The sequence below is a fragment of the Thermococcus sp. MAR1 genome (assembly GCF_012027305.1).
Classification (GTDB): Archaea; Methanobacteriota_B; Thermococci; order Thermococcales; family Thermococcaceae; genus Thermococcus.
In genome coordinates this window covers 219,049-334,391 of sequence record NZ_SNUF01000002.1, presented here as the reverse complement: position 1 = coordinate 334,391, position 115,343 = coordinate 219,049, and the positions used below count along the sequence as shown (strand labels likewise).

The 115,343-nt window shown below is 53.7% G+C and carries 103 protein-coding genes, 2 tRNA genes, 1 other RNA gene and 1 pseudogene (2 of these 107 only partly in view); 41 read left to right on the top strand and 66 right to left on the bottom strand.

The features are described 5' to 3' along the window. Positions 1-589 carry the 5' portion of a phosphoribosylaminoimidazolesuccinocarboxamide synthase gene (purC, locus tag E3E25_RS09710; protein ID WP_304940870.1) on the bottom strand. Its footprint begins 113 nt before the window's first position, so the window shows 589 of its 702 coding nt (coding positions 1-589); it begins with the start codon at positions 587-589; the stop codon falls past the left edge of the window. 162 nt (positions 590-751) lie between these two features. On the opposite strand from purC, the gene purF reads away from it, so the two are divergent. Continuing rightward, positions 752-2,086 carry an amidophosphoribosyltransferase gene (purF, locus tag E3E25_RS09705; protein WP_167893053.1) on the top strand — a complete coding sequence of 445 codons (1,335 nt, stop codon included), beginning with the start codon at positions 752-754 and terminating at the stop codon, positions 2,084-2,086. 117 nt (positions 2,087-2,203) lie between these two features. Here purF and E3E25_RS09700 read toward each other — a convergent pair whose 3' ends face one another. The 9 genes from E3E25_RS09700 to guaB all read right to left on the bottom strand — a co-directional run bounded on the left by E3E25_RS09700 (position 2,204) and on the right by guaB (position 12,268). After that, positions 2,204-2,392 carry an antitoxin family protein gene (locus E3E25_RS09700; RefSeq protein ID WP_167893052.1) on the bottom strand — a complete coding sequence of 63 codons (189 nt, stop codon included), beginning with the start codon at positions 2,390-2,392 and terminating at the stop codon, positions 2,204-2,206. A 31-nt stretch (positions 2,393-2,423) separates the two neighbouring features. Then, positions 2,424-4,439, bottom strand: a complete 2,016-nt coding sequence (fdhF, locus tag E3E25_RS09695; protein WP_167893188.1) for a formate dehydrogenase subunit alpha — start codon at positions 4,437-4,439, stop codon at positions 2,424-2,426. Positions 4,440-4,494: 55 nt separating this feature from the next. Next, positions 4,495-5,088, bottom strand: a complete 594-nt coding sequence (gene pdxT / locus E3E25_RS09690) for a pyridoxal 5'-phosphate synthase glutaminase subunit PdxT (RefSeq protein ID WP_167893187.1) — start codon at positions 5,086-5,088, stop codon at positions 4,495-4,497. A gap of 35 nt (positions 5,089-5,123) precedes the next feature. Beyond that, entirely contained in the window at positions 5,124-6,131 is a 1,008-nt protein-coding gene (gene pdxS, locus E3E25_RS09685) for a pyridoxal 5'-phosphate synthase lyase subunit PdxS (RefSeq protein WP_167893186.1), read from the bottom strand. Positions 6,132-6,264: 133 nt separating this feature from the next. Continuing rightward, entirely contained in the window at positions 6,265-7,098 is an 834-nt protein-coding gene (gene nadC, locus E3E25_RS09680; RefSeq protein ID WP_167893051.1) for a carboxylating nicotinate-nucleotide diphosphorylase, read from the bottom strand. A 58-nt stretch (positions 7,099-7,156) separates the two neighbouring features. Beyond that, the gene (nadA, locus tag E3E25_RS09675; RefSeq protein ID WP_167893050.1) at positions 7,157-8,065 is read right to left on the bottom strand and encodes a quinolinate synthase NadA; all 909 of its coding nucleotides are present in this window, start codon (positions 8,063-8,065) and stop codon (positions 7,157-7,159) included. A 42-nt stretch (positions 8,066-8,107) separates the two neighbouring features. Next, positions 8,108-9,295 (bottom strand): TIGR00529 family membrane protein, encoded by a 1,188-nt coding sequence (locus E3E25_RS09670; RefSeq protein ID WP_167893185.1) that lies wholly within the window; start codon positions 9,293-9,295, stop codon positions 8,108-8,110. Between the two features lie 48 nt (positions 9,296-9,343). Then, a complete protein-coding gene (locus E3E25_RS09665; protein ID WP_167893049.1) occupies positions 9,344-10,744 on the bottom strand; it encodes an L-aspartate oxidase in 1,401 nt (466 codons plus the stop codon). Between the two features lie 63 nt (positions 10,745-10,807). After that, entirely contained in the window at positions 10,808-12,268 is a 1,461-nt protein-coding gene (gene guaB / locus E3E25_RS09660) for an IMP dehydrogenase (protein WP_167893048.1), read from the bottom strand. 485 nt (positions 12,269-12,753) lie between these two features. Here guaB and E3E25_RS09655 point away from each other — a divergent pair, with 485 nt between their 5' ends. The 3 genes from E3E25_RS09655 to E3E25_RS09645 all read left to right on the top strand — a co-directional run bounded on the left by E3E25_RS09655 (position 12,754) and on the right by E3E25_RS09645 (position 15,945). Further along, the gene (locus E3E25_RS09655) at positions 12,754-13,017 is read left to right on the top strand and encodes a hypothetical protein (protein WP_240910814.1); all 264 of its coding nucleotides are present in this window, start codon (positions 12,754-12,756) and stop codon (positions 13,015-13,017) included. A 132-nt stretch (positions 13,018-13,149) separates the two neighbouring features. Then, the gene (locus E3E25_RS09650; RefSeq protein ID WP_206204712.1) at positions 13,150-15,282 is read left to right on the top strand and encodes an IGHMBP2 family helicase; all 2,133 of its coding nucleotides are present in this window, start codon (positions 13,150-13,152) and stop codon (positions 15,280-15,282) included. Positions 15,283-15,345: 63 nt separating this feature from the next. Next, a complete protein-coding gene (locus E3E25_RS09645) occupies positions 15,346-15,945 on the top strand; it encodes a hypothetical protein (protein ID WP_167893047.1) in 600 nt (199 codons plus the stop codon). A 272-nt stretch (positions 15,946-16,217) separates the two neighbouring features. On the opposite strand, the gene E3E25_RS09640 is transcribed toward E3E25_RS09645, so the two are convergent. From E3E25_RS09640 to thsB, 5 genes are all read right to left on the bottom strand, one after another. Continuing rightward, on the bottom strand, positions 16,218-16,988 hold the full coding sequence (locus E3E25_RS09640) for a hypothetical protein (RefSeq protein WP_167893046.1): 771 nt from the start codon (positions 16,986-16,988) through the stop codon (positions 16,218-16,220). Between the two features lie 474 nt (positions 16,989-17,462). Continuing rightward, a complete protein-coding gene (locus E3E25_RS11615) occupies positions 17,463-17,813 on the bottom strand; it encodes a hypothetical protein (protein WP_240910813.1) in 351 nt (116 codons plus the stop codon). 118 nt (positions 17,814-17,931) lie between these two features. Further along, positions 17,932-18,615, bottom strand: a complete 684-nt coding sequence (locus E3E25_RS09630) for a multidrug transporter (protein WP_167893045.1) — start codon at positions 18,613-18,615, stop codon at positions 17,932-17,934. Continuing rightward, on the bottom strand, positions 18,612-19,481 hold the full coding sequence (locus E3E25_RS09625) for an ABC transporter ATP-binding protein (protein ID WP_167893044.1): 870 nt from the start codon (positions 19,479-19,481) through the stop codon (positions 18,612-18,614). Before E3E25_RS09625 ends, E3E25_RS09630 begins: the two co-directional genes overlap by 4 nt. Before the next feature lie 71 nt (positions 19,482-19,552). Continuing rightward, the gene (thsB, locus tag E3E25_RS09620) at positions 19,553-21,190 is read right to left on the bottom strand and encodes a thermosome subunit beta (protein ID WP_167893043.1); all 1,638 of its coding nucleotides are present in this window, start codon (positions 21,188-21,190) and stop codon (positions 19,553-19,555) included. Positions 21,191-21,351: 161 nt separating this feature from the next. Between thsB and E3E25_RS09615 the strand changes: the two genes are divergently transcribed. Further along, positions 21,352-22,377 (top strand): lipopolysaccharide assembly protein LapB, encoded by a 1,026-nt coding sequence (locus tag E3E25_RS09615; RefSeq protein ID WP_167893042.1) that lies wholly within the window; start codon positions 21,352-21,354, stop codon positions 22,375-22,377. On the opposite strand, the gene E3E25_RS09610 is transcribed toward E3E25_RS09615, so the two are convergent. From E3E25_RS09610 to E3E25_RS09570, 9 genes are all read right to left on the bottom strand, one after another. Continuing rightward, positions 22,374-22,598 (bottom strand): DUF2283 domain-containing protein, encoded by a 225-nt coding sequence (locus tag E3E25_RS09610; protein WP_167893041.1) that lies wholly within the window; start codon positions 22,596-22,598, stop codon positions 22,374-22,376. The genes E3E25_RS09615 and E3E25_RS09610 overlap by 4 nt on opposite strands. 174 nt (positions 22,599-22,772) lie before the next feature. Further along, positions 22,773-22,871 carry a DUF4258 domain-containing protein gene (locus E3E25_RS11610; RefSeq protein ID WP_240910812.1) on the bottom strand — a complete coding sequence of 33 codons (99 nt, stop codon included), beginning with the start codon at positions 22,869-22,871 and terminating at the stop codon, positions 22,773-22,775. 113 nt (positions 22,872-22,984) lie between these two features. After that, positions 22,985-23,260 carry an elongation factor 1-beta gene (locus tag E3E25_RS09600; RefSeq protein WP_055429247.1) on the bottom strand — a complete coding sequence of 92 codons (276 nt, stop codon included), beginning with the start codon at positions 23,258-23,260 and terminating at the stop codon, positions 22,985-22,987. Positions 23,261-23,279: 19 nt separating this feature from the next. Further along, positions 23,280-23,459, bottom strand: a complete 180-nt coding sequence (locus E3E25_RS09595) for a zinc finger domain-containing protein (protein ID WP_012572828.1) — start codon at positions 23,457-23,459, stop codon at positions 23,280-23,282. 89 nt (positions 23,460-23,548) lie between these two features. Then, positions 23,549-24,340 (bottom strand): nucleotidyl transferase AbiEii/AbiGii toxin family protein, encoded by a 792-nt coding sequence (locus E3E25_RS09590; RefSeq protein ID WP_167893040.1) that lies wholly within the window; start codon positions 24,338-24,340, stop codon positions 23,549-23,551. Further along, a complete protein-coding gene (locus tag E3E25_RS09585) occupies positions 24,333-25,124 on the bottom strand; it encodes a hypothetical protein (RefSeq protein WP_167893039.1) in 792 nt (263 codons plus the stop codon). Before E3E25_RS09585 ends, E3E25_RS09590 begins: the two co-directional genes overlap by 8 nt. Positions 25,125-25,835: 711 nt before the next feature. Continuing rightward, a tRNA-Ile gene (locus E3E25_RS09580) sits at positions 25,836-25,913 on the bottom strand. A 13-nt stretch (positions 25,914-25,926) separates the two neighbouring features. Then, a tRNA-Glu gene (locus E3E25_RS09575) sits at positions 25,927-26,004 on the bottom strand. Positions 26,005-26,397: 393 nt separating this feature from the next. Then, positions 26,398-27,351: an NAD-dependent epimerase/dehydratase family protein gene (locus tag E3E25_RS09570; RefSeq protein WP_167893182.1), complete on the bottom strand. Its 954-nt coding sequence runs from the start codon at positions 27,349-27,351 to the stop codon at positions 26,398-26,400. An 82-nt stretch (positions 27,352-27,433) separates the two neighbouring features. Here E3E25_RS09570 and E3E25_RS09565 point away from each other — a divergent pair, with 82 nt between their 5' ends. The 4 genes from E3E25_RS09565 to E3E25_RS09555 are packed head-to-tail and all read left to right on the top strand — an operon-like array spanning position 27,434 to position 31,348. Then, on the top strand, positions 27,434-27,838 hold the full coding sequence (locus tag E3E25_RS09565; protein ID WP_167893038.1) for a nucleotidyltransferase domain-containing protein: 405 nt from the start codon (positions 27,434-27,436) through the stop codon (positions 27,836-27,838). Then, positions 27,828-27,953: a hypothetical protein gene (locus tag E3E25_RS11690; RefSeq protein WP_255496508.1), complete on the top strand. Its 126-nt coding sequence runs from the start codon at positions 27,828-27,830 to the stop codon at positions 27,951-27,953. The genes E3E25_RS09565 and E3E25_RS11690 overlap by 11 nt, the downstream gene beginning before the upstream one ends. A gap of 18 nt (positions 27,954-27,971) precedes the next feature. After that, positions 27,972-28,967 (top strand): sugar phosphate nucleotidyltransferase, encoded by a 996-nt coding sequence (locus tag E3E25_RS09560; RefSeq protein WP_167893037.1) that lies wholly within the window; start codon positions 27,972-27,974, stop codon positions 28,965-28,967. Between the two features lie 11 nt (positions 28,968-28,978). Further along, positions 28,979-31,348: an STT3 domain-containing protein gene (locus tag E3E25_RS09555; RefSeq protein WP_167893036.1), complete on the top strand. Its 2,370-nt coding sequence runs from the start codon at positions 28,979-28,981 to the stop codon at positions 31,346-31,348. Here E3E25_RS09555 and E3E25_RS09550 read toward each other — a convergent pair. Further along, entirely contained in the window at positions 31,302-32,045 is a 744-nt protein-coding gene (locus tag E3E25_RS09550; RefSeq protein WP_167893035.1) for a hypothetical protein, read from the bottom strand. The genes E3E25_RS09555 and E3E25_RS09550 overlap by 47 nt on opposite strands. Before the next feature lie 264 nt (positions 32,046-32,309). Here E3E25_RS09550 and E3E25_RS09545 point away from each other — a divergent pair, with 264 nt between their 5' ends. Next, entirely contained in the window at positions 32,310-33,515 is a 1,206-nt protein-coding gene (locus E3E25_RS09545) for a lipopolysaccharide biosynthesis protein (RefSeq protein ID WP_240910811.1), read from the top strand. 57 nt (positions 33,516-33,572) lie between these two features. Here E3E25_RS09545 and E3E25_RS09540 read toward each other — a convergent pair whose 3' ends face one another. The 12 genes from E3E25_RS09540 to E3E25_RS09485 all read right to left on the bottom strand — a co-directional run bounded on the left by E3E25_RS09540 (position 33,573) and on the right by E3E25_RS09485 (position 47,728). Next, a complete protein-coding gene (locus tag E3E25_RS09540; protein ID WP_167893034.1) occupies positions 33,573-34,841 on the bottom strand; it encodes a glycosyltransferase in 1,269 nt (422 codons plus the stop codon). Continuing rightward, a complete protein-coding gene (locus tag E3E25_RS09535; RefSeq protein ID WP_167893033.1) occupies positions 34,834-36,579 on the bottom strand; it encodes a hypothetical protein in 1,746 nt (581 codons plus the stop codon). Before E3E25_RS09535 ends, E3E25_RS09540 begins: the two co-directional genes overlap by 8 nt. Further along, the gene (locus tag E3E25_RS09530; RefSeq protein ID WP_167893180.1) at positions 36,560-37,645 is read right to left on the bottom strand and encodes a glycosyltransferase; all 1,086 of its coding nucleotides are present in this window, start codon (positions 37,643-37,645) and stop codon (positions 36,560-36,562) included. Before E3E25_RS09530 ends, E3E25_RS09535 begins: the two co-directional genes overlap by 20 nt. Next, the gene (locus tag E3E25_RS09525; RefSeq protein ID WP_167893032.1) at positions 37,617-38,843 is read right to left on the bottom strand and encodes a hypothetical protein; all 1,227 of its coding nucleotides are present in this window, start codon (positions 38,841-38,843) and stop codon (positions 37,617-37,619) included. The genes E3E25_RS09530 and E3E25_RS09525 overlap by 29 nt, the downstream gene beginning before the upstream one ends. Position 38,844: 1 nt before the next feature. Further along, positions 38,845-39,882, bottom strand: coding sequence for a DUF354 domain-containing protein (locus tag E3E25_RS09520; RefSeq protein ID WP_167893031.1), 1,038 nt, complete (start codon positions 39,880-39,882; stop codon positions 38,845-38,847). Further along, entirely contained in the window at positions 39,863-41,119 is a 1,257-nt protein-coding gene (locus tag E3E25_RS09515) for a nucleotide sugar dehydrogenase (RefSeq protein WP_167893030.1), read from the bottom strand. The genes E3E25_RS09520 and E3E25_RS09515 overlap by 20 nt, the downstream gene beginning before the upstream one ends. A 90-nt stretch (positions 41,120-41,209) precedes the next feature. After that, entirely contained in the window at positions 41,210-42,082 is an 873-nt protein-coding gene (locus tag E3E25_RS09510; protein ID WP_167893029.1) for a glycosyltransferase family 2 protein, read from the bottom strand. 73 nt (positions 42,083-42,155) lie between these two features. Beyond that, entirely contained in the window at positions 42,156-42,698 is a 543-nt protein-coding gene (locus E3E25_RS09505; protein WP_167893028.1) for a hypothetical protein, read from the bottom strand. After that, complete coding sequence (locus tag E3E25_RS09500) at positions 42,695-44,002, bottom strand: DUF58 domain-containing protein (RefSeq protein WP_167893027.1); 1,308 nt, start codon at positions 44,000-44,002, stop codon at positions 42,695-42,697. Before E3E25_RS09500 ends, E3E25_RS09505 begins: the two co-directional genes overlap by 4 nt. Before the next feature lie 3 nt (positions 44,003-44,005). After that, entirely contained in the window at positions 44,006-44,935 is a 930-nt protein-coding gene (locus E3E25_RS09495) for a MoxR family ATPase (protein WP_167893026.1), read from the bottom strand. Beyond that, positions 44,925-45,953 (bottom strand): DUF4350 domain-containing protein, encoded by a 1,029-nt coding sequence (locus tag E3E25_RS09490; RefSeq protein WP_167893025.1) that lies wholly within the window; start codon positions 45,951-45,953, stop codon positions 44,925-44,927. The genes E3E25_RS09495 and E3E25_RS09490 overlap by 11 nt, the downstream gene beginning before the upstream one ends. After that, the gene (locus tag E3E25_RS09485; RefSeq protein WP_167893024.1) at positions 45,950-47,728 is read right to left on the bottom strand and encodes an Ig-like domain-containing protein; all 1,779 of its coding nucleotides are present in this window, start codon (positions 47,726-47,728) and stop codon (positions 45,950-45,952) included. Before E3E25_RS09485 ends, E3E25_RS09490 begins: the two co-directional genes overlap by 4 nt. Positions 47,729-47,769: 41 nt before the next feature. On the opposite strand from E3E25_RS09485, the gene E3E25_RS09480 reads away from it, so the two are divergent. The 10 genes from E3E25_RS09480 (at position 47,770) to cca (ending at position 58,580) form a co-directional block, all read left to right on the top strand. Then, positions 47,770-48,543: a hypothetical protein gene (locus E3E25_RS09480; protein WP_240910810.1), complete on the top strand. Its 774-nt coding sequence runs from the start codon at positions 47,770-47,772 to the stop codon at positions 48,541-48,543. After that, complete coding sequence (locus E3E25_RS09475) at positions 48,534-48,779, top strand: hypothetical protein (protein ID WP_167893023.1); 246 nt, start codon at positions 48,534-48,536, stop codon at positions 48,777-48,779. The genes E3E25_RS09480 and E3E25_RS09475 overlap by 10 nt, the downstream gene beginning before the upstream one ends. Before the next feature lie 34 nt (positions 48,780-48,813). Next, a complete protein-coding gene (locus tag E3E25_RS09470) occupies positions 48,814-49,773 on the top strand; it encodes a DUF1616 domain-containing protein (protein ID WP_167893178.1) in 960 nt (319 codons plus the stop codon). 82 nt (positions 49,774-49,855) lie between these two features. Next, positions 49,856-50,452, top strand: a complete 597-nt coding sequence (locus E3E25_RS09465; protein ID WP_167893022.1) for a TasA family protein — start codon at positions 49,856-49,858, stop codon at positions 50,450-50,452. A 31-nt stretch (positions 50,453-50,483) separates the two neighbouring features. Beyond that, positions 50,484-51,302 (top strand): HAD-IIA family hydrolase, encoded by an 819-nt coding sequence (locus tag E3E25_RS09460; protein WP_167893021.1) that lies wholly within the window; start codon positions 50,484-50,486, stop codon positions 51,300-51,302. Next, positions 51,299-51,733, top strand: a complete 435-nt coding sequence (locus E3E25_RS09455; protein WP_167893020.1) for a ferritin family protein — start codon at positions 51,299-51,301, stop codon at positions 51,731-51,733. Before E3E25_RS09460 ends, E3E25_RS09455 begins: the two co-directional genes overlap by 4 nt. A gap of 190 nt (positions 51,734-51,923) precedes the next feature. After that, positions 51,924-56,015, top strand: coding sequence for an adenosylcobalamin-dependent ribonucleoside-diphosphate reductase (locus tag E3E25_RS09450; protein WP_167893019.1), 4,092 nt, complete (start codon positions 51,924-51,926; stop codon positions 56,013-56,015). Between the two features lie 132 nt (positions 56,016-56,147). After that, positions 56,148-56,609, top strand: a complete 462-nt coding sequence (locus E3E25_RS09445; protein WP_167893018.1) for a phosphoribosyltransferase — start codon at positions 56,148-56,150, stop codon at positions 56,607-56,609. 39 nt (positions 56,610-56,648) lie between these two features. Next, complete coding sequence (gene thpR, locus E3E25_RS09440) at positions 56,649-57,203, top strand: RNA 2',3'-cyclic phosphodiesterase (protein WP_167893017.1); 555 nt, start codon at positions 56,649-56,651, stop codon at positions 57,201-57,203. 9 nt (positions 57,204-57,212) lie between these two features. Continuing rightward, positions 57,213-58,580, top strand: a complete 1,368-nt coding sequence (cca, locus tag E3E25_RS09435; protein WP_167893016.1) for a CCA tRNA nucleotidyltransferase — start codon at positions 57,213-57,215, stop codon at positions 58,578-58,580. On the opposite strand, the gene E3E25_RS11520 is transcribed toward cca, so the two are convergent. Both E3E25_RS11520 and E3E25_RS09430 read right to left on the bottom strand, forming a co-directional pair. Next, the gene (locus E3E25_RS11520) at positions 58,503-58,691 is read right to left on the bottom strand and encodes a hypothetical protein (protein WP_206204694.1); all 189 of its coding nucleotides are present in this window, start codon (positions 58,689-58,691) and stop codon (positions 58,503-58,505) included. The genes cca and E3E25_RS11520 overlap by 78 nt on opposite strands. A gap of 151 nt (positions 58,692-58,842) precedes the next feature. Further along, the gene (locus tag E3E25_RS09430) at positions 58,843-60,579 is read right to left on the bottom strand and encodes a glycoside hydrolase (protein WP_167893015.1); all 1,737 of its coding nucleotides are present in this window, start codon (positions 60,577-60,579) and stop codon (positions 58,843-58,845) included. Positions 60,580-60,703: 124 nt separating this feature from the next. Between E3E25_RS09430 and E3E25_RS09425 the strand changes: the two genes are divergently transcribed. Further along, on the top strand, positions 60,704-61,012 hold the full coding sequence (locus E3E25_RS09425) for a hypothetical protein (protein ID WP_167893014.1): 309 nt from the start codon (positions 60,704-60,706) through the stop codon (positions 61,010-61,012). On the opposite strand, the gene E3E25_RS09420 is transcribed toward E3E25_RS09425, so the two are convergent. The 3 genes from E3E25_RS09420 to E3E25_RS09410 are packed head-to-tail and all read right to left on the bottom strand — an operon-like array spanning position 61,013 to position 63,655. Then, complete coding sequence (locus E3E25_RS09420) at positions 61,013-61,234, bottom strand: MoaD/ThiS family protein (RefSeq protein WP_055429907.1); 222 nt, start codon at positions 61,232-61,234, stop codon at positions 61,013-61,015. It abuts the gene before it with no gap. A 20-nt stretch (positions 61,235-61,254) separates the two neighbouring features. Beyond that, positions 61,255-63,123 (bottom strand): aldehyde ferredoxin oxidoreductase family protein, encoded by a 1,869-nt coding sequence (locus E3E25_RS09415; RefSeq protein ID WP_167893013.1) that lies wholly within the window; start codon positions 63,121-63,123, stop codon positions 61,255-61,257. A 4-nt stretch (positions 63,124-63,127) separates the two neighbouring features. Further along, complete coding sequence (locus E3E25_RS09410) at positions 63,128-63,655, bottom strand: 4Fe-4S dicluster domain-containing protein (RefSeq protein ID WP_167893012.1); 528 nt, start codon at positions 63,653-63,655, stop codon at positions 63,128-63,130. Between the two features lie 126 nt (positions 63,656-63,781). Here E3E25_RS09410 and E3E25_RS09405 point away from each other — a divergent pair, with 126 nt between their 5' ends. From E3E25_RS09405 to ileS, 3 genes are all read left to right on the top strand, one after another. Next, positions 63,782-64,612, top strand: coding sequence for a DMT family transporter (locus E3E25_RS09405; RefSeq protein ID WP_167893011.1), 831 nt, complete (start codon positions 63,782-63,784; stop codon positions 64,610-64,612). 110 nt (positions 64,613-64,722) lie between these two features. Continuing rightward, positions 64,723-65,088, top strand: coding sequence for a hypothetical protein (locus E3E25_RS09400; protein WP_167893177.1), 366 nt, complete (start codon positions 64,723-64,725; stop codon positions 65,086-65,088). Between the two features lie 252 nt (positions 65,089-65,340). Beyond that, positions 65,341-68,538: an isoleucine--tRNA ligase gene (gene ileS, locus E3E25_RS09395; protein WP_167893010.1), complete on the top strand. Its 3,198-nt coding sequence runs from the start codon at positions 65,341-65,343 to the stop codon at positions 68,536-68,538. 72 nt (positions 68,539-68,610) lie between these two features. Here ileS and E3E25_RS09390 read toward each other — a convergent pair whose 3' ends face one another. From E3E25_RS09390 to E3E25_RS09380, 3 genes are all read right to left on the bottom strand, one after another. Then, entirely contained in the window at positions 68,611-68,751 is a 141-nt protein-coding gene (locus E3E25_RS09390; RefSeq protein ID WP_167892798.1) for a hypothetical protein, read from the bottom strand. Positions 68,752-68,787: 36 nt separating this feature from the next. Further along, the gene (locus tag E3E25_RS09385; protein WP_167893009.1) at positions 68,788-69,567 is read right to left on the bottom strand and encodes a hypothetical protein; all 780 of its coding nucleotides are present in this window, start codon (positions 69,565-69,567) and stop codon (positions 68,788-68,790) included. A 124-nt stretch (positions 69,568-69,691) separates the two neighbouring features. After that, positions 69,692-70,777 carry a radical SAM protein gene (locus tag E3E25_RS09380; protein WP_167893008.1) on the bottom strand — a complete coding sequence of 362 codons (1,086 nt, stop codon included), beginning with the start codon at positions 70,775-70,777 and terminating at the stop codon, positions 69,692-69,694. A 72-nt stretch (positions 70,778-70,849) separates the two neighbouring features. Here E3E25_RS09380 and E3E25_RS09375 point away from each other — a divergent pair, with 72 nt between their 5' ends. Continuing rightward, the gene (locus E3E25_RS09375; RefSeq protein ID WP_167893176.1) at positions 70,850-71,212 is read left to right on the top strand and encodes a ribonuclease P protein component 2; all 363 of its coding nucleotides are present in this window, start codon (positions 70,850-70,852) and stop codon (positions 71,210-71,212) included. Positions 71,213-71,222: 10 nt separating this feature from the next. Here the strand turns inward: E3E25_RS09375 and E3E25_RS09370 are convergent, their stop codons facing one another. The 3 genes from E3E25_RS09370 to trmBL1 all read right to left on the bottom strand — a co-directional run bounded on the left by E3E25_RS09370 (position 71,223) and on the right by trmBL1 (position 76,619). Further along, positions 71,223-74,090, bottom strand: a complete 2,868-nt coding sequence (locus E3E25_RS09370) for an ABC transporter substrate-binding protein (protein WP_240910809.1) — start codon at positions 74,088-74,090, stop codon at positions 71,223-71,225. Positions 74,091-74,200: 110 nt separating this feature from the next. Further along, positions 74,201-75,550: a glycogen synthase gene (locus E3E25_RS09365; protein WP_167893174.1), complete on the bottom strand. Its 1,350-nt coding sequence runs from the start codon at positions 75,548-75,550 to the stop codon at positions 74,201-74,203. A gap of 46 nt (positions 75,551-75,596) precedes the next feature. Beyond that, positions 75,597-76,619: an HTH-type sugar sensing transcriptional regulator TrmBL1 gene (trmBL1, locus tag E3E25_RS09360; protein WP_167893007.1), complete on the bottom strand. Its 1,023-nt coding sequence runs from the start codon at positions 76,617-76,619 to the stop codon at positions 75,597-75,599. 72 nt (positions 76,620-76,691) lie between these two features. Here trmBL1 and E3E25_RS09355 point away from each other — a divergent pair, with 72 nt between their 5' ends. The 8 genes and pseudogenes from E3E25_RS09355 to glmM all read left to right on the top strand — a co-directional run bounded on the left by E3E25_RS09355 (position 76,692) and on the right by glmM (position 89,366). Beyond that, on the top strand, positions 76,692-78,638 hold the full coding sequence (locus E3E25_RS09355) for an alpha amylase N-terminal ig-like domain-containing protein (RefSeq protein ID WP_167893006.1): 1,947 nt from the start codon (positions 76,692-76,694) through the stop codon (positions 78,636-78,638). A gap of 123 nt (positions 78,639-78,761) precedes the next feature. Then, positions 78,762-80,116: pseudogene (locus tag E3E25_RS09350) on the top strand (extracellular solute-binding protein). Positions 80,117-80,154: 38 nt separating this feature from the next. Further along, the gene (locus tag E3E25_RS09345; protein WP_167893005.1) at positions 80,155-81,054 is read left to right on the top strand and encodes a carbohydrate ABC transporter permease; all 900 of its coding nucleotides are present in this window, start codon (positions 80,155-80,157) and stop codon (positions 81,052-81,054) included. Then, the gene (locus tag E3E25_RS09340; protein WP_167893004.1) at positions 81,051-82,319 is read left to right on the top strand and encodes an ABC transporter permease subunit; all 1,269 of its coding nucleotides are present in this window, start codon (positions 81,051-81,053) and stop codon (positions 82,317-82,319) included. The genes E3E25_RS09345 and E3E25_RS09340 overlap by 4 nt, the downstream gene beginning before the upstream one ends. Before the next feature lie 9 nt (positions 82,320-82,328). After that, positions 82,329-86,381, top strand: coding sequence for a glucodextranase DOMON-like domain-containing protein (locus E3E25_RS09335; RefSeq protein ID WP_167893003.1), 4,053 nt, complete (start codon positions 82,329-82,331; stop codon positions 86,379-86,381). Positions 86,382-86,412: 31 nt separating this feature from the next. Then, positions 86,413-87,531 (top strand): ABC transporter ATP-binding protein, encoded by a 1,119-nt coding sequence (locus tag E3E25_RS09330; protein ID WP_167893002.1) that lies wholly within the window; start codon positions 86,413-86,415, stop codon positions 87,529-87,531. A gap of 33 nt (positions 87,532-87,564) precedes the next feature. Beyond that, positions 87,565-87,969 carry a UPF0146 family protein gene (locus tag E3E25_RS09325; RefSeq protein ID WP_167893001.1) on the top strand — a complete coding sequence of 135 codons (405 nt, stop codon included), beginning with the start codon at positions 87,565-87,567 and terminating at the stop codon, positions 87,967-87,969. A gap of 29 nt (positions 87,970-87,998) precedes the next feature. Then, positions 87,999-89,366, top strand: coding sequence for a phosphoglucosamine mutase (gene glmM, locus E3E25_RS09320; RefSeq protein ID WP_167893000.1), 1,368 nt, complete (start codon positions 87,999-88,001; stop codon positions 89,364-89,366). Here glmM and E3E25_RS09315 read toward each other — a convergent pair. Further along, complete coding sequence (locus E3E25_RS09315; protein ID WP_167892999.1) at positions 89,363-90,178, bottom strand: MBL fold metallo-hydrolase; 816 nt, start codon at positions 90,176-90,178, stop codon at positions 89,363-89,365. The two genes, glmM and E3E25_RS09315, sit on opposite strands and share 4 nt — an antisense overlap. A 116-nt stretch (positions 90,179-90,294) precedes the next feature. Between E3E25_RS09315 and E3E25_RS09310 the strand changes: the two genes are divergently transcribed. The 3 genes from E3E25_RS09310 (at position 90,295) to E3E25_RS09300 (ending at position 93,686) form a co-directional block, all read left to right on the top strand. Then, the gene (locus E3E25_RS09310; protein ID WP_167892998.1) at positions 90,295-91,560 is read left to right on the top strand and encodes a M20 family metallo-hydrolase; all 1,266 of its coding nucleotides are present in this window, start codon (positions 90,295-90,297) and stop codon (positions 91,558-91,560) included. 84 nt (positions 91,561-91,644) lie between these two features. Further along, positions 91,645-92,910: a serpin family protein gene (locus E3E25_RS09305; RefSeq protein WP_167892997.1), complete on the top strand. Its 1,266-nt coding sequence runs from the start codon at positions 91,645-91,647 to the stop codon at positions 92,908-92,910. 29 nt (positions 92,911-92,939) lie between these two features. After that, positions 92,940-93,686, top strand: a complete 747-nt coding sequence (locus E3E25_RS09300) for a methyltransferase domain-containing protein (protein WP_167892996.1) — start codon at positions 92,940-92,942, stop codon at positions 93,684-93,686. On the opposite strand, the gene E3E25_RS09295 is transcribed toward E3E25_RS09300, so the two are convergent. Both E3E25_RS09295 and E3E25_RS09290 read right to left on the bottom strand, forming a co-directional pair. Beyond that, entirely contained in the window at positions 93,672-94,964 is a 1,293-nt protein-coding gene (locus tag E3E25_RS09295; protein ID WP_167892995.1) for an ATP-binding protein, read from the bottom strand. The two genes, E3E25_RS09300 and E3E25_RS09295, sit on opposite strands and share 15 nt — an antisense overlap. 144 nt (positions 94,965-95,108) lie before the next feature. Continuing rightward, positions 95,109-96,299: a class I SAM-dependent rRNA methyltransferase gene (locus tag E3E25_RS09290; RefSeq protein ID WP_167892994.1), complete on the bottom strand. Its 1,191-nt coding sequence runs from the start codon at positions 96,297-96,299 to the stop codon at positions 95,109-95,111. Between the two features lie 70 nt (positions 96,300-96,369). Here E3E25_RS09290 and E3E25_RS09285 point away from each other — a divergent pair, with 70 nt between their 5' ends. Then, positions 96,370-96,678 carry a DUF5748 family protein gene (locus E3E25_RS09285; protein WP_088181461.1) on the top strand — a complete coding sequence of 103 codons (309 nt, stop codon included), beginning with the start codon at positions 96,370-96,372 and terminating at the stop codon, positions 96,676-96,678. A gap of 9 nt (positions 96,679-96,687) precedes the next feature. Here E3E25_RS09285 and E3E25_RS09280 read toward each other — a convergent pair whose 3' ends face one another. The 3 genes from E3E25_RS09280 to E3E25_RS09270 form a co-directional block, all read right to left on the bottom strand. Then, the gene (locus E3E25_RS09280; protein ID WP_167892993.1) at positions 96,688-97,815 is read right to left on the bottom strand and encodes a tripartite tricarboxylate transporter permease; all 1,128 of its coding nucleotides are present in this window, start codon (positions 97,813-97,815) and stop codon (positions 96,688-96,690) included. Further along, a complete protein-coding gene (locus tag E3E25_RS09275) occupies positions 97,797-98,960 on the bottom strand; it encodes a hypothetical protein (RefSeq protein ID WP_167892992.1) in 1,164 nt (387 codons plus the stop codon). Before E3E25_RS09275 ends, E3E25_RS09280 begins: the two co-directional genes overlap by 19 nt. A 68-nt stretch (positions 98,961-99,028) precedes the next feature. Next, the gene (locus E3E25_RS09270; RefSeq protein WP_167892991.1) at positions 99,029-99,778 is read right to left on the bottom strand and encodes an ATPase domain-containing protein; all 750 of its coding nucleotides are present in this window, start codon (positions 99,776-99,778) and stop codon (positions 99,029-99,031) included. A gap of 278 nt (positions 99,779-100,056) precedes the next feature. Here E3E25_RS09270 and priL point away from each other — a divergent pair, with 278 nt between their 5' ends. From priL to E3E25_RS09255, 3 genes are read left to right on the top strand one after another with little or no spacing between them, the layout of a single operon-like run. Further along, positions 100,057-101,274, top strand: a complete 1,218-nt coding sequence (priL, locus tag E3E25_RS09265; RefSeq protein WP_167892990.1) for a DNA primase large subunit PriL — start codon at positions 100,057-100,059, stop codon at positions 101,272-101,274. After that, positions 101,267-102,307 (top strand): DNA primase catalytic subunit PriS, encoded by a 1,041-nt coding sequence (gene priS, locus E3E25_RS09260; protein ID WP_167892989.1) that lies wholly within the window; start codon positions 101,267-101,269, stop codon positions 102,305-102,307. The genes priL and priS overlap by 8 nt, the downstream gene beginning before the upstream one ends. Further along, entirely contained in the window at positions 102,304-103,152 is an 849-nt protein-coding gene (locus E3E25_RS09255; RefSeq protein WP_167892988.1) for a DMT family transporter, read from the top strand. Before priS ends, E3E25_RS09255 begins: the two co-directional genes overlap by 4 nt. Here the strand turns inward: E3E25_RS09255 and rnpB are convergent. From rnpB to E3E25_RS09235, 4 genes are all read right to left on the bottom strand, one after another. After that, positions 103,138-103,459: RNase P RNA component (rnpB, locus tag E3E25_RS09250), an RNA gene on the bottom strand. The two genes, E3E25_RS09255 and rnpB, sit on opposite strands and share 15 nt — an antisense overlap. A gap of 41 nt (positions 103,460-103,500) precedes the next feature. Then, entirely contained in the window at positions 103,501-105,114 is a 1,614-nt protein-coding gene (locus E3E25_RS09245; protein ID WP_167892987.1) for a hypothetical protein, read from the bottom strand. 42 nt (positions 105,115-105,156) lie between these two features. Next, positions 105,157-105,438, bottom strand: a complete 282-nt coding sequence (locus E3E25_RS09240; RefSeq protein ID WP_240910808.1) for a hypothetical protein — start codon at positions 105,436-105,438, stop codon at positions 105,157-105,159. After that, complete coding sequence (locus E3E25_RS09235; protein ID WP_167892986.1) at positions 105,438-105,845, bottom strand: DUF61 family protein; 408 nt, start codon at positions 105,843-105,845, stop codon at positions 105,438-105,440. Before E3E25_RS09235 ends, E3E25_RS09240 begins: the two co-directional genes overlap by 1 nt. Positions 105,846-106,065: 220 nt before the next feature. Between E3E25_RS09235 and glnA the strand changes: the two genes are divergently transcribed. Continuing rightward, positions 106,066-107,397, top strand: coding sequence for a type I glutamate--ammonia ligase (gene glnA / locus E3E25_RS09230; protein WP_167892985.1), 1,332 nt, complete (start codon positions 106,066-106,068; stop codon positions 107,395-107,397). Here the strand turns inward: glnA and E3E25_RS09225 are convergent. The 8 genes from E3E25_RS09225 to E3E25_RS09190 form a co-directional block, all read right to left on the bottom strand. Then, positions 107,394-108,263: an EamA family transporter gene (locus tag E3E25_RS09225; protein WP_167892984.1), complete on the bottom strand. Its 870-nt coding sequence runs from the start codon at positions 108,261-108,263 to the stop codon at positions 107,394-107,396. The two genes, glnA and E3E25_RS09225, sit on opposite strands and share 4 nt — an antisense overlap. A 9-nt stretch (positions 108,264-108,272) precedes the next feature. After that, positions 108,273-109,034, bottom strand: coding sequence for an NAD+ synthase (locus tag E3E25_RS09220; RefSeq protein ID WP_167892983.1), 762 nt, complete (start codon positions 109,032-109,034; stop codon positions 108,273-108,275). Next, complete coding sequence (locus E3E25_RS09215) at positions 109,031-109,513, bottom strand: hypothetical protein (protein ID WP_240910807.1); 483 nt, start codon at positions 109,511-109,513, stop codon at positions 109,031-109,033. The genes E3E25_RS09220 and E3E25_RS09215 overlap by 4 nt, the downstream gene beginning before the upstream one ends. Positions 109,514-109,538: 25 nt before the next feature. Beyond that, entirely contained in the window at positions 109,539-110,546 is a 1,008-nt protein-coding gene (locus E3E25_RS09210; protein ID WP_167892982.1) for an ABC transporter ATP-binding protein, read from the bottom strand. Between the two features lie 10 nt (positions 110,547-110,556). After that, positions 110,557-111,516, bottom strand: a complete 960-nt coding sequence (locus E3E25_RS09205) for an ABC transporter ATP-binding protein (protein ID WP_167892981.1) — start codon at positions 111,514-111,516, stop codon at positions 110,557-110,559. A gap of 10 nt (positions 111,517-111,526) precedes the next feature. Beyond that, positions 111,527-112,987, bottom strand: coding sequence for an ABC transporter permease (locus tag E3E25_RS09200; RefSeq protein ID WP_167892980.1), 1,461 nt, complete (start codon positions 112,985-112,987; stop codon positions 111,527-111,529). Between the two features lie 11 nt (positions 112,988-112,998). Further along, positions 112,999-114,054: an ABC transporter permease gene (locus tag E3E25_RS09195; RefSeq protein WP_167892979.1), complete on the bottom strand. Its 1,056-nt coding sequence runs from the start codon at positions 114,052-114,054 to the stop codon at positions 112,999-113,001. A 180-nt stretch (positions 114,055-114,234) separates the two neighbouring features. After that, on the bottom strand, positions 114,235-115,343 hold the end of the coding sequence (locus tag E3E25_RS09190; RefSeq protein ID WP_370456678.1) for an ABC transporter substrate-binding protein. The gene runs 1,291 nt beyond the window's last position; only the last 1,109 of its 2,400 coding nucleotides appear in the window; its start codon lies beyond the right edge, outside the window — the gene reads right to left on this strand; its stop codon occupies positions 114,235-114,237.

Here is a 115,343-nt window from a genome sequence, read left to right as displayed (position 1 = left end):
CCCAGAAGCGGCAGGTGTCGGGGCTTATCTCGTCGCCGAGTATAATCTCACCCCTCTCGTTCTTTCCGAACTCCAGCTTGAAGTCCACCAAGATTACCCCGCGCTCGGCGAAGTACTCTCTGAGGATCTCGTTCACCTTGAGGGCTATGCGCTCCATCTCCCTTATCTCATCCTCGCTTATCCCGAGAACCTTTGCGTGGTAGTGGTTTATCATAGGATCGCCGAGGCTGTCGTCCTTGTAGTAGAGCTCGACTATCGGCTCTTTTAATTCGGTTCCCTCCTCAAGGGGAAGGCGCTTCTTCAGGCTCCCCGCTACAACGTTTCTAACCACTACCTCAAGGGGATACATCTTGAGCCTCTCAACGATGAGCCTGTTGTCGCCGGCAACACCTATGAAGTGCGTCTTAACGCCCCTCTCCTCAAGGACTTTGAAGAGAACCGCGCTGATCTGGGCATTGAGCCACCCCTTGCCCTTAAATTGGCCCTTCTTTTTACCATCGAAGGCCGTGGCATCGTCCTTGAACTCCATAATGGCCTTCCCCTCGTCGAGAGGGATAACCTTCTTGGCCTTACCTTCGTAAACCTGCATGGGCTTCACCATTTTTGTGTAAAATTTCTCCATATTTAAGGCTTATTTAAGCATAAAAATGTTAACCAGTGGGCAAAGCTTTTAAACACAAAAAGGCTAAAATATTGCGCCATAATCCATATTTATTAACATGTTTACGTCAAAAACTGGCGGGGTTCCCCCATGAGGGAGAAGTGCGGTGTCTTTGCAACGGTTACCGAGAATGCTCCGAAAAAAGCCTACTACGCACTCATAGCCCTGCAGCACAGGGGACAGGAGAGCGCGGGGATAAGCGTCTGGAAGCATAAGATAAGAACGATAGCTGGTAGGGGGCTCGTTTCGGAGGTCTTCAGGAACGGCAAGATGGCGAAGCTGAAATCCAAGATGGTAATAGCCCACGTCCGCTACTCCACATCGGGCTCCCTCACGGAGACCCAGCCGCTGGAGGCAAGCTGCTGCGGAAAGAGCATCGCGATAGCCCACAACGGAACCCTCACGAATTTCCTCCCCCTCAGGCGGCACTACGAACGGCTGGGAGTTAAGTTCAGGCACTCGGTGGATTCTGAGCTTCTGGGGATTTCATTCCTCTGGCACCTCCACGAGGCCGGCGACGAGTTCGAGGCCATGAAGGCCGTCTTTGATGAAGTTAAGGGAGCCTACTCGGTTGCCTTCCTGTTCGACGGGAAAATTTTAGTTGCGAGGGATCCGGTCGGCTTCAGGCCATTAAGCTACGGAAGTGGAGACGGCCACTACTTCGCCTCCGAGGATTCCGCGTTGAGACTATTCACCGAGGATATAAGGGACGTTCAGCCCGGCGAGGTCTTCCTCCTCTCAGAGGAGAGCGCTGAAAGCAAAGTTTTAGCCAAAGAGAGCCACCATCACTGCGTTTTCGAGTACATATACTTCGCCCGACCGGACAGCACGATAGACGGTGTAAACGTCTATACCGCGAGGGTCAGGATGGGGGAGGAACTGGCAAGGGAAAGCCCCGCCAACGGAGACGTCGTCATAGCAGTTCCTGACTCCGGAAGGGCTTCCGCTTTGGGCTTCTCCAGGGTCAGCGGGATTCCCTACTCAGAAGGTTTGATAAAAAACCGCTACATCGGGAGGACGTTCATAACCCCCGGCCAGTTCTACCGCGAGCTGAAGGTTAAGCTCAAGCTCTCGCCGGTGAGGGAGGTAATAAAAGGTAAAAGCGTCGTTCTTGTCGATGATTCAATCGTTAGAGGAACGACGATGAGAAGAATAGTCACCCTTCTGAGAAACGCTGGGGCTAAAGAGGTGCACGTGAGAATAGCCTCCCCTCCGATAAGGTACCCGTGCTACATGGGGGTGGACATTCCTACCAGGCACGAGCTCATAGCAGCATTTGGAAGCATTGAGAAGGTGAGGGAATCCATAGGGGCCGACAGCCTGGCTTACCTCAGCGTAGATGGGCTGAAAAGGGCCGTCGGGAGAAGCGACCTCTGTATGGCGTGCCTCACGGGGGAGTATCCGGAGTGGGCTTTCAGGTTTTAATCAATGCCAAACTGCTCAATTGAGCTCAGTTCATCAGAACTAACGACTAAAACCGGCCGGAGTTTGCTTCCAAGATAGTCGGTGAAAGGAAGCTCCAAAAGAACTATATCGCCCTGCTCAAATCTCAAAGAGTTCCTCTGCATCCTCTCCCTTCTGGAGGAGCTTTAGATAACCCAGATCCTTGAGAGAATCCCCCTTTTCAATGGCTTCAATCCTTATCCTGAGCTTTGCTCCGGAAGGTATGTTAAGCTTTTCGAGGGGAATTATGATGTCTCCCCTGTATACGGCAACTATCACTTTGGACATAGTTAAAGATTGGAGAAGAAACTTTTAAACGTTAGCCTCTTTCGAGCTTCCTCACCCTGCACGCGGAGAACTTGAGCTCCGGCGTTCCCGCTTTGTTGAGAGCTGGACTCGTTATTTTGTTCGCCTTGAAGTGGAAGGGAACCGCAACTACACCCCTCTGGATATCCCCAAGCTTGGCCCTCATCCTAATCTTTCCGCGCCTAGTCTCGATCTCAACCCAGTCGCCGTCGTGGATTCCAAGCCTCTCCGCGTCGCTTCTGTTTATCAGCACCCTGGGCTCTCCCATCAGCCTGACGAGAGATGGGCTCCTAAGGGTCATTTCACCTGTGTTGTAGTGGCTTATCAGCCTGATTGTCGTAAGTACGAAGGGGTACTCGTAGTCCGGCCTCTCCCACGGTTGAACCTGTTCCACGGCAATAAAGCGGGCCTTTCCGTCTGGAGTTGAGAACTCCCAAGTGTGGAGCCTCTTCTTCGGAAGGAATATCCCCTCCGAGTTCTTCAGTTCCTCAACGCTCCTTTCCTCCAGCGAGGGGAAGAGGCGGAAGTACTCGGCGGTGATCTCTTCAACGCTTGAATAGTCAAAACCGGGCAGACCGAGGGCCCTGCCGAGCATAGTCAGTATTTCCCAGTCGGGCTTCGAATCACCCCTCGGCTCGCAGACCTTGTGACTCCACTGAATTCTCCTCTCGCTGTTCATATACGAGCCTTCCTTCTCACAGAAGGCACTCGCAGGAAGAACGTAGTGGGCGTATCTCGCTGTGCGCGTCATAAAGATGTCCTGAACGACGAGGAGATCGAGCTTTCTGAGGGCATTTCTCACCCGGATGAAGTCCGCCTCGCCCACGGCAGGGTTTTCCCCGACTATGTAAAGGGCCTTTACATCGCCCTTCTCAATGGCCTCCCAGAGCTCCGTGAGGTAGAGCCCGCGCTCCGTTGGAAGGTCTTCCACGCCCCATATCTTTGCCACTCGCTTCCTGAACCTCTCATCACTCAGGGGGACATAGCCGGGAAGGAACTCGCTCAGCGCTCCCATGTATGCCGCCCCCTGAACGTTGTTCTGGCCGCGCATCGGATAGAGACCACCCTTCTCGCCGATATAACCGAGGAGCAGGGCGAGGTCTATAATCGCTAAAACGTTCTCAACGCCAGAAACGTGCTGTGTCAAACCCATTCCCCACATTATCGCACCGCTTCCCGCCAATGCAAATGCCCTCGCAACTTCTCTGATCGTTTCGGCTGGAATTCCGGTTACCTTCTCCGCGTACTCCGGAGTGTACTTTCTCACAGCCATCCTTACCTCGGAGAAGCCGGCGGTTCTGGTCTTTATGAACTCCTCGTCGTAGAGCTCGTCCAGGATTATGACGTTCATAACCGCGTTTGCGAGGGCTATATCTGCTCCAGGACGGATGATCAGCTTATAGTCCGCGAAGGCCATCGTTCTGGTTTCCCTGACGTCGACGACGATTATTTTAGCACCTTTCCTCCTGGCCTTCAGGATGTAGTCCATGACAACTGGATGGGTTTCAGCAGGGTTGTAGCCCCAGATGAGTATGGCATTAAACCCCTCCAGGTCTTCATACGGGTTGGTCTGCGCCCCAGCTCCAAGGGTCATCTTGAGAGCGTGAACGCTCGCCTCGTGGCAGAGACGGGCACAGTTGTCTATGTTGTTCGTGCCAAAGAGCCTCGCAATCTTCTGAAGCAGGTAGTTCTCCTCGTTGCTGACCTTGGATGAGGCTATGAACGCCACAGCGTCTGGACCGTACAGCTCGCGGATTTCGAGGAGCTTACCCGCTATCTCCTCGATGGCCTGCCCCCAGCTTATCGGTCTTATCTTAGAGCCCTCGCGCTTAAGGGGACGCTTGAGCCTGTCCCCGGAAAGAACGAACTCCGTCGCGTGGAGACCCTTGGGGCAGAGCTTGCCCCTGTTGGGTTCACCTTGGTACGGTTTGACTCTCATCGTCGTGGGATCAACGAGAAGCCTGCAGCCAAAGCCGCAGTAGGGACACACGACCGTCTTGGGCTCGCTCACGCTACCACCAATAAACATGTACACGGCAAGAATAAAAAGATTTCCGGAAGAAATTTATGAAAAAATGTTCAAGTCAGAGGGCCTTCTCCAGGAAGTATTCATGGACTCTGGTATCGGAGGTCAGCTCCGGATGGAACTCAAGGCCGATGATATTGCCAGCTTCGAGGCCAATAACCCTATCGCCGAGCCAAGCTATCGGCCGGACTTTATCGTTCAGGAGTTCGACTATGCGGGGCGCGCGAATGAAAACCCCTGGGAACGGCTCGTCGCTGAAGGCGAGCTTTATTGGAGCCTCGAAGCTGTCCACCTGCCTGCCGTAGGCGTTTCTATTAACGCGAACGTCGAGCAACTTGAGGAACCTCTGCTCTGGCGTTGCACCGGTTACCTCCTTCGAGAGCATTATCAAACCTGCACACGTCCCCATTATCGGCAGACCTTCCTCCCCGAGCTTCCTCACGGGCTCAAGAAGGCCGTTCTTCACCATGAGCCTCGATATCGTCGTGCTCTCGCCGCCGGGGATTATGACCGCGGAGACCTCTCCCAGCTGCCCCGGCTTCCTGAGCCAGATGACCTCGCCGGAAACCCCGAGGTTCTCCAAAGCCCTCTTGCTTGCCTCGATGTGTTCGCTGACGTCGCCCTGAAGGCCTATAACGCCTACCTTAACCATTTCCACCACCTCATTGAAAAGGCAAGGAAAAGAGATCAAACGCCCCTCTCCTCAAGGCGAACCTCCAGCTCTTCAATGTCCCTGCCGCGCATTGGCTCGCCGATTTCCCTGCTTATCTCGGCCAGGACATCGGGTTCATCCCAGTGGTTGACGGCCTCAACTATGGCCCTCGCCATCTTCTCCGGGTTGGAACTCTTGAAGATTCCCGACCCAACGAAGACACCGTCCATACCCATCCCCATCATCAGGGCGGCATCAGCAGGTGTGGCAACTCCTCCGGCGGCGAAGTTGACGACCGGAAGGCGGCCGAGCTTCTTTATCTCCAGGAGAATCCTGTAGAGCCCCTCAACTATCTCGCCGTAGGTGTAGTGGCCGTAAATCGGCTCGTTCTCAAGGACCCTCGCCGGAAGTCCCGCTATTTCCTTGACGTTGAGGGACAGCCTGAGGTAGGGCTCGGCGAACTTTTCAGCCACGGCATAAACCTGCTCGTCCGTCATGGCCTGAATTTGCCTTATGCCCTCTGCCACTAGGCGGACGTGTCTCACTGCCTCGACGATGTTGCCGGTTCCGGCCTCGCCCTTGGTCCTAATCATTGCCGAGCCCTCCCATATCCTCCTGACAGCCTCGCCGAGGTTTCTCGCACCGCAGACGAAGGGAACGGCAAATTCTCTCTTGTCTATGTGGAAATAGGGATCCGAAGGCGTCAGAACCTCGCTCTCATCTATCATGTCAACGCCCAAAGCCTCCAGAATTCTCGCCTCTGCCATGTGGCCGATCCTGGCCTTGGCCATGACTGGAATCGTCACCGCATCCATTATCTCCCGGATCTTCTCAACAGGGGCCATTCTGGCAACGCCGCCGGCCCTTCTTATGTCTGCGGGAACCATGTGGAGCGCCATAACCGAAACTGCACCGGCTTCCTCGGCTATTCTGGCCTGCTCCGCGTTTGTGACGTCCATAATTACGCCGCCCTTCACCATCTTGGCAAAACCTTTCTTGAGCCTGTCCGTACCCTTGGCCTCTATAACGTGGAGCTTCCCCATGGCCACCACCATTTCAAGTTTTGGCTTGCAATATTATTCAAGAAAAAACTTGAATATAAACCTTGCCGCGGAAAAGCCGCACCGGCCCCCAAGGAACTTCAGGAAAAATAAGGCAGAACAGAAAAGCCTTCGTTCAGGCCTTTCCAATTATCTCAAGGCTCACGTCGAAGTTCTTCACAGAGTGCGTTAGGTAACCGAGGCTTATGACGTCGATGTCGAGTTCCGCGTACTCCTCGATGTTCTCCGGGGTTATTCCGCCGGAGACCTCGATTTTAACCCTCTCCCTGAGCCCTTCGCGTTTTAAAGCCTCTATCGTCCTGGCTATTTCTCTGGACGTCATGTTGTCGAGCATAACCACGTCCGCCCCGGCCCTTGCCGCTTTAATGGCGTCCTCAAGGCTCTCGACTTCCACTTCGACGACCTTGTAAACGCTGAACCCTTTGGCACGCCTTATGGCCTCTTCCAGAGGAACCAGAGCGAGATGGTTGTCCTTTATGAGTACCGCGTCGCTCAGCGAGAAGCGGTGCGGCTCGCCGCCGCCTATGAGTATGGCCCTCTTGTCTATTGGCTTGAGGAGAGTCTTTCTGGTTCCTGCAATGCGAACCTTCTGGTTCACGGCCCTAACCCTATCGGCCAGCCTTCTGACCTCGGTGGCGATGCCGCTCATCCTGCCCATTATATTAAGGGCAGTCCTCTCGACGAGGAGTATGGAGCGTGCGTCCCCTTCAAGCTCAAGTATCGTATCGCCCCTCTTCACGAGCTCGCCGTCCCTCTTCCTGACCTCAACTCCAACCCCGAAGTGCTCAAAGAGGGCCTTCGCTTCCTCGACGCCCGCTATAACGCCATCCTGCTTGGCGATGATCACTGCTTTGGCCTTCGTTCCTTCAGGAATTATAGCTTCACTCGTGACGTCGCCGAAGGGCGAATCCTCCTCAAGGAACCTGAGCAGATAGGAAAGAGAAATCATAAAGTTTCCCTCCATACTTAACAAAAATTTCGGAATCTTTCCCTCTCAACTTAACACATCAGCTCATCTCAAGCATTTTCTTTATGGCCCTCTTAGCTTTCTCGGCTATCTCTTTGGGTACCTCAACCTCGTACTTCATGTCCCTGAGCGACTCATAGACGTGCTGGAGCGTTATTGCCTTCATTCCTATGCAGACCGCATCTTCCTTAGCCGGGTGGAACTTGATATCTGGATAGAGCTTCTGAAGGCGGTAAACCATTTCCCTCTCCGTGAAGACGACCCACTCGTTCCACTCCTTTGCGCGCCTTATCATCCCGCCGGTGGAGACTATTATGTCAGCCCTTTCCTGTACCTCCGGTTCGCACTCGGGGTGAACCATCAGCCTGGCGTTTGGATAGAGCTTCCTCGCGCGTTCCACGTCTTCGATGGTGAACTTCCTGTGAACGTAGCAGTGGCCGTACTCCGGCACGGGGATGACCTTCTTTCCGGTCTGTTTAGCGACGTAGTTTGCCAGGTTCTTATCCGGCCCAAAGATTACAACGTCAGAATCGAGCCTTTCGACTATCTTGACCGCGTTGGCCGAGGTGACTGTGACATCGGCGTAGGCCTTGGTCTCGGCGGTGGTGTTCACGTAAAGAACCACCGGAGCATCAGGATACTGCTCCTTGGCCCTGAGAATGTGCTCGACCTTCAGCATGTTGGCCATCGCACAGGTGGCCCTTTTACTCGGGAGCAGGACGGTCTTTTCGGGGTTGAGGATTTTCGCCGTTTCCGCCATGAAGTCCACTCCCGCGAAGACTATGACGTCCGCGTCAACCTTCACGGCCTTCCTTGCTAGCTCAAGGCTGTCGCCGAGAAAGTCAGCTATATCCTGGATTTCAGGCAGCTGGTAGTTGTGGGCCATGATTATAGCGTTGCGCTCCTCCTTCAGGCGTTCAATCTCCCGCACGAGCTCCTCCATCTTCATGGTCTCACCTGTGGAACCCTATGTTCCAGGGTATAAAAGCTTTCAGAGAACGAGGGCTATGTAGGCAACGCCCCCGGCGAAGAGAAGCAGCGCCGGAGGAAGGAGCCGCAGGTAGACCCTCCTGAGTTCAGCCCCATAGTATTCGGCCGAGAACACGAAGCAGAGGTGCACGGGACTGAAGAGCATTCCCATGTAGCCGCTCAGGTAAGCAAGAGCAACCATGTCAAAGCCAGTAAAGAAGGGGAGCAACAGCGGAAAGGTCATACCCACGTAGGCGAAGCTTATGCCCGTCATAAGACCAACAATGAAGGGCGTCACCATGAGGACGAGAACCACCGGCAGGTTCATTGATATCATGGCATTTGGAAGCGTCTCAACGGCTCCAGTGGCCTGGAGCACGTATTTGAAGTACATCACCGCAACGAGGAGGAAGACAATCTTAGGCTGTAGGGCATGAGCAATGACCTCTTTCAGGCTCATCTTCTTCAGGTTGGGAATAAGAGCCGAGAGGAAGCCAAGAAAAGCACCGTAGACCATGTCGATGCCCAGAACGATTGAGACTAGTATGATAACCAGTATTGGATAGGTGCTCTTCAGGAGAAGTCTGAGGCCGGTTTTGACGTCTCCCTCCCCGGAACCGGCATCTGGAAGCGGGCGGATGAGGAGGACGTAACCGATGAGCGCCATAAGAACCGTCAGGGGGAACATCTTGGTGCTCATCTCCCGTATCGAAATCCCAACGAGGGCCGAGGCGATGACTATGGCCTGATACATCGGCCACGAGTGCTCCCATACGTGCCGGAACCAGTAGTTGACAAGGGTTTTGTCTTCAGCTTTCATCTCGAACTTCCCGGCGACCGGCTCGATCATGGGAGCCGAGACCAATGCGCCAGCTGGCATCGGCATAAGTCCGATGAGGGCGGGAAGCATGGCCAGAGAGTACTTGGCCTTGGGAAAGAGGTTGCTTGCGGCAGTTTCCATGTCCTTCAGGTAGCCTATCTGGGAGAAGACTGAGGTCATGCCCATGATGAAGGCTATTATGAGCACCAGCCTTATCGTCTCCCACGAGGTGGCGGAGTGGTAAAGGGCCGCAACGGCATCCGCGGGACTCATTCCAAAGAGGAAGGCCAGCACTATGGAACCGACGAATATTGAGACGCCGATGTTGATTTTAAGCCAGATGAGGGCTATTACTATCGCGAAGGAGGCGATGAGATAGAGCAGTTCCACCCGTTTCACCGGGCATAATAAGGATTCGATGAGAATTTAAACCTTTGGTTAGAGATGACATCTTCCATCGAAGAAGCTCGGCCTCTCGAAGGCTTTCCTCGTAGCCGGAAAGTCCTCGCGGTAATGGGAACCACGGCTTTCCTCTCTTGCGAGGGCGCACTCTAAAAGGCCCTTCGCGAGGAGCTTTAACCTGGGGTCTGCCCCGATTCCCTCAAGCTCCCTGAGGCCTTCCTCCAGAGTTTTTGCGCTCCTGACGATTCCGGCTTTCTCCCAGAGAAGTTGCCTTAGAGACTCAACGTCTCCAAGCTCGTAGCCGTGATAGCCCGGCTCCTTGGCTTCCCTGCACCTCGGCTTATCCCTCGCTATGGTTCTTGCCACCTCAAGGCCGGAAACGATGCACTCGAGGAGCGAATTGCTCGCCAATCTGTTCGCCCCGTGGAAGCCGTTGCTCATGGCCTCACCTACCGCGTAGAGGTTTTTGAGAGCGGTTCTGTACCAGAGATCTACCGCTATCCCTCCAATGGTGTAGTGAGCTATCGGCGAGACGGGGATTAAGTCCCTTGATGGATCGATGCCGTCCTTCATCAGGAAGGCATATATCTGGGGAAAGCTTTTCCTGAAGTCCTCTATTGAGGTGGCGTCTAGAAAGACTCGCTTTCCGGCCTTCATCTGCTTGTATATCGCCCTCGCAACGATGTCCCTCGTGGAGAGCTCGTTCACGAAGCGCTCGCCATCTTCCGTCACCAGTTTTGCCCCAGCACCTCTGACGGCCTCGCTGATTAGTTTAACCCCCGACTTCCCCATGTATCCAGTCGGGTGGAACTGAACGAACTCCAGATCGCGAGAGGGGGCACCTTTCAATATGGCGTCGCCTATTAGCAGGCCGACGTTGAGAGGCGAGCCGGCGGTGTACTTGAAGAGTGAAGCAAAGCCTCCCGTCGCTATCACAGTCGCGTCGAACTTCATGAGCTCCCCCTCAAGAAAGGCCCCGCAGGCTTCCCCCTCCCTCACGGCGAGCTCTTCAGCAAAGCCCTCAACGAAGTGCACTCCTGCCTCTTTAGCAGCCATGTGGAGAACCTTCATCACGTGCTTTCCGGTCTCGTTCCTTATCGTGAAAACGCGGTGAAATGAGTGGCCGCCCTCGGTCTCGCTGGTCTCGAACTCGACGCCAATTGAGGTCAAAAAGTCGTAGGCCCCGCTTGCCTTTGAGATTACGCTCCACACAACCTCTTCATCGTTGAGGTACTTGCCTGCCCTGATAGTGTCTAGAACGTGGGCTTTAGGGGAATCACCGTCGAGGATTGGAAAGGCTATCCCCGCCTGGGCGAGGTATGAGTTAGTGTTTTTGAACCCTTTTCCAATGACAGTGACGTCAAAGCCGCGCCTCGCGAGGGCTATTGCAGCGGTCAACCCCGCGGCACCGCTTCCGATGATTCCAACGCTGGCCATAGCTCTCCCCAGGCTGGACTGGGGGAAACGCCTTATAAGGTTTTCAAAAAGATGAGGAAGGAATCACTTTCCTACCGGATAATTCGGCGCCTCGTTGGTGATGAAGATATCGTGCGGATGGCTCTCCTTGACGCCGGCCTGAGTTATGATGACGAACTCACCCTTCTCCTTGAGCTCCGGAATGTTCCCCGCTCCCACGTACCCCATTCCCGAGCGAAGGCCTCCAACGAGCTGGTAGAGAACCTCACCAACGCTCCCCTTGTAGGGAACGACTCCCTCAACGCCCTCCGGAACGAACTTCCTCGTCTTCATGTGGCCCTTCTGATAGTAGCGCTCCGCTCCGCCCTTCATCATCGCCCCAAGGGAGCCCATGCCGCGGTACTGCTTGTACTTCCTCCCGTTGATGACGACCTCCTTGCCCGGTGCCTCCTTCGTTCCGGCCAGGAGGGAGCCAAGCATGACAGCGTCAGCCCCAGCGGCGATGGCCTTGACTATGTCGCCGGAGTAGCGGATTCCGCCGTCGGCTATGACGTGGAGCCCGTATTCCTGGGCCCTGTCCGCCACGAGAGCTATTGCCGTAACCTGCGGGACGCCGACGCCAGCTACGACGCGGGTTGTGCATATGCTCCCGGGGCCTATTCCGACCTTGACCGCATCGGCAAAGGTGAGGTCGTCAACCGCTTTGGGGTTGGCGATGTTTCCAACGATTAAATCGGCATCGACGGCTTTCCTTATCTCCTTCATAGCTTTTATCGCCTTGAGGTTGTGGGCGTGGGCAGTATCTATGACTATGACGTCCGCTCCGGCCCGGTCAAGGGCCTTGGCGCGCTCGATGTCGAAGGGACCCACCGCCGCGGCAACCAGGAGGTCACCGTTTTCATCTTTTACCGCGTTCCTGTACTTCTTCCTCATCATCAGGTCGCTCATCGTGATTATTCCCACGAGGCGGCCTTTCTCATCGACGACCGGGAGGCGGGCTATTCCCTTGGCAACCATCGTATCAAGGGCTTCCTCAACCGAAACGTCCTCGCCGACAGTTATGACTTCGCCGGTCATGACCTCCCTCACAAAGCTGCCCTCTTTGGCCGCTATGTCCTTCTTGGTAACGATGCCGATTATTCTGCCGTCCTCACCAACGACCGGAAGGCCGTCGATGTCGTTTCTCTCCATGAGGAAGAGGGCGTAGTCGAGGGTCTCGTCGGGACCGATCGTTATAACGTCCTCCACTATGAAGCGCTCGGCGCGCTTGACCTTTCTGACCATCTCGGCCTGCTCCCCAACGCTCATGTTCCTGTGGATGACCCCCAGGCCGCCCTCCCTTGCCATCGCCACGGCCATCTCCCACTCGGTAACGGTGTCCATCGCCGCGCTGAGGATCGGTATCTTGAGCTTCACGTTGGGGGTTATCCGGGTCGAGACGTCAACGTCCTTGGGCTCGACTTCCGTTGGTTGAGGTATCAGAAGAACGTCGTCGAAGGTGTAACCTTTAGCGGCATTGACAAGTTTGTGTTCAAATTTTCCCATTTTTCTCGCGCCTCCGCGTCCTTTTTAACGTGAACCTGTCAAGGGTTTTTAAGGGTTTCCCACTCCTCCAACCGAACCTTTATCGGCCTTCTGGGTAAAATTCCGAACTTCCAGCTATATTCATTTAGATTTTACAAACGTAAAGCTTTTAAACTCGAAGCATGCCTTCCCACCGGTGAAGTCAATGAACCTGGCAAAGGTCCTCGCCCACGTGGCCCCCGTGGCAATCGTGATACTCCTCCTGGCAATAGCCTGACAATAATTGCTCAAAGGATTTCATTGTTTGACGTTCATTCAAAATTCATCCCTCATTCTCCCCTTTTATGACAGATTGATGAAAAAACTCCCAAAATTCTAAAATAGGAAATCCGCGCTCAATAGCCTGGTGGTACCCATGGAAGCCGTAGGAATTATAAAAGCAAGGGGGGAGGGCCAAACCCTCCGCTGATGGAAGCCTCAAAAGAAACCCCGGTTTTGAGGAGCTGTTGGGTGAAATCCTGAAGGAAGGTCTGTTCTGGGCGGCCCTCGGCCGGCCGTCGGAGGTCATGCCGTTTCTGAGGGGCAAGCTCCTGAGCAACGGCATCGGTGTTGACAACAGGCGCAGGGAATACCTGGAGTACCTGCTCGACGACCTGGAAAGGTTCTACAAGCGGGTCTCGTGGAGTGGGGAAATTGAAAAACGCCACTGGAAGGCCCTAAGATCCTTCCACAGGGACATAGTCTCGGTGGTTTCTTCTGGGAGGGCTTAGCTTTTTAACCCCTCTTCCCTACTCCTTTCGGGATGATGAGGGAAGTTTCGTCCGAGCGGTGAGGAAACTCGCATGGGCTGACCACCCCCAACCCTTTTAAGGCGCTCGTTCTTTCCCGAACCGGGAGTGAAAATGGAAGAAGGGATGCCCTCAAAGTTCATTGCTCACCTCAAGATACTCGTTGAGATGGAAAGGAAGGCCGAGATAGAGGCCATGCGCCTGGAGATAAAAAGGCTCTCCGGAAGGGAGAGGGAGAATGTAGGGCGGGCAGTTCTCGGCCTGAACGGTAAAGTCATCGGCGAGGAGCTCGGCTACTTCCTGGTGAAATACGGCCGCGATAGAGAGATAAAGACGGAGATAAGCGTCGGCGATTTGGTCGTAATCAGTAAAAGAGACCCGCTGAAGAGTGACCTGGTCGGAACGGTCGTAGAAAAGGGGAAGCGGTTCATAACCGTGGCTTTGGAAACCGTTCCCGAGTGGGCCCTGAAGGGCGTTAGGCTGGACCTCTACGCCAACGACATAACCTTCAAGCGCTGGCTTGAGAACCTGAACAATCTGAGGGAGAGCGGGAGGAAGGCGCTGGAGCTCTACCTGGGCTTTAGGGAGCCGGAAGGGAGCGAACCGGTCGGGTTCACCCCATTTGACAGGAGCCTCAACGCGAGCCAGAGGATGGCAATAGCGAGAGCCCTCGGAAGCCCGGACTTCTTCCTCATCCACGGGCCGTTCGGGACGGGCAAGACGAGAACCCTGGCCGAGCTGATAAGGCAGGAAGTGGAGAGGGGCAACAAGGTTCTGGCAACGGCTGAGAGCAACGTTGCCGTTGACAACCTCGTCGAGCGCTTGGCCAATTCTGGTTTAAAGGTTGTGCGCATCGGCCACCCGAGCAGGGTCTCAAGGAGCCTCCACGAGACGACGCTGGCTTACCTCATAACCCGACATGAACTCTACGGTGAGCTGAGGGAGCTTCGCGTAATCGGCCAGAACCTCAAGGAAAAGAGGGACACCTTCACGAAGCCAGCACCGAAGTACAGGCGCGGGCTGAGCGACCGCGAAATACTCAGGCTGGCCTCGAAGGGGATAGGCGTAAGGGGCGTTCCGGCGAGGCTCATCAGGGAGATGGCAGAGTGGTTGAAGATTAACCAGCAGGTTCAAAAAACGTTCGAGGATGCCAGAAAACTTGAGGAGAGGATAGCGAGGGAGATAATAAGGAAAGCGGACGTTGTTCTCACAACGAATGCCTCTGCCGGCCTTGATGTCGTTGACTACGGCTCCTATGATGTGGCGATAATAGACGAGGCGACGCAGGCAACGATACCGAGCGTGCTCATTCCGATAAACCGCGCGAGGCGCTTCGTCTTGGCTGGAGACCACAGGCAGCTGCCACCAACGATACTCAGCGAGAAGGCCAAGGAGCTGAGTAAGACGCTCTTCGAGGGCCTGATCGAGCGTTATCCCGTGAAGAGCGAGATGCTCACCGTCCAGTACAGGATGAACGAAAGGCTCATGGAGTTTCCAAGCGGGGAGTTCTACGGCGGGAAGGTCGTCGCGGATAAGGGTGTGAAGAACATAACGCTCGCCGATTTAGGTGTTAAAAGCCCTGAGAACGGCCCCTGGGGGGAGGTTCTCAAGCCAGAGAACGTGCTGGTTTTCATAGACACTGCCAAGCTCAAAAACCGCTTCGAGAGGCAGAGGCGTGGAAGCGAGAGCAGGGAAAACCCGCTTGAGGCGAGGTTCGTGAAGGAGGCCGTCGAGAGGATTTTAGAACTCGGCGTTAAGCCTGAGTGGGTTGGGGCCATAACCCCCTACGACGACCAGCGCGACCTTATAAGCTCCCTCCTTCCTGAGGAGGTCGAGGTAAAAACCGTTGATGGCTACCAGGGCAGGGAGAAGGAAGTAATAGTCCTCTCCTTCGTCCGTTCCAACAGAAAAGGAGAACTCGGCTTCCTGAAGGATTTGAGGCGCTTGAACGTCTCGCTGACGAGGGCCAAGAGGAAGCTGATCCTCATAGGCGACTCCTCGACTTTGAGTTCGCATCCCACGTATAAACGTCTCATTGAGTTCGTAAGGGATAGGGAGGCGGTGGTTGATGCAAAAGAACTAACCGAACCGCCAGCAAGTATGTCCATAGACAACGTGAGGGAAATTCTTGGGATTTCGGAGACGAAAGAGTCAATAGACGTCCCAAAAGATGCCGAAAAAGTCAGGAAAAAGGACAGGGACAGAATGCAGTCAATCTATGGGGGCACACCCTACAATCCTTTTTAATGGATACCTCCGAAACATGTTCTGGGGGTACACCCTGTCAAAATGGACGGGCAGGTGTGATGGATGTTCCTCTACTCGAAGAACTTCGACGAGCAGAAGGCTAAAGCGATGAAGGGCCTGAGGAAGGCCTTAGAGGAGGGCAAGGTGGACAGAGATATAATCCCGCTCCTGGAGAAGATAAACTCGCTGGAGAACTATTTTACCACCTCTTCATGCTCCGGCAGGATTTCGGTCATGGAGATGCCTCACTTTGGGGACAAAGTTAATTCCGTCTGGCTCGGCAAGTGGCACAGGGAGGTTGCTTTTGAGGAGGTAATGGAGGCGGTTAGGAGGCACCGCTTCGGCCAGCTGTGGTTCCTGGTCAGGAGTCCGATACTCCACATCGGAGCTAGGACCATGGATGATGCCGTAAGGCTCCTCAACCTCGCGATAGGCCTCGGCTTCAAGTACTCCAACATAAAGAGCGTCAGCCATAAGAAGCTCCTCGTTGAGATACGCTCGACAGAGAGGATGGACGTTCCACTCGGCGAGGACGGTAAGTTATGGGTGAGCGAGAGCTATATCGAGAGAATCGTTGTCCTAGCCAATTCCCAGCTGAGAAGGTTTAAGGGAAAGCTGAAGAGGCTGGAGGAAGAGATTGAAAGATTAAACGCAGGACCATAATCAAAGGTTCAGTTACCCATTGCTATTCCTAAATAACAGAATATTACTGTGGCTTACTGTGGCAATAACAACAGCCAGCCATATCCACCCAGCCGCTCCCAGAACGTAGAATGGAATGGGTTATTCAATTTTCAACCATACCAAAATGACGAGAACAAGACGAAAGAAGAGAGAGTAAAAGAGTGGACAAAAGAATACAAAAGAACGCCAATGCAGTTCCCGATCAAAAGCAAAAAATGAAACATCCATCGGAGCATCATACGGAATGGAATCTAAAGTTTGAACAATGACCAGACGACGAAGAGCATGACCACCGCAAATGAAAGCAGGACAATCGCAAGAATTCTCCTTCCAACTCTGCGCGAGAGGTACAACCCCAAAAAGCCGAACAGTGTGTTCAAAACTGAGAGAATCAAAAACCCCTCGGCGTTCCTAACCACGGCATTGAACATTCTCAAAACATCTTCCGGGTAGTTTCTGGTTGAAACATAAGAGGAGACGGCCCAGATAACGGGAATCGCGAGGGTTGAGGCAAGGGACGTTTTACCGACGAACTCAAATCCATCATCTGCCCTTCTACTCTTGAGAAAGTACAACGGAAGGACTATAATCCACACCACCATCGTGGCGAAGACCGGATACATCACCACCATAAGAAAAGCCAGACCCACGAACGCCATTATGGCAAAGAAGACATTGTGAAACCCCAGGAGAGACGTACTGAAAATTCCCCAGAGAATGAGGTGATGGGCTATGCATTCCTGTACGTCGTACTTTAGGTACCCTGAATCCCACGGTTCCTTCCAGTGCTCCTCAAGAATCTCGTCAATTCTCTTGATGTCCCTCTTTCTGTACCCGTGCTTCTCTAGAATGCGGGCGAGGAAGAAGACCATTGAAGCTATCATGAGGACAAAAAGAAGGATCGTACTAAGAACCCATTCACGGGTTATGACGCCGAGTTTCACCCAGGCGAAGCCAAACAGCATCGAGAAGATCACCACAGGAAAAACGAATATCTGGAGAATAATTTTCCCCCTCCTCATCAAGACCACCAGGGGCTTTTTGATTCATCGGAACTACAATGAGTACAGTTGGATAAAAACCTTTATCAGCACAGGAATCAGAGCAAGGGCAATCAGCAGGAGGGTTAAGAGGCCAAGCCTTCTCCTCCGAGGTAGAATGAAAATGCCAGTAATGCCATACAGAGAGTTTAAAGCAGAGAGCAACAGGAGGTTCCTGCACAGATAATTATCCATACAAACTTTCAAAAGTGGCCGTATTACTGTGATGTTAAAGGCCCAAGGATGCACGGACATCAAGCGAATAAGGACAAAAAAGCCCCAGAGGCCATTGAGAGCAGTAAGGCTTCCCTGAAGGAATGAGAAAGCCATTTTTCGGTCAGAATCTCGTAAATTATCAAAGCCGTTCCCAAAACCGATATCAGCATGGAAATCATCAGCAAAAGTCCAATGGATGCAAGCACCAAATGAACGCCAATGGTAAAAAGTACCCTTTTTCTAAGCCCAAATGCAAGAACAGCGGTGCTGAAAAACACCCCACAGTGCCATAATGTTAAAGATGTCCCTCGTTGAGTCACCGATGATTTTTGGGTCGGCTTCATCTAAAACCCGGGGTAACTCCCTGAACTCAAACCTGTATCCAGCTTTTCTCAGCAGTCTCCCAACAAAGAGAACAACAATAACCAGAGTCATGAAAAAAGAGACTACCGTAACCACCAGCCAGGAGGTGTTGAAATTCTCCCGGCTAATGTCGTGAGGAGGACTAATGTAAAACCACGCCCACATGAAGACCCATATTATCAAAGGAGCCATTACAGCCTCCAGCACAAGTCTTTTTCCTGATTTCATTTTGACTCCCTCACCTGTCCGATTCTGGAAATTAAACAATTGAGGGACTAAAGACTATGAGAATACTGTGTCACAAATCTGAGGACAAATCATTGGGGCTAAAACTGAACAACAAGCATCACCCCTCAAGCCCCGCGAACCTGAGGAGGAAGACCAGACCGAGGATTCCCCAGAGGAGCGTTGTTATAAGGGGCGCGCTCCCACCCGCTCCCGACAGAACTTGAGAGGCACTCACCGTCGGGAAGAAAATGAGAACCTTTGCGAGCCACTCCGAAAGGACGCTCACTGGATAGTAAACCGGCGGGAAGACCGTAAGGCCAGTAACCAGAAGGTTCGAGAGCCTCATCACCTGAACAGGCTCTTTCCCTTTAACACCCAAAAGGAAGCCAACTCCTACGCTCCAGAGCCACAATGAAATTATCGCCCCAAGCATTCTGGGAAAAGCCCCAACTCCGAGCCTCCAGAGGAGTATCGCCGTCAAAAGAACCACATAGGGAAAGGCCGGAACGCTCATTCCGACAGAGATGCCAAGGGCCTTCCTCCAGTTACTCCCGGGAAGGCTCATGATGATGTCATAGAACCGCGAGCGCGTCTTCATTCCGACCAGCTCTATCGCCAAATCCGCTATCTCGACCCCGACTATGAAACTAACTATCGCGCCCCCCAAGGCAGTATTGAGGAACCTTCCCCCGCTCACGACGTAGACGATGAAGATGAAGGAGAGCGGTTGAACCGCGAAGCTGATTAGGGAGAACCTTCCCCGTGTTAGGGCCCTCGCGTAGTACTCAATCAGTGCCATCATTTTAGGTCACCAACCAGAAATACATCTTCTATCGTAAGCCCCTCCCTTCTGAAGGGTATTCCCGCGCTTTCAAGGGCTTCCATTATCTCCTTCTCTTCACGCCCGGAGCGGGTGTAGATGTATGTGTTTCTCCCGGCATTTCTAACCAGAAACCCCTCAAGCGTGACATCTCCGAAGGCAACGACCTTTGAATGGAGCCCCCTTAGGTACTCCCCAGCTATACTCTCCGGTGTCCCAAATGCTCTCACCCTGCCGTCCTTCAGGAGCAGGACGCGGTCGCAGACGCTCGATATCTCGTTGAGGTAGTGGCTGGTAAGGACTATCGTTGATTCCTCGGCCTTTTTCCTGATGACATCCCACAGCTTCAGCCTGTTCTCGACATCAAGGCCAACGGTGGGTTCGTCGAGGAAGTAAAGCCCGGCATCGGCTGAGAGTACCATGGCCAGCAGGGCCCTCCTGACCATGCCTCCGGAGAGGGTGGACATGGGCTCGTCCGCGTAGTCTATTCCGAAGAGCTTCATGGCGTCGTCCGCAGTCCTTCTGGCTTCCTCCCTCCCGAGCCCCCTCATCCGGAGGTAGTGGTAGACGTAGTCCCTCGGGGTGAGCGTGTAGAAGTGGGCCTTAACGTCCTGGGGGAGGAGCGCGAAAAGGCCTTTTACCTGGCAGGGCTTCTTCCCAAAAATCCTGACTTCACCGGAGTCGGGCTTCAGAAGACAGCTCAGAATCCTTATAAGCGTCGTCTTTCCTGCGCCGTTGGGGCCGATTACCCCGACTATTTCACCATCTTCCACGGTGAAGGAAACGTCGCTGAGGGCCTTTTTTGAGCCGTACCATTTGGAGAGGCCTCTTGCCTCAATCGCCGACATACAAGAAAAGTTCCCATTGGACTAAAAATGCTTTTCGGAGGTGTTGAAAGGAAAGAAGAGGTTAAAGACCCTCAGTCGAGGTCGCTTCCGAAGTCCTCGTTGCCGCCCTTGCCCTCCTTGTCCTTCTCGAGCTTGCTGGCGGCGATGACGTCGTCGATCCTGAGGATCATTATGGCAGCCTCGCTGGCGCTCTTGATGGCCTGCTTGGTGACCCTGACCGGGGCGATGACGCCGCGCTCCATCATGTCGGCCGGCTCGCCCTCGAAGACGTCAACGCCGATGGTCGGTCCCTTCTCCTTGTGGGCGGCGATGACCTTCACGAGGGTCTCGATCGGGTCGAGACCGGCGTTCTCGGCGAGGGTCCTCGGTATGACCTTGAGGGCCTCGGCGAAGGCCTCAATGGCGAGCTGCTCCTTACCGCCGACCTCCTTGGCGAACTCGTCGAGCCTTATTGCCAGCTCGATCTCCGGGGCACCGCCGGCGGCGAGTATCTTGCCGTCCTCGACGATGTCCTTGACGACCTTGACGGCATCCTCAAGGGCGCGCTCAACCTCATCGACGACGTGCTCGGTACCACCCCTGATGAGTATGGTGACGGCCTTCGGGTTCTTGCAGCCCTCAACGAAGATCATGTTCTCGCCGGCAACCTTCCTCTGCTCGACGAGTTCGGCCTCACCGAGGTCCTCGCTGGTGAGGTCGCGGACGTTGGTGACGATCTTGGCGCCGGTGGCCTTGGCGAGCTTCTCCATGTCGCTCTTCTTGACCCTCCTAACGGCGAGAATGCCGTACTTGGCCAGGTAGTGCTGGGCGAGGTCGTCAATTCCCTTCTGGACGAAGACGACGTTCGCTCCAACCTCCTTGATCTTCTCGACCATCTCGCGGAGCATCTTCTCCTCCTGCTCAAGGAAGGCCTGGAGCTGCTCCGGGCTGGTGATCCTGATCTCGGCGTCGGTCTCGGTCTCCTTGACCTCAAGGGCCTCGTTTATGAGGGCGATCTTAGCTCCCTCAACCCTCTTCGGCATTCCCGGGTGAACGACCTCCTTGTCGATGACGACACCCTTGATGAGCCTGGTGTCCTTGACGCTACCGCCCTCCTTCTTCTCGAACTTGATGTTGTCAAGGTCAACCTTGTAGGTTCCGTCGACCTTCTCGGCGACCTGCTTGACGGCCTCAACGGCGATGTTGGCGAGGTACTCGCGCTCCTCCTCGGCGGCCTTCCCGGTGATGGCGGTAACGGCGGCCTTCTTGAGCATCTCGACGTCCTCAACGTCAACGTCCTTGGCTATCTCGTCGAGTATTTCCTGGGCCTTCTCGGCAGCGAGGGCGTAACCCTTGATAACTATGCTCGGGTGGATGTTCTGGTCGAGGAGCTCCTCAGCCTTCCTGAGAAGCTCGCCAGCAATGACGACGGCGGTAGTGGTTCCATCGCCAGCCTCCTTGTCCTGGGTCTTCGCAACCTCAACCATCATCTTGGCAGCGGGGTGCTGGATGTCCATCTCGTCGAGAATCGTTGCACCATCGTTGGTGATGACGATGTCACCGAGGCTGTCGACGAGCATTTTATCCATTCCCTTCGGGCCGAGGGTCGTCCTGACCGTCTCGGCTATGATCCTCGCGGCGAGAATGTTGAGCCTCTGGGCGTCCCTACCAACGTACCTCTGGGTCCCCTCAGGCAGAATAACAACCGGCTGTCCTGCGAGCTGGGCCATCTCCGCTCACCTCCGTCCGTTTTTATTTTCTTCGACGGAGGACTTTTAGTTACAATTAGTGTTTCCGGTTTATGGTTCCTTTGGACTATTTATAAGTTTTTCGGTCAGTTGCCACCATACCTTTTTAACCCGTTCGGCCGACCGAAGTCCGGTGATGAGAAATGGCCAACGTTAAAGTCGAATGGGAGAATGCCCTGGCCGAGAAGAACTGTGAGAAACTGCTGGAGCTCTTTGACGATTACATCGAGACCATCGAAGATGAGGAGACGCTGAGGGAGGAGCTGAAGAAGCTTGAGGAAGTCGCCATCGAGTGCGAGGACCCATACGATTTAGCGCATGAGATAGCCCACGTCTACGCTCACCTCGATGACGCCGAGGTCGGAATCGAGTTCTACAGGAGGGTGGCCGAGAGGAAAAAGAAAGATCCGGAGGAGTACGCGACTGCTCTCTACTACCTGGCCGACGCCTACGAGCACTTCGGCATGCCAGAGAAGGCAATAGAGACCTACGAGGAGCTGCTCAAGCTTGAAGAGGAAGTCCTGAAGAACGAGAGGGAAATAGCACTTACGCTGGCGAACATGGCTGTGAACTACGACGAACTCGGCGAGACAGGGAAGGCGATAGAGCTGATGGAGCGCGCGAGAGAGATTTTCGAAAGGCTCGATGATAAAAAGAACCACATGATAAGCCTGCTTGACCTGGCGCACTTCCACTACGAGCTCGGGGACTACGATACGGCCAAGGGGCTTATAAAGGAGGTTCTCAGGAACCCGAGGGAGGACGAGATCGAGATAAACGCCAGGCTGGTGGAGGCGGAGATATTCGCGGGCAGGGGGGACTACGAGAAGGCCTTCAGAGCTCTACGGGATGCCCTCGTCAAGGCCATCAATGTAAGCGACGATATTTTTGGCCTCGTCTTTGACACACTGGTTGACTTCATCGAGGGACTGTTCAACGAGGGCTCCTACGGCGTTGTTGCTGAGAGTATGGAGTCCTTTGCGGAGCTCTTTGAGGATGATACTGCGTACTTCTTCAGGGCCATAGGAGAATTGGCGCGCTGGAAGGCTGGGGAAGATGGGGCAAAGGAGCGCTTTGAGGAACTATACTCCAAGGTGGAGAACGAGGAGCTTCGCTCGATTCTCGACGAGTGGAAGAGGCCAAAGCTGAGCTTGAGCTTAGGGCTCTAAGCCTTTATTTCTTCCTCTAATCCCTTTGTGTAGCGCTCTATCTCAAGAAGACTTTTCCTGATGACGTTCTCTCCAGCGTCCCATATTTCGATTCCGACGACGTTTCCATTCTCGTCGTACTCAAACCACACATCTTCATCAACCTCGTCGGTATCGGCCACGGGGCCCTCCCTAATGAGGATGTAGAGGATGTCAGCCTTTGGATCGTATCTCACTTTCATAACTTTACCCACCTCCGAGATGATAATCTTCTTTCAATGATTTTATTGAGGCCCTTACTGGTGTCTATAACGGTTATAACTTCAACAGTATCCTCTCTTTTGTCGTAGGCTATTATCAGCCAGTGTCCTGGAATGTTCCTCATGCCAACTGCAATGAAATGGCCCGAGCGCAGATCATAGAATGGGCAAATTAATGACCGCCTCCACTTCTTTGAGGTCAATTTTCCGTTCTTTAAGCCTTTCTTTTGCATGTTCAGGTAGGACGATCTCCATCAAAACTTAATCATTTTTAAAAATTTTTAAAAAACTAAAAACATTGTGGTTTCTGCGTTTTTGAAGGCGCCCAAAATAGGATGCGGTTCGGATAGAGAAAAAGGAATGAGGATTCAGATCCTCGAAACGGTCTCAACTTCCGCGCTCTCGACGTTCTCGACCTGCCTGAAGAGCTCGGCAACCTCGTCGTAGGAGTAACCCTCCTCGTCCCTACCGAGGACGTAGAACTTGAGGGCGACGAGGCCAAAAGCGATAGGCTCGCGCTCGACCTTGGCGAGGCCGAACTTCTCGGGGATGACGGCCTTCAGCTTCTCCTCAAGCTCGTCGAGGTTGACCTCCGGGTCGGTCGGCATGACCTTTATAACGCCAACAAGGTTGAAGTCAGCCATCTTTTTCACCTCCTAAACTTCACGGCCCCTCCCAGCCGCACTTGGGGCACTTGTAGGGGACGCTCAAGACCCTGCAGGATTCGCAGCGCCAGATGATCTCCTCGCCACAGTTCGGGCAGACGAAGTGAGTGGCGTGCTCCCTTGGGGTTATCTCCTTTCCGCATGATGTGCATACGGGTATCTCGAACTTGGCTTCCACTGCGAACACCTCCGAGAAAGGTGGTTTTTAATCACTGGTGGGCATTGAGGGAGTTGGCTTATAAACCTTTCTCTGGGAAAAGGCGCGAACTACAGAGGGATCACCTGGCCAAGTTCTTCAATTCTGAGCTTCAGGCTTTCTACCATCTCTTCCCAGTTTGGACGTAAGCTCTTGGGGATAAAGTGGTTGGTGGAGTTGCCGATGTATCGGGCATTTTTCTTTGCGTAATTGAGCTTCTCAATCAAACCTCTCCAGAACTCATCCTCGATGTGATAGAATTCAAGAGTTAGCTCTAGGGACTCTCTCAGCTTTTTCTCATCAAACTCCATGTTAAAAGCATGGAAAGAGTCGTAGATGTCCTTGCCTTCAGTGCGGTTGTAAAGGGCAGCGAGTTTCTTGGCGAGCAGGTCCTCAAAGGAATAGACCCTAAACATGGTTGGATACTCACTGACAAAGGGAGACTTGACCAGCTCAACTCTGGCCTCAACGTAGGGCGGCCTGCTGAGGTAGAACTCAACTTTAACCCGGTCTCTGTTTCCAAGGGGGTTAATATAGTAGCAGTCGAAGCGGAAAGTTCTGTGCAAAACTCTCGGCCCCTTAATGTCAAATCCCTCGACGAGCTTCATGCCCTCTTTTATCTCCTCAGCCGCTGTGCCAACGTCGCCGTTGAAGTAGTCAATGTCTATGTCCTCGGAAAACCTTGCCGCTCCAATCTTTGCAAGGTAAACCCTGTTGAGGGCAGTGCCGCCCTTGAGTATCGCCTTCTCGCCGAAGATTTCCCACAGCTGGCTCATCAGGAAGGAAATACGCTCCTCCTTGGCGATGTAGTTCAGACCCAGCCCGGTCTTCGCTGCCAGATACCGGAGCATTTCCTCATCCATACGCCCACCCCAGTATCCTCTCCTTTCCAAGGTTGTCTATCACTTTCCACCCCTTAATGCTCCTCCCGCTGGAGGGGAGAGTTGGAACGAGCTTCGTCCAGCTTCTAACCCTGCCCCTTAGATAGTTAAGAACTTCCTCGGGGATGTCTATCCCCAGCTCGTTTTTGAGGAGCTCCAGAACATAGCCGGTCCTTTGGCAGAGGGAGTCGCTGGCAAAGCGTTCGAAGTAGCCCAAGAATTCGTCCCAGTCGGGTTTTCCGGCCTCATAAAGGGCCTTGGTTATCTCGGAGTAGCCCCCGCAGTATCTCGGCTTGTAGAAGCAGTCAAAGAACGTCTTTGCAAGGGTGGATGTGTAGATTCCATCCTTAAGCGTCATTCCTGTGGCCTTTTCTCCCAGGGCAACTGCCTTGATCGTGTACTCTCCAATGGCTCTTTCGCCTGATTTTCTCGGTGTGGCCACGAATATCGTGAACGGCTCGTAGTCGAGTAGGTCATAAAGCCTCAGGGCGGAAGAGAAGGCTATATATCCTGGAAATATGGCAAGGGCTATCCGGTAGAAGTTTTTTATTGAGGGGTTACCTGGCCCTTCGTTGACGAGGTAGAGGCCTTTCTTCAGCCTTGTGAGGTACCCTTTTTTTGAGAGGCTCGAAAGAGCCTTCCAGAGCATTTCAGCGGTAAGATTAGGAAAGAGTTCCTGTAGTTCGTCAACACTCACTATATCAGCTCCGCGTATTGCCCTCATGATGTCCTGTTCAGTTTTTGTAAGGTAGTAATATTTCTTCATATCCTGACTATTTTGGTCAGGATCCTAATAAAATTTTCGGAAGGGGTTAAAGGGGTGTAACCTGTGGCATTCTATAACCACTCACTTGATATGGTGAGATGCGGGGTTCCACTCCTCAAGAAACTTTGCGCTCAGCCTTTAAGAAAGGCTGGTGAAGGGATTGCCCTTTTCGTCAAAGGGCAAGAGTCAGTCGTGCACTAGTCAAATGCAATTTTGAGCAGGGTTTAACACTAAACGAAGCCTTCCAAGCAGTTTCAACTTTGTTTTTGGCGTCCAAAGGACGCCTTCTTGAGTGAAACACTTCCCAAGAAGCACATGAGAAGGAAACCCGCCTCAAAACGCACACTTTTTAAAAATGCATCTTGTCTTCCGCCAGCTCTGAAGCTTTTGGGAAAAGCTTCACCAAGGAAACTTTTCTGAGAAAAGTTTCATCAAAGTTCGTGATTCCTTTCAAAAATGCAACTTGGAGAACGTTTGCGCTCTCAAACGGCCCTCTTAATCATGAATTCACTCTCCAAGGCATCAAAACAAGAGGTTAACTCTAAAAGCGCTCCTTCGGAGCGCGGAAGAGTGTAAACCTCAACACGATTACCCCAATTAAAAGGAATTCCAACCCAAAGAGTTTGGCTTGAAAGGCAAACACTCCCAAAAAGACGACCCAAACAGGAATCACCGACCTTGATCAAACTTCGCGCAGGCGAAGTTTGTAACTGGTGGGCCCGCGGGGCTTCGAACCCCGGACCTCCCGCTTATCAGGCGGGCGCTCTGACCAGGCTGAGCCACGGGCCCACGAGAAGGATTCTGGTGCCCCGGCCGGGATTTGAACCCGGGTCGCGGGATCGAGAGTCCCGCATGATTGACCGGGCTACACCACCGGGGCGCGTCCGAGATTAGGGAGGAGGGAGGGTTTAAAAAGATTTCGGTAAACCTCCAACGGCCAGGGTGAATAAATAGCAGCAGGGTTCATAAAACCGCAGTAAAAAGGCCCTCAGAACAGTGGAGAATACCCAATTCTGTGAAATTATTTCGGATAGTTGGCAAGAAATTTTGCTCTAAATAAAAGCAAAGGTTTATATAGTTAAAGCACCCAATGGTATTTGAGGAGTGCCGTGCGGGAGAGACTGAAGCGAAAGCTTCACCCTGAACAAACCCGACCCGAGTGGTTTCATGAACCATAACGGAACATGGAACTGCAATTAACAGGGAAGGGTTTGTGAGGAGTGGAACTTCACTCCGGCCTCTTTCGTATGGCGCTCCTCACTATTCTTCTGCATTAAATAGTCCCCAAAATCTCTCTAACGGTTCTTCTCACGGCCTCGTAGCTGTTCATCTTTGGCTTCCAGCCCGTTTTCTTTGCCTTCTCTATGCTCAGGCGCATGAACTTAACGTCACCCTTCCAGCCTCTCCCTCCGTCGACGCCGCCGGTGAATATGAAGGTCGGCTTCAACCCCATCTCCTCGCCCACTATCTCCGCTATCTCTTTAACTGTAATCCAATCGTCGTTTCCAAGGTTGTAAGCGTCGTAGGTTTTGCCTTCCTTCATGAAGTGCTCGAAAATGTGGAGCATTCCATCAACAGTATCGCTCACGTGGAGGTAGCTCTTCCTCTGCGTTCCGTCCCCGAGTATCTCAAGTTCCTCCGGGTTTCTTCTCAGCTTGTTTATGAAGTCGTAGATTACCCCGTGGTTCGAGCGCTCGCCTATGATGTTGGCGAGGCGGAAGATCAGGGCCCTGAACCCGAATGTGTGAGCGTAGCCGCTGATCAGGGCTTCAGCCGCGAGCTTCGCCCCACCATAGACGCTTATCGGCTCCAGTGGCGCGTAGTCCTCCGGCGTGGGAATGAGAGAAGCATCGCCGTAGACCGTTGAAGAACTCGTGAAAACGAGGTACCTGGCGCTTGAACCCCTCATCGCATTGAGCAGGTTGTAGGTTATCAGCACGTTGGTCTCGTAAAGGAGTTCGGGGCTCTGGGAGCCAATCCTTACTTCAGGGTTGGCGGCTAGGTGGAAGACTACCTCCACACCATCAACGGCCTCCTCGACTATCTCTGGGTTCCTCATATCCCCTTCGATGAACTCGAAGCGTTTATGGCCCAACCAGCGCTTTATGTTGTCCAAACTGCCGGCGCTCAGGTCGTCCAGAACCCTGACTTCCCAGCCGAGATCCATCAGTCTATCGACAAGATGTGAGCCTATGAACCCTGCACCTCCGGTAACAAGTGCCTTCATTCGTACCACCAAACCCATTGGCGTGGTCAGACTATTAAACTTTGGGGAAAGTTTTTTGTATCTGTCCAACGGAGTTAACCCCATGAAAGTGTACCACCTCTCGATCCCGGAGCGGGACGTCATTAAGGAACGGATAAGGGCGTACCTTATGTCCCGGGAGGACGTTCTCTTCGCCTATATTCATGGTTCTTTCCTGGAAGGCCGTCCTTTTAGAGACATAGACGTTGCGGTTTTCGTAAGGTCAAAACCGGGCCGTTTCTACGAGATGGAGCTTGAGGACGAGCTGTCCGGGTTAACTGGCTTTCCTGTTGATGTGAGACTGTTGAACGATGCTCCCGTGGAGTTTAGGTTTCACGTTATCAGCGGAGAGCTCCTCTTCAGCAGGGACGAAAGGGCCAGGTGTGATTTTGAAGAGCGGACCATGAGGGAATACCACGATTATTCCCGCTATCTCGAAATGTACCGGGGGGAGGCCCTTGGAATATGACACCAAAAAAGTAACCAGGCTTATGGTGGAAGCCAGGAACGCACTGGATGCCCTTTATGAGCTGGCGAAGTATCTGAGAAGATTCCTCACGAGGATTGTGGGAATAATCAAATAATTAACTGGGGGATGTGAAATGAAGATCCTCATAATGGCCGGCGGCTACGCGACCCGGCTGTGGCCGATCACGAAGGACAACCCCAAGGCTCTGTTGCCAGTGGGGAACAGGGCAATACTGGACTACATCCTTGAAAAGGTCGGGGAGCTTGATATGGAGGTGTACATTTCTACAAACCGCTTCTTTGAGGCTCACTTCAGGCCCTACGCGGAGAAAAGGGGCATCAAGCTTATAGTGGAGGACACCCTCCACGAGAGCGAAAAGCTCGGAACGATTGGGGCCATGAAAAGGGCCGTTGAAGAGCTGGGCCTCGATGATTACCTTGTTATAGCGGGTGACAACCTGTTCTCCTTCTCCCTCCGGGAGTTTCTTGAGGCATACGATGGGAAAACCCTCATAGCCGTCTATGACGTTGGGGATATGGAGCTTGCAAAACGCTACGGCGTAGTCGTTCTGGAGGGCGACAAAGTCCTCTCGTTCCAAGAAAAGCCTGCCGAGCCGAGGTCAACCCTTGTAAGCACCGGCGTTTATGTCTTTCCGAGAAGGGTTATGGAGCGCATCGATGAGTACCTCTCCAACGGCAACCGCGATTCCCCCGGCTACTTCCTCCAGTGGCTGCTGGAGAGAAAGGAGTCCATAAAGGCCTACCGCTTCTCGGACTACTGGTACGATATCGGTTCCGCCGATAGCTACCTTGAGGCACTGAAGACCCTCCTGAAGGAAAGCCATGTGGAGGAGATCCAGATCAGTCCCTACGCGAAGATAATACCTCCGGTTGTCATAAAGCGCGGTGCCAAAATACTCGGCCGGTCGATGATAGGGCCCTACGCCTACATAGGGGAGGAGTGTGTCATAGAGAACTCCGACGTCAGCGATTCAATAATCTTCAGGAACACCATTATCAAAAACTCCACCATATGGCGCTCCATCATCGACGAGAAGTGCGAGATTAGGAACCTCGAGCTGAGGAAGAGCCTCGTTGGAGGCCATGCAAAGATACAGAGGGGAGAATGAGGTGTGGGTGGATGGAGGTTAATGATATCCGGAAAAGATTGGTGAAGGCCTACGAATTAATAATGAAGCCAAAGTACACCCTTCTTATTCTCGTTATCCTGGCATCGGCCATCAGGCTCCTCCCGATGCGTTTTAGATACCTCCTCGGCTATGACCCATACTTCCACCTTGCCTACATACGCTACGCCCTGACCCACGGCTGGGTGAACTTTTTCCCCTATGCTATCGGTCCGTGGGGTTTCCAGATATATAACTCCCATCCCCTGGGCCTCTGGATGGCGCCGGCATTTGTATACAGGATTCTGAAGCCTTTTGGGGTTTCCCTTTACACCGCATTCCGCTTAACTCCCGTCATCTTCGGCGTTCTGACGGTGGTCTTCCTATATCTGACGATTCTAAGGCTCTACGGTAGAAGGGAGGCCTTTCTCTCGGCGTTCTTCCTGGCGGTTCTCTTCGGCCACGTCTTCCGCTCGATGGCCGGCTATTACAGGGGAGATAACTACATGCTCTTCTGGTACAGCGTGGCCCTGTCTGGGATTGCACTAGCCCTAACTTGGAAGCCGAGAAAATGGAAGTACGAAAGGTTAGCATTTTACCTGATACCTGCCTTTGCGAGCGGTCTCTCGGCAATGTTCTGGCAGGCCTACTACCCGATATTCGCGTTTCTCCTGGCAAACGCCATTCTCCTTGGGGTCGGGGCCTTCCTCCTCCAAAGCGAAGAATACCTAATAGACTCCCTGGCCCTTACAACCTCAACAGCCCTCGGGGCGGTGATTGCAAACTCCCTCGGTGGAACCTTTGGCTACGGCATGGTCGGCTACAACCGCGGGATGGGCAAAAAACTGGCTGAGGAACTGGGGCTGAACTTTGGGTGGATTAAGGATGTCTTTCTGCTGGTTTACCTGAAGTACGTCATCCCGCTGGCAGTTCTGACCATTCTGCTGCTCCTTGTTGTTTCAAGGTTTCTCAAAGGGAAGAAGGAAAGGTTAATTATCGTTGGTATCGGATTCGTCCTGTTTCTGTGGCTGACGGTGACGTACTATGGGAGGATCAGCGAGCTCCTTCTGAGGCTGTTCCCAGAGGCACCAATAGTCGAGACACAGAGGACAGCCTTTAAAGACTGGTGGGAGGCCTACGGTGTAGTGGGGCTGACCCTGCCGCTCTTTGCACTGAGGTTTTTCCCATCCAGGGTAAAAGCCGGCGATTTCCTTCTCCTCGGAACCCTTCTGGTTCAGGTTCCGATGGTCATCCTGTGGACGAGGTTCCTGTTCATAGGCTCTATTTCGATAGCATTAAGTGCCGGAATTGGATTAGTCGCACTTTACGAGGTTCTCCGCCCAAGGCTTTCCCCAAGGAAAAGCTCCGCACTGGCGTTGTCTGGGCTGCTAATCCTCATACCCCTCGCGGGGACTTACCAGGGGTTCCAGGCCACTCTTGGGGTTGAACCTCTGACCAACGAATACTGGGAGGAAGCTTTGACCTATCTTCAAAAAAGCTCTCACATGAACGACGTCGTCCTGACCTGGTGGGATCAGGGACACTGGGTGACTTACTTCGCTGGACGAGCACCCGTTGCCCAGGGAAGTGCAAACGGATGGGTCGCCAAATACTATCTCGGATTCGTAAGCAATGAGAGTCTTATGAAACTAGGAGTTGATTACATTATTGCTTCCTATGATACCGTGATGAAGTTCGGAGCTGTTCTTGAGACAGCAGGTGCTTCTCCAACAGAGTACGCAATGCTCCCAATGCCCCTTGTGTCGTCCGCAGGTGGAATGCTCCTCTTTTCCGCAGGGGAGTATTCGATAATGGCAGTGCCCAAGGGCGATCACTGGAGCGTTCAGGTTAACGTGGGGGGCGCCGTAGTGACCCCTCAAAAGGTCTTCGTTGAGCGGGAAAAATCCTTGAAGAGTGTACCCCTCACCGGCAAGCCTAACGCCAATGCCTACGTTTACATCAACCTGAATTACGGCTACGCCGTGCTGATGAACGGGAAAGCATTCAACACACCGCTGTCGAGGCTAATGTTCACCGATGAGTACCCAAGCCGCTACAAGCTCATTTACTCTGACGGGGGCTACATCAAGATATTCCACTTTGAGCACCCGAACGTTTTCGTAACCGCTGAGAACGGCTCAGTGGTTCTCAGGTTCACAAACGCCACAGGAACTGGCATCGGCATCTACGGCTACCTCGACAACGGCACCCTCGTCTTCAAGAAGTGGTACGGGGTTAAAGGGAAGGACAAATTTACCCTGCCCGGTGACCTGAATGGAAGCGCTGTCATCCGCTACACCTACGTCCAGAAGAAGACCGTGCTCGACAGGGGCGTGTTCAGGATCGAGGATGTGCTATCCGGTTACGCTCAGATAACTCCCTGAGCATTTCCCTGCATCTTTCTAAGTCCTCTTGGAGGCGTTCAATGGTTTCATCCTTTTGCTCCAGCTCTTTACGCAGGGAGTTTATCATGTTAATGAGTTCGACCTCCCCCACTCGGTGTCTCATAACCGCCGCGTAGATTCTCCTGCTTTCAGCAAAACGCATGTAACCCTTCCCCTCGAACTTCCCCTCCATGAACTCGTTTGCAGTGTCGAGAAGTAGCTTTGCCTCCTTTAATTTTCCCTCTTCGAAGTACTTAACCGCCATCCACTTCCATGTCGCAATTCTCATGTTTTCCAAATCCTCGTTGAATTCCCGAAATTCATTCAGAACCTGCTTGGAGAGTGGTGCATCTCTCTTCATGAACTCCTGAAGGAGGAACCCGAGATATTTCCATCCCTGATTGTTTATCTGGTACATGTACTTATAACCGCAGTTGTACTCCCTCCCCTTCCTGTTTCTGCACTTTCTCTCCACCTTTCTCCTCCTGAGGAAGCCCATGGTGTAGAGCCGCCTCAGGTCGTTTGAGACTAGCTTTGGCTGAAGGCGCTCTATCCATTTAGGGTCACTGGTGAGGTTGAACATGACCAGCGTGAGGTCCTCGGATACGGTTTTTGAATCGAACTCATCACTTCCGTATAATTCAGCGAGCATCAGAAGCAACCACTTGTAATCCACCATAGGTTTCTGCATGGTCATCACCCAATTAAGTGATGACTATTCAAATTTTTAACATGTTCTGAGGAAACCGCTCGACCAGCGAGATCCAGCGTCAAGTTTTCACGCTGATTCATTTGGATTGGAATTTCGAAGCAAAAATTGGGATCTTGTTCGCTAACGTTCTGATTTTGCACTCTCTGGAATTATATGAATTTTTTGTTAAGTTAACATCTAATTAGAAACCAGGCAGGATGAAATATGATGAAATTTTTAAACCAGAAACGTGAACCCCTCTGGAGGGATATGATGATAGAAATCATAAAGCAGGAGCTCAAAAACCTCAAAAGCCCCCTCTACAGGAATTCAATCTACATATCAATGACCTCGCTGGTTACTGCTATAGCCGGCTTCCTCTTCTGGAGCGTGGCAGCGAGGCTCTATCCCTCATCCCAGGTCGGGGTAGCCTCTGCCGTGGTATCGGCGATAAACCTAACCTTCACCCTCTCGATGCTCGGCCTCAACTTCGCGTTGATAAGGTTTTATCCGCAATACAGGGAGAGGGCCATAGGGAGCTCTCTTGTACTTGCTATCACTGCATCTTTTGCCTTTTCCCTCATATATGGCCTCATAATGAAGAACTCCGAAAGCTTCAGCGGGGTTTTCTCAGCTGAATTTCTGGCGATGTTTGTAGGCTTCTCTGTGGTGGGGACGGCATACACCATCATATCCACCTACGCTATAGCCAAAAGAAAGGCCGAGCACAGCTTTGTTCAAGCTGTTCTCTTCGCGCTTAGGTTTGCCTTTCTTTTCCTCTTCGTTTCCCTCGGAGTTTTTGGAATAGTCGGCTCCTTCGGTCTGGGGCTATTACTTGGCGTTGTTTATGGGATAATATTTATAGACGACCTGAAGCTTGGAATTGATAAGGAATACATCAGGGATTCATTCAGGTTTTCCCTCGGCAACTACATAGCGAGCATAGCGAACGTTGCACCGAACTACTTAATGCCCACAATAGTATTGACGATGCTCGGGAAGGAGGAAGCGGCTTATTTCTACATCGCCTTTGCGATTGGCACGTTAATCCTCTTCGTCCCCAACGCGATAAACACTTCCTTCTTCGTCGAGGGGAGCCACGGTTTAAAGGACGTTAAGAGGACGCTGAAGAAAGCCCTCGTTTTCAGCTACCTTTATTTAACACTGGTAACTGTCTTCGTGTGGCTCTTCGGGGAATACGTTCTAGGGCTCTTCAGGCCGGAGTACGTCAACGGCTTTGGTCTGCTGAAGCTGATGGTGATTGGCGGGTTCTTTGTAGTTCCCGTTAACTTTTCAATAACGATACTGAATATTCAGAAGAGGGTTAGGGAGGTCTTGGTAATAAACGTTCTCAAGGCTGTGCTGTTCTTGGGGTTGAGCTATCTTTTGATCCCGAGGTTTGGGATTGAGGGGGTTGGATGGGGGTGGATTGGAGCATATACTGGTTTATTAATTTTTATTATTCCCAGCCTTTAAGAATTCAAATTTGATATAACGTGTCTAGGATTTTTATCATAAGCTCTTGAAAACTTATCATCTCATATCGCCCATATTTCGCCTATATTGATTGTCTACTAGTTGTGAATAATTCTTAAAAGACCTGTTTTTAGTTACATGCCTATATCCAAGAATACTCATTTTCCTTCTTAACTTGGGTGATACCGCAAGCTCTTCAACGACAATAATAAGACTATCCTCTAAATTGTTCCATGGCATCAATATGCCCCCCTTCGACGAGGACATAACACGTTTCTGTTCTGGTACCTCTGAATTTGCAATAACCACCAGACCGCTTCCTAAGTATTCAAAAAGTTTACAGGGAGAAGAAACAAGATACATTTCTTTTGGTTTTATAAACGATAATCCAATATCGCTGATCCAATAATACTTGGGTATTTCCTTGAAGGCGATTCTACCTGTAAGTATTACTTGATCCTTAACACCCACACTATTGAGATACTGATTTAACTCAACTATCTCGTCTCCATCGCCAACTAACAAAAGTTTTAAATTCTTATATTTTTTTAAGATTGGAGTTAACGCCCTTACAAATTTACTCACCTGTCTTGACTTGTTTATGCTGCCTGAATACAATAGAATAACGTCTTTACTCCCAAATCCTAGCAATTTGCGAAGTTCTATTTTTTCTGATTTTGAAGGCGGATGGAATACGTATGGATCAAAACCCAAAGGAAGTGGAACCTGCCTGTCTTCTGGAATCCCCAGTTCACGAGCGAACTTTACCCTCATCTCCCTGCTGATGGGCAAAATCAAATCAAAATGTGGAAGCAGAAGATAGTAGAGAATAAACTTATAAAAAAACCACCAATAAATGAACTTAAAAAAGCTTATCCGGCCATCTTTCAGTTCCTCATACGCCCCCTCATAGAACAAAAATGAATAGTTAAAAACTACTGGTACTTCTGGATGCTTATACTTAAGAACCAACGCAGCGAGTCCCCCCTCCACACTATCCCGTACTTGGACTATTTGCAAACCTTTCTTGGAGTTCTTTAACTGGTCATGTATGAACTTGAATGCTGAGATAGCGAACCTAATTTGACTTATGAACTTCATAAAAACAGACGAATTATCAAAGGGCACTAGATACAAATTTACATTCTCCCATTTTTTGAGTGTAGGTTTATTGACATCTGGCGATGGAGATATCCACCATATTTCGTATCCCATAGATGGAAGATATTTATTATAAACCCCATTCACTTCTGGCCACGCGGGAAAATATTCAGTAAATGGTTGCTTTTTAATTAAAAAAAGTTTTATTTTACCACCACTAACCATGAATCTCACCCGCAGTTCTTATAGATGTTTGCTCCTCATATTTTTGAGTTCCCAAAAATATTAAAACATTACGATCTGTATAAATCACGTTCTGAGTGGTTGATAGTCCTCTTAGAATATTCACAGCCTCATTTTCCAATGGCAAATTCAAATCCCGAGGGTTTTTAAGCTCAAAAAGCCGACTTTCAATTATGTCTTTTCTAACAACTAACAAACATTCTGGTTGAAGTGATATTCTCCTAATCGACTCAAGCCTCTTGGATTTCACTACTGAGTGTCCATATATCTTACTAATGTGCTTCTCGATATGATGAATGTAGCCCCAGTCAGATGCTGCTATTGGGGAGTCTACATCTAAGAGTATGAACCTTGCAGATGCAAGCTCAGAATCATACCATCCAGTTCTAAGCGTATACTGCGGAACAAGGGGATTATCATCATTAGCCACTGAGGATGTGAACATCAAAAAACTTAGAAATATTACTAATAACAATCCAACAGACCTCTTAATCCCCCCTATCAGCTTGGAGACAAAAGGGGCCCCCAAGATTTCCCCATAATACCAGAATCTATGCCCTATCCCGGCCCAGAAGAATGTTATCGGAAGTGCAATTCCAGTAAAAAATCCTCCCTGAATTAAGTAGACTATCCTTTTTCGACTCCACTCCTTACTCTCAAAAAATCTGCGTATCTCCAGGAGTATTGAGAACGCTGCTAGTGCAAAGTAAATCAACATCCCCATCCTTGCAAGGATGATTAGGGAAAATGGAATATTTGAGACGTTTTTCTCATAATATTCGACACCAATGCCAAGAAACAGAAACTTAAGCAGGAGTATCAGCTGAGGCAAATAATAGTTGCTCCTCATTCCCCACTCAAAAAAGGCCACTATCCCCCCTAAAAGGGATAGTATTGAAACCCAACTTGGAATTTTCCTGAATAATAAAACGCCCAACATCATAAATATCAGCAAATGGATTAACATGAACCCATAACTGACGCTATGCATAACAGATAGGGACACCATAATGAGAATCACCACTATTAATAGAGCAACTAACGAATGTTGTACTTCATTCTCCGTAAATACTCTGAAAAGAATGTAGAAAGCAGTTAGAACCATTAGAACTCCAAGGGAATTTGGCACTATATTTATTCCGGTCATGCTCAAAACGTTATCGGAGACTGCAATTAATAGGGATGCTATAAGGGCCAGTTTTTTATTATCCAAAACTGTTCTTGAAAAAAGATACCCCCAAATCACCACACCCGTTAGAATGCCCAGCCCCAATACTACCGAGGCCCATTTGTATGAGACGTCCAGTATATTTATAAGAACGGACAAAATTAGATGGAACCCAGGCATTTTAGTGTAAACACCAGCTGTCCAAGCACTCTCAGGGGAAGGAATGTGACCCCCCTTCAATATCTGGTAAGTTAATACCATATGCCCCCAAGGGTCTCTACTTAAGACAGTCTTGTATAACGCCTGCTGAGTAAGAATGAACGAATAGGCAATGAGAAGGATATTTAAGATAATCAAAGCCCGCCTTACGTTCCCAGATGAGCAGTTAAGAGACTGTAAAAAAACCACAGCAGCCATAAAAGCGAGGAGAACAAAATACGATGTGGGCCTAATATAAGGGTGTTGCCTATTCTGATATAGATAGAGGGATGCTAAAAACAGGACGGTAAATGCAATTTCAAGTAGTAGAAATTTAATTCTTGAATACTTCATAGTAAACCCCCAATATCTTCTCTGCAATCTCCTCCCAAGTAAACTGCTCCGCATACTCTCTTATTTTCTCCCTGTCCCATTCTTTATCGAGGGCTATTAAAATTTTCTCTCCCAAGCACTCTGGATCAGCTGGCGGACAGAGCAACCCATAATCCCCGGAGGTTATTATCTCAGGAACACCGCCAACGGCAGTCCCAACAAAGGGCAAACCAACTCCAAGAGCCTCAAACATGACCGTTGGGTTGCCCTCGCTCAGGCTAGGGAGGACAAAGATGTCGGCGGCGTTCATCCACAGGGGAATCTCGTCGTGAGGCTTAGAACCAACAAGCTTAATATAATTCTCAAGTCCTAACTCAGAAATTAGCCTCTCCAGCTTCTTCCTCTCGGAACCATCGCCAACTATAATGAGCAGGACATCCTTTCTCTCCTTAACAACTTTAGAAAACGCCCTTATCAAAAACTCGTGACCCTTAACGGGCACGAGATTAGCAACGTTAAGAATCACCCTCTTATCGGAGGGCAAGCCCAAAATCTTCCTGGCTTCAAACTTGTCCACTGGATTAAATAGGGAAGAGTTGAAACCATTTTGAATAACCAAGACCTTTCTTACATTTTCATCTTCAAAAATATGCTTTATATTATCTCTCTGTTGCTGAGAGACTACAAACAAACGATCACTATTAGAAAGCACAAAGTTGAATACCCATCTCCATTTTTGTATAAACCTTTTGTCAGGCCTATAGTGAAAAGTAACTATAAGTTTAAATCCCAGCAACTTCTTCCACAATGCCCCCACTATTGCGGGCAGAAAACCCCCGATTGGTCCGGAAGACTGGATATGGATAACATCGAACTTCTTAGAATCTTTCAATAGTTTAAATGAAAGTCCCAGGGTTCTCTTGTACAATTTAATTAATGCAGAAATAGGAAGGGAGTATTCTTTGTCAGGGCTAATGTTATAGACCTCAACATTAACCCCCAGCTTTCGAAGAGCTCTTGTCAGTTCTTTTGTATGAGTTGAAACTCCTCCCGCCTTCTCAATTGGACCGATCATTAAAACTTTCATCATTATCACCGATCTTAGAGTTTACTAGGGTAGCCAATGCAAGCATCATCCAAGCCTGAGCCCATCTCATATATGGAATCTTATTCACAAACCCGGGCCATCTGTGGGCATAAAAATATCCACTCGGGTCCTGCATATTTCTGATCGTCCATTCGGCTATTCTTTCTGCAAAATTTAAATATTTGGACTCATAGAAGACTCTGTAGAGTTTTAAAAACGTTATTATTCCCTGTGCCTGATTATGAATGTCTATGGGATACTTCACGGGGTACCTATAATATGATACTCCTTCCGGCGTAAACTGTTTTCTCATGTAAAACTCAGCCCCTTTGAGTATTGCCTTCACACAATCCCGTTTAAGACTATCATCCTCGAGGTATGGCAGAAATTCTATCAGCCCATCTAGTATGAATCCCTGATGGTAGTCAATTTGCCAGTAATAAAGGTTGGAGCCGAAGTAACGGGAGTATGGCCAAGCACCATCTTCCCTTTGATGCTCTAACAGGAGTTTCATTATATTTTCTCCAATTTCAATAAGCTCGTCATTTAAAGTGTACTTCAATAAACGGGCTGTGCTTTCAAGGGCCAGGGCAGAGACGTTGAAAACGACCTTCCCCTGTTCTTCGGGGGTATATTTGAAATACGCTATCCCATTAGACTCCTCCAATAGATCCCCAATTAAAAAATTCAGACCTTTGATGGCAAAATTAAGGTAGTGCTTTTTTCCAAGAACTTCGTATGCGGTTATAGCTGATTTTATAGTCTCGGTAACGCATATTATGTCAGGTAATGATGCAGACAGATAATGCTTTGGAGCAATATACGGAAAATAATAGCTTGCGCAGGAGAACTTATCCTTATTTTTACTAAGATTTTGGTTCTCCAGTTGTTTCAAAAGACCTTTAGCCTCGATTTTAAACTCCTCAAGACCCGTCATGGAATATAAATATAAATACGCCCTCGAAAAAAGGGCCAACGCTTTATTTGAACGACCCGACCTGATTCCAAAGAGGGGCCTTAAGTTTAAGGGAGAATAAAGGTTTACCTGTATAAGTGCTATATTTAGAAGTTTTTTGTGAGCAAATCTTTGGGAGATGTTTCCACTAAGCCCATCGTAAGGATCCCATCCTCTATATTTCTCCTTTTTAACCCAAGAGTACAATGAATCCACAGACTTCCAGAGCAGCCCCTGCTCCATGTTAACCCCCTATCGTGTTTATTACATGCCTAATAACCAAATTCTTAACTTCACTCGCCCTTTCAAAGTCTTTTCTATAGTTTTTACCCAAACTATTTAACACATACTCCACGATCTCCTCAGGCTCCCTCGAGTGCAGCATTTTCCCCTTCTCAACTAAATCCCTGTCAACGGCAAGCAGCCTCTCGCCAGGGAAGAACGATACAGCCGGAACCCCCATGACTGCAGCTTCCCTTGCCATTGTTCCCGAACCTGTGAGTGTTGCCTTTGAGTGATGGATTAAGTTGAGGCCATCAAGAGCTTTAGGAGGAATGTAAACGTTCTCAAAACCCCTCGCGAGTGCCTTCTCTTCATCGTTTCTCGGAAGATAAACGACGTTTATGTTCTCTTTCTCGAACAATCTCAGCAAATCGGGAACCAGGGACCTGCCGTGAAGGACGTACAGAGACGTCAGCGACTCGGGCCTTATGACCACGTATTCATCAAAGGGAATTCCGCTCTTCTCTATGAAGTCCGGATCGGGCGTGAAGTCGGCTATGTATATGTGCTCCTTGTAGCCGGGATAAGTCATTACCTTATCCCCAAAGTACCCTCTGAACGGCTCCTCCGCAACTTCTGGAACTAAAACCACATCGGCCATTTTCTTTATCCTTGATTCAACCCTCTGGAATAGGGGTTTTTTGCCCACAAACTTTAGGTCGTTGTCGAGCATCAGTATAACCTTCATCCCCCTGAGCTTTCCCCCAGGAATCGGCATCGCGTTTTCAAAGCTCAGCAACGCTTTTGCCCTCGGCGCTTTGTAGAGCAAACGAAAAGTTCTTCCAGCGAACGACAGAGACTTCATTAGGGGGTTGTATCTGTCGGAGCCAAAAACCTCCCCTTCGAGGCCGTACATCTTTATCAACTGCGCGGTTTCTCCCCTGCTAAAGCCAGTTATATAGATTGAGTAATCCTTAAGCTCCCTGACTATGGAGGCAATCACATGAACCTGTGGAGTGTTAGCAACGTCGGCCCAGAGGTCATAGGTTCTCCTTTCCATCTCCAAGCACCCTGACTTTAAACCCTGCTCTCCTCCACTTCTCATGATCGAGTACGTTCCTCGCATCAAAGACGCACCTGTTTCTCATTAGCTTGCCTATATCATCCGGATCGAGGAACCTGAAAACGTCGTGGTCAGTTATTACAACGATGCAGTCGCTGTCCCTAACTGCCTCTTCGAGGCCTAGAATCGGGTATTCAAACTCATTGACAAAGGGATCGTACACCTTAACCTTGAATCCATCGTTCTTCGCCAAGCGTATGAACCTCAGCGCTGGAGTTTCTCTAGCATCGTCAACGTTTCCCTTATAGGCAACGCCAAAAACGGTGATCGTCGGATAGTCCACACCTTTTAACATCTCCCTGACCCGACGGAGGGTATAATTGGGCATGGTATCGTTCACGTGCCTTGCCAGTGCTATCATCTTACCGTTTGAGGAGTCCTGGATGAGGAACCACGGGTCGATGGCTATGCAGTGTCCCCCAACCCCCGGCCCGGGCTTGTGGAGGTTAACCCTTGGGTGCCTGTTGGCGAGCTCTATCGCCTCCCAGATGTTGATCCCGTACTCCTCTGCTATCTGAGCTAACTCATTGACGAGGGCGATGTTAACATCGCGGTAGGTGTTTTCTATCAGCTTTACAAACTCTGCAGTTGTGGCATCGGTGATGTAAATGTTGCCCTTAACAAAGGAGGAATACAGCTCTTTAGCGAGTTCAGCCGATTCCTTTGTGATACCACCGATTATCCTGTCGTTGTAGATCATCTCGTGAATCGTTTTGCCGGGGATTGCTCTCTCCGGACAGTGAACAACGTGGAAGTCTTTCCCGGCTTTTAGACCACTCTTTTCAAGGATCGGGATGAGAAGACGTTCCGTTGTTTTTGGCGGAACTGTGGATTCCAGTATTACAAGATTTTCCTTCCTCAAGTGTGGAACTATCATTTCTGACGCGGATCTTACGTACCTTAAATCAGCCGCCTTTGTCTTTTCGTCAAGTGGCGTTGGAACTGCTATCAGGAATACATCGCTCTCTTCGACCTCTGTTGTCGCCTTAAAGTTTTGTTTTGCTTTTTCAAACAGCTCTTCCAGTCCCGGTTCCTGAAAGGGTAGTTTTCCATCGTTGAGGAGCTTAACTTTTTTATCGTTAACGTCAACGCCCACGACATTGTATCCAGCCGAGGCAAATAACAAGGCGGTTGGTAACCCTATGTATCCAAGACCGAGGACTGAGATTCTCATTTTTAACCCTCCTTCAGCTCCCTTATGCTCTTCTTGACCTCGACCATCACTTTAAACAGGTAGCTCATCACAAAGCCGATCGCCATGAACTCACTCCCTCACCATCCTCGCTAAGACGTTCAGCGTCAGCCCGGCGATGAACAGCTGAATCCCGATGATCACGAAGATGCCGGCGCCTATTGCCTGGGTCAGATAAACATTACCTCCCTGATAGTATGGCTTCAGCGCCATATACCCGAGGATGCCTGCGGTGATGAATGATATCAGACTCAAAACCCCGAACAGCAGCAGAGGCCGTTTGTACCCTATAAGCCCGATAATGCTCGCCAGCACGCCAAGACCATGAGTAAGAGGGTTCTTCTTGTGCCTGTTTGGGACATCGTAGCGGACGCTTATCGGCACCTCCACGAGTTTAATCTCCCTCTCGCTCGCCTTCACTATCATGTCCGTCTCTATTGAGTAGCCATCACTGTTTAAGTCCAACCTCTCAAGGGCCCTCCTGTTCAGCGCCCTAAAGCCGCTCTGCGAATCGACATCAACGTTCGAGGCCACTTTGGTGCTTTTGTTCAGCACCCACAGCCCCAGCCGTCTGTAGACGGGGATTCCCTTTTTGCTCCCGTTGAGGTACCTCGACCCTATCACGAGATCCGCCTTGCCCCTGATTATGGGCTCCATGAGGAGGGGTATCTCGTCGGGATTGTGCTGGCCGTCGGCGTCAAGCGTAACGACAATCTCATATCCCCGGCTCAAAGCGTACTCGAAGCCCGTTTTTAAAGCTGCCCCTTTCCCCCTGTTAGCTGAATGTCGTATCACAACCGCCCCGGCCCTCTGGGCTATCTCGGAAGTTCTATCGGCTGAGCCGTCGTCAACGACTAAAACGTCCCCGTACTTCTTGGCTAAGGCAACGACCGAACCAACCGTCAGCTCCTCGTTGTAGGCCGGGATGAGTATCAGCGTCCGCATGGAACTCACCGTTACAATTTGGGGGGATACACAGCGCAGAGGACACGCAGGTAACGCAACAACTCCCTTTTCATCACTCCCTAAACAGATCAACCTTTTTAAGATTTCCCCTGAGGGTCGTCATGACGGCCAGGAACAGGGCGAAACCTGCCAATACAACGGCCTGGTTGGAAGCGCCCCCCGGGACGTCCAGATAGCCCCTTGCCGCTGTGAACAGGAGGAGCATGGCACCAACAACACCGGCAACCCTGGCGTCTATCCTGAACCTCACCGCGAAGTAGAAAACGCTTCCGGCTATGAAGGCCTCCGGGAAGAGGATGCCAGCAATCAGGAACGGAACAACGAAGAGCTCAAGCCTCGATATTCTCCTCCCGAGGAGGGAGTCGTCGAGGAGGAGCACCATGGAGGAGGCGTAGACCAGGGCGGTGACCAGGCCATCGTAGGTGTACAGGCTTGAAGAGAAGACCTCTCCGCCGGTGTAGAGGGAGAGGAGGAAGTAGGCCATCAGCCCCGCGTCGCGATTCTTCCTGGAGACTATGTAGACCAGTGGAGCGAGGAGGAGGACACGGCTCCCGGTCATCAGGCCCGCAATCACCGCGGATATTACCCCTATCATCTCCCCCACCCCTCCAGTTTCATGATTTCCCTTAGGTAGTCGCTCGGGCCGAGGTCTATCGTAGGCGCCAGGAGGTTGAACTTCCTCAGGAGGTTCTCCCTCTCAACGTAAGCCCTGTAGAGCCTCTCAAGGGTCTTCTCGTCCAGCCTCCCGGAGTAGAAAAGCACGGGGTTGGGGGAGAGCACCATGACCCTGTGGGCTCTAACGGCAGTCGCTATGGCCCGGTAGAGCTCCCGCGGGTTGCTGAGGTCTGTTATGAATATTATGTACGACGGGTTCTTTACCAGGGACAGCCCCTCAAAGACCCCGGTGGGGCCCTTCCTGCCCTTCCTCAGGGGCAGAACCTTGCCGAGGAACTCCCTGGCCTTCTCGCCCATCCGGATGTCAAACTCAAAGCGCATGCTCATAGCCCCGCCCTTTCCCTTGATTGAGAGCCTCTCCCTGATGGCCTCCACCTGGGACGGGCCCTTTCCGGGCGGGAGGAGTTCTGCACGGGCATCGTCGTAGATGACCATGCCGACCCGGAACCTGCTAACGAGGTTGGCCGCAAGCTGCAGGGCAAGGGTCGAGGCGTAGTCTATCTTTGCCCTTTTTATGCCCTTCCGCATCTCGGAGGTGTTGTCGAGGAATATGTAGACGTCCGCGTTCTCCTCCCGCAGGAAGTCCTTCACAACCAGCTCGCCGAGCCTGGCTGTTGCCTTCCAGTCTATCCTCTTGAAGTCGTCCCCGTGCTGGTACTCCCTCAGGTCCTTTATCTCCAGGCTCTCTGTCCCGAGGAAGGCCCCCTTCCTGTAGGCCTCGGCGAGGCGGAGGTTGTGGTCGGCCCTCACCGCGTCCCTTATGCTCTCAATGCTCGGACGAACCAGAACCCCCAACCCTTCTCCAAGGACGAACTCCTCCACGTACAGGCCCCTCGGATCAAGGGCGATGGCCCTCGGGGGCCTTAGCGTGAACCTCCCCTTCGCCTTAGGGACGATGGAGTATGTGACGGTCTTCTCCTCCCCGGAACCGAGGAAAATCTCGACGGGTTCGGCCTCAAAGCCGGGGGTTTCCTCGCGCACCCTGACGAAGACGTCTCCCCCGGTGTTCCTGAGCCTCAGGGCGGCGGTTACAGCCTTCCCCTCCTCAAGCTTTGTGCCCTCGATGGCCCTCTCGCCCGAGACCCCAATCCTGGTTACCAGCCTGAGTCCGTAGAGGTACAGGAGGAGGAAGACCCCCAGCAGGGCCGGGGCCACGTTCCCCCCGAGGTAGCCCTCAAGGACGAGGAGGAACGATAGAAGGATCAACAGGTCTTCGCGCTTCATCGGCTACACCGGGATTTCAGTCTCCCTGAGGACGTCGAGGATGACGTCCCTCACCCTGATCCCCTCAAGTTCGTACTCCGCCTTCAGGAGGAGCCTGTGGACGAGCACCGGGACCGCGACCTTCTTAACGTCGTCAGGTATGACGTAGTCCCTGCCGTCAAGAAAAGCTGCTGCTTTGGAAGCGAAGAGCAGGTGCTCTCCTGCCCTAGGCGATGCGCCGAAGAGAAGCCTCTCATCCGCCCTTGTGGCGGATACCAGGGAGTATATGTACTCTATGACCTCGTCGCTGACTTTAACCCTCTTTACCTGGCCTATAAGCCCTATGAGCTCCTCATGGGTCACTATCGGCTCGACCTCGTAGAACTCCCCGAGGCTCTTTCTCTTGAGGAGGGATATCTCCTCTTCCCTGTCTGGGAAGCCTATCTCTATCTTGAGGAGGAACCTGTCCAGCTGGGCCTCGGGGAGGACGTACACTCCCTCGTGCTCCAGCGGGTTCATGGTTGCTATGACGAGGAAGGGCTCGGGCAGCGTATGGGTGGTGCCCTCTATGGTGACCTGCCTCTCCTGCATTGCCTCAAGGAGCGCGCTCTGAGTCTTGGGCTGGGCCCTGTTGACCTCGTCGGCCAGAACGATGTTGGCGAATATCGGACCCTTCTTGGTCCTCCACTGGCCGGTCTTCTGGTCGTAGTAGACAACGCCGATTATGTCAGCGGGCAGGAGGTCGGGGGTGAGCTGTACGCGGGAGAAGCTCAGCCCTATGGCGTTCGCAAAGGCCTTGGCTATAGTCGTTTTTGCCACTCCAGGGATTCCCTCTATGAGCACGTGCCCCTCGGAGAGAAGGGCCACCGTCAGCAGCTCTATCACGTCGTCCTTTCCAACGACTGCCTTACTTATCTCTTTCCTCAGCCTCTCCATGAATTCCTTACCGTCCATGGGCACCACCCAGTTTTGAACCCGTCTCTATTTCCCGGAGGATGGTTTTTAACTTATCCCCGTCGAGGCCCCTCTCCTCAAGCCTCTTCACGACCTCTTCAACCGGCTCCTCCTCCCCGGGGAAAAGCCTCATGAGGAGGAGAGCGAAGCGGTGCATAAGCCATCCGGTGAGGCCGCTTTCGACCGCCAGTGCCAGCAGGGCTATAAAGAGGACGTAGTAGAAGACGAGCTCCCTGTTGACCGCCCGCCTTATGACCATCGTCCCCGAGGAGTAGGGGTTGAAGTCCGCATGGTGGGCCTCGTCTATGTAGAAGGTCTTTTCAGGGAGGGAAGAAACAAGGTTCCTCAGAAAGGCCTCGTTCTCCCGGAAGAGGGAGTTGGTGAAGATATCAGGGTCGGAGACGAGAATTATCCGTCCCTTCCCGTAAGGAACTTCCACAACCAGGGGGAATGCACCGTACTCCTTTCCAAGCATCGAGGCGTTGCTGGAGTACACAAGAACCGTGGAGTTCCCGGCGTTGAGGACTGCCGAGGGTCTGCTCATCACCAGCCTCATAACGCCCCCGGCAAGCTCCGCATCGCGGATATCAACCGTGAGGGGGAAGTCCGAGTTCTTGGAATATGTCAGGCTGATGAGGGGAACCTTTGAGAACCTTACCCTGAGCCCGAGGCCCTCAAGCACCTGGTTGCCCGTCCCAAAGTCGTCGGCAAGGAGTAAAGTATTGCCATTTTCAAGGAACCTCCTCAGGGAGTCTATCTCACCCCCCGAGAAGTCGAGGTTCGGCCCAACGACCACGAGCGTGCCCTTGAAGTTCTCCAAACCCGAGGAGTCGTAGGGAGCAAGGAGCGGGGTTATTTCTCCGGTGGAGTAGAGGAGCTTCCCGAAGCTGGAAAGACCGTTCCAGTTGGTGTTGAGCACGCTGTAGGCGGCGTCGCTCTTGAAGACCGGAACCGATAGGGGCATAACCAGGAGCCCCACGCCGACGACCAGGAGTATGCCGTACACGACCCTGTTCACAGCTCATCCCTCACGAAAACTCCCACTATAATGAGCGAGGCATGCTTGACCGCACGGAGGACTTCACGGAGCCCGAACTTTTTCTTACCGTAAACTGTAACCTCATGGAGGCGGGTGAGGATTTTAAGGTGCTCCGCGAAGGGCTCATGCCTTAAGGCGGACACCAGCTCACGGGGAGTTGTGGACCCAGGAAGGTCGTACAGCCTCTTCAGGAGGCCGTAGACGGTGCGGTAAGCCTTTCCAATATCCGGTCTTTCCTCTCCTTCCTCCCCAATAGGTGGGAACGCTGGTGCTTCAGGTACCTGTGAGGAAGGCACCCCTCCAACCCGTCTTCTGGCTGTGAACCTGTAGGCGGTGAAGGCCAGAAGGAGAAGGAACACGAAAAGAAGGAACCTCCTTGTGTAGTCCACAGGGGCTGCTTCCAGGGTCAGGACGTTGGACGATGACGGTGCCAGGGTTTCACTCCCGGCGAAGTACGCGTAGACCTCGTGCCTCCCGGGGGAAAAGCTGAGGGTGAATGTGAACTCCCCTTTTGCCACGAGTGTGGAATACCTCTTCCCGTCCACATAGATTGTGAGGGGCAGCGGGTAGGTGCTATCGACTTTACCCCGTATTACCACCTCCTCTCCTGCCCTGACTCGGCTCCCCTCATGGAACAGCCGTATCGCGGGCCTTCTCAGAGGGGGTGTCAACACCAAGCCAGCGCTTGTCGGGAGGTGTATCCCGTCACCCGGGAAGAGGACAGTAGCGTTAACGGTCCCGGAGACGTTGGCGATGAAGAACCTGACGCTCCCGTTTTCGTCGGTTATGCCGTAGTACGTGGAGCTGTCCGCCGTAAGGATGACCCTCTTCCACGGAAGGGCCCTTCCAAAGTAGTCCACGAGGTGGCCCTCGACCAAGACCCCACCGTCAGAGATCGCGGTAACCAAAAGCTTCGTGGGCACGCCGCTCACGTTGATCGTGAGGACGTTTGAAATGACCTCAGAAGTGCCGTTGAAGCCAACGGTATAAGCTTTGTAAGTTCCGGGCCTCGGGAAGGAGTAATCCAGATGGAAAGTGCCGCTGGTGACGTTAGCGGTCAGGTTCTCTCCCGAGACGACCACGTGAATGTCCCTCAGGCCGAGGGTAAAGCCGTAGAAGGTAACGTTTTCCAGGGCCAGGGGGGAGGGGTTGGAAATGAAGAGGGTGAAGTTTTCGGGAACCTGGACCTGATCAAGGAGCCCCTCATACCTGCCGGCAAGGGCCTCAAGGGCATCGAGCTTCGGATAGAGATCCGCAGTGTTAAAGGTCAGCACCGTACCGTTCTTCCCTTTAAGGGTTATCTTTGATATGGCACTCAGAGCATCACGGGACTCCCTCAGTCCCCTCTTCATACGCACGAGGGCGGCCCGTGCGGCCGCGTACTCCCCCTCTGAAAAGCTCGCCCTGAAGGAAGCCTCCCCAGAGGCCACCTCAAAGGCAGCCGAGCCCAGGGAGAGGAAGTAGGGAACCAGCTCAAGGGGCCTCTCATCGATACCCGCCCCGGAGTAGAGCACCAGGGTCTCGTAGGTTGTGTTCGCGAGGGCGTACAGCTCAAGGGCACTCTCAACCGTGCCGTTCTCGCCGTTCAGAACCCCATCCAAAACGGAGGAGAATTCCCATAGCATTGAGCTGAAGTAAACGTAAGTCCCGTACTCATCGGGCCTAGCGGAGTAATAGTTGGAGCCTTCACCCGCAACTGCAGGAAGGCCGAGAAGCAGTATGAGCACCACCATTAGAGCGATTCGCTTCCTCATTTCAATCAACAACTCATCATAAGACAAATCTTTTAAGGTTAATGGTTGTTGTGAGCGTGGGGAAAGGGATGGAGACGAAGGACATCATCGGAGGAGCCCTAGTGGTCTCGGGGGGAGTCCTGGCCCTCCACGGCTTCCTGAACGCTCTTTCGAACCACATCAACCTCGGGATAGCCGGCATGTTCCTGGGAGCCGTTATCCTTACTTTTAAACCTTCCTCCTACGTTAAGCGTGACGCCCTCAGGTACGTGACGGGCTCCTACGAAAGGTTCTTCGAGTCATTCGTGAGGAACCTTAACTTAGAGGGCAACGCTGTGTACATACCCCCCTTTGAGAACCTCCCAGAGGGGGGTATTTTTGTGCCCCTCCACGAGAGATTCGAGCTAGACCTTGCGAGGCTGGACACCGAAACGGTCTTCCTGACGGATGTCCCTAACGACAGGGCCATGGGGCTCTTCCTAGGGCCCATTGGCCTGGACCTTCTGAAGAAGTATGAAGAGCACCTTGAATACCCCCTCAGAGGGAGCGGTCCCGGCACCGTTGAGTCGGCCGCCGGGGCTGTGCTGAAGGCCCTGGGACTCGCCAGCAGGGTCTATATAGAGGAGCTGGAGAACGGCTTCCGGGTTGTCGTCCAGCCGGATGTGGAATGCAACCCCGAAATATGTGAAAAGATAGCGTGCCCTGTATGCTCCTCCATCCTCCTCGCTCTGGCCAGGGCCACGGGGGAAGTGCTCTACACCCGGAGAGTCGAGGAAAAGGACTACGGGTTCGAGATAGAGGTTGAAAGGCTCGGGGGCGTTGAAGAGTGGATGTAGAGGACTACACCTTGCTTTTCCTATCCTTCTGGATCTTGGGTTCAGCCCTAACCGTCAAGAGCGTCGACGTCTTCCTAACCCTTACGCTAATAGGCCTGCTTATAGCCATGGAAGTTGGCGGCCTCTTTATGAGCAGGGAGCAGAAGGAAAACCTCAAACCAATGGTGGAGCTCCTCCTGATAATATTCGCCATAATAGTGACGAAAAAGGTCTACGAGGTGCTGAGCGGTGGATGAACCAAAGGGCCCCTGGAGGTACTGGGATTTACTGATGATCATCGGACTCTCGGTGGTCCTTGACCTCCTGATATGGCTGTATCCGGAGAGCATTCTGAGAAAAGCCCTCGGTTTAGCTTTCGTCCTATTCTTTCCTGGCTACGTATTCATAACCACCCTGTTCCCGGAAAAGAAGGAGCTGGACAACCTTGAAAGGTTAGCTTTAAGCTTCGGACTGAGCATAGCCATAGTCCCGCTTATAGGCTTAGCATTAAACTACACTCCCTGGGGGATAAGGCTCATCCCAATACTCGTCAGCCTGACGGTTTTCAACCTGATATTCGCGGTTGTAGCGATCTACCGCAGGGAGAACGCAATAGAGCCATGGATTCCGTGGACAACGGTTGAAAAAATAAAGGAAGAGCTCGAATGGGAGGAATCGGGCAAACTCGACAAAGCACTGACGGTTATTCTGATAATCGCCATAATAACCTCAATCGGAACCCTCGCCTATGTCATAACGCACCCAAAGCCAGGTGAAGCGTTCACAGAGTTCTACATCCTCGGGCCGGGAGGAAAGGCCGCCGACTACCCAACCGACCTCTTTGCGGGAGAAAACGGGACGGTCATAATCGGCATAGTCAACCATGAGCACAGGAACGTGACCTACTACGTCCAAGTATGGCTCGTCAACCTCACCTGGGACAACACCACGAACACAACGGTGATCCACGAGATGTACCCGATGCCCGGCTGGTTCAACGTAACCCTGCCTAACGTCCCCGTCAACATAGAGGGGAACTGGACGCCGCAGTTCGAGACCAACTACACCTTCAGCATCGATAAGCCCGGCAGGTGGCAGGTCTGGTTCCTCCTCTTCAAGGGCACCCAGCCAGAACTTCCCCCGGCACCTCCCGATGGAAACTACGCCGAAACGGACGCCAAAAACCTCATCATCGAAGCCATAAACGGCACAATCCAGTCCCTAAAACTCAACGTGAACGTCAGACCGTGAGTCCATTCTTACCATTTTGAGAGAAAATTTTATAAGCTCCACTTGTGTAATCCCTCCGAAAATACTATATAAGGTGGTGTCGATGAAACGTGCATGGATTGTAGCAGCTGGCATTCTCGCGGCCCTGCTGGTGCTGGCCGGGCCAGCGAAGTCGTTCTTCACAGACGTCGCCCTCTCTCAGAACAACGAGATAAGCTCCGGGAAGTTCGACATAGCCATAAGCAGGGACGGAAGCAGGTTCTACAACGACCTTAAGCTCTTTGAGTTCTCAAATCTCAAACCGGGCGATGAGAGGACACTCACATTCTACATCAAAAACCGCGGCGACACCGATGTTTCCCGGCTGACGATGGTTCTCCACGTCAGCGACCTTGAGGACGGCTCCATGAGCCCGGCGGAAAAGGCCGTTGACAACACGACCGATGTGGGCGAGCTCAGTGAATACCTTATTGTGAAGGAGTTGAAGGTTTACCTCGGGGACGATTCCTGGGAGATAGAGTGGACAAAGGACAAGAGCCTAAAGGAACTGAACGGGAAGGAAATAGGGCTCCTCAAGGAGCCCCTCAAGGAGGACGAGGTTCTGAAGGTCACGATGACCGTGGAGTTCTCTAAAAAAGCCGGCAACGAGTGCCAGACCGATAAGGTCGTTGTCGACATGAAGCTCAACGCCGAGCAGTGAACTTTTAAACCCCACGCCCTTTCTTTCTTTCATGCGGAGAAGAATTGGCATCATCTTTGACATGGACGGTGTCATCTACCGGGGAAGCGAGCCCGTTGAAGGCGCCCGCGAGCTGATATACCTTCTGAAGGAGAAAGGAATCCCATTCATCTTCCTCACCAACAACTCCACCAAGGACCCCTCCATGTACCGGGAAAAGTTGCTCTCCATGGGCATCGACGTCCCGGAGGAAGTTATAGTAACATCAGGCCTGGCAACGAGGCTCTACATGGAACGGCACTTCGAACCCGGAAAGGTTTTCGTCATCGGCGGGGAGGGCCTGCACAGGGAAATGGAAAGGCTGGGCTGGGAAATCGTGGGCATCGAAGAGGCAAGAAAAGGTGCATGGGGGAAAGTCCGCTATGTCGTCGTCGGCCTCGATCCCAATTTAACCTACGAGAAGCTCAAGTACGCCACGCTGGCAATAAGAAACGGTGCCACCTTCATAGGCACGAACCCGGACACGACATACCCTGCTGAGGAGGGCCTCTATCCCGGCGCCGGTTCAATAATAGCCGCGCTGAAGGCGTCGACCGAAAGGGATCCCCTGATAATAGGCAAGCCAAACGAGCCGGCCTACGAGGTGGCGAGGAGCAAGCTTGACGGTGTTGATGAGATATGGATGGTCGGGGACAGGCTCGATACCGACATAGCCTTTGCCAGGCGCTTCGGCATGAAGGCGGTGATGGTTCTGACGGGGGTAAGCACGCTGAAGGACGTCGAGGAGACGGGGATAAGGCCAGACCTCGTTCTTCCGAGCGTTAAGGAACTGCTCGACTACCTGGAGACGTTCATGGAGGAAGAGGAATGAGGCTAAAGGAACTTCTGGAGAGGCTGATCTGGCAGGAGAACGAGCTCTACAACCTCCACAAGCTCGGTGAGACCTTCGCTACCTTTGAGAGACCCGAGTTAGTCGAGACCTTCCAGCTGATTGCCGAGGAGGAGCTGAGGCACCGGAAGACCATTGAAAGAATGCTCTCCGAGGGGACGCTGGAGGAAACGGCGGTCATAGACTACCTCGACTCACTCTCCCTCGAACCCATGCTGAGCGATGAGCGGGCAGAGCCGGAGAGCCTCGAAGAGCTGATCCTCGAAGCCCTCGTGAGGGAAAAGCACGCCTACGAGCTCTACACCAGGCTCTCCAAAATACTGGACGGTTCCCTGGGACACATATTCAGAATGATGGCCGGAGAGGAGCTCAAACACGCCTACAGGCTCAAGCTGGTCTACGAGACCCTTTGACATCTGGATAAATTATCCGACATCTCCCTTTTCTACCACATTACATACCAGGCAAAGTTTAGGGTGTAAATTCGTCATCTCGGCAACTTCCAACGGGGTAAGGTATATGTAGGAGTGGTCGGCATAGAGTTTTGCTGATGCTTCTACTAATGGGGGCAACGATAAACAGCTGTATGTCAGGGGTGTTTATATGCCGGTTGAAAAAGTGATGAAAAGGGACGGCAGAATTGTCCCGTTCGATAAAGAGCGTATAAAATGGGCTATACAAAGGGCAATGCTTGAAGTCGGCGTCCGCGACGAAAAGCTCCTCAACAAAGTCGTTAGAAGGGTCGTCAGGAGAGTCAACGAGCTGTACGACGGCCAAACCCCACACATAGAGAACATTCAAGATATAGTAGAACTTGAACTCATGCGCGCCGGACTCTTCGATGTCGCAAAGGCCTACATACTCTACCGCAAGAAGAAGGCCGAGATAAGGGAGGAAAAGAAGAAAATCCTCAACAAGGACAAGCTGGATGAGATAGACAAGCGCTTCTCAATCAACGCTCTCCGTGTCTTAGCTTCCCGCTACCTGATAAAGAACGAGAAGGGGGAGATAGTTGAGAGCCCCCGGGAGCTCTTCGAGCGCGTCGCGGTTCTCTCAGTCATCCCAGACCTGCTCTACGACGAGCGCGTTTTTGACAAAAACGGAAACCACGAGCAGGACTTGGGCAGGATAGAGGAATACCTGAAAGCCCTCGATGAGTACGACGGAAAGCTCTCCATTGGAAGGTTCAAGCTCAACAAGTACCACTTCGAGAGGCTCCTCAACCTCTACCGCGAGCTTGCCGAGAAGGGCCAGATGAAGGTTTCAATCGACGATGTAATAAAAATGCTCGAGAACGGCGCATTCGACCGCTACGAGGACGAAGTGGAGGAGTACCTCAGGCTGATGACGGGCCAGATATTCATGCCCAACACTCCAGCGCTGATCAACTCCGGCAGGCCCCTCGGAATGCTCTCAGCATGCTTTGTCGTGCCAATAGAGGATGACATGGAGAGCATCATGAAGGCAGCGCATGATGTGGCCATGATACAGAAGATGGGCGGGGGATGCATAGACGGGAACGCCAAGATACTGTTCGAGAACGAAGGTGAAGAGCACCTCACCACAATGGCCGAGATGTACGAACTCTATAAACACCTCGGCGAGTTCTACGACCCGGAATACAATCGCTGGGGAATAAAGGTTGAAAAGGTCCCAATATACGTAAAATCCTTCGATCCAGCAACGAGGAGAGTCACCAAAGGAAAGGTCAAAGTCCTCTGGAAGTACGAGCTTGGTGAGGAGGTGACCAAGTACGAGATACAGACCAACAAAGGCACGAAGATTCTCACATCACCGTGGCACCCGTTCTTTGTCATCACACCGGATTTTAATGTAATCGAAAAGAGAGCGGACGAGCTTAAGGAAGGGGATATCCTAGTGGGGGGAATGTCCCAGGAAGAGAACTATGAGTTCCTCTTTGACTACTGGCTCGCTGGTTTCATAGCAGGCGATGGAAGCTTCGACAAATACCATTCGCACGTCAAGGGGCACGAGTACATCTACGACAGGCTGAGGATATACGACTACCGGGTCGAGACCTTTGACATAATAAACAACTACCTCGAAAAAACCTTTGGAAAGAGGTACAGCATTCAGAGGGACAGGAACATTTATTACATCGACATAAAGGCAAAGGAAATAACCTCCCACTACCTGAAACTTCTGGGAGACATCGAGAACGGAATCCCCCAGGAGATACTCAAACGCGGTTCCGATGCAGTTCTATCGTTCATAGCAGGCCTCTTTGATGCCGAAGGACACGTAAACAGCAAACCGGGCATTGAACTCGGCATGGTAAACAAAAGTCTAATAGACGACATCACACACTACCTGAATTCCCTTGGAATAAAAGCGAGAATGCGGACGAAACCGAGGAAGGATGGCGTTGATTACGTGGTTCACGTTGAAGAGTACTCGTCGCTCCTCAGGTTCCACGAGCTTATAGGAAAGAACCTCCAGAACGCCGAGAAGAGAAGGAAACTTGAAGAGCTCCTAAGCGAACATAAGGGAGGGACCTTTGGCCTTCCGCTCAGCTTTGAGGCGTTTAAGCAATGGGCTTCGAAGTACGGCGTGGAGTTCAAGACGAACGGAAGCCAAACACTGGCCATCATAGAGAACGAGAAGATATCCCTTGGGCAGTGGCACACCCGGGGAAGGGTTTCAAAGGCCGTTCTCGTGAAGATGCTTAGAAAGCTCCACGACGTGACCGGTAGTGAGGAAGTCAAGGAGATGCTCCACCTCATTGAGGGTCTCGAAGTCGTCAAGGAGATAAGCACGACCAACGAGCCAAAGACATTCTACGACCTCACCGTGGAGAACTACCAGAACTACCTCGCCGGCGAGAATGGAATGGTCTTCGTCCACAACACAGGTTTGAACTTCTCAAAGCTCCGCCCCGAGGGCGACTTTGTCGGCTCAACTGCAGGGGCAGCGAGCGGGCCCGTCAGCTTCATGCACCTCATAGACGCAGTCAGCGACGTCATCAAGCAGGGCGGCGTTAGAAGGGGCGCGAACATGGGCATCCTTGAGGTCTGGCACCCGGACATAGAGAAGTTCATCCACGCCAAGGAAAAGAACGTCGGGACCAATGTTCTGAGCAACTTCAACATAAGCGTGGGAATATGGGCCGACTTCTGGGAGGCGCTGAGAGAGGGCAAGCGATACCCGCTCGTCAACCCGAGGACGGGCGAGAGGGCAAAGGAAATCGACCCCAAGAGCCTCTTTGAAGAACTCGCCTTCATGGCCTGGGCGAAGGCCGATCCCGGTGTCGTGTTCTTCGACGTCATCAACAAAAGAAACGTTCTAGAGCCCGCAAAGGGCGAGAAAATCCGCGCGACCAACCCATGCGGGGAAGAACCGCTCTACGACTACGAATCATGCAATCTGGCCTCGATTAACCTTGCAAAGTTCGTGAAGTACGACGAGAACGGAGAGCCCTACTTTGACTGGAACGAGTACGCCCATGTCATTCAAAAGGTCGCCAAGTACCTTGACAACGCCATCGATGTGAACAAGTTCCCGCTCCCCGAGATAGACAGGAACACCAAGCTGACGAGAAGGATAGGCGTCGGCATGATGGGCCTTGCCGATGCCCTCTTCAAGCTGGGCATAGCCTACAACAGCAAAGAGGGCTACGACTTCATGAGGAAGGCGACCGAATACCTCACCTTCTACGCCTACAAATACTCGGTTGAAGCCGCGAAGAAGCGCGGGCCCTTCCCGCTCTACGAGAAGAGCAGATACAAGGACGGCGAACTGCCGGTTGAGGGCTTCTACCACCGCGAGATATGGAACCTCCCCTGGGACGAGCTGGCCGAAGAGATTAAGAAGTTTGGAGTTAGAAACGGAATGGTCACCACGTGCCCGCCGACCGGCTCGGTTTCGATGATAGCCGACACCTCCAGCGGAATCGAGCCCATATTCGCTTTGGTTTACAAGAAGAGCGTTACAGTTGGAGAGTTCTACTACGTTGACCCGGTCTTCGAGGCGGAGCTGAAGAAGAGGGGATTGTACAGCGACGAGATACTGAAGAAGATAAGCGACAACTACGGCTCGGTTCAGGGCCTGGAGGAGATTTCGGAGGAGGTGCAGCGCGTTTTCGTCACCTCGATGGACATCCACTGGCTCGACCACATCCTGGCCCAGGCGAACATCCAGCTCTGGCTGACAGACTCAGCAAGCAAGACCATCAACATGCCGAACGACGCCACCGTCGAGGACGTTAAAGCTGCCTATCTCCTCGCCTACAAGCTCGGCTGCAAGGGAATAACCGTCTACCGCGACGGCTCGCTCTCGGTGCAGGTCTACAGCGTTGAGGGCGAGAAGAAGCAGCGCGTCAAGGCCAAGCCGAGCGATTATGCGGTGGAGAAGCTTAAAGCCGTCGTTGAAGCCGAGCCCTGGCTCTCGAAGTTCATCAACGTTGAAGCGATACTCAACGGCACCAACGGGAAGGAGAAAACCGAGAGCGCAGGCATAACCTTCTCGATAAGCAGACCCGTTGCGGCAAAACCGAGGCACGAGCACCCCCACCACTCCGAGAAGCCGGACGTGCCTGAGGAAAAGATAAAGGAGCTCCTCGGCGTTGCCTACTGTCCGGTCTGCTACGAGCAGGATGGGGAACTCGTTGAGCTGAAGATGGAAAGCGGCTGTGCAACGTGCCCGCGCTGCGGCTGGAGCAAGTGTGTCATCAGCTGATCCCCACCTTTTCTTGATTTTGACATTTTCCTGCTAACGGAGGCTTTTTAAGCGAAGGACTTTAACTTCTATCCATCACCCGAAAGCCTTAAGTTACGAGAATCAAAACTCACGCTATTCGGAGGTGTTAACATGGACAAGGTTTACCTCACCTGGTGGCAGATTGACAGGGCCATCTTTGCGCTCGCAGACAGGCTGAGGGAGTATAAACCCGACGTCATAGTCGGCATAGCGAGAGGTGGGCTCATCCCGGCTGTGAGGCTCAGCCACATCCTCGGCGACCTGGAGGTCAAGGTGATAGATGTAAAGTTCTACAAGGACATCGAGGAGAGGATGGAGAAGCCGCTCATAACCATCCCTCTCCACGGCTCCCTGGAGGGCAAGAAGGTCGTTATCGTTGATGATGTCAGCGACACGGGAAAGACCCTCGAAGTCGTCATCGAGGAGGTCAAGAAGGCCGGGGCGAGCGAGGTTAAGGTGGCCTGCCTCAGCATGAAGCCCTGGACGAAGGTTGTGCCAGACTTCTACGTTTTCCGCACCGACAAGTGGATAGTCTTCCCCTGGGAGGAGTTCCCGGTTGTGGTGAGGGAGTAACTTCTTTAACCCCTCCCCCCAACTTTTCTCGGTGGTGGTATGAGGGCGTTCATAGCCATTGAGGTTAGCGATAGCGTTAGGGACAACCTCCTTAAGGCCCAGGAGAGAATAGGGAGCAAGTCAGCAAAGATAAAGTTCGTCGAGCGCGAGAACTTCCACCTAACGCTCAAGTTCCTGGGGGAGATTGACGAGGCAACGGCAGAAGAGGTCAAGAAGGCTTTAGCAGAGATAGCTAAAAAACATAAGAAGCACCGCGTTCGCGTTAAGGGTATAGGCGTCTTCCCGAACCCGAACTATGTTAGGGTCATCTGGGCTGGAATAGAAAACGACGAGGGCATAAAGGCGATAGCGGCCGATGTGGAGAAGGAGATGCGCCGCCTGGGCTTCAAAAAGGACAAGGACTTCGTGGCGCACATAACTATCGGCAGGGTGAAGTTCGTGCGCGATAAGGTTGAGCTGGCGATGGCGCTCAAAGACCTTGCCAATGAAGACTTCGGCGAGTTTGAGGTTAAAGCCATAGAGCTGAAGAAGAGCACGCTGACTCCAAAGGGCCCAATCTATGAGACCGTCGCGAGGTTCGAGCTGGCCGGGTGAGGTGTAGAAATGGACGCCGAGGCCGTGCTTCAAAAAGTTCTCCCGAGAATAAGCCCAACCGAGGAGGAGAGGGCCTTCGTGGAAGGCCTGATGATGGAACTGAAGGCCATAGCAGAGGAAACCATCGAAAGCCTGGGCCTCGACGTTAAGCCCTACTTCGTTGGTTCCCTAGCCAAGGACACCTACCTGGCCGGAGACCACGACGTTGACCTTTTCTTGGCTTTCCCTCCCGACATCCCCCTCGAAGAGCTCCGGGAAAAAGGTCTGGAACTCGGCAAAGCCATCGCGGAGAAGCTCGACTCCTACGAAATCGCCTACGCGGAACATCCATACGTTCGGGCGAGATACAGGGGGGTCAGCGTTGATTTAGTGCCCTGCTACGACGTGAAGAGCTGGAGGGACGTGAGAACAGCCGTGGACCGCTCGATACTCCACAACCGCTGGGTTCTCGAAAACCTTGGGGACAGGAACGATGAAGTGAGGCTCCTCAAGCGCTTTCTGAAGGGGATTAGAGCATACGGGAGCGAGATATACATCCGGGGCTTTTCTGGATATCTCGCGGAGATCCTCGTTATCAAATACGGCTCCTTCTTGGACGTCCTCAAAAACGCCGACTTCATGCTGAGGCAGAAGATAATCGACCCCGGTAACTGGCTCAAGCGGGAGTATGAGCTAGCCATGAAAACGGTCAGACGCGAGGCAGAAACAGACAGGCCCCTGATAGTCATAGACCCTGTTGACCCGAGGCGTAATGTTGCCGCCAATCTGGGCTGGGAGCGCTATGGCTTTTTCTACTTCAAGGCCCATCAGTTCCTGGAAACCCCCTCAAGGGAGTTCTTCTTCCCAGAGAATAGGAAAAGCGGGAGCTATCTCGGGGAGCTGAGGAGGAAGGGGACGCACCTCGTGACGCTGGTCTTTCAGGCCCCGGACATGGTGGAGGACATACTCCTTCCCCAGCTGGAGAGGAGCGCGAGGGGCTTTGAGAAGGCCCTTTCAAGGGAAGGATTCAACGTCCTCGGCTGGAACGTCGGGCGTTCCTCGGGGAAGGCGTTCATAATGCTGGAAGTGGACCGCAGGGAAAGGGAGAGGGTGAAGATAAAGCCCGGCCCGGACTTCTTCACGGAGAGGGGCTGGGACTTCTACCGGAAGAACGAGCGGGTGTGGATTATAGGGAAGAGGCTCTTCGCGGAGAAAAGGGTTAAGGAAAACGTCATAGACGTCATAACTGAGCTCATTGAAAAGAACCAGGTGGCGCTCGGAAAGGGTGTAAGGGAAGCGATTAGGGGGGCGGACGTCCTTCTAAACTACGTCCCGAAGGAGCTGGAGGACGAGGCCTACCTCTTCCTGAGCAGAGAGAAGTGGAACCTGAAGGGCTAGCAGAAGGGTCTTCTTCCCAATCCCCTTCTTTTCGGCGTCATTGAGTATGCGCTTGAGCTTCAGGTACTCCTTTCCACCAAGTTTGCCCAGTAGATAAGCAAAGGGAGGCACTTCTTCACCCCTGTCTTTGTTCCCCCTTTTTCTGCCCAATACATCCACCTCCCACCCGGCAGGTACCACCAGTATATTCCTCAATGCTTTTAAGCATTAGGCTAATAAAATTAGGAAACCTAAAGTAAGAGACTCGGAAAATTTCATAACCCTATAACCTGTGCTCACACCACTCTCTGTTCTCCCAGTGCCCGTGAACCTCTCCCGGTATATGGCCCGTGTCCGCTACGGCCCAGTCGAGGTTGTAGTGCCCTATCAGGGTCCTGAGCTCGCCCCTCAAATCGCGCTTTCCAACGTAAAGAGCTGCTCTCGTGACGACGTTGTAGCCGCTGTTGGGGACCTCGGGTTTCAGCGCATCGAGCCACGCTCTCTCATCAGTCTCCCAGCCCTCCAGAGAAGGCATCGCTCCAAGGTTCCACAGGTGGTAGAGACCCTCGAAGTTGAGGAGTCTTAGGTATGACCCCACGAAGAGGCTCTGGAGTCCATCACCGTCGAAGTACTCCATAAGCTCGATGAGAGCCTTGGCCATGACCGAGACATTGCCGAAGGCGACGCGCGTGTCCAGGTTCTCCCAGAAGCGCGGGCAGGAGTGGTTGGCGAGGAGCATGAGATAGTAGGCCCTTCCGAGCCTTAAAGCATTCCTATCCCCGTTGGCCGGCTCGAGAACGTAATCGGGGGACGTTTCCATATCAAAGTGGTCGTAGTAGCCCCTGAAGAAAATCCTCGCGTAGCGGACGAGGAACTCCTGGGCGTTTGGGAACTCCACCCCAAGGTTTCTGAGGCCCTTCAGAACACCTAACCTGACAGTCCTGTTCAGCTCCTCAAAGAGCCTCGTGAAGGCGACCTTCCAGAGCTGAGAAATCTTCCTGCCGTTTACTTCCCTTGCGAAGACCTTTCCGTCGGCTCTTCTGTAGCCAAGCCATCTGGAGTCGCTAGTCTTGCCGTCGGTGCTCAGGTCAAAGTAGTCGCTCCAGGCTGAGTAGTCCTTAACCCCAATCTCGAAGGAGCACTCGCCGTTAAGGCGCCTGTATTCCCCGGAGAGCTTCCTCCTCACGAACTCCATAGCCGAGACCCTCTCGACGCCGTTCGCCTCAAGCCCTTCCATCCAGGCGGTGAAGCGGTCGAGCTGTGCCGGATTGCCGAGAAGGCTCTCAAGGTCACTGGCCGTGAAGATTAGATAGGGGACGCCGAGGTTCTCCTTGTGGTCGTCGCGATGGGATAGGGTCGCCGAGACCAGACCGGGAACGTCGAGGGTGTTGAAGGCAAAGGCGTCGCTTATGCCCCACTCCCTTCCGAAGACGAAGGAGTTGCCGTAGCGGTTGCAGGAGTGCTTCGCCTGGGGGAAGTCGTAGAGGAGCTGCCTCTCGTCGAGGAGAAAGACCAGCTTCTTGTCCGTTGAGGACTCGATGATCTCGGCGGTTCTTCTCGTTATCACGGCCTCGGGGAGCCAGTAGCCGATTACGGGCTTATCACTAATCAGCGGAGCGTAGAAGTCGAAGGAGACCCTCGCGAGGATTCTCTGCTCAAACTCATCGAGATGGGGCACTATCGGGTGGAAAGGCGTCGTCGGAACGGCGTCGAACCTCCTGAGAAGTTCAACGGCGTCCTCGAAAGTGCTTTTATGGTAGCGGAGGAGCATCAGAAACGTGAAGGGTTCTATGTCAATGCTGACCCCCGTCATGAGCGAGAGGGTATCAGCTATGTGCTCGTAGGAATATAGCATCGCCTGTGTCCAGTTCTCACCCCTAACTTCTTCTCCGCGGATTCTTATCGCGACGGGGCTCTTCCTCTCCTCGTACTCGATGGACTTGCTCCCGTCGCCGTCTTTAACGTAAACTATGTCGCCTGGCTGGTAGGCGTGGAAGTGGTGGGCGTACTTCATCTCCATTATCTCACCGGGAGTGATACATCGCCGGCACTTATTTGAATTTCGGAAGAATTAAAGGACATTTTTACCCACACCTGCCCGATAGGTTAATAAACCTGTGCATTGAGATACCGGCGGTGGGATGATGGAGCGCGAATTCAGGAAGATTCTGGGCGAAGACCTGGCTAACTACCTCGAACTCATGAGGGCCAAGCTGGCCTTTGCCGAGGAGCTCTACGGGATAAAGATGAACTACGTGCCCCTGATCACGGAGGGGGAGATAGTAATACTCGACAAGAACGATGGGAAGATCAAGTGGCTTAAAACGAAGAGGCCACTCACATTGGACGAGTTCAAATCGCTGGCAGACAAGATAAAGGAAAACCTAGAAAGCGGTTTCGTCGAGATGCTCTTAGCCATGAACATGTCCTGCATCCACGGGCCCGGGGAGTGATCAGCCTCCATAGACCACGGGGAGGATTTTAAGGACGTCGCCGTCTTTTAGGACGTGGCTTTCATCGACCTTTATCTCATTCACGAGTATGTGGTGCTCACTCGTGCTTATCCCGAGCTCCCTAAGCAGTTCCCCAACGGTCTTGCCCTCCTCAACTTCGAGCTCAAGTTTAGAGCCGTGCCTTAAGGCGTGCTCGCCGTAGAGAACCAGCCTCACCTTCATAGCCACCACCAAAAAGGAAATCAAAGGCCGAGGCGCTTCCTTATGCGCCTGACTTCGCGCTTTGCTTCCCCAAGGCCGAGCTCTTCCAGGACTTCCTCCCTCGGGATTCCATGCTCGTCGTAGCCAACCTCCTCGTAGTACTGCCTCACCTTAGCCATTATCTCCTCCCTGCTCGGCGCTTTGCCTCTGACCGGTCCGGTCGGGAGGGGCTCGTAGAACCTCGGCGGGTTGTCGTCGTCTTCTGGCCCCCAGTAAACATCCGGCCCACCGAGGAGGAGCAGAATCCTCTGGAGGTGGATTATCCTCAGGCCGGTCTCGTTGAACCACTTCTCAGGGGTTAAATCAAAGCCCGTAACCGCGTTTCCGAACTCTATGATCCTCTCGAAGCCCGGCCTCGTCGTGAACATGCAGATAACGGCCGAGTCGTAGAAGGCATTCACCAGCTCGCCCTCGTAGCTCCTCGCCGGCAAACCAGCGGTCGCCGTGTGGTCGCCGCCCTGAACTGAGACGGCGTAGCTTATGTCCCTCGTGTAGTCGAGGTCGCTTCTTATTCCGTGGGCACCGACGCCGATGCCCTTGACGTGGACGGCGTACTTGAGGGCATCAACACCCTTCATCTCGGAAATCCTGAGAGCGGCCCTGTAGGTTCCCTCCGCTAAAACCTCCCCGATGCCCTTCCTCTCCACTATAAGTTCAAGAAGCTTTGCGAAGGCCTTCTCATCACCCCACTCAAGCTTGAAGCCTATGTCCTCCTCCGTCAGGATCCCCCGCTGGTAAAGCTCCGCTGTAAAGCCGAGGACGTTGCCCGCGTTTATGCCGTCGAGGCCAAGCTCATCGACGAGGTAGGAGAGGTAGACGACCTTCTCGGGCTCGAAGATGCCCAGGTTCGTGCCCATGTAGGCCATCAGCTCGTAGTCAGGCGCGTCCGTTATCGACCCCTTGTACTCGCCGTAGCGGAGGTAGGATATCTTCATGCAGTTGACCGGGCAACCGTAGTCGGCCCAGTACTTCTTGACCCAGGCCTTCAGCTCGAAGTTCACCACACTTATCCTCTCGTCGTCGTGGTACTCTTCCTGCCAGTTCCTGACCGGCTGACTTGAGCGGTCTTTCCCTACGCTGTAGCCACCGGCACCGGTTCCCCACTGGCGGAAGGTGGTGAGGGTTAAGAGCTCCCTCTGGAACTCACGGAGCATGGACTTAAACTTCTCTGGGTCGTGGACTTTTGGCAGGGCCTTGTTGCCCTTAACCAGAACCGCCTTGAGGTTCTTGCTCCCCATCACCGCACCGAAGCCGCCGTAGCCGGCAGCGTGCATAAGCTTGCTCATTATGGCGGCGAAGCGCACCTTCTTCTCTCCACCCCTTCCGATGTACATCATGGCGGGCTCCTTGGGAACGCCCTTCAGCTTGGCCTTCTTCCTGAGCTCGTCGTGGACTTCCTTGAGGAGGGTCTTGTGGAGCTCGACGCCGCCCATTCCCCAGTACTTTGAGGCGTCGCGTATCTCTACCTCGTCGTCGTTTATGAAGAGGTAAACAGGCTCCTTCGCCCTCCCGCGGATTATTATCCCGTCGTAACCGCTCGCTTTGAGCTCTATCCCCACCTCACTGCTCAGGACGCTGCCAACGATCCCGTTGCTCTCCGGTGATTTGGCTACCACAGACGTTTTTATTCCCGGGTAGTAGCCCGTCAGCGGGCCGGTGAGGATCAGCAGGAGGTTCTCCTCACCGAGGGGGTCTACCTTTTCCCACCTCTCTCCAAGCTCCCTCCACAGGAGGTACGTGCCGAGCCCCCTGCCGCCGTAGAAGCGGAGCATTTCTTCATCTAGTTCGACGGTTTTAACCTTTCCAGTGCTCAGATCAACGTCCAGAAGCTTTCCAGCGTAGCCGTACATGATATCACCCCGGGAACTCCTCACCGTAAAGCTTTCTCGCCAGTTCTACGCTTTTCTCAACCGGATCCTTCGCGAAGGTTCTGTAGACGGAGCGGTACTGGCCCTTCACCAGCGTTAGGGCATCGTGCCCGGCCTCGTGGCAGACCTCGACGCACTTTGGACTTCCTCCGCAGAGGTCGCAGATTACCACGCTTCCCTTGCCCACCGGAATCCTCGGGACGTTGCCGGGGCACGCCAGAACACACGCCCCGCACTCGGTGCAGTTTTCTTCCTTGACGAGAACGGCACCCGTTGCCTCATCCACGCTCAGCGCATCGAAGTTGCACGCCTTTACGCACGGGTAGTCGGGGCACTGGACGCATGTGTGGGGGACGTTGACTCCCGGAAGGAGCTCGTATATCCTTATACGCGATGCTTCCGGCCAGATTATGCCCTCGTGCTCCAGGGAGCAGGCGATTTCACACAGCCTGCAGCCGCTGCACTTGTCAGGGGTTATCAGAATCCAAATCTTCTCCACCGCTTCATCACCCATCGGGAACACCTGATTCCATGGTTGGAACTTCATCTATATAACTCTTGTGAAACCAAGGTAAAAACGTGAAGATGTAAGTTTATACGAAGGGAAGGCCTTATAAACGAGGGCAGACTACAGACGGCGATGAACCGCTCCGAGCTCGTACTCCTCGGCATCACCGCAATATGGGGGTTTACCTTTCCGGCCATGAAGGTTAGCCTCGACTATTTGCCCCCAATACTCTTTTTGGCTTACCGTTTCGGCATAGCGTCGCTCCTCATGCTCCTCCTTTTCCGCTCGAAGGTTTTGAGGCGGGAGACTTTCAGGGAGGGCTTCATCCTCGGGCTGACACTCTTCTTCGGCCACGGCTTCCAGATAGTGGGTCTCAAATACACCACCGCCTCAAACTCCGCCTTCATCACTTCGCTCTACGTAGTCTTCACGCCCTTCATAGCGTATTTCCTGCTCGGGGACAGGCTGAATCTCAGGGATGGGGCTTCCCTTGGGATAGCGCTCGCCGGCCTGTACCTGATCTCAGGAGCCAGCCTAAACTTCAACTACGGTGACCTGCTTACAGTTCTCTGCGCCCTCAGCTTTGCCTTTCAGATAGTCCTCGTCCAGCGCTTTGGAGAGAAGGACTACCTCAGCTTAGCCTTCTGGCAGATAACCTGGAACTTTGTCTTTTCGCTGGCCTTCGCCCTCCTGTTTGAGCCCTTCATCGTTCCCAAGGAACCGCTGCCCTGGGCGGGGGTGCTGTACACGTCAATCTTCGCCACTGTGATAGCCTTTACCCTCCAGGTGAAACACCAGAGGAACACGAAGGCCCACAAGGCGGCGCTGATTTACTCCGCCGAGCCGATATTCGGGCATATAGCGGCGTTCTTAACAATAGGAGAGATCCTAAGCGCCAAGGGGTACTTGGGCGCGGCGCTGATAATGGCGGGAATATGGAACGAGGTCAGGAACCAAGATTAACACTGGAATCAATTGAAATCTTCCCCGTTCCTACCGCGATCTTTGATGGACGTTTAGAAACAAAAGGTTAATAAATTCTTGGGGAGAATTATTCTCCGGGGGTGGTGGCCATGGTGCACGCGTACATCAAGGAGCGGACTAAGGAGTTCTCAAAGGAGGACAAGGAGAAGCGCTACAAGTACCTCGGAAAGGAGGTCATAGACGTCAATGCTCCCGGCCTCGACAGCATCCCGGAGTTCTACGGGATAGCGAACGCCATCTGGCACGACTGGAAGGAGGGGGAGATAAGCACCAGGACCGCCCTCGGGAGGCTTGCACTTCTAAAGCTACTCACCTACAAGACCAAGAACAGGAAGATAGCCGACATCCCGGAAGAAGACCTTGAAGAGGTCAGGAAGTTCATAGACTACGTGAGACAGGTCATAAAGAACGAGAGCAGGAGGAAGGGCGAGCCCGAGGAGGAGCGTCAGGTTTAAATCATCCTCACCCTAAATTCAACCGGGCCCTCCCCCTCACGCCCCTGGGAGAAGTGACCTGGGGTCGGTCGGGGAGGGCACAACCCTATATTCTGCAGTTCTCCATCCAAAAACCTTATAAGGGAAGTTCCCAATTCTGCCCCGATGCCCATGAGGGGGGAGTGTTTTATCCTTCGCTTCGCCCGTTTCGCGGCTTGAGTCCCCCTGTTCTAGGGTAGTCCATTCTAAAGATCATTTCTGGAGGGTTTTGACATGATAAAGGAACCGGAGTTTAGGGAGTATAACCCAGGGAAGCTTGAGGAAAAGGTCGAGCGCTTTTGGAGGGAGAAGGGCACCTATGAGAAGGTTAAGGAAAGCAGGGCAAACGGCCCGAAGTACTACTTCCTCGACGGGCCGCCCTACGTCAGCGGTGCAATACACCTCGGAACGGCTTGGAACAAGATAATCAAGGACATGGTGATAAGGTTCAGGACCATGCAGGGCTACAACGTCCGCAGGCAGCCGGGCTTCGACATGCACGGTCTCCCGATAGAGGTCAAGGTCGAGCAGGCCCTCGGCCTCAAGACCAAAAAGGACATAGAGACAGAGATAGGCGTTGACAACTTCATACGCAAGTGTAAGGAGTTTGCCCTCAACAACCTCAAAATCATGACCGAGCAGTTCAAGATGCTTGGGGTATGGATGGACTGGGACAACCCCTACATGACAATAAAGAACGAGTACATAGAATCGGGCTGGTTCACGCTCAAGAGGGCCTGGGAAAAGGGCCTCCTTGAGAAGGACAAAAGGGTTTTACACTGGTGCCCGCGCTGTGAGACGGCCTTAGCTGAACACGAGGTCCGCGGCGAGTACAAGGTAAGGGAGGATCCGAGCATATACGTCAAGTTCCCTGTTGAGGGCAGGGAGAACGAGTACCTCCTCATCTGGACGACTACCCCCTGGACGCTCCCGGCGAACTTAGCGGTTGCCGTTCACCCGGAGTATGACTACGCCAAGGTCAGGGTCGAGACCGAGAACGGAGAGGAGTACTGGATAATAGCAAAGGCCCTCGTTGAGAGGGTTCTGAGCGAGGTCGGCGTTAAGGGGGAGATAGTCGAGGAGTTCAGGGGTGAGGAGCTTGAGGGACTTCGCTACGTTCATGTGCTGATGGACGAGTACCCGGCACAGAAGGAGTTCCGCGAGGGGTACGAGTGGGCTCACAGGGTTATCCTCGGCGAGCACGTCACCCTCGGGGACGGTACCGGCTTAGTCCACACCGCGCCGGGCCACGGTGAGGAGGACTTCGAGATAGGCAGGGAATACGGCCTGCCGGTTTACAGCCCGGTCGACGACGAGGGACGCTACACCGAGGGAAGGTGGAAGGGAACCTACGTTAAAGATGCAGACCCGGAGATAATAGAGCACCTCAAAGCCAAGGGCTACCTCGTGAAGGCCGGAACGATAGAGCACAAGTACCCGCACTGCTGGCGCTGCAAGACCCCGCTCATATTCCGCGCCACCGACCAGTGGTTCCTCAAGGTCAGCAGGGTGAAGGACAGGATAATCAAGGAGAACGACGAGAAGGTGACATGGTATCCGGACTGGGTGAAGGTGCGCTACGACAACGGTGTCATGAACTCGGGCGATTGGGTCATAAGCAGGCAGCGCTACTGGGGAATACCGCTACCGATATGGCAGAGCGAGGACGGCGATATACACGTCGTTGGCTCCTTCAAGGAGCTGGTGGAGCTCAGCGTCGCAATAGAGGTGAACGGCGAGAGGATAGAGCTTCCCGAGAGCTATGAGGAGAAGCTCAAGCTTATAGAGGAGAAGCTCGGCCCGGAGGATTTACACAGGCCCTACGTCGATGCATTCATCATAAAGGTCAACGGCAAGGAGATGCGCCGCGTCAAGGACGTCGTTGACGTCTGGTTTGACAGCGGAATAGCCAGCTGGGCTTCGCTGGACTACCCGAGAACGGAGGAGAACTTCAGGAAGCTCTGGCCGGCAGATTTCATAGTCGAGGGCGAGGACCAGGTAACCAAGTGGTTCTACTCCCAGCAGGCCGCCAGCGTCATAGCCTTTGACACAGTCCCCTACAGGCACGTGGCGATGCACGGCTACGTCCTCGACGAGAAGGGCGACAAGATGAGCAAGAGCCTCGGCAACATCATACGGCCAGAGGAGGTCGTCCAAAGGGAGGGCAGGGATCCCTTCAGGTTCTACATGCTCTGGGCGACGAACCCGTGGGAGAACCTGCGCTTCAGCTGGAAGGGATTAGCACAGGTCAAGAGGATGCTCAACATACTCTGGAACGTGTATGTGCTGTCAGCGACCTACATGAGCCTCGACAGCTTTGACCCGACGAAGCTCAAGCCGGAGGAGCTTCCATTCCGCGAGGAAGATAAGTGGATACTCAGCAGGGCCAACGGGCTCATAGGCGACGTCACCGAGGGAATTGAGACCTTCAGGCTCACAAGGGCCACCAGGGCGATATACCACTTCGTCGTTGAGGACCTCAGCAGGTGGTACGTGAGGCTCATCAGGAAGCGCATGTGGGTCGAGGGCGATGACCCTGACAAGCTGGCGGCATACTACACCGTCTGGAAGGTCTTCGACGTCCTGCTGAGGCTCATGGCACCGTTTACCCCGTACATAGCCGAGGAGATATACCAGAACATGCTGAGGCCGTTCCTCGGTGTCGAGAGCGTCCACATGCTCGACTGGCCCAAGGCTGATGAGGGGGCAAGGGACGAGGAGCTTGAGCACGAGATGGAGTACGTCAGGAGGATAGTCGAGGCAGGCTCTTCGGCAAGGCAGAGGGCCAAGATAAAGCTCCGCTACCCGGTCAGGAGGATAATCGTCGAGACCGAGGACGAGACCGTAAAGAAGGCAGTCGAGAGGCTCAACAGAATACTCCGCGACCAGCTCAACGCCAAGGAAATTGTCGTCGGAAAGGTGGAGCGCGAGCTCGTCATCAAGCCGAACTTCGCGAAAGTTGGCCCCGAGTTCAAGGGCGACGCCAGGCTCGTAATAGCGTGGATAAGCGAGCACGGAAGGGAGCTCTATGAGGCCGGTGAGATGGACGTCGAGCTCGAAGGAAAGACCTTCCACCTCACCAGGGAGCACCTCAGCATAGAGGAGAAGCTGCCGGACTTCTTCGTCAGCGAAGACTTCGAGGGCGGAAGGGTCTTCGTGGACAAGACACTCACGAGGGAGCTCCTCGCTGAAGGTCTCGCCAGGGAGTTCGTGAGAAGGATACAGGAGATGAGGAAGAGGCTCGACTTGGACGTGAACGACAGAATCATCGTCACCATAGAGACAAGCGAAGAGAACTGCGAGCTGCTCAGCGAGAACCTCAACTACGTGAAGAGGGAGACGAGGGCAACCGAGGTAATCTTCGGCGAGGCGAAGGGCTACGTGGTTGAGTGGCCAGAGGTCCAGGCGAAGATAGGGATTGAGAGGGTTTAGTCCCTCTCACTTTTCCACGAGTTTTATCTTTAGCCACTCTTTCATTCTTTATCAATTGTTACTGGGATCCACTCATTCATCCATTTCTCCACTTCTTTCAGCATTTTTTCTGAACTTCTCAACTTCTTCCTCGCTCATGCTCCCAAACGCAATCATCAAAACGTCAAGGTTACCTTTCTTTGCCCGCCTTGAAGTGGGCTCCTTGCCTGCCATGTTGAAACCTTGGCCTCCCACTACTTAACCTTTGCCTCATCCAAAGAGCATCTCCCACGCCACCCACAGCTGGGCAACAACGATGAGCGTTAAGATTAAAGAAGTCAACGTTCTGCTTTTCTTTGGCCCGTAGAGGCCAGCAAGTCCAAAGAGTAAGTTTAACCCGGAAAGCTCAAGGAGTGAGACCACCAGTTCCGTTTTCCGCCCAAAGGCCATAAGCTCCCCTATAGGGTCACTACCGGATGGATAACCAGAGTGGAGCGCTATTAGCCTGACTGCAACCAGGACTGCCGTGTAAAAAAGGTTCTGTCTTATTGTTAGCTCAATCAAGAAACCTCTATTCAGCTCCTTTCCCTTGAGTAACTCGTAGAGGGCAAAAGGAAGCCCCATAACCCAGATGACCATGGAAACGAGGAGAACAAAGAAGGCAAAGATTCTGGCGAATATAGCAACCCCGTTCAGGATTCCTTTCACCGGGTCTCCGGTCATCATCAGGGCGCTCGCGAATAGGCCCCAGAAGACAAATGTTTTTCCGATTATGTCGAAGATCTCCCTGGAAAGGTAAAGCCTCCCGTGGGTCTTTTCGATTATCTCGGGCAGTCTTTTGATGTCCTCCCGCGAGTATCCGTAGCGTTCAAGGGCCTTTCCAACGAAGTGAAGCGCCACGAGGAGAAAGGGAACCAGTAACAGGACACCTGCGAAAAGGTTCACGGCGTTGAGATTTTTCCTCGTTTGGGAGGAGAGACTCCACAGGGCGAACCAGAAGGCCGGAACGAGAAGCCACGGGATGAGGTAGTCCCTGATGAAAACCCTCATGGCCGTTAATATTCCCGGGGGTAAATAACCTTTTCGAAACCCCTACAACTTATGCCCCCGTAAGTTACCTACGCCCCCAGAACCTGCAACTCAAAAGAGTAAACCACAGGGAAATGGGAATGAACTAAGGCAGCGGAATCCTCTCAACCTCAAGCCTGTCGAAGGTCGGATACTCCTCGACGATGAAGAACCGCACGTCGCCTTCAATCGCCTCTGCCAGCTCGACGGCAACCTCTTCAGGCATCTCTATCCTTCCTTTCTCACGGTTGAGGTAGAGCCACTCCGCAGGAACCTCCGCCTCCTCAACGAGAAGCGCGTAGAGCTCGTCGAGGTCGTCGTATTCGGCAATCCCAAACCGGAGCGTCCCGTCCTCGGTTATCTCCATGTAAGGCCTGGCCACGTTTTTAGCGGTTCTCCTCAGCCTGTTCTTGAGCTGGACGGCGTCCTTCAGCCTGGCAGTGCACAGGTGGTAGCTCAGCGATGTGTTCTCCTCACCCCACTCTAAGAGCTTCAGGCCCAGCTCAAGGGAGCCCTTTATGGCGGCGCTCTCGTCGCTTATCGGCCTGTACCCCCTGTCGAGGATCGCCCTAAGGTTCGTCTCGCTGAACTCAAGCTCGTTCACGTTGAGAAACTTCGCTCCGAGATTGTCGAGGAAGTCAGCGTACCACCTCATCCTCTCGAACTGACCGGGAATCGAGGGGATTTCTCCCCCAACGTCCCAGTCGAAGTCGAAGGCGTTGCGAATGTTCTCGATTTCGACCTTGAAGAGCCTTGAGTTTGGGTTAAAAAGGTCGGGGTGGAAGCGTATCTCGTCCAGGCCAGCGTCGTAGAGCTTTTCGAGGTTCTTCTTGGTGGCCAGAGCGCCCGTCGTGTAGAGGTGAACATGGAAACTTTCACCAAAGGCCTCCTTAAGGAGCCTGATGTACTCGACCGTCCTGTCGAGCCTTGCCAGGGGGTCGCCGCCGGTGACGCCAGCCCCCTTGGCCTCCATCAGAAGGGCCTCTTCGATGATGTCGTCCAGGCTTTTAACGGGCCTCTCGTTGGCGTAGACGACGTCTCCCCTCCGCGTCTCGCTCAGAGGGCAGTAGAAGCAGTCTCTCGGGCACTTTCCAGTCGTGAAGAGGACGAGCTTCTCACCCCTAACGCAGAGCTGGCAGCCCTTCGGCAACTCGCGAACTGCATAGGAGAAGTAAGGCGTCTCCCAGACCATCGACTCACCTCGCTAACCCTAAACGCGGGGGAGGGCTTAAAAAGGTTGGCGGGCAAAGTTGTGCAGATGCCTATGAGGGAGAAACCGAAGTATTTACCACCTACCCTGAGGGACAAGCACCGCTACATAGCCTTTCAGGTCATCGGGGAGAGGCCGTTTAAGAAGGAGGAGGTAAAGAGGGCCATATGGGACGCGAGCCTTTCCGCCCTCGGAACCCTAGGCTCCGCCAAAGCCAAGCCCTGGTTCATCCGCTTTGATGAAAAGAGCCAGACAGGAATCGTAAGGGTTGACAGGAAGCACGTGGAGGAGCTCCGCTTCGCCCTGGCGCTGGTCACCCATATAAACGGCTCAAGGGCCATTTTCAGGACGCTGGGAGTTTCCGGGACGATAAAAAGACTGAAAAGGAAGTTCCTGACCGAATACGGATGGAAATAAAGGGAAAGAATCACCCCATAGCTACTATTATGATGTCGTCGCCAGCACTGAATCCGCTGGTGTCACCCTGGCTTGAACCGGGAAGGGGTATATCCGAACCGAACTCGGTGTCGCTCCAAAGGCCCACTATGTAGTTGAGGCTTCCATAGGCGTCGATGTTCTGATAGATATGGGTGAGGAAGTAGTAGGCTCCAGCCGCGGTGCTGTCAGCGTCGGTACCATAGATTGTCACAAGGAGGGCTCCCGTGGTCCTGTCATTGAAGAACTGGATTATAAAATAGCCTTCTGTGACGTTCCACCAGGGTTTGGGGACCCTCCACGTAACATTACCCTGAGGGGTGACAATGGTTATCCCACCATCACCGATAGCCATGTGAACCAGAGCGGCATCGTCGTACTCCGCGGTTATAGGATTGACCAACGGGCCTCCCACTGAAACAATGACATCGCTCGAAGTAGCGTCCGTCATCGAGAACTCCCCTGCCAGCTTGGAAACGGTTCTCGTGCTTATCGGGACCGTGCGGGAAACGTATTGGGAGGTCGAGAATGCATCTGGCGTTCCGAGGTTGTTAAAGACGAAGTAGACCCTGCTGGCGTTCTGAACCGCTTTGGCATAGGCATCAACGCTGGCGTACTGTTTTCCGATGGCCTCAAGAACCTCTTCAACGGTGACGTCCGGCTGGTGTCTGGGGTCCTGGAAGTTCGGGTAGTAGCCGAGTGGGGAGTACCAGTAGTAAATCTGCCAGTCGGGGTACATGCTTCCAAGACCACCAGCACCCCAACCGCCAGTGTAGAGGGTCCACTCGTAAGTGCTGATCGGCTTCCTGAAAACAATCTCACTCGCCTTCTGCCTGTTAAGGAGCATTCTATCAACCTTGAACCCCATGTAGTTTTCGATTAAATCAGAGACGTACAGACCAATGTCCTTCCTCTCGTCCTCGGTACGGATAACGAACTTAACCTCAACCGGCTGACCATCGAAGTACCAGAAACCGTCGTCCCTCTTCTCGAGGGTGTGGCCGTACCTGGCGACCTGCTCCATAGCATTCTTCATTCCCTCGTCAATGAGTCTCATGGCGTAGTTAAAGTCCCCCTCCTCAGTGAGTCCGAGGGCGCGGTAGACAGGGGTAAAGTATTTGGAAGCAGGATCGCTCGGGGCTATGCCGCTAAGGGCCGGGGCAGCCCCACCATGGAAGATATTATCAACTATGTACCTGCGGTTCACGAGATAGTTGAGGGCAAAGCGTATCTCCCTGACCGCGAAGGGATTGAAGTAGGTCCCAGTATCAAGGGTCACGATAGGAGCGTCCTTGTCCTGGTCATGGTAGGGGTTGAGGGTCAGATCAACGGAGGAAGATGCGACATTATAAAGACTAAGGTTGGACAGGAGGTCAGGACTAAGGTCCAGATATTTGTTGGCGCCGAAGGCGAAGAGACCAATGTCGAACTCGCCTTCAGCAACCAGGAGGAGAAGGGTATCCTCGTTCTGGACACCCTGATACTCGATAACGTCGGCGTAACCGTCCTCCGGGAGCATTGGGTCATCATTGAAGGTGCTCCTCTGACCATTGAACTTGATGAGCTTGAGGTAAAGGTTCTCCGGGGAGTACATGTCAAGAATGTACGGACCGTTGCTGATGACGAAGTGGCCATAGGTGGAGTAGAAGTCCAGGTCAGCATTTATCCTCGACGTGGCCGCGCTCCAGTCGATGCCCGGGAACGTGCTCATGGCCCCGCTGGAGGAGATGGCCTGAAGAACCTTGGCGAGGTCATCGACGTGTTCCTTGGTGAGGAGGTCCAGCTGCACGAGGTTCTCACCGCTGCTACTGAAGGAGTACCTGCGACTGATTCCATAAGCACCCCCATTGGCCACCAGCTCTCCCATGGCCCAGTAAAGCTCCCACGGCATGCACGGATAGATGACGTAGTTGCCGGCGGTAACGTCGTCCGCGAACGGGTGGACGTAGTTACCGTAAACCACGTAACCGTTGTCGGTGAACTGGAAGCCAAGGTAGGTCCGGTATTTGGCGGCCGTGTCACTCAGGGCACTATCGTAGTACGGGTCGTCCGGAGTGTCCTTGTAAGCCCAGGCGTAGTAGAAGGCGATGTAGTTCTTTATGTCGTCAACGGTCATCTTCACGCCGTTCTGCCACTCACCCATGTCACAGGTGACGGTAACCTTGACGTTAGCTGTCTCGCCGGCATGAGCTGCAATCCAGCCCCTTGTTTGATTGTAAATCACGGCGTTGTTCGGGACGACGAAATTGCCCCTCTCGAGGGCCCACTTGCACCTGTACGGGACGTAGATACCGTCGAAGTTGATGGTTCCACCGGTGTCATGGATGAGGTTCCAGACCTTTTTACTGTAATAGTCCGTAATCCCCCCAACGGGATTGAACGGATCCGCAAAGAGTGACCCAATCGAAGCAAACTGACCCACTCTTAGGTGCTTGTCTGGAGTCTTAGCGCTCATTATGCTCCACCTGCTGGCAATACCAACACTCGGGTCGCTGATGATGTCGGTAACCCTCTGTTTGTTGACCGGGTAGAACTCCCAGGTCTCGATGAGGAAGATCCTGACACTGTCCATCAGTCCCATCGCCAGTCCAAGCCTCTGAAGATCCCAGTACTGGTCGGCACTGTTGATGACGACGGTGGCGTTGGTAGCCGGGTCAGTGTACTGGGTCATGAAGAGGAGGTAACCAATCTCCTTAGTGGTCCAGTTGAGCATCGGGCCGAGGCTCTCCGGCGTGTAGTAAGTTAGACCAAGGGCGTTGGCTCCGTAATAGACGTCCCTTGAGACCGCCTTTGCCCGCACCCCAGGCACGGCGGCAGCGGCCAACAGCAGAACCATCAACACCGCGGCGAACCGTTTCATTTATTCCACCTCCATACAGTAACACTATAGCCTGTCCAGAAGAGTATTTAAAAGAATTTTCTATTCAGATTTTAGTTACTCAATAAGCAAGTTAGCAAAAAATGGAAACCTCAAAGGAGGAAGGGGACGGCCTTGTCAACGGCGCCCTCGTAAACCCTCATGTATCTTCTGCAGGCGTTCTCCCACGTGAAGTCCTCCCTCGCCCTCCTCTTTCCGTTCTCGCGGAGCTTTCTCAATGTCTCTTCGTCCAGCTCCTTGGCAAACACCATCGCCCTGGCTAGGGCAAAGGCGTCCCTCGGGGGGACGAGGATTCCGGTGGCGTTCTGGCCGGAGTTGATGTCTATCACCGTGTCTTTTATACCCCCGACGGCACTGCCTATTGGTACTGCCCCAAGGCACATCGCCTCAAGCTGGACTAAACCGAAGGGCTCGAAGTACGACGGGATTATAACAAAGTCCACCGAGCCGTAGAGCTCTCTGACGGTCTCTCTGCTGAGGAGCTCGGTAATCACCCTGACGTTCTCGGGGAAGCGGTTCCCGACGGCTTTTGCCCAGCGCTCCAGTTCGGGGTCGCCCTTGCCGATTATGATGAACCTCATCTCCCTAAAGGCCGGATCAGCAGAGAGAACCTCTATAGCCCTTAGAAGGGTGTCAACGCCCTTCTGGGCCCTGTCAAAGCGCCCTATGAACATGAAGGCCTTCCCATCGTTCAGGCCGAAGCGCTCCAGAACGAGCCTCCGCCTTTCCTCCCTGGGCAGGTCATTCGTCTCCATGAGCTCCTCGTTCCAGAAGGAGCAGTCTATGCCGTTGAAGACGTGGGTAACCTTGCCCTCGAAGTGCCTGAAGAACCCCCATTCCTCCCACAGATAGCTCCTGCTGACGGTCGTTACGGCGTCCGCTATGTAGCAGGCAGTGTGCTCGGGGTCTATGTCAGGATAAGGGGCGAGCTCGCTGAGGTTGGCCTCGTGGAAGTAGTGGGCTTGAATTTTCGCCTTGTTGAGCCTGTGAACCGTGAAGACACTCCTTATACCGAAGTACTTCTTCAAAAGGCCGAGGGCAAAGACCGTGTGCCAGTCGTGGGCGTGGATTACGTCCGGCTTAAAAGTTTCAATCAGCCCGTTCATAAGTCCCACGCTGGCCTTTCCAAAGAGGACGGTTTTTCGTAATAGGGCCTCCCAGCCCGGGCCGTAGACATCCTTCTCACTAAGGAGTCCCCCTCCGAGGGAGTAGACAGTAACGCCGTTCTGCTCGCGCTTTCTGACTGTTACAGAGACCTTTCCCCCAAAGGCCGAAACCTTGAAGGAGCCGAAGACTTCGCCGAGATTCTTCCCGTGGTCGGGAGTGAAAACGACGACCTCGTTACCAAGCTTGACTAAACCCTCCGCTATGCTCGTTACTGCCTCGGCGAGGCCGCCAACCTTAATGGGCAAATACTCAAACCCAAGGATAAGAATTCGCATTGACATCACCAACTCCCATGAATCAATGAATTGAAAAGGAGGAACCTTACTCGAGGAGAATGAACTTCTCCCCCTCAACGTCCTCAAAGTAGCTGCCTATGCCCCCGACCTTCCACTCCCTGCCCTCTGCCCTGGCAGTTACGTTAGCCATCAGCGGCGTGTACTCGTAGGCGATTATCTCCCCGTCCAGGGTTACCGGCTCCTTGGTGTCCACGAGCCTCCCGACTATCTCAGCCCTCTTGGGAAGCTCGACGAACTTCAGCAACGTTATAAGGGTCCTTATGTTCACAAGCGAGAGCGGCTTCGCCAAGGAATCGTAGTTAATGGGCTTCACAATCTCACTGTTGTCAAAGTAGATGGTGTAGAACCAGTGCATGTAGTTCTGAATTATCTTGGGGCTCTTCGCCCAGAAGGAATAGAACTTCTCACGCCTCTTGTCCCTTGGAAGGGCCCCGAAGAACAGGGCGTAGTTGAGGTCGCCGATTATCCAGCTTGCCATGAGCCAGGGGGCACCGCCGGTCCTGGCGAGTATTATGTTGTCCCTCTTGAGCCAGTCGGGTATCTTCTCAAAGTTGCTTATAATGACGAAGATAATGTCCTTCCTTGCGCGTATCTCGCCCTTAAGGAGCTTGAGAAACTCGAAGGGGGTGTTTATGAGAACTTCGTGCTTGGCCGTCCTTATGACGTACTCCGCCCTCTCAACGGTATTGTCGAACCCCTGAATCGTCCAGATTTCGGGCAGGTCCTCCCCATGAACCTCGCGGTAGAGGTCGAGAAAGGCCACCTTGAGGTTCTCAATGTCTTCTATGAAGTCCTCCTTTATCTTTTCAAGCACTACCTCCGGGTTGACCGGCTTGTAGAGCCTTGGAGAGCCGTGCATGACGTCAACAAAGCCCTTCCTGTGGAGGGAGCTAAGAACGTCGTAAACCCTCGTGTGGGGAATGCCGCTCTCCTTGGTTATGTCCGTGGCCTTGCTCGGGCCCAGCTTGAGAAGGGTTATGTAGGCAAGGCTCTCGTACTTGGTGAGGCCAAGCCTCTGGAGTTTCTCAATGATTTCCTCTTCCTTCATACCAAGACCTCCAAACTTTTAAGTTTCACTCGCCATAGTTTATTCATCAGTAGTGATACTTGGGTGGGGAAGGTGTATAAAATTTTCGGGTTCCAGCCTGACTGGAGGTTCGGCAGGGTCGCCGAGGTGGAGTTCTCAATACCCGCGAAGGGAAGCTACGCTTATCTGCTCGGGAGTTTCAACGCATTCAACGAAGGAAGCTTTCGAATGAGGCAGAAAGGAAAAAGGTGGATCATAAGGCTGGAGCTCCCCGAGGGAACCTGGCATTACGGCTTTTCGGTGGACGGGGAGTTTTTGCCCGACCCGGAAAATCAGGAAAGGGAAACCTACAGAAGGCTATCGTACAAGTTCGAGAAGAAAGTGAGCGTGGCGAGGATAATTGGGGAGGGCGGGTTCTTCCACAGGCCGAGCGCCACATACCTCTACTCCTTCGCCGGGAGAACCCACGTGGTTTTTCGCTCACTTAGGGGGAAGGTCTCAAGGGTAGTCCTGAGGGCCGGGAACAGGGAAATCATGATGAGACCGAAGACCCACGATGACCTCTTCGAGTACTTCGAGGCGGTTCTTCCCGGTAAGGGGTCAATCGAGTACTCTTTCCTCGTAGAGTCCGAAGGGGAAACCATTGAGTACGGCCCGTTTGATGCCGAACCCTACCGGTTAGAGACTCCAGAATGGGTCTTTGGGAGGGTGTTCTACCTGATAATGCCCGACAGGTTCGAGAAAGGCCTGTGGGGAACACCGTGGGGTGAGGCACTCAGGAGCGAGCAGTTCCACGGAGGGGATCTGGCGGGAATAATAAAGAGGCTCGACCACATCGAGGGCCTCGGTGTAAACGCCCTCTACCTCACCCCGATATTCGAGTCCATGACGTACCACCGCTACGATGTTACGGACTACTTCATGGTCGACAGAAAGCTCGGCGGAGGGGTGGTCTTCAGGGAGCTGGTGAGGGAACTCAAAAAGCGGGACATCAGGCTGATTCTCGATGGGGTTTTCCACCACACGAGCTTCTTCCACCGCCACTTTCAGGACGTCATTCTCAACGGAGAAAAGAGCAGGTATAAGGACTTCTACAGAATCACCGGATTTCCAGCCGTCTCGGAAGAGTTTCTAGAGGTCTTGAAATCGAGGGAACCGTGGCCAGAGAAGTACAGAAAGCTTAAATGGATGAAACGAAACTACGAGAGCTTCTACTCGGTGTGGCTGATGCCGAGGCTTAACCACGACAGCCCGGGGGTAAAGCGGTTTATCAAAGATGTTATGCGACACTGGCTTGAGAAGGGTGCCGACGGCTGGCGTCTAGATGTTGCCCACGGCGTTCCTCCCGAGCTCTGGAGGGAGATAAGAAAAGCCATGCCGAGAAATGAATACCTCGTCGGGGAGGTCATGGACGACGCGAGGCTCTGGCTGTTCGACGTCTTTCATGGCACCATGAACTACCCGCTCTACGAACTCATTCTGCGGTTCTTCGTGGAGGGCGAAATCACCGCGGAGGAGTTCCTCAGCGGGCTAGAGCTTCTGAGCGCCTACTACGGGCCAGCAGAGTACGCCATGTACAACTTCCTCGACAATCACGACACAGAGCGCTTCATAGACCTCGTGGGCGACAAAAATAGATACCTCTGCGCGCTGGCGTTTCTGATGACCTACAAGGGAATTCCCTCGATTTTCTACGGCGACGAGGTCGGACTCAGGGGCACAAGGAGTAGCGGGCTGGATTCCGGCAGGACGCCCATGGTGTGGGACGAGAAACTTTGGGACTGGGAGATACTGAAAACAACAAAGGAGCTGATACGGCTCAGGAGGGCAAACAGGGCGCTCCAGGTCGGGGAGTTCAGACCCATATCTTTCAAGGACGGGCTTCTTCTCTACGAGAGGATTCATGGTAGTGAAAGCGTCTTCATCGGGATAAACTACTCCGGGGAGAGGAGGGCCGTCGAAGTGCCCGAAAGGTACATCCCCGAAGGAAGGGGGAAGGTGGAGCTGGCCCCTTGGTCTTTCCTTGTGCTCGAAGGATGAACTCACCTTTTCACCGGAGTCCCATAATGATCATGCCACACAGGATTGAACAGGAAAGCGCAAGGTATATATATCACTGCCGATGATACTATATCACCCAAAATATAGGCGGGTGATAAGGATATGAAGAAGGGATTGTTTGCCCTACTTTTGGTTGGAGTTTTGGTTTTGAGCGTCGTGGCCAGCGGCTGTATAAGTGGGGGCGGAGAAACCACAAGTTCCCCGAGTCCAACAACTAGCAGCCCCAGTGAAACGACACTTCAAGCCCAAGCGAGACAACGACCACACCGAGCGAAACAACCACCCCCACGACCACAGCGACCCCACCTGAAACCGAGTGTGGAAGCGGGAAAGTGGTTATCTGGCACGCCATGCAGCCTAACGAGCTCCAGGTCTTCCAGAGCCTCGCCGAGGAATACATGGCCATGTGCCCAGACGTTGAGATAGTCTTCGAGCAGAAGCCCAACCTTGAGGATGCCCTTAAGGCCGCCATTCCCGCCGGCCAGGGACCGGACCTCTTCATATGGGCCCACGACTGGATCGGAAAGTTCGCCGATGCGGGGCTTCTAGAGCCTATCGACGATTATGTTACAGATGATATCCTCAACGAGTTCGCCCCGATGGCCCAGGAGGCCATGCAGTACAAGGGCCACTTCTACGCCATGCCCTTTGCTGCTGAGACCGTTGCGATCATCTACAACAAGGACATGGTGAGCGAGCCATCCAAGACTTTCGACGAGATGAAGGCCATAATGGAGAAGTACAACGACCCAGACAATGAGAAGTACGGAATAGCCTATCCGATAAACTCCTACTTCATCTCGGCCTTCGCTCAGGCCTTCGGAGGTTACTACTTTGACGACAAGACCGAACAGCCTGGCCTCGATCAGCCGGAGACCATAGAGGGCTTCCAGTTCTTCTTCCAGAACATCTGGCCGTACATGGCACCAACAGCGGACTACAACACCCAGCAGAGCATCTTCCTTGAGAAGAGGGCGCCGATGATGGTCAACGGCCCGTGGAGCATAGCCAGCGTCAAGGACGCAGGAATCAACTTCGGCGTCGTCCCGCTCCCACCTATAACCAAGGACGGCAAGGAGTACTGGCCTAGGCCCTACGGTGGCGTCAAGGACATCTACTTTGCCGCAGGTATAAAGAACAAAGATGCAGCATGGAAGTTCGTCAAGTGGTTCACCACCAGCCCAGAGGTCATCAAGGAGCTCTCGCTCCAGCTCGGCTACATCCCGGTTCTCACGCCAGTTCTCAACGACCCGGACATCAAGAACGACCCAGTCATCTACGGCTTCGGACAGGCCGTCCAGCACGCCTACCTGATGCCTAAGAGTCCGAAGATGAGTGCCGTCTGGGGCGGCGTTGACGGGGCCATCAACGAGATACTCCAGGACCCGGCCACCGCTGACATACCGGCCATACTCCAGAAATACCAGCAGGAGATTCTGAACAACATCGGAGGCTGAAGTCCTTTCCCCTTTCCTACCTTTTTGGAGGGATAAGGATGAGAAAAACCACAACGATTGCCCTGTTTCTAATCCTGCCAGGAATAGCAGCGTTCCTTTTCTTTAACTTGTGGCCGATAGTGTACTCCATCTATCTCGCCTTCACCAACGCCCAGCTCGGGAACTTCCCGATTCAGGCACCGCAGGCGCCTAAGCTGACCTTTGTGGGGCTGGACAACTTCAGGTGGATACTGGGCGACGAGAAGTTCAGGAGCGCATTCCTGTGGACGTGGCTGTTTGTGCTGACGAGCGTCACCCTCAAGGTCCTCGCTGGAATCTTCCTCAGCCTGCTCTACAACAGCAAGTACGTTAAGGGGAAGATGGTTTACCGCTCGCTTTTGATAATCCCCTGGGCGCTCCCTCTCCTGTTCTCCGTTACCGTGTGGAAGTTCATGTTTGACCCGATTTTTGGCCCCATAAACCAGATGCTCAAATCCCTGGGAGTTCAGACACTCCCCAACTGGATTAACGACCCCACTTGGGGTTTTCTCGCACTCAACATCATCGAGGTATGGCTCGCCTATCCGTTTATGATAACCGTCATAACCGCCGCACTCCAGTCGGTTCCCGAGACGCTGGTCGAGGCGGCGATAATAGATGGCGCCAGCTACTGGCAGAGGATAAGGCACGTAGTTCTCCCGATAGTCGGAAAACCGATAGCCTTTGCCACGATACTGACCAGTGCGGCCAGCTTCCAGTATTTCATGGTGCCCTACATATACAACGCGGGCCTCTTCGAGGACAAGTTCATACTGCTCTACGGTTTCAGGAAGGCCTTCGGGGCCACACCGCACTACGGCAGGGCAGCGGCGGTGATGATAATAGCGACCCTCGTTCTGGCGGTGTACATGTACGTCAACGTTAGGATAACCAAGCTCCAGGAGGGTGCTAAGGGATGAGGCGCATGAGAAAGGGCGAACTCATGAGGAGCCTTGTTCTCACGGCACTGGCAGTATTCGTCATGTTCATAATCCTCTTCCCCGTCTACTACATCTTCGTGGTCTCAATAAGTCCGGGCTCGACGCTCGCGACGACAGAGTTTCACCTGATTCCCCAGAACGTTAGCCTCGACTCGTACAGGGAGGTGCTCTTTGGATTCAAGGGCAGCAGGATAAGCGAGAACTTCACGGGGACCATCGAGGGGACAGCCCACATAGAGAACGGGAAACTCTACGTTATCAACGGCAAGCTCGTAGGGAAGGTCAAATACGGACCATTTACGGGGCTTACCTTTGAGATACCGCTGTCCAGTGCAGTCTTCGAGGTTTCTGCGGGTGAAAACGTGCAGGGACAGCTAAAAGGCAACGTTAAGGGACTCTTCGTCCTCACCAAGGTCAATGACGACGGAAGCATCGGCTTTGGACTCGTCAGGAACCTTGAGCTTACGGGCGGCGAGCTCGACGGGACGTCCTTCTCGGGAATACTCATCAAGGGACCGACCGGGAGAGACTACATCGTGGTCAGGAACTCGGGGAAGGCAACCTTCACCCACATAGGGATGTTTGTCAATTCGTTGTTCTTCGGCTACCTCAAGAACAGCCTCATAATAGCCGGCCTGGCGGTGCTGCTGACCCTCATCTTCGTCGTTCCAGCAGCGTATGCCTTCTCGCGCATGAAGTTCTTCGGAAGGGACCACGTGCTGTACTTCTACCTGATGTTCACACAGGTCGCTGGAGGCCTCGGCATAGCGGGCCTTATAGCTCTCTACGGCATGATCGTAAAGCTCGGCCTCTATGACAAGCTGCCGGTGCTGTCCTTCATATATGCGGCTGGTGGCGTTCCCTTCAACACCTGGCTCCTGAAAGGCTACATAGACTCAATAAGCCCGGACTTCGATGAGGCGGCACTCGTTGACGGCGCCAGCTACCTCCAGATAATCCGGCACGTGCTCCTTCCGATGGCATTGCCTGGAATAGCCACCGTGGCAATCTTTGCCTTCATAGGCGGCTGGACCGAGTTCATCCTGGCAAGCCTCCTCCTGACGGAGAAGAACCAGCCACTCTCCGTGTGGATATATCTGCTCATGGGCGGCATAGGCAGGGGAATAGACTGGAGCTACTTCGCAGCGGCTGCCCTGCTCTTCGCCCTGCCGGTGTTCGTGATGTTCATGCTCGCCCAGAACTACATAAGGAGCGGCCTCACGATCGGAGGCCTGAAGGAATGAGGTGATATCATGAGACAGGTGGTTGCCCTATTTATTGCAATTTTGATGCTTGGAAGCATCGTTGGAGCGAACGTTAAGACCGTTGGAGCGGCTGAACCAAAGCCGCTCAACGTCATAATAGTGTGGCACCAGCACCAGCCCTACTACTACGACCCGGTTCAGGACATCTATACCAGACCGTGGGTCAGGCTCCACGCGGCAAACAACTACTGGAAGATGGCCTACTACCTCAGCCAGTACCCGGACGTCCACGCCACCATCGATTTATCGGGCTCGCTCATAGCCCAGCTCGCCGACTACATGAACGGAAAGAAGGACACCTACCAGATAGTGACGGAGAAGATAGCCAACGGCGAGCCCCTGACGGTCGACGAGAAGTGGTTCATGCTCCAGGCACCTGGAGGGTTCTTCGACCACACCATCCCCTGGAACGGCGAACCGATAACCGACCCCAACGGCAACCCGATAAGGGACTTCTGGGACCGCTACACCGAGCTCAAGAACAAGATGATGGCGGCCAAGGCCAAGTACGCCAACCTGCCACTTGAGGAGCAGAAGGTTGCGGTAACCAACGAGTTCACCGAGCAGGACTACATAGACCTAGCTGTGCTCTTCAACCTCGCGTGGATAGACTACAACTACATAATGACCCACCCCGAACTCAAAGCCCTCTACGACAAGGTTGACGAGGGCGGCTATACAAGGGCGGACGTCAAAACCGTTCTCGACGCCCAGATGTGGCTCCTCAACCACACCTTCGAGGAGCACGAGAAGATAAACCTCCTCCTCGGAAACGGCAACGTCGAGGTTACGGTAGTCCCCTACGCGCACCCGATAGGGCCGATACTCAACGACTTCGGCTGGGAGAGCGACTTTGATGAGCACGTCAAGAAGGCAGACGAGCTGTACAAACAGTACCTCGGCGGTGGAACGGCTCTTCCGAAGGGCGGATGGGCGGCTGAGAGTGCACTGAACGACAAAACCCTCGAAATACTAGCCGAGAACGGCTGGCAGTGGGTCATGACAGACCAGATGGTTCTCGGGAAGCTCGGAATAGAGGGAACCGTCGAGAACTACTACAAACCCTGGGTGGCCGAGTTCAACGGGAAGAAAATCTACCTCTTCCCGCGCGACCACGCGCTCAGCGACCGCGTTGGTTTCACCTACGGTGGGATGAACCAGTACCAGGCCGTTGATGACTTCGTCAACGAGCTCCTCAAGCTCCAGAAGCAGAACTACGATGGTTCTCTGGTTTATGTCGTCACCCTCGACGGCGAGAACCCGTGGGAGAACTACCCATACGACGGCAAGCTCTTCCTCACCGAGCTCTACAAGAAGCTGACCGAACTCCAGGAGCAGGGCCTCATAAGAACCCTCACCCCGAGCGAGTACATCCAGCTCTACGGAGACAAGGCAAACAAGCTCACCCCTCAGATGATGGAGAGGCTGAACCTTACGGGTGACAACGTTAATGCCCTCCTCAAGGCCCAGAGCCTCGGCGAGCTCTACGACATGGTCGGCGTGAAGGAGGAGATGCAGTGGCCCGAGAGCAGCTGGATAGACGGAACCCTCTCCACGTGGATTGGCGAGCCCCAGGAGAACTACGGCTGGTACTGGCTCTACCTGGCGAGAAAGACCCTGATGGAGAACAAGGACAAAATGAGCCAGACGAACTGGGAGAAGGCCTACGAGTACCTGCTCCGCGCCGAAGCGAGCGACTGGTTCTGGTGGTACGGAAGCGACCAGGACAGCGGGCAGGACTACACCTTCGACCGCTACCTCAAGACGTACCTCTACGAGATTTACAAACTAGCGGGAGTCGATCCGCCGAGCTACCTCTTCGGAAACTACTTCCCGGACGGCGAGCCCTACACCACGAGGGGCCTCGTCGGACTCAAGGAGGGGGAGGTAAAGAACTTCTCCAGCATGTCGCCAAGCTCAAGCGGCGTGAGCGTTTACTTCGACGGTGATGGGGTGCACTTCATCGTTAAGGGCAACCTCGACGAGTTTGAGGTGAGCATCTGGGAGAAGGGCAAGCGCGTCGGAAACACCTTCACGCTCCTCCAGGAGAAGCCCAACGAGCTTCGCTACTCAATGTTCCCGTTCTCCAAGGACAGCGTCGGACTAATGATAACCAAGCATGTTGTTTACAAAAACGGCAGGGCGGAAATCTACGGTGCAACCGACTACGAGGGCAATGAGAAGCTCGGGGATTTAACCGTCAAGGAGACGAGCGGGGGGATCGAGGTCGTCGTCCCCTTCGACTACATAGAGACCCCCGATGACTTCTACTTCGCGGTCTCGACCGTCAAGGACGGAAACCTTGAGGTGATAAGCACCCCGGTGGAGCTCAGGCTCCCGACGGAGGTCAAGGGAGTCCCCATAGTTGACATAACCGACCCGGAGGGGGACGATCACGGGCCTGGAACCTACACCTACCCGACCGACAAGGTCTTCGTTGAGGGAGCCTTCGACCTCCTCCGCTTCAGGATGCTTGAGCAAACCGACAGCTACGTCATGGAGTTCTACTTCAAGAACCTCGGCGGCAACCCGTGGAACGGGCCCAACGGCTTCAGCCTCCAGATAATCGAGGCTTACTTCGACTTCAAAGACGGTGGAAACACGAGCGCCATCAAGATGTTCCCCGATGGACCGGGAAGCAACGTCAACCTCGACCCAGACCACCCGTGGGACTTGGCTCTTAGAATAGCCGGCTGGGACTACGGAAACCTCATAGTCCTGCCGAATGGAACTGCCCTCCAGGGTGAGATGCAAATCTCGGCCGACCCAGTCAAGAACGCGATAATAGTCAAAGTCCCGAAGAAGTACATCGGGATAAACGAGGACTACGGCCTCTGGGGAGTCGTCCTCACCGGAAGCCAGGACGGGTACGGCCCTGATAAGTGGAGACCTGTGGCAGTGGAAGCCGAGCAGTGGAAGGTCGGTGGAGCAGACCCGCAGGCGGTCATCAACAACGTTGCCCCGCGCGTCATGGATCTGCTCGCTCCTGCCGACTTCAAGCCAACCCAGGAGGAACAGCTAAGCTCCTATGACGCCAATGAGATAAAGCTCGCCACGGTCAAGGCGCTTCCGCTCCTCAAGAAGGGCATAGTCGTGAACGACCCGGAGGGAGACGACCACGGGCCTGGAACCTACACCTACGCCACAGATAAAGTCTTCGTTCCGGGCCACCTCGACCTGCTCAAGTTCAAGATGGTGGAGGGAAGCGACGACTGGACGCTGGAGTTCTACTTCAAGAACCTTGGAGGCAACCCATGGAACGGGCCCAACGGCTTCAGTCTCCAGATAATCGAGGCCTACTTCGACTTCAAAGACGGTGGAAACACGAGCGCCATCAAGATGTTCCCCGACGGACCGGGGGCTAACGTTAACATCGATCCGAATCACCCGTGGGATTTGGCGTTAAGAATAGCCGGCTGGGACTACGGCAACCTGATAGTCCTACCGGACGGAACCTCAATACAGGGAGAGCTCCAGATATCCGCGGATCCCACAAGGAACGCTATAGTGGTCAAAGTCCCGAAGAAGTACCTCAGCATCACAGACTACGGCCTCTACGCTTCAATCCTTGTCGGCTCCCAGGACGGCTACGGTCCCGACAAGTGGAGGCCCGTCGCGGTCGAGGCTGAGCAGTGGAAGCTCGGAGGGGCAGATCCGCAGGCCGTCATAGACAACCTCGCGCCGAGGGTCGTTGACGAACTCGTTCCAGAGGGCTTCAAGCCGACCCAGGAGGAGCAGCTAAGCTCCTACGACCTTGAGAAGAAGACCCTGGCGACGGTGCTCATGATACCGCTCGTTGAAGGAACTGGCGAGGAGCAGCCGACACCAACAGAGACCCAGACGGAGACCGCCACCGAGACCACATCAACACACAGCGAAACGACGACAGCCACCCCGAGCGAAACAACGAGCACCCCATCAACAACCAGTCCAAGTGAAACCACCACAACGACCACCCCTGAAGAAGGCGGTGGAATATGCGGCCCAGGAATCATGGCCGCACTTGCAATCGCTCCGCTCCTCCTCAGGAGGAGGCGCTGAGCTTTAACTTTTCCTTTTGAGAGGTGAGAACATGGCGGAAGTAAAGCTCATCGGCGTGTGGAAGAAGTTCGGGGACTTCACGGCCGTCAAAGACATGAACCTCCACGTTAAGGATGGGGAGTTCATGATCCTCCTCGGGCCAAGCGGTTGCGGAAAAACAACTACACTCAGAATGATTTCCGGCTTAGAAGAACCAACCAAAGGCCAAATCTACATTGGCGACAAATTAGTAGCAGACCCAGAAAGAGGAGTATTCATCCCGCCGAAGGACAGGGACATCGCCATGGTCTTCCAGAGCTACGCCCTCTACCCGCACATGACGGTTTACGACAACATCGCCTTCCCACTAAAACTCAGAAAAGTCTCCAAGCAGGAAATCGACCAGCGCGTCAGAGAAGTCGCGGAAATGCTCGGACTAACGGAGTTACTCAAAAGAAAACCCAGAGAACTAAGCGGCGGCCAGAGGCAAAGAGTCGCTCTAGGCAGGGCAATAGTCAGAAAACCCCAAGTCTTCCTCATGGACGAGCCGCTAAGCAACCTGGACGCGAAACTCAGGGTGAAAATGCGCGCCGAACTCAAAAGACTCCAGAAACAGCTCGGAGTCACCACAATCTACGTGACTCACGATCAGGTTGAAGCAATGACCATGGGCGACAGGATTGCAGTCATAAACGCCGGCGTTTTACAGCAGGTTGGAACTCCAGAAGAAGTCTACGACAGGCCGGCGAACACTTTTGTTGCAGGCTTCATCGGAAGTCCTCCGATGAACTTCATTGACGCGACGGTAACCGAGGACGGCTTCGCCGACTTTGGAGAGTTCAAGCTCAAACTCCTGCCCGATCAAGTTGAAGTGCTCGAAGATAGGAACCTGATCGGGAAGGAGGCAATATTCGGCATAAGGCCAGAAGACCTCTACGATGCAATGTTCGCCCAGGTGAAGATTCCAGGGGAGAACATGGTCCGGGCAATGGTCGACATCATTGAGAACCTGGGAAGCGAGAAGATCGTGCACCTCCGCGTTGGTGACGTGACGTTCCTCGGCTCATTCCGCTCGGAGTCAAAAGTGAAGGAAGGCCAGGAGATTGACGTGGTATTCGACATGCGCAAAGCCCACGTCTTTGAGAAGAAGAGCGGAAAGGCAGTGTTCTGAAACCTTTTAAACTTCCCCCCCCCATTTTCTTCCATGCCGGTTGAGGACTTCGCGGAGTTTCTGGCTAATGAAGTGCCCAAGGGAAAAATTGTGGAGCTGGGGATAGGCTTCCAGTTCAAGGTGGCGCTTAGACTGAAGGAGCTCGGCTATGACGTTCTTGCTGTAGACTGGAACCCGGAGTCCGTTAAGAAAGCCGGGGAGCTGGGTATAAAGGCGGCTCGCGACGACCTCTTCAGCCCGAGGCCTGAGCTCTACAGGGACGCTAAGGCTCTCTACTCGGTCAGGCCCACACCGGAGATAGTGGGGCCTATCCTGAGCCTCGGAGAAAGGCTCAGGCTTCCGGTATATATCCTCCCCCTAACGGGCGATGCGATGCCCAGAGGGATGAAGCTGGTGAACTACCGGGGACTGCCCATATACGTAGCTAAACCTATTTAAACCGCCTCCCAAGTAGTTACGGTGGTGATATGAAGCTCTTCGGAACGGCTGGAATTAGGGGCACCCTGTGGGAGAAGGTCACGCCTGAACTTGCAATGGACATCGGAAGGGCCGTGGGGACGTACGTCGATGGAGAAACGGTAGCCGTTGCGAGGGACGGAAGAACCTCAAGCGTAATGCTCCAGAGCGCCCTCATCTCGGGGCTCCTCTCGACGGGAAAGGAGGTTCTCGACTTTGGACTCATACCAACGCCAGCCCTTGCCTGGGGAACGCGGGAATACGGGGACGCTGGAGTCATGATTACAGCGAGCCACAACCCACCGACCGACAACGGCATAAAGGTCTTCAATGGCGATGGAACGGAGTTCTACGTCGAGCAGGAGAGGGAGCTGGAGGAGCTCGTTTTCTCTGGGAGATTCAAAAAGGCCGAGTGGGACGAGATAAAGACGGTGAAACCCACTGACATCATAGATGGCTACATTGGAGCAGTTCTCGACTTCGTAAACCACGAGACTAACCTGAAAGTCCTGTACGACGGCGCCAACGGTGCGGGAAGCGTTCTGGCCCCATATCTGCTCCGCGAGATGGGGGCGAGGGTGATAAGCGTCAACGCCCACGTGGACGGTCATTTCCCGGGAAGGAAGCCGGAGCCGAGGTACGAGAACATAGCCTACCTCGGTGAGCTGGCTAGGGAACTCGGCGTCGACCTCGTAATCGCCCAGGACGGCGACGCCGACAGGATAGCAGTTTTCGACGAAAAGGGGCAGTACGTGAACGAGGACACCGTTATAGCGCTCTTCGCAAAGCTCTACGTGGAGGGGCACGGGGGAGGGACGGTCGTCGTTTCCATAGACACCGGCTCAAGGATAGACCACGTCGTCGAGAAGGCCGGCGGAAAGGTGGTGAGGATTCCCCTCGGCCAGCCCCATGACGGAATAAAGAGGTACGGGGCAATCTTCGCGGCCGAGCCCTGGAAGCTGGTCCACCCGAGGTTCGGGCCCTGGATAGACAGCTTCGTGACCATGGGGCTCCTCATAAAGCTCATAGACGAGCGCGGAAAGCCGCTCTCGGAGATAATCAGGGAGGAGATACCGACATACTACCTCACCAAGAAGAACGTGAAGTGCCCGGACGAGTTCAAGGGTATTGCTCTTGAGAGGGCATACAATGCCCTCAAAGAGAAGCTGGGGGGAGAGGTGAGGGAGGTTCTCACGATTTCAGGCTACCGCTTCCAGCTGAAAGACGGCTCGTGGGTTCTCGTAAGGCCGAGCGGAACGGAGCCAAAGATCCGCGTCGTGGTCGAGGCACCGAGCGAGAAGAGGCGCGACGAGCTCTTCGAGCTGGCCTACGAAACAGTCAGAAAGGCAGTCGAGGAAGCAATGAAAAATAGAAACTAAACGAATCTCGCAGGCCTCAGCGTTCTCACCGATATTTCGTTCTTTTCCATCATCACTCTGAAGCCTTCCTTGGCCACGTAGGTCTTCACTCCCGTCACCGTCTCTATGTACTTGGCCTCTTTGTAGGGGTTGGCGAAGTGCATCTTCATGCCGATGTGGCTCATTATCAGGGTTTCCGGCTTTTCCTCCATCTTCTTCAGCATCATGACGACATCGTCCGTGCTCAGATGGTAGGGAATTCCCATGTCCCTGGGTCTAGTCACGGCGGCGATTATCAGCCTTGAACCATCGTGCCACTCCAAGAGCCCGTCGAAGTAGGCAGTGTCCGGGATGTAGGATATGTCACCGTAGTGGGTCCTCATTCGGAATCCTATCGTCGTGGGGTCCGAGTGGACTGTGGGCGTTATTATGAACTCCTCCTCGCCGATTGCTATCTTGCTCCCGGGTTCGGGAATGTGTATGCTCTCAAGGACGTCCATGTGGTACTTGCTGACCGCGGGAGTGTGGGTATCGTCGCCGTAGACGACGCTCTTCGATGCTATCAGCATGCCACGCTTTTTGAGTGCACCCCCCGTCATGGCCTCGATCAGAACTTCAACGTCGTTGCAGTGGTCCACGTGCCTGTGGGAGACGAAGATGGCATCGAGCTTTCTAGGGTCGAGTTTGTAGCGCCAGCTCCTCACGAGTGCCCCCGGCCCCGGGTCAACGTAGATGTTTCTGCTGGCGCGGATGTGGAAACCCCCTGTGGAGCGAAACTGCGTTATCGTGATGAACCTGCCGCCCCCACTGCCAAGGAACGTTATCTCAATCACCGATACACCCCCGTTTTCTTTTGCAGACGTAGGGGTATCACAGTGAGGGTATATAAGGCATTTGGGCCGACAAAAATCGTTTAAGTAAATCACCCGTATAGGTATCGGTGGTTAGAATGAGCGAAGCCCTTGAGAAGGTCTCGCAGGAGATCGAGAAGCTCCAGGACGAGATGGTGGAAACCCTCGTCGAACTGATTAAAATCCCCGCCATAAGTCCGGACTACGGCTACGAGGGGGAATACGACAAGGCCCAGAAGCTGCTTGAGATAATCAGAGACTGGCCCTTTGACAAGGTTGAAGTCTACAACGCACCCGACGAGAGGGCTAAAAACGGCGTGAGGCCGAGCATTCTCGCCTACTACTACGGCCAAGACGGCGAGGAGAGCCCGAGAATATGGATTCTCACCCATATAGACGTCGTTCCGCCCGGGGATCTGAGCAAGTGGAAAAGTGACCCCTTCAAGCCGATCGTCAAGGATGGCAAGGTCTACGGGCGCGGAAGCGAGGACAACGGACAGAGCCTCGTCGCGAGCCTCTACGCGGTAAAAGCCATGATGAACCTCGGAATAAGGCCGAAGAGAACGGTCATTTTAGCTTTCGTCAGCGACGAGGAGACGGGCAGCAAGTACGGCGTCGAGTGGCTCATGAGGGAGCATCCGGAGCTGTTCAGGAAGGACGACCTGGTTCTCGTCCCGGACGGCGGAAACGAGGAAGGGACTTTCATCGAGGTGGCCGAGAAGAGCATCCTCTGGCTCAGGGTGAAGGTCAGGGGCAGGCAGGTTCACGCCAGCATGCCGGACAAGGGACTCAACGCCCACCGCGTGGCGCTCGACTTCGCCTACCACCTCGACAAACTCCTCCACGAGAAGTATTCTGATAGGGACGAGCTCTTCGACCCGCCGGAGAGCACCTTCGAGCCGACGATGGTTAAAAATCCAGCGGACAGCCCGAACATAGAACCTGGAGAGCACGAGGTGGTTTTCGATTGCAGGATTCTGCCGAGGTACGGCATAGACGACATCCTCGCCGACGCAAAGGCCCTCGCCGAGGAGATTAAAGAGAGGTACAGAAAGGAGTTCGACGGCGAAGTTCTGCCGGAGATAGAGTTCGAGGTTCTCCAGCGCATGGACGCTCCGGCCCCAACCGACCCGAACAGCGAGATAGTAAAGCTCCTCCAGAAGGCTCTCAGGAAGCTCCGCGGAAAGGAAGCCAAGGTCGGAGGAATAGGCGGCGGAACCTTCGCGGCCTACTTCAGGAAACTCGGGATTCCAGCTGTGGTTTGGGCGACTCTTGATGAGACCGCCCACCAGCCCAACGAGTACGCGAAGATAGACAACATGGTGGAAGACGCCAAGGTCATGGCGGCCCTTGCTCTTCTCTGATTCTCCCCATTTTGTTTCAAACGCGATTGAAACCATCGCCAGACATTTATATTATCCTTTCTAACATAACCCAGGGTGAACCGCATGAGGTACGTACTGGCCGCCCTCATTATCTTCATGGTTCTCGCCACGGGCTGCATAGCCAATAACGAAGAAACGTCAACGGTTTCTCCGAATTCCTTGAGCAAAACGTTCACCCCACCGATGACAAAGTACGACGTCTCGAAGGAGGGACAGGAGAGACCGGTCGTTGAGGGCTTAAATGCTTTTACCTTTGCCATGTACCGCGAGCTGAGCGCAGAGGGAGGAAACCTGTTCTTCTCGCCCTACAGCGTTTACACCGCCCTGGCGATGGTCTACGAGGGGGCAAACGGGAGCACGAGGGAGGAGATGGGAAATATTCTGAACCTGCCGGGAGACGATGAAACGAGATGGACGGGCTTCAGATACCTGATACTCTCCCTAAATCCATCTAATGGGCCCTACATCCTCAGCACCGCCAACGCGCTCTGGGTGCAGGAGGACTACCCCGTGGACGAGCGGTACCTCTGGATAATCCGGGAGTTCTATATGGGCGAGGTGAGGAGCGTTGACTTCAAAGAGGATCCCGAAGGGGCGAAGAGGATTATCAACGGCTGGGTGGAGAACAAAACTAATGAGAGGATAAAGAACCTCGTGGGCGGCCTAACTCCAGACACGAGGCTAATAATAACCAATGCAGTCTATTTCAAGGCGAACTGGTCGAGCAGATTTGATCCAAGCGAGACGCGCAATGGCACATTCAGAACACCCGGAGGAACCCTTGTGGTTCCAATGATGCACGGGAGGGGAACCTTCAACTACACCGAGAACGACGAGCTCCAGGCCCTCGAGATGCCCTACGAGGGAAAGAGGTTGAGCATGATGATAATACTGCCCAGAGACAACTCTCCCACAGGCATCGAGGGGAAGCTCACGCCGGAGTTCATCCGGGAGCTCAGGGGGAGCATGAAGCCGGAGCCCGTCGATGTCAGCATTCCAAAGTTCAGGTTCGAGGCGAGCTACTCGTTAAAGATGCCGCTCATCGACATGGGTATGGTAACGGCATTCTCAAGGGGGGCAGATTTTTCGGGAATTACCGATGCCAAGGGGCTCTTTATAGACGACGTGATACACAAGACTTTCATAAGCGTCGCCGAGAACGGCACAGAGGCTGCCGCGGCGACGGCCGTCGTGGTCCTGGAATCTGGCCCACCGGGAGAGGAAAGCTACAAGGTTTTTAAAGCGGATCATCCTTTCCTGTTCCTCATCGTGGACAGGAGAACAGGAGTGGTACTCTTCATGGGCAGGCTGATGGACCCGAGGGGTTGAGCTTTTAAGCCCTTTCCCCAACCCTTTTTATGCCAGCCTGGAAGGATGGAAAGCTGGGACTGCCGGTAAAGGAAGCCGTGAATCTGTTTCCGGAGCTGAAGGACTACCTCGATGAGCGCGGAAGGCTCGACTTCTCGAACAGGGAAGCGAGGATACTCTACAACAGGGCGATAGCGAATGCGGTCTTCGGGCTGGAGATAGAGTACCATCCTGGAGGGCTTGTGACCACCCCCGTCTCGCGCTACCTCTTTCTGAAGACATTCCTGCGCGGGGGAGAGAGGGTTCTGGAAATCGGAACCGGACACACTGCAATGATGGCCCTTCTGGCTGAGAAGCTCTTCAACTGCGACGTTACCGCGACGGAGCTCGACGAAGAGTTCTTTGAGTACGCAAAGGCCAACATCGAGAGGAACGGGGCCAGAGTCCAGCTCATCAGGAGCAACGGTGGGATAATCAGGTGGGTAATTCCTGAGGGCGAGAAGTTTGATGTCGTGTTTTCAGCACCGCCTTACTATGAGAGACCAACGAAGGGAGTTTTAACCGAGCGTGAAGGGCTTGGTGGAGGAAAACACGGCGAGGCCTTTTCGGTGAGGCTCATTGAGGAGGCGCAGGACTACCTGGACCCCAAGGGAAAGGTCGCCCTATTCCTGCCCGACAAGGAGCCGCTGATAGAGGCCATAACAGAAAAGGGAGAAGAGCTGGGGTATCAAATCAGAGACGTCAGGTTCAGGGTTGGAACGAGGTGGAGGCACAGTTTGATACTAAACAAGCCCTAAGAAGACCCACCATGGAATCATCAGGAGGTTTCCCCTGGCATCGAACTCCCTTCCTATAACTATCCCAAATTCAGCCCCGGTTCTCTCCATGCTCCTCCTAACCTGAGCATAGTCCGCCTTTCCAAGGCCAACCTCAACGACGTATCGTTTTCCCCTCCTTGTGAGAACGAAGTCCGCACCGCCCTTTCCGGGTTCGTACTCCAGGAGCCCTTCACCAGAAAGGTAGAGGGCAACTGCGTCCTCTAGCAGGGGGGCGAGTTCAACTACCTCGAACTTCGAAAGGAGCGCGGCCCTCATGGAGGGTGCCGAGAACTTGAGCTTCGGACTTCTGCGAATTTTCTTTGAGAGACTCCCAATGGGAGGGATCTCTATCAGAAGCCCACTGGCAATGAAAGCCCTCACGAGTTCCATGACGGTGCTCTTTGAGATTCCCAGCGCCTTTGAGAACCTCTCGTAGCTGAAGCGCTCCGCCTTTAGGCCGGCGATTATTGTTAGAAGCCTCAGAGCGGAATCGAGAGTTGAGGCATCAAAGTTCCTGAACTCGGGAAGATCCCGATAGACTATCCTTTCGACGAGGGAAAACAGGGATTCGTAGGCCTCTCTCCCGTCAAGCTCAAGGGAAAGGGGAAGCGAGCCAAGTTTTAAGTACGTCTCCGCGGTTTTAGCGAAGCGAATAGTCCTTGAGAGTGCCCTTTCCAGCCCATCAACGTCGAATTCAAACAGTGCATCAAGACCCACCGGCTCAATGTTTTCCCCGAGAAGATGGAGGTACTCAAGGAAGCTGAGCGGCTTCACCTCAACGTGGATAGCCCTCCTCGCGAGGTCGGGGCTTTCCTTCAGCTTTAAAGCGGATGAGCCGGTGGCGATCACGAGGGCCTTTCTCCTGTCGTGGAGAACCTTCAACGTCAAATCCCAGTTCGGGTCGTACTGAACCTCGTCGAGGAGAAGAACGGGCCTCTTCGGCCTGAAAACGTCGAAATACCTCTCGATGATCTCATGAAGGGAAAAGCCGAGGAGACGGGCTTCATCTGCGGATATGTAAATCACATCGGAGGTCTTTGAAAGTGTGTGAAAGTATATCTGACCGAGGAGGGTGGTTTTTCCAGTCCCCCTCAGGCCAGGGAGGAGAACAGTTTTTGGGCTTTTACCCTGGATATAGCCATCAACGAGTCCGGCAAGTCTCTCGAAAAGGAAGCGCTTCTTTAGTCCTCTTGCATAGTCAAACCTTGATGGCAACTCCGCAGAGATTTTTAAAAGGTAGTCCGTTAGTTCGACCATACACTCACCCATTTTGGCCGTTTGAACGACCAAATAGAAAAGTATTTCGGTCGAAAGGGGGACCAATTAGGGGACTCGGACCGTGGGCGTCTCAGCATCCACGCCGGCTCAGAGGAGGTGCTTTCTCCTCATCGTCCCCTAAACTCACTTCATATCCTCAACGTAGAGGAAGAGCGCCTTGAGGTACTCCGTGTCCTTCGAGGCCATCAGTATCGGATGGTCCGGCGCCTGCGTCCGGTACGGCTCAAGGAGCCTGAGGAACTTGCCGGCCTTGGCTGCAGCCGCTATCACCATGTCCTTGAAGGCCTGCATGTCAACGTGCTGGGAGCACGATGCCGTGACGAGTATGCCCCCTTCCCTCACCAGCTGTAAACCCGCGTAGTTCACGTTGAAGTAAGCGCGGAGGCCTCTCTTCAGGTCCTTCTCGTGCTGAACGAAGGCCGGCGGATCGAGAATCACGACGTCGAACTTCTCGCCCCTCTTTATCATGTCCTCCATGACCTGGAACGCGCTTCCCACGACGTACTTCATCCTATCCTCAACCCCGTTGAGCTTGGCGTTTTCCTTCACCATGTTTATGGCCCAGGGAGACTTGTCCACTGCAACAACCTCGTCGGCGCCAGCCACGGCCGCGTGTATCGCGAAGCCGCCAGTGTAGGTGAAGACATCTAAGACCCGCATCCCAGGCTTGACGTACTTCTCAAGGGCTATCCTGTTCTCCCTCTGGTCGAGGAAGAAACCCGTTTTTTGCCCGCGCATATCAACGATGAACTTGGCTTTGCCCTCCTCGATTACCGTCCTGTACTTCTCCTTGCCGAGGAGAACGCGCTCTATCTCTGGCAATCCCTCCCTTCTCCTGGAACGTCCGGTGTTCTTCTCAAAAACCGTCTCGATTTCGGGTTCAGCCTCCATGATAGCCTCGGCCAAGTCGAGCTTAAACCTCTCCATCCCGATGCTCGAAATCTGGAGCGAGGCAATCTCGTTGAAGCGGTCAACTATAAGGCCCGGCAGATAGTCCGCCTCGCCGTAGACCATACGGTAGGCCTTGTCGTAGCCCAGAACCTTTTTCCTGTACTCGTTGGCCCTCTTAATCCTCTCGCGGAAGAGCTCCTTGTTTATCTCAACGTCTCTGTCCTTGGTAACGAGCCGTATCATGATATTGGAGTTGGGATTGACGAAGCCCTTCCCGAGGAACTTGCCGCCCCGAGTGTACACCTCGACAACGTCGCCGGGTGAAAACTCGCCCTCGGTTCTCACGACTCCCTTCTTGAAGACTATCATCGCACCTTTTCCTATCGCCCTCGCGGCCTGGGCGTCAACTATCACCTTTGCCATCTCTCACCACCGGTTGAAGTTGGGCGATAGGTATATAACCCTTAGCGTCCTATATTATGCCGGTGATTCTATGCACTTCGAGGTAGTGAAGGAGTTTCTCGAGGAAATAGGGGCGGATTGGATAGAAATCGATGGAGAAATCCACCTTGAGCCGGAGGTCTTCTACGAAGTCTGGAAATACGTCGGCCAACCCGACCTCGGCATGTACACGATCGAAGATGAGGTCGTCGAGCCTGGTTCTTACGATCCGCCCGAGAAGAAGTACGTAAGTACGAAGAAGATTCGGGTCAAGAAGGCGTACTTCACTACGCTGGACGACAAGAGAATAGTAACGGACTACAACGAACTCCAGAGGATTCTGAAGGAGAAATCTCCCTGATTTCTCTTCTTATCCGATTATTATTTGGAGCATGAGAACACCCATGCAGTTCGTTCTTTTGACACCGAGGGTCATTGCCAAAAGCCCTATCATGGCCCCTCCAGTAAGAACTAGAAGCCCCAAGAAACCGTCGAAGTACATGGAAAGGAGCAGGAGAACGGCCACAACCGCACCGTTCAAAAGCCTGTATGGCACATGAGCTAGGACCTTGAGTATGATGACCGCCAGTGGCTCTCCGTAGCTCAGAACCAGAAGGGAAACGAAAACCGCCGCCAGAGCGTAGTAGGGCAGGAAATGCCCACCCACTGGATCCATAAGAGCCACGATACCGTTTCTCATCCTACCCGTTTCCATGAAGTTCACGAACGAGAACAGGAAGTTGGCGGTGTTGACGGAAAAAACGACCGTCAGAAACGAGCGCTCGTCCCTGGAGAGGAAAGAGCCTATCAGGGCCGCCTGGGAGGCGGTAAACGTCGGGATCAGCGAGGCCATCATTCCCAGGAGGGTTCCCAGAAGGGAGAAACCTATGAAGCGTTTCAAGCTCATTCTAATTTCCCCCTCACCTTCAGATAGGCCTCCCGTCCCATCCACGATGGCCGTAACGAGAACGGGCAAACCAAAGAGTCCAGTAAATAAGTGGTAGTAGAGCTGCTTTAAGGGGAGCCGGAAAGCCAGAAACCCTAGAAGGCCGGAGAGAAGGAACACTAGAGCCGCGTGGAGCTTTTTCAGGCCTCTCTCGGTGAGGATCAGGAAGAGAGCCAGAAAACATACAACGGCCCTCCCAATTTCTGGAGTGTAAGCGCTCGCCAGCGCGGGATAGATGGGAGATATGAGGATCACCATAAGAACCGCCAGAAAACTCGCCCACAATGCGATTCTAACGACCTCCATGGCCCTCCCACGGAGGACGAGCTTGTGTGCTGGCAAGATTCCAAGGGCCGTTCCCTCGTCGGGGACACCGAGAAAAGCCGATGGGACGGCGTCCAGGAAGGTATGAGTTAGACCCATCGAGAAGAGCAGCAGGTTTCCGCCTATCCCCGAAGTCGCCAAAAAAGCCCCAAGGGTGTTCACGTGGATCCCCGGAAGGATTCCGCTAAGGGTTCCCGCAAGGACTCCGCTCAACAGTTCCCGGAGCAAAGGTCATCACCCGAAGGAACATCAAAAGCGGGCATGTTCCTGTAGGTAGTGAAGAATCCGTAGGCCGTTACCGTCTCGTTAACCTTAAGGGAAACGTTGAGAGACTTCCTGAGTTTTATGAGAACCCAGCAGTCGTTGTTGGTGACGTTCGCCAGTCCAAAGCCGTTCCTGTAAACCCTGACCCATTTAACCCGTCCGGCTATCCTGGCAAACGTTCCGTCCGAGAATGAGCATATCCCGTTGGGCAATCCCTCCCTGGGCTCGATGATATAGCATCTCAGGCAGTAGAGTGAGAATCTCCTCCTGATGGCCTCGAAGTGAATCTCATCACCGAGTCTCGCCCGGAAGTTGTGGAGCCTTAACCCCGTGCAGCCGAGCTTCAGGGAGCTGCCGGCCCCGATTACGGTGCAGTTCCCAACGGCGATGTCCCCGATGGACGCCTCTGAAACCGGAACCCGCTCCGCGCGGCCCGTTACGACAACGTCATCGGGCGAATCAACTATAAGTGAAAGCTTTGAGTAGAACCTGACTATTCCAACTGCCCTCACCCGCTTCCCGACTTCGAGGCTTGTGCCGTAGGGAAGATAGAGAACGACCTCCTCACTTCCGTTCCAGAGCACTGTTCTTGAGCCGTTGTAAATCACGGTCCCCTCGACGACCCATGGCATTCCATCCTTGGGTTTCTTCAAAAACCCTAGAACCCGGTATCTTACAGGATAAAATCGGTTCCGATACCAGATGCCCTCAATTCTCACCATTCGGCCCTTTCCCACGGGGATAGGAGTTGCAAGCCTCACTCTTCCCGGCCTCAGAATGTAAGGGCCCGATGAAGGCCAGTAGGCACCCTCCAAAGTGGAGAGGGGAAAGTCCGGTTCGGCCGGTTCTATCCGAGCATCCCTAAGCCTCACCCCCGAGGTCGTGTTGTACAGCCTCCCAACCACCCGGTAAACCTCGCCCTCCCTTAGGGAAGTGTACACGCCCACGGTAGTCCGTCCATCACTCAGAAGTGAGAAAGAGCCTGAGGAGTATACACAGACGCCAGTGAACTCATCCGCGTTCGTGGTTGCACCGATGCGGGCCATTATCAGAAGAACCACTAACGAACCAATTAACAGAACAACTGTCAATCTTTTATTCGTCACCATGTTTAAGAGTAAGAACGTGACCTTAAAAACCTTACCCCACTAATGGGGGATGTGGAAAAGAAGAGGGGTTAATAGACTTCGCCGCTCGGGTAGACGATGATACCTTCCTCGTTGATCTCAAAGGGGTACTTCTTCATGGAGTGCTTGGTCTCACGCATCTTCCTGATGAGGAGGTAGCGCTTCAGCTCAACTTCTTTCTCCACGAAGTCCAGAAGGACGACGCCTCTTGCTATGTACTCCTCCATTCCGTAGCGGCTTATTCTACCCCTGCTGGGATCGGGAGCCTCGGTAGTCAGTATCGAGGTGACGCCCATCTCGAGGAGTATCGTGTTGAGCTGGAGAAGAACCTCCCTTATCTTGCTCTCCTCCTGGAGTCTGAAGGCTATCGAGGGGATGGAGTCTATAACGAGCCTCTTGGCGTTTATCGCTTTAACGACACGGTATATGTAACGGAGAAAGTCCTCGGCGTTGAGATTGCCCTCGAGAACGTACTGCTCCTCGGAAGGTAGCCCGACCACCGCGCTGACACCGTCCACTATGGCTATCATTCGTTCCCTCTCGTACTTTTCAAGATCCCATCCAAAGGCCAGCATCTCCCTTCTAAGATCCTGCGCCCTTTCCTCAAGGGTGACTATGACTCCGGGTTCATTGTATTCAACAGCACCCTTGTAGACGAACTGAACTCCAAAAGTAGTCTTACCGCTTCCAGTTGGCCCTGTAACCAAGACGGTCGTCCCCGCGGGAAAACCACCCTCGATTAAATCGTCAAAACCGGGAATACCACTTTTTACTCTTTTGACGGTGTATTTCATGACCATCCAAATCACCCGTGAAATCTTTACGAACTCTCTCCTTTGTCTAATATAACATCTGGAACCAAAGAGATATAAAACTTTTGGGGTGCAAGTGGCCACTCACGTTTAAATCAATATATCCCGGGGGTTGTTCGGAAGTTCGCACTATTTGGGACTGCAAGCACCACAAACGGCCGCTCTGAGGATTTTTGGCGAAACATCATCAAAGGGATATATAATCCACAATCACCATGGAAATCGTTTTATGCTCCAACGTCCACCTATCGATGAGAGGTGAAGCCATGCTTGATCCCTTCGGAGATAGAGCCAAGCGGCTCGTCAAGGAGGAGTTCGGTGGAATAAGCGAACTGCTCTCAATCATCCCCTCATACGTGGGAATAGACCAGGCCATAGAACGGGTCTCATGGGTGAAATCTGGGGAGATTCCGGAGGAGATTCTCGGGCTTGGGGACGTTCAGGACCTACTGACGTTCTACGCCCTTCTGGGTGCCCTTGCGTTTTCACCCTACGGCATAGAGATGGAGCTCGTGAAGGAGAGCAACGCCAGGATATACTCCGCGAGGCTTAGACGGGCGGGGAGAATACGGGGAACCTCAATCGCCCTAGAGGGCGTGGATGCGAACGAGATACCCCCCAGGGACAGGACGATACTTGAGAGAACCCACCATCAAGAGCTGCCTCCTCAGGAGAGGGAGAGATTCAGACTAAAGTACAAAATACCCCTCGGAAAGTTTCTGGAACTGTGGGACGGGGGCCTCAAGGAGGTGTACATCAGGAGGGGGCACGCCTACCTCACGGAGGAGCAGGGACTGAAGCTATGGGAGAAGTCCTTTGAGAGGAACTTTGAAAGGGCGGTGAACCTGCTCTACGAGGTGAGGGACGAGCTCCCGGAGTACTACCTCAGGCTCTACGAGAGACTCGGGGAGATCGCGAGGGAGTACTTCAAGGAGAGGCTTGAGAGGATGGGTTCGGCTGAGGCGGGGCCACTGCGCTTTGATCTGTTCCCTCCATGTGTTAAAATCGCCCTCGGGGGTGTTCCATCCGGACTGAGGAACTATGCCATAACTGTTCTCCTCACGAGTTTTCTCAGCTACGCGAGACTGTGCCCCAATCCGCCAAGGAGGGACATCAGAATAAAGGACTGCGTGAGCGACCTGAGCATTGTTGAGAAGGAGATACTTCCCGTGATAATTGAGGCCGGCAACCGCTGTTCACCGCCACTCTTCGAGGACCAACCCCACGAGGTCAAGAACATCTGGTATCACCTCGGCTTCGGCCTGACGGACAAACCAACCCTCGAGGACAGCGGAAACTCCACGTGGTACTTCCCACCAAACTGCTCCAAAATACGGGCAAACGCCCCACAACTCTGTAAGCCGGACAGACACTGCAGAAACATCAAGAACCCGCTGACGTACTATCTGAGGCGCCTCTACCTTGAAAACAGAGGAAAAGCCGGCGAGAGTGAAAGCATCGAGGGCGGTGAGGAGAATGGCTGAGCTGTTCAGGGAGGCCACGCCGAAGGAGCGGAAGCTCTACTACTCGAGGGAATGGAGCCCCAAAAAACTCCCAGAGTTCATAGTTAAAACTCTGGAGAACAGGGAGTTCGGCTTCGACCACACGGGAGAGGGACCGAGCGATAGAAAGAACGTCTTCCTCGATCCTCGCGATCTGGGCGACTACATACGGGCAACGGCCCCGTACGCGATATACTCCAGCGTCGCCCTCTACGAAGAGCCCAAGGGCATGAGCGGCTGGCTGGGGGCAGAGCTCGTCTTCGACATAGATGCGAAGGACCTGCCGCTGAGGAGGTGCTCCCACCTTCACGAGCACGGTCAGGTGTGTCCGATATGCCTCGAGGATGCGAAGGAGCTGGCGAGGGACACCCTGGTGGTTCTCAAGGAGGACTTCGGCTTCGAGAACGTCCACGTGATATACTCCGGAAGGGGTTACCACATCCGCGTTCTGGACGAGTGGGCGCTAAGACTCGACGGAAAGGCTAGAGAAAAGGTACTGGCCTACATCAGTGCTGCGGAGGAGATAACCTTCGACGATATCCAGAGTAGACGGATAATGCTCTCCTCGGGCTATTACCGGGTCTTCCGCCTCAGGTTCGGATACTTCATAAGGAGGGTTAACGAGAACCACCTCCTCAACATAGGCCTGAAGAAAGGGCAGATCGAGAAGGTTCTGGGAAGCCGGGAGGAAATATACGATGGCTTCGTGCGGAAGGGCCTTCTGACCGCGTTCCCGAGGGGAATAGGATACAAAACCCTGACGAGGTTGTTCTCTCTGTCGAGCACCTTCTCAAAGGCCTACTTCGACGGAAGAGTCACGGTTGATGTTAAAAGGATCCTCCGCCTGCCGTCGAGCCTCCATTCCAAAGTCGGCCTCGTAACGACATACATCGGATCGGACGAGAAAAAACTCGAGCGGTTCAACCCGTTCGAGGACGCGGTTCCAAAGTTCAGGAGGAAAGAGGTCAGGGAAGCCTACGAAGAATGGCTGGAAGAGCACGGGGATGAACTGTGAACGGAAGAATAAAAATAGCCACCGCGATGCTGATATGGGGTAGCGTGGGGATATTCGCACGCTTCTCGAACCTATCCGGCCTAGGAGTAGCATTCTTCAGGGTGTCCCTTGGTGCCCTCCTGCTTCTCGTCATCCTCATAGGGAATAGAAAACAGCTCCAATCACTCCCTCCCCTCCTGAAGGCAAGGTGGAAGCCCCTCCTGGCACTGGGCATTTCCCTCGCCCTGAACTGGGTCTTCCTGTTCACGGCGTTCAACTACACCACGATAGCCAACGCGGTTCTCGTCTACTACCTAGCCCCCATAATAGCGACGGTCATCTCATGGCGCTTTCTCGGTGAGAAACTGACCGTGAAGAGCTGGCTCCTTATAGGCACCGCGTTCATAGGGCTCATCCTGATCATGAGTGGCCAGAACGTTGACCGGGGTGACAGGGATTTCATAGGGATTCTGCTCGCCCTGGTGGCGGCTTTCTTCTACGCCCTAATACCGAACCTCGGGAGATTTCTGCGCGGGATCGACGGCAAAACGCTGACGTTTCTCCAGCTCGCGATAGCATCACTCGCCCTCGCCCCGTTTATGACACTCTCGGGCGCTGGAGAACCGGCCTGGTGGGCGATTTTTGTTCTAGTTGCAGTTCACACCGTTCTGGCGCTGTTCCTCTACATGGACGGGCTCAAGGAGGTTGAGGTTAACGAGGCAGCCCTACTGAGTTACCTCGATCCGATGAGCGCGATAGTCTACGCCTTCATTGTATTCGGAGAGATTCCAGGGGTAAGAACCGCAGTCGGAGGGGCACTTATACTCCTCGCATCCCTGATGGATGCAACGGCGAGGGGGTCGTAGCCCGCCTTCTGTATCAAGGGGACATTCGACTGAGCGGCCTACCACGGGGCTCCCACCGGGAACTCATCACCCCTCCCTCGGCCTTGCACCCCGCGGGACGGCCGTTTCACCGCTCCCCGGCAGGTCGTCTGCGGGTTAGCTCGGGCACCGTCGCCGGCCCCTTCGCCGCTTTCATCCCCATACCTGCCGGGACGTGTCGTTTCTGCGCCGTTGCCCTCCCTCTCGGGAGGTGCCTTGCGGCACCGCGGCCCCGGTGCGGTGGGCGGAACTTCCTCGGGAGTGCCCCGGGAGTCCCCGACCCCCTCGCCTGAATGGAGTATGGAGAAGAGGGATAAAAAAGTTTGGTATTCACTTCTTCTTGGGGAGCTCCTTGTTCTCCTTGAACTCCGGCTTCCTGGGCCTCCTGAACCTTCCGAGAGGCGAGCGCCTTTTCGGTTTGGGCCTGGCGCGTTTTTTAGATTTTCCTCCCTCGCGGGAGTAGTAGAAAGCCCCGGCAACGAGCAGGAGGAAGGCTACGATGACGAGACCCATCCACAGGCTTCCGGAGGCTCCAGACGAGGTTGTCGTGGTAGTGTTCGAAGCGGTGGTGGTCGTGGTGGTAGTGGTTGTCGTTGGGGGCGCGGGAGGCTGCAGATACAGTTCTCCCTTTGACGTGCTTGTTTCGCCCATCGCACTCAGGGTAAACTCGTACTCGACGACCTTACCCACGGGCAACTCGAACTTCAGGGAAACCTCGTTGGTTCCAGGTTTGAGTACGCTCTGGAGCGAATCCTTGTAGAGGACGTTGCCATCGGCGACGATTCTGTATCCAAATTCGCCCTGAATCTCCTCGTAGTTGGGGTTCTCTATCATGATTTTAAACAGAACATCCTCGTCAGAGACCCTCTCGTAGGTCACGTTGGTGATGAGCGGGGGAGCCTGCACCTTGTAGGAGACCTTACCGCTACCGATGATCCTCCCGTTGAAAACCAGATTTATGACCGAGCTCAGGTTTCCAGATACGTTGGTTGGAAGATTCACTTCGATAACGTTCGTGCCGCCCCTTACGGCAACTGAAACTGTGGAGTTAGATACCACAACCTCCCCCCTGTACGTCTCCACGGTCATGTTGAGATTGATGTTTCTCTCCGACAGGAGGGTTATGTAGGCCCTGTTGCTCTCACCGAGCTTCACGACGTCCGACTGGAGGGAGAGACCAACGAGTTTAACTCCGAAGCGAACCGGGATTTCGCGGGAGTACCTGTAGCTTCCGCCGTCGTATCCAATGCGGTACTCCAGCCTGTACGTTCCCTCCGGGAGGTCATAGCCAACGGGAACCTCAAAACGTATCAGATTGTCCCCGGGCTTCATAGTCAGCGTTCTGTTCTCGGAGAAGTAGACCTTGCCGTTCGAGGACAGGGAAACGGAGGCCTCAACAGTGACGTCCGAGTGGCCGATGTTGTCTACGTGGGAGAACACCACTACGGTTTCGCCGTTGAGGGCGTAGGATGAACCGGGTCTTTCCTTCACGTAAGCGTCGGCAACCCCAAAGTTCAGGGCGCTCTCGATTATGCGGAGTGGAACCGTGGCGTGAACTATGTACATCGAGTTGTCGGCGGTGTACGCCAAAAAACGCAGATAGAGGGTGTAAGTTCCGCCGGAGACGTTGGAGACGCAGGATATGTTGTACGACACGGAGTACGTCTTCTGAGATGTCCAGTCGGTGAATATCGTTGGCTTGATAGTTAGATTGAAGCCCGGAATCTTGTTTCCGTCCGCGTCCTCGACCCAAAATTTCTGGTAGCTGACCACCTTGAAGCTGAAGCCGCCGGCGTTTGTCAGCATTATCGTCCCGCTGCTGTAGTCGCCGCGCAGCAGGGTTATCTCATCGTTCGTTGTGAAACTGACGAACTGAGCCGAGGACCGGGGGAGAAGCGCCATGACTAGCATCAAGAGGACAAACGCAACCGCTGTCTTTCTCATGCGTTCCCACCACCAATAGTTGTGTTTTCACCCATATAAAGGCTACTCTCCATAGAGCAGAATAAGGGCACCCACAACCATCAAACCTGCAAAGGCGGCCATCATGAGCCTGTACCAGAGGAGCCTGGAGAAGTGGGACCCTATGACGAGACCGAGCACGAAGAGCATAAAGCCGTAGAATATCGCGAATATCCCCAAGGCGGTGTTAACGCTAATCCCCAGTATCAGGAGAACCCCCAGAAGTGCTCCTGCGAGCACCGTGACGTGGGGAACCGTGAAGGCCAAGTAGTCCCTCAACACCCTCAGGTCTTCGTCCATACCCATCACTCCGTTACGAAGGCGTAGGTCGTTGTCGTCGGGAGGGCTTTTCTGATTTTCGGAAGGAGGTACCTAGGATACAGCTCCTCCGCCTTCTCCTCCAGGATATCGTAGGTACCGAGGATTTTGTCCATGACCTTAACCTCCACTCGTCCCCTAACCCTAAAATACCCCCTGTAGAGGGTGCTTATCTCCAGCACTATGGGTATCCTGAGACGCTCCTCCTCACCCTTATCGAGGAGGGAGAGAAGGTACTCCAGCTCGGAGCGTTTGAAGTAGTGATAGCTCCCATCCCTCAGTCTGACCCGGGGTTCATCCTCGTTGAGCAACTCCTCCAGTGTGGGCCTGCTGGCGGGAAGGTGGAGGTTCACCCTGGCTATCTCCCTGTTTAGTATGTCCTCTGCCCTCGGCATGTTCGTGCCTACTCGCGAATCCAATAAACCTTTGCTTAACATTAACTTGTTAAAAATTGCCAGGAAGGGCAGATAGAATGACAATTTCTTGTCAATCAAAGAAGGATTCAGGCGCACCGTCGTCATAATGACAAAAATCCAGTGGAAAGGCTTTTATTGGATTAATCGTTCAATAAAATGGCACTAATAATGAACATTTAAGCAATAATAGGTGATAAAGATGAACGATTTGAGCACGTTCGGTGTGAGAGGTGGACTTGAATCAAAGGGTCCGAGGTTCCTCCAGCTCATCTTCGTGGACATCAACGGCGTTCCGAAGGGCATGGAGGTTCCAATAGAGAGATACGATGAAGCTATAGAAGAAGGGATATCTTTTGACGGCTCCTCCATTCCTGGATTCGAGGGGATAGAGGACAGCGATTTAATTTTCAAAGCGGACCCCTCAACCTACGCCGAAGCCCCATGGGAAGGTGTCTCCAGGGTCTACGGATACATATACAAGGGAGATAAACCCTATCCCGCGGACCCGAGGGGCGTCCTAAGGGATGCCCTTGAAGAACTTGAAAAGGCAGGATTCAAGGCGTATATCGGGCCAGAACCCGAGTTTTACCTCTTCAGGAAGAACGGTTCTTGGGAGCTTCAGATACCCGACAGCGGCGGCTACTTCGACCTGGTTACTCTCGACAAAGCCAGGGGCATACGCAGGGAGATAGCGCTCCACATGTCAGCCTTCGGACTCGTTCCGGAGGTTCTCCACCATGAGGTTGGAAAGGCCCAGCATGAGATAGACTTCCGCTATGACGAAGCGCTCAAAACTGCCGACAACATAATCAGCTTCAAGCACATAGTGAAGGCTACTGCCGAAGTCCACGGTCTCTACGCCACGTTCATGCCCAAACCCCTCTATGGATTTCCCGGCAACGGAATGCACCTTCACATAAGCCTCTGGGAGGACGGGAAGAACGCGTTCGTCGGTGACGATGGGCTCAGCGAAACGGCGCTTCACTTCCTCGGTGGCCTGCTCACCCATGCGAAAGCCCTGACGGCGATAACGAATCCGACGGTGAACAGCTACAAGCGCCTCGTTCCCGGCTACGAGGCCCCGGTATACATAAGCTGGGGATACAGGAACAGGAGCGCACTGATAAGGGTTCCAGCCTTCTGGGGCAACGGGGCCAGGATAGAGTACCGCTGCCCGGATCCAAGCGCCAACCCCTATCTGGCCTTTGCCGCGATACTAATGGCAGGGCTGGATGGTATAAAAAAGAAAATCGAACCAAAGGCATACGTGGAAGAAAACGTCTACGAGATGGACGACTCCCGGCGTGAGGACCTCGGCATAGACACGCTTCCAGAAAGCCTCGGTGAAGCCCTGGAGTGGCTGAAGGGAGATAAAGTTGTCAGGAAAGCCCTGGGAGGGGCGTACAGGAATTTCATGAGCTACAAGGAGCGCGAGTGGGAGGGATACCTAGAATACCTCGGCGCCAAGGGTCTCCCGAAGGGAACAAAGAAGGTAACCGAGTGGGAGCTGGAGAGGTACTTCCACGTCTAGTGGATCTCTTCGAGCACTTCCTCAGGCTTTTCTTTCTCCTTCAGGTGCACCAGCGTCGAGCCACCTATTATAAGACCAGCCCCGATTAGCTGTTCGAAGGTGAGGGTCTCACCGAAGAGCAGGAACGCCAGGGTTATCGCAACCACCGGTTCAATTGTGGCGACTATGCTGGCCCTGCTCACCTCAATCTCCTTTAGGGCGTGGTTGTAGAGTATGTACCCCAGGAATGTCGGGAAGAACGCCAGAGCAAACAGATACGGAACTGCGCCCGATGGTACCGAGAAGTCCGTTAAGGGCAGGAGGTACAGCATGCCAAAGAGGAGCGTGTAGAAGAGCGCTTTCTCGGGCTCATCGTCCCTAACAGCAAACTTCGCAAGAACGCCGTAGAGAGCATAGGTTAGACCGGTTAGCAGTCCAAATATCAGCGCCTTGGTGGAGAACTGCATGTCCCCCCAGTTCACGAGGAGAACGCCAAGCATAACCATCGCCAGGGCGGCGATTTTCTCCCTCACCATGGGCTCGTTGAAGGCCAGCCTGCCTAAGATTATTGAATACACAGGGGCGGTGTAGAGGAGCAGAACGGCGAAGGATACCGATGATATCGTTACTGTGTAGAAGTACAGCGTGTAGAAGAGAAAGATGCTGAAGAAGCCGTAGAGGGCGTAGAACCTAAGGCGGGAGCGTTCGAGGGAGAATCCGGTACCTCTGAAGCGAAGATAGGCCGCCAGCAGAACTACGGCGAAGAAAACGCGATAGAACACCATAGTAAAGGGTGTCATCCCGAAGCCGTCGAGGTACTTGGCGAATATGCCCAGCGTCCCCCACATGGAGGCGGCTAGAAAAACGAAAATGTAGCCTCGTTTCATGGGCTCACCTCAGAGGACGGGGCCAACCGGTAAGCGACGCTTGTGCTCGCTGCCCCTCACAAGTCTCTCGACGTATTCGACCCTCTCGATGCTTATTCCAAGCTCCCTCGCTATTTCATCCTTCTCCATTCCAAGGTCAACCATGCGCCAGAGTATCTCATCAAGGAGGCGGTAGCTTATCCCGAGCTCGTCCTCGTCCGTCTGTCCCCCCCACAGTCCTGCTGAGGGCTTCTTTGTGATTATCCTCTCCGGAACTCCAAGGAGCTTTGCTATCTCCCATACTTCTGTCTTATAGAGGTTTATGAGGGGGGCGTAGTCACTGGCACCGTCACCCCATTTCGTGAAGTATCCCGTCAGAAACTCGCTCCTGTTGCTGGTTCCGAGGACGAGACGGTTCATGGCGTTGGCGTGGGCATACAGAAGGACCATCCTCGTTCTGGCCATGATGTTTCCCCTGCTCTTTGTGTCGAGCCTTCCAACGGCCCTCTCGAACTCATCGACGATGGGCTTTATGTTGACTACCTTGTACTCAATCCCCAGGCTCTCGCAAACGAGCCTGGCATCTTCAAGGTCGCTGTTCTCATAGTACGGCATTATCAGGCCGAGAACCTTATCTTTTCCAAGTGCCCTTACGGCGAGGTATGCAACTGTAGCGCTGTCTATGCCCCCGCTTATCCCGACGACGACACCATCAACGCCGGCTCCTTCGACCTTCTCACGGATGAACTCTTTTATCCTCTCAACGGCGGCGCCGTAATCAAGCTCCCTCATTTCTTACCCTCCTTCACGTCCCTAAGGAACTGGGAGTACCCCAGGAACGCCATGACTACCCCTACCAGCATCAGAACAAAGGCAAAGAGGGAGTAGACAGCGTAGGGGTAGTCAATGGCAGTTGCACTGTAAGTATAATTTACGCTCCCGTTAAAAACATATATCACCGGTCTCTCCGTTGGATGGAGCGTTATCTCGCGGTTCACCAGCGTGTAGTTGATCATCTCGGTCCCCTGAAGGAGGGAAAGGTTCGCGTTGGAGGAATAGAGAACGAGGGTCCTATTGTGGTACAGGTACTCACTCTCGAATTTGTCGTTGCCCAGGTAGTGCATGCCCTCACCAAGGGTTCCGCTGGAGGAGTAGGACTTGTCAACGCGATAGAAACCCGCGATTGATATGAGCAAGGCGAGGATTAGCATTATCAGTCCAACCCTCAGAAGAGGATAACCCATAGCATCCCTTAGCGTTCCCATTGGCATCACCTAGAGAAAGAAAAGAAGGGGGTCAGTACTTGCCAACGAGGTGGCACTCGGCCCAGTGGTTGTGCTCGTACTCGACGAGCTGCGGGTGCTTGGTGTCGCAGAGTCCCTTCTGGGCGTAGATACACCTCGGGTGGAAGCGGCATCCAGGTGGAATGTCGACGGCGTTGGGCACCTCACCCCTGATCGGCAGTTCCTTGATGATGTTCCTGCGCTCAGGCTTCGGCTCTGGAACGGCCGCAAGTAGTGCCCTGGTGTACGGGTGGAGCGGGTTGTCAATGACCTTCTCGACCGGCCCCATCTCGACTATCCTTCCGAGGTACATGACCGCCATCCAGTCGGCGAAGTACCTTGCCGTTGACATGTCGTGGGTGATGTAGAGGTAGGTGACGCCCATCTTCTCCTTGAGCTCCTTCATCAGCTCGAGGATCTCGGCACGGATTGAAACGTCGAGCATCGAGACCGGCTCGTCGGCGACGATGAAGGTCGGGTTGAGTATCAGTGCCCTGGCTATAGCGACACGCTGCCTCTGACCGCCGGAGAGCATGTGCGGGAACCTGCCGACGTAGTCTTCTGGTGGGGTTATCTTAACCATTTCAAGGGCCTTGTAGATGAGCTCCTCACGCTCGGCTTTGGTTTCACCTATGCCGTGTATGAGGAGCGGCTCCTCAAGGATGTCGAATATCCTGAACCTCGGGTTCATCGAGCTGAACGGGTCCTGGAATATTATCTGCACGTGCCTTCTGTAGTCAAGGATTTCCTCCTTGGTCTTGATGTCCGTGACGTCCTTTCCTTCCAGGTATATCCTACCGTCAGTGGGTTCGAGAAGCTTAACGATCAGCTTCCCTGTGGTAGACTTACCACAACCGCTCTCACCGACGAGTGCAAAGACCTGCTGCTTGTATATCTCAAAGCTGATGCCGTCCACCGCGTGGACCTTCTTCTGCGGGGCACCCTTGATCGTGTCTATGAATCCCCTCTTGATCGGGAAGTACTTCTTGAGGTTCTCAACTTTAAGTATCGGCTCCGCCATTTCTCACACCTCACAGCAGCCAGCATGCGGCGTAGTGGTCCTTATCAACTTCCTTCAGCTCGGGTTCCTGCTCCTTACAAACCTGCATTGCGTAGGGGCACCTCGGGTGGAAGCGGCATCCCTTCGGCGGCGTGATGAGGTTGGGCGGCTGTCCTGGGATGAACTCCAGCTTCTCAACGTCCTCGTGGAGCCTCGGTATTGCCGCGAGGAGCTTCTGTGTGTACGGATGGGCCGGCTCGTAGTAGACCTTCTCGCTGTCGCCTATCTCAACTATCTTACCCGCGTACATTATCGCGACCCTGTCGCTGATCTCGGCGAGTATACTAAGGTCGTGGGTGATGAATATCATCGAGAGGCCGAGCTCCTTCTTTAGCTTCTTCATGAGGTTGATGATCTGCGCCTGAACAACGACGTCAAGGGCCGTTGTCGGCTCGTCCGCGATAACGACCTCCGGCTCAAGCAGGAGGGCGGTTGCAATGATGACACGCTGCTTCATACCACCTGAGAGCTCGTGCGGGTAGCGGTAAACTATTTCCGGGTCAAGACCGACGAGCTCGAGGTACTTCTGAGCCCTGTCAAGGGCATCATCCTTGCTCATTCCCTTGTGGAGCATGAGCGGCTCGGTCATCTGATAGCCAACTGTGTAGACCGGATTGAGGGCGTTCATTGCACCCTGGAATATCATTGATATCTTCTGCCAGCGAATCTCCTTCCTGAGGACATCCTCCGGGAGGCCGACTATCTCCCTTCCGTCAATCTTCACACTGCCGCTGACGATCTTGCCCGGAGGAGTCGGCATTCCCATAAGGGTAAAACCAAGGGAGGACTTGCCGCATCCGCTCTCACCGGCAAGTCCCAGCACTTCACCCTTTTTGAGGTTGAACGAGATGTTGTCGACGGCCTTGACGACACCCTTGCTGGTGAAGTAATACATCTTGAGGTCCTTAACTTCGAGCACGTTCTTAGCCATTTATACCACCTCACAGCCTCCTGAGCCTCGGGTTGAGTATCTTATCGAGGGCCGTACCTATCAGCACGAAGGTAAGGCCGACGACAGCGATTCCAAGCCCGGGTGGAAGGACCCACCACCAGTAGCCCTTGGTCGTCGCCGACTGCGCCTGGGCCGCGTTGAGTATCTGTCCCCAGGTTACTGCGCTCGGGTCACCTATACCGAGGAAGCTCAGTGAAGCCTCTGCTATAACCGCGCCCGGAACGCTGAGGGCTATGACAGCAAAGGCGTACGGGAGCAGCTGTGGGAGAATGTGCTTGAAGATTATCCTTCCGTTGCCGGCACCGAGGGCTCTCGCCGCCTCGATGTACGTCTGCTCCTTGATCTGGAGTGCCATACTTCTCGCAATCCTTGCTATTCCCATCCATCCGAATATGACCAGCAGTACGACTATGAACCATAGGGTGACGTGTCCCAGAGTGGCTCCTATGAGGATAAGTATCGGCAGGCTCGGTATTGAAGCGAATATTTCGTTGATACGCATCATGAACTCGTCGGCGTTTCCTCCCAGGTAGGCACTGGTGACTCCGTAAACGAGACCGATTATGGTGCTGAGAACCGAGACGAGGACACCGATTGTCAGGGAGACCCTGCTACCCCAGATGATTCCTGCCCAGAGATCCCTTCCCAGGTAGTCGGTACCCATAGTCCCGTAGCTTCTTCCGAGGAAGGTGACCTTGAGGTTGTCGTAGATAACCTGGTTCTGCTTTGGAGCGGGGTTGTTGATCTTCATTATGAGCTTGTACTGGCCGTTGAGCGGCTGTGGGTTGCCTATGATATCGCTCACGTTCATGCCCGGCTCGACCTTGGCGAACATCGGGGCGACCATGTCGCTGATGAGGATCGTCTCAAGGGGAACCTCGAACATAGTTATCTCCCTGCCCTCAGTAACGTTCACGAGCCAGATGTACACATTGGTCGAGATTGTGCTGTCCCTACCTATGGAGATCGTGGTGCCGGAGCTGAGCTGCTTGTTTTTGAGAAGGGGAATGCTCTTCCCGTCGGGTCTCAGGAGGTATATGTCCATCGTCGGTACTTGGGATGGAGCGTTCAGCGTGACGTTCAGACCCCTGATAATGATTCCCTGGGGACCGAGGATATAACCATCGGGGAACTGGTAATCCGCCTCAACTATGGTCACTGTGTCGCTCGGGTGGCTGATCTTGAGGTCGTTGGCGTAGTAAACCTCCTGTGGAACGAGCTTCTGGGAGGTGAACATGTTGTACCAGCTCGGAGGAACGTTCTTTGGGTTGTCCTCCCAGTAGGCGGAGCTTCTCCACTTCTCGGGGAGGTTGGGCATAGTCGTGTAGGGGGCCGTGAGTGCAACCAAGACAAGGATGATGAGGAGAATAACACCGGCTATGCCGGTCTTCTCCCTCTTAAACTCTTCAAGGAATTCCTTAAATCCTTCTTTGACGTCGACCCATCTCATAGCGAATCACCTCACATCTTGGCGGAAGCACCGACCTTGACACGCGGGTCGAGGAATCCGTAGATCATGTCCGCGAGGACCACTCCCGTCAGGTAGAGCACGGTGAAGAAGTACGTCAGCCCTATGAGGAGGTTGGTCTCGTTCTGCTGGAGGGCGACCCAGTAGAGCCTGCCCATTCCGGGGTAGTTGAAGACGAGCTCACTGATGATAGCACCTCCGAGCGAACCGAGGAGGGCGAAGATGATCATGGTGACTATCGGCGGCGCTGCCGCGCGGAGGGCGTGGCCGTAGATGATCTTGTGTTCGGGGACACCCTTGGCCTTGGCGGCCATGATGAAGTCCTCCTGGAGGGTTCCTATCATGATGTTCCTGGTCGTCCATGCCCAACCGCCGAACACAACGAAGACGTAGGTGAACACCGGAAGGGCGAGCTTCCATAGGACATCCTTAACGTGGGCCCAGCCGGTGAGCTGTGGGTCGAACATTGAACTGAGCGGGAACCAGCCGAGCTTGAAGGCGAATATCAGGAGGAACATCATTCCGGTCCACCACATCGGCAGACTGTAGGTGAGCAGCGCGAAGATGGACAATCCCCTGTCGAAGACGCTGCCCGCCTGTCTTGCCGCCCTGACTCCAAGGAAGATACCGAGTATGATGACTATTATCGTCGCCGTCGTGAACAGGAGGATGCTCCTGGGAACGGCGACCTTGATAATGTCCGAGACGTTGTTGGTTCCAAAGATTGGCATGCTCGTCGTTCCAAAGTCCAGCCGCAATGTACGCAAAGCCTTCTTGTAAACTTTCTGCCAGTAGGGGATGTTCAGCTCGTATTTCTCCTCAAGAGATGCCTGCTTTGCGGCCTTGGCCTGTTCAAAGGCCTCCAAACCTTGACTCTGCTTGATTTTAGCACCCTCTGTCCTTTCCCACATCATCAGTTCCTCGTACATCTTTGATCTGTTGCTCTCCTCGGCAACCTTAACGAAGAGTGCCGAGATAATAAACGTCACTATAAGCAGAACGAGAATGGCGTTCAGGATCCTAAACACCAGATACTTCAGATACCCCATTTTTCCACCCCCACGTAGGTTGCTCGTGTTTAATGTATCTTTTTCAGCATTGTAAAACTGGCTTTATATATCTTACTGCATAGATGTGCACATTTTCATAGAAGTGCACTATGAAGCCTGGAAAGAACCGTCAGAAACGCGGGCAAAATTTCAAAAAAGAGGGGAAAGAACGAAACTACTTCACTTCTTCTTGGTGAAGTACCAGGCGGCCGCGGCGATGATGATTATCACCAGGCCGACGATGACGTAGGTGGTCGTGTTGCCTCCACCCTGCGGTGGCTGGCTGGTGGTCGTGGTGGTTTCGCTCGGGCTGCTGGTGGTCGTGGTGGGCGGCTGGGTGGTCGTGGTGGTCTTGGTTATGTCGTCCCAGGTGAGGCCCGAGATCTTGAGCATGACGTTGGCGAGGTCGTCAACGTGCTCCTTGGTGAGGAGGTCGAGCCAGAGGACTCCCTCGGCACCGCTGCTGAAGGAGTAGGTCTTGTCAATGCCGTACTCCTTGCTCTTGGCGACGAGCTCGCCCATGGCCCAGTAGAGCTCCCACGGGAGCTGCGGGTAGAACACGTAGAAGCCAGCCGTCATGTCGTCGGCGAGCGGGTGCTCGTAGGTACCGTAGACGATGTAGCCGTCATCGGTCCACTGCCAGCCGAGGATGTTGGAGAGCGTTCCAGCGGTTCCACCGAGTGAGCTGTCGTAGTACGGGTCGTCGGCACCGTCCTGGTAGGCCCAGGTGTAGAGGAAGGCTATGTAGTACTTGAGGTCGTCGATGTTGCCCTTAACGCCGTTGTGCCACTCGCCGAAGTCGCAGGTGACCTTGACCTTAACGACGGCCTCTTTACCAGCGTTGGCGGCAATCCATCCCTGGGTCTGGTTGTAGATGACGGCGTCGTCCGGAACGGTGAAGTGACCGCGATCGAGCTCCCACTTGCACCTGTACGGGCTGACGATACCGTCGAAGTTGGTGGTGGCACCGTAGTCCCTGATGAGGTTCCAGACCCTAACGGAGTAAACGTCGCTCAGACCGCCAACCGGGTTGAAGGCGCTCATGAACATGGCACCGGTTGAGGCGAACTGGGCGATCTTAAGGTGCTTGTCAGGGGTCTCAGCGGTCATTATGCTCCAGCGCTGGCCGATACCGGTGCTGGCCTCGGGCTTGATGCTGGTAACCCTCTGCTTGTTGGCCGGGTAGAACTCCCAGGTCTCGATGAGGAAGACCCTCTCGCTCTCGAGGATACCGATGAGCATGCTTATCTTCTGGAGGTCCCAGTACTGGTCCGCGGTGGTTATCTTGA

Excerpts from the sequence above, each read along its gene's own strand:
- purF (WP_167893053.1), top strand. The coding sequence starts at position 752 with ATGAGGGAGAAGTGCGGTGTCTTTGCAACGGTTACCGAGAATGCTCCG.
- E3E25_RS09700 (WP_167893052.1), bottom strand. The coding sequence starts at position 2,392 with ATGTCCAAAGTGATAGTTGCCGTATACAGGGGAGACATCATAATTCCC.
- fdhF (WP_167893188.1), bottom strand. The coding sequence starts at position 4,439 with ATGTTTATTGGTGGTAGCGTGAGCGAGCCCAAGACGGTCGTGTGTCCC.
- pdxT (WP_167893187.1), bottom strand. The coding sequence starts at position 5,088 with ATGGTTAAGGTAGGCGTTATAGGCCTTCAGGGCGACGTCAGCGAACAC.
- pdxS (WP_167893186.1), bottom strand. The coding sequence starts at position 6,131 with ATGGGGAAGCTCCACGTTATAGAGGCCAAGGGTACGGACAGGCTCAAG.
- nadC (WP_167893051.1), bottom strand. The coding sequence starts at position 7,098 with ATGATTTCTCTTTCCTATCTGCTCAGGTTCCTTGAGGAGGATTCGCCC.
- nadA (WP_167893050.1), bottom strand. The coding sequence starts at position 8,065 with ATGAAGATGGAGGAGCTCGTGCGGGAGATTGAACGCCTGAAGGAGGAG.
- E3E25_RS09665 (WP_167893049.1), bottom strand. The coding sequence starts at position 10,744 with ATGGCCAGCGTTGGAATCATCGGAAGCGGTGCCGCGGGGTTGACCGCT.
- guaB (WP_167893048.1), bottom strand. The coding sequence starts at position 12,268 with ATGGGAAAATTTGAACACAAACTTGTCAATGCCGCTAAAGGTTACACC.
- E3E25_RS09650 (WP_206204712.1), top strand. The coding sequence starts at position 13,150 with ATGGAAGAAGGGATGCCCTCAAAGTTCATTGCTCACCTCAAGATACTC.
- E3E25_RS09645 (WP_167893047.1), top strand. The coding sequence starts at position 15,346 with ATGTTCCTCTACTCGAAGAACTTCGACGAGCAGAAGGCTAAAGCGATG.
- E3E25_RS09640 (WP_167893046.1), bottom strand. The coding sequence starts at position 16,988 with ATGAGGAGGGGGAAAATTATTCTCCAGATATTCGTTTTTCCTGTGGTG.
- E3E25_RS11615 (WP_240910813.1), bottom strand. The coding sequence starts at position 17,813 with ATGAAATCAGGAAAAAGACTTGTGCTGGAGGCTGTAATGGCTCCTTTG.
- E3E25_RS09630 (WP_167893045.1), bottom strand. The coding sequence starts at position 18,615 with ATGATGGCACTGATTGAGTACTACGCGAGGGCCCTAACACGGGGAAGG.
- E3E25_RS09625 (WP_167893044.1), bottom strand. The coding sequence starts at position 19,481 with ATGTCGGCGATTGAGGCAAGAGGCCTCTCCAAATGGTACGGCTCAAAA.
- thsB (WP_167893043.1), bottom strand. The coding sequence starts at position 21,190 with ATGGCCCAGCTCGCAGGACAGCCGGTTGTTATTCTGCCTGAGGGGACC.
- E3E25_RS09615 (WP_167893042.1), top strand. The coding sequence starts at position 21,352 with ATGGCCAACGTTAAAGTCGAATGGGAGAATGCCCTGGCCGAGAAGAAC.
- E3E25_RS09610 (WP_167893041.1), bottom strand. The coding sequence starts at position 22,598 with ATGAAAGTGAGATACGATCCAAAGGCTGACATCCTCTACATCCTCATT.
- E3E25_RS11610 (WP_240910812.1), bottom strand. The coding sequence starts at position 22,871 with ATGGAGATCGTCCTACCTGAACATGCAAAAGAAAGGCTTAAAGAACGG.
- E3E25_RS09600 (WP_055429247.1), bottom strand. The coding sequence starts at position 23,260 with ATGGCTGACTTCAACCTTGTTGGCGTTATAAAGGTCATGCCGACCGAC.
- E3E25_RS09590 (WP_167893040.1), bottom strand. The coding sequence starts at position 24,340 with ATGGATGAGGAAATGCTCCGGTATCTGGCAGCGAAGACCGGGCTGGGT.
- E3E25_RS09585 (WP_167893039.1), bottom strand. The coding sequence starts at position 25,124 with ATGAAGAAATATTACTACCTTACAAAAACTGAACAGGACATCATGAGG.
- E3E25_RS09570 (WP_167893182.1), bottom strand. The coding sequence starts at position 27,351 with ATGAAGGCACTTGTTACCGGAGGTGCAGGGTTCATAGGCTCACATCTT.
- E3E25_RS09565 (WP_167893038.1), top strand. The coding sequence starts at position 27,434 with ATGAAAGTGTACCACCTCTCGATCCCGGAGCGGGACGTCATTAAGGAA.
- E3E25_RS09560 (WP_167893037.1), top strand. The coding sequence starts at position 27,972 with ATGAAGATCCTCATAATGGCCGGCGGCTACGCGACCCGGCTGTGGCCG.
- E3E25_RS09555 (WP_167893036.1), top strand. The coding sequence starts at position 28,979 with ATGGAGGTTAATGATATCCGGAAAAGATTGGTGAAGGCCTACGAATTA.
- E3E25_RS09550 (WP_167893035.1), bottom strand. The coding sequence starts at position 32,045 with ATGACCATGCAGAAACCTATGGTGGATTACAAGTGGTTGCTTCTGATG.
- E3E25_RS09545 (WP_240910811.1), top strand. The coding sequence starts at position 32,310 with ATGATGATAGAAATCATAAAGCAGGAGCTCAAAAACCTCAAAAGCCCC.
- E3E25_RS09540 (WP_167893034.1), bottom strand. The coding sequence starts at position 34,841 with ATGGTTAGTGGTGGTAAAATAAAACTTTTTTTAATTAAAAAGCAACCA.
- E3E25_RS09535 (WP_167893033.1), bottom strand. The coding sequence starts at position 36,579 with ATGAAGTATTCAAGAATTAAATTTCTACTACTTGAAATTGCATTTACC.
- E3E25_RS09530 (WP_167893180.1), bottom strand. The coding sequence starts at position 37,645 with ATGAAAGTTTTAATGATCGGTCCAATTGAGAAGGCGGGAGGAGTTTCA.
- E3E25_RS09525 (WP_167893032.1), bottom strand. The coding sequence starts at position 38,843 with ATGGAGCAGGGGCTGCTCTGGAAGTCTGTGGATTCATTGTACTCTTGG.
- E3E25_RS09520 (WP_167893031.1), bottom strand. The coding sequence starts at position 39,882 with ATGGAAAGGAGAACCTATGACCTCTGGGCCGACGTTGCTAACACTCCA.
- E3E25_RS09515 (WP_167893030.1), bottom strand. The coding sequence starts at position 41,119 with ATGAGAATCTCAGTCCTCGGTCTTGGATACATAGGGTTACCAACCGCC.
- E3E25_RS09510 (WP_167893029.1), bottom strand. The coding sequence starts at position 42,082 with ATGCGGACGCTGATACTCATCCCGGCCTACAACGAGGAGCTGACGGTT.
- E3E25_RS09505 (WP_167893028.1), bottom strand. The coding sequence starts at position 42,698 with ATGATAGGGGTAATATCCGCGGTGATTGCGGGCCTGATGACCGGGAGC.
- E3E25_RS09500 (WP_167893027.1), bottom strand. The coding sequence starts at position 44,002 with ATGAAGCGCGAAGACCTGTTGATCCTTCTATCGTTCCTCCTCGTCCTT.
- E3E25_RS09495 (WP_167893026.1), bottom strand. The coding sequence starts at position 44,935 with ATGGACGGTAAGGAATTCATGGAGAGGCTGAGGAAAGAGATAAGTAAG.
- E3E25_RS09485 (WP_167893024.1), bottom strand. The coding sequence starts at position 47,728 with ATGAGGAAGCGAATCGCTCTAATGGTGGTGCTCATACTGCTTCTCGGC.
- E3E25_RS09480 (WP_240910810.1), top strand. The coding sequence starts at position 47,770 with ATGGTTGTTGTGAGCGTGGGGAAAGGGATGGAGACGAAGGACATCATC.
- E3E25_RS09470 (WP_167893178.1), top strand. The coding sequence starts at position 48,814 with ATGATCATCGGACTCTCGGTGGTCCTTGACCTCCTGATATGGCTGTAT.
- E3E25_RS09465 (WP_167893022.1), top strand. The coding sequence starts at position 49,856 with ATGAAACGTGCATGGATTGTAGCAGCTGGCATTCTCGCGGCCCTGCTG.
- E3E25_RS09460 (WP_167893021.1), top strand. The coding sequence starts at position 50,484 with ATGCGGAGAAGAATTGGCATCATCTTTGACATGGACGGTGTCATCTAC.
- E3E25_RS09455 (WP_167893020.1), top strand. The coding sequence starts at position 51,299 with ATGAGGCTAAAGGAACTTCTGGAGAGGCTGATCTGGCAGGAGAACGAG.
- E3E25_RS09450 (WP_167893019.1), top strand. The coding sequence starts at position 51,924 with ATGCCGGTTGAAAAAGTGATGAAAAGGGACGGCAGAATTGTCCCGTTC.
- E3E25_RS09445 (WP_167893018.1), top strand. The coding sequence starts at position 56,148 with ATGGACAAGGTTTACCTCACCTGGTGGCAGATTGACAGGGCCATCTTT.
- thpR (WP_167893017.1), top strand. The coding sequence starts at position 56,649 with ATGAGGGCGTTCATAGCCATTGAGGTTAGCGATAGCGTTAGGGACAAC.
- cca (WP_167893016.1), top strand. The coding sequence starts at position 57,213 with ATGGACGCCGAGGCCGTGCTTCAAAAAGTTCTCCCGAGAATAAGCCCA.
- E3E25_RS09430 (WP_167893015.1), bottom strand. The coding sequence starts at position 60,579 with ATGGAGATGAAGTACGCCCACCACTTCCACGCCTACCAGCCAGGCGAC.
- E3E25_RS09425 (WP_167893014.1), top strand. The coding sequence starts at position 60,704 with ATGGAGCGCGAATTCAGGAAGATTCTGGGCGAAGACCTGGCTAACTAC.
- E3E25_RS09420 (WP_055429907.1), bottom strand. The coding sequence starts at position 61,234 with ATGAAGGTGAGGCTGGTTCTCTACGGCGAGCACGCCTTAAGGCACGGC.
- E3E25_RS09415 (WP_167893013.1), bottom strand. The coding sequence starts at position 63,123 with ATGTACGGCTACGCTGGAAAGCTTCTGGACGTTGATCTGAGCACTGGA.
- E3E25_RS09410 (WP_167893012.1), bottom strand. The coding sequence starts at position 63,655 with ATGGGTGATGAAGCGGTGGAGAAGATTTGGATTCTGATAACCCCTGAC.
- E3E25_RS09405 (WP_167893011.1), top strand. The coding sequence starts at position 63,782 with ATGAACCGCTCCGAGCTCGTACTCCTCGGCATCACCGCAATATGGGGG.
- E3E25_RS09400 (WP_167893177.1), top strand. The coding sequence starts at position 64,723 with ATGGTGCACGCGTACATCAAGGAGCGGACTAAGGAGTTCTCAAAGGAG.
- ileS (WP_167893010.1), top strand. The coding sequence starts at position 65,341 with ATGATAAAGGAACCGGAGTTTAGGGAGTATAACCCAGGGAAGCTTGAG.
- E3E25_RS09390 (WP_167892798.1), bottom strand. The coding sequence starts at position 68,751 with ATGGCAGGCAAGGAGCCCACTTCAAGGCGGGCAAAGAAAGGTAACCTT.
- E3E25_RS09385 (WP_167893009.1), bottom strand. The coding sequence starts at position 69,567 with ATGAGGGTTTTCATCAGGGACTACCTCATCCCGTGGCTTCTCGTTCCG.
- E3E25_RS09380 (WP_167893008.1), bottom strand. The coding sequence starts at position 70,777 with ATGGTCTGGGAGACGCCTTACTTCTCCTATGCAGTTCGCGAGTTGCCG.
- E3E25_RS09375 (WP_167893176.1), top strand. The coding sequence starts at position 70,850 with ATGAGGGAGAAACCGAAGTATTTACCACCTACCCTGAGGGACAAGCAC.
- E3E25_RS09370 (WP_240910809.1), bottom strand. The coding sequence starts at position 74,090 with ATGAAACGGTTCGCCGCGGTGTTGATGGTTCTGCTGTTGGCCGCTGCC.
- E3E25_RS09365 (WP_167893174.1), bottom strand. The coding sequence starts at position 75,550 with ATGCGAATTCTTATCCTTGGGTTTGAGTATTTGCCCATTAAGGTTGGC.
- trmBL1 (WP_167893007.1), bottom strand. The coding sequence starts at position 76,619 with ATGAAGGAAGAGGAAATCATTGAGAAACTCCAGAGGCTTGGCCTCACC.
- E3E25_RS09345 (WP_167893005.1), top strand. The coding sequence starts at position 80,155 with ATGAGAAAAACCACAACGATTGCCCTGTTTCTAATCCTGCCAGGAATA.
- E3E25_RS09340 (WP_167893004.1), top strand. The coding sequence starts at position 81,051 with ATGAGGCGCATGAGAAAGGGCGAACTCATGAGGAGCCTTGTTCTCACG.
- E3E25_RS09335 (WP_167893003.1), top strand. The coding sequence starts at position 82,329 with ATGAGACAGGTGGTTGCCCTATTTATTGCAATTTTGATGCTTGGAAGC.
- E3E25_RS09330 (WP_167893002.1), top strand. The coding sequence starts at position 86,413 with ATGGCGGAAGTAAAGCTCATCGGCGTGTGGAAGAAGTTCGGGGACTTC.
- E3E25_RS09325 (WP_167893001.1), top strand. The coding sequence starts at position 87,565 with ATGCCGGTTGAGGACTTCGCGGAGTTTCTGGCTAATGAAGTGCCCAAG.
- glmM (WP_167893000.1), top strand. The coding sequence starts at position 87,999 with ATGAAGCTCTTCGGAACGGCTGGAATTAGGGGCACCCTGTGGGAGAAG.
- E3E25_RS09310 (WP_167892998.1), top strand. The coding sequence starts at position 90,295 with ATGAGCGAAGCCCTTGAGAAGGTCTCGCAGGAGATCGAGAAGCTCCAG.
- E3E25_RS09305 (WP_167892997.1), top strand. The coding sequence starts at position 91,645 with ATGAGGTACGTACTGGCCGCCCTCATTATCTTCATGGTTCTCGCCACG.
- E3E25_RS09300 (WP_167892996.1), top strand. The coding sequence starts at position 92,940 with ATGCCAGCCTGGAAGGATGGAAAGCTGGGACTGCCGGTAAAGGAAGCC.
- E3E25_RS09295 (WP_167892995.1), bottom strand. The coding sequence starts at position 94,964 with ATGGTCGAACTAACGGACTACCTTTTAAAAATCTCTGCGGAGTTGCCA.
- E3E25_RS09290 (WP_167892994.1), bottom strand. The coding sequence starts at position 96,299 with ATGGCAAAGGTGATAGTTGACGCCCAGGCCGCGAGGGCGATAGGAAAA.
- E3E25_RS09285 (WP_088181461.1), top strand. The coding sequence starts at position 96,370 with ATGCACTTCGAGGTAGTGAAGGAGTTTCTCGAGGAAATAGGGGCGGAT.
- E3E25_RS09275 (WP_167892992.1), bottom strand. The coding sequence starts at position 98,960 with ATGGTGACGAATAAAAGATTGACAGTTGTTCTGTTAATTGGTTCGTTA.
- E3E25_RS09270 (WP_167892991.1), bottom strand. The coding sequence starts at position 99,778 with ATGGTCATGAAATACACCGTCAAAAGAGTAAAAAGTGGTATTCCCGGT.
- priL (WP_167892990.1), top strand. The coding sequence starts at position 100,057 with ATGCTTGATCCCTTCGGAGATAGAGCCAAGCGGCTCGTCAAGGAGGAG.
- priS (WP_167892989.1), top strand. The coding sequence starts at position 101,267 with ATGGCTGAGCTGTTCAGGGAGGCCACGCCGAAGGAGCGGAAGCTCTAC.
- E3E25_RS09245 (WP_167892987.1), bottom strand. The coding sequence starts at position 105,114 with ATGAGAAAGACAGCGGTTGCGTTTGTCCTCTTGATGCTAGTCATGGCG.
- E3E25_RS09240 (WP_240910808.1), bottom strand. The coding sequence starts at position 105,438 with ATGGGTATGGACGAAGACCTGAGGGTGTTGAGGGACTACTTGGCCTTC.
- E3E25_RS09235 (WP_167892986.1), bottom strand. The coding sequence starts at position 105,845 with ATGCCGAGGGCAGAGGACATACTAAACAGGGAGATAGCCAGGGTGAAC.
- glnA (WP_167892985.1), top strand. The coding sequence starts at position 106,066 with ATGAACGATTTGAGCACGTTCGGTGTGAGAGGTGGACTTGAATCAAAG.
- E3E25_RS09225 (WP_167892984.1), bottom strand. The coding sequence starts at position 108,263 with ATGAAACGAGGCTACATTTTCGTTTTTCTAGCCGCCTCCATGTGGGGG.
- E3E25_RS09220 (WP_167892983.1), bottom strand. The coding sequence starts at position 109,034 with ATGAGGGAGCTTGATTACGGCGCCGCCGTTGAGAGGATAAAAGAGTTC.
- E3E25_RS09215 (WP_240910807.1), bottom strand. The coding sequence starts at position 109,513 with ATGCCAATGGGAACGCTAAGGGATGCTATGGGTTATCCTCTTCTGAGG.
- E3E25_RS09210 (WP_167892982.1), bottom strand. The coding sequence starts at position 110,546 with ATGGCGGAGCCGATACTTAAAGTTGAGAACCTCAAGAAGTACTTCCCG.
- E3E25_RS09205 (WP_167892981.1), bottom strand. The coding sequence starts at position 111,516 with ATGGCTAAGAACGTGCTCGAAGTTAAGGACCTCAAGATGTATTACTTC.
- E3E25_RS09200 (WP_167892980.1), bottom strand. The coding sequence starts at position 112,987 with ATGAGATGGGTCGACGTCAAAGAAGGATTTAAGGAATTCCTTGAAGAG.
- E3E25_RS09195 (WP_167892979.1), bottom strand. The coding sequence starts at position 114,054 with ATGGGGTATCTGAAGTATCTGGTGTTTAGGATCCTGAACGCCATTCTC.